Below are 115,343 nucleotides of genomic sequence, written 5' to 3'. Positions count from 1 at the left end.
CGAAGCGCAGTTGCTCGATCCACGCCGGGCCCGAGAGTTGCAGCGCGATATTCTCGAACTGGTGCGCGATAACCACATCGATCGTGAGCTGCAGCTTGAAGGTGCACTGGATGATGCTGCGGTGTGGTTACCGCGTCTGGATACCTACTTGTGCGACCTCAAGGAGTCGCAGATTCGTGATGGCCTACATGTGTTTGGCGAGTCACCCGCAGGACGGCTGCGCCTCGATACTCTGCAGGCACTGCTGCGGGTGGCGCGAGGCGATGGTCGCGGCGCCAATTGCAGTTTGCTCCGGGCCTTGGCCAAGGCCTTGGCACTGGGGTTCGATCCCCTTGATTGCGACCTGGGCCAGCCCTGGCAAGGGCCGCGCCCGGCACTTTTACAGGCGCAGGATGAGGCCGTATGGCGGACCCAGGGTGACACCCGTGAACGCCTGGAAATCCTCGCCGGCACCTACATAGCACAAGCCCTGGCAGGCACTATCGAGTTACCGGACGATACGGCTTGGTCGGATGTGAGGGCTGTGTTGCTGGCCCTGCAGCACAGTATTGCGCCGCAACTGGACGCTTGTGGGCCGGCTGAGATGCACGGCTTGCTGGCAGCCCTGCAAGGACGCTTTGTCCCGGCCGGGCCCAGTGGTGCCCCCAGTCGCGGGCGCTTGGACGTGCTCCCGACCGGGCGCAACTTCTTTACCGTCGATGTGCGCAATCTACCGACCACCACGGCATGGCGCATCGGCTTTGCTTCGGCGAACCTGATTCTTGAACGCCACCTGCAGGATCATGGTGATCATTTGCGTCAGTTGGGTCTGTCGGTTTGGGGGACGGCGACCATGCGCACCGGTGGCGATGATATCGCCCAGGCCATGGCCTTGCTGGGCGTGCGCCCGGTATGGGCGAGTGGCAGCCAGCGCGTCGATGACTTCGAAATACTTCCCTTGAGCCTGCTCGACCGACCGCGGGTGGATGTAACGCTGCGCGTCTCGGGGTTCTTCCGTGATGCGTTCGGCAACCTCATCAAGCTGTTTGACGCCGCAGTCCAGGCAGTGGCGGCGCTGGATGAGCCCGATGACTTGAACCCGCTCGCGGCCAGGGTGCGTGCAGAGCGCAGTGAACTCGAACGCCAGGGTTTGACGACCGAGCAGGCCACACGCCAGGCCGGTTGGCGTGTATTCGGCGCCAAGCCTGGAGCCTATGGTGCGGGCGTACAGAATGCTGTCGACGGGCACCTATGGAACGAGCGCAAGGACCTTGCCGAGGTTTACCTTAATCATGGTGGTTATGCCTACGGCGCAGCCGATGACGGCACCCCGGCACGCGCCGACTTCGCCCGGCGCCTGAGCCAGGTGCAGGCGGTAATCCAGAATCAGGACAATCACGAGCATGACCTGCTCGACTCCAATGATTACTACCAGTTTCAAGGCGGTATGCTGGCGGCCGTTGAAACCTTGGGGGGCAAGCCGGCAGCCAGCTACCATGGCGATCACAGTCAGCCGGACCGTCCGCGCATCCGCACCCTGAAAGAGGAACTCAATCGAGTGGTGCGTGCGCGGGCGCTCAATCCCAAGTGGATAGACGGGGTCAAGCGCCATGGTTACAAAGGTGCCTTCGAACTGGCCGCGACCGTCGATAACCTGTTCGCTTTCGATGCCACCACCCATTTGATAGACGATCACCACTATCAGTCGCTGGCCGAGGCTTATGTTCTGGATGCTGCGACCCGCGACTTTATGCGCCAGCACAACCCGCAAGCCCTGCGCGACATCACCGAGCGGCTCCTGGAAGCTCAGCAGCGTGGCTTGTGGGAGTCCCCGGGGGATTACCGTGAAGCCCTCGAAGAGCAACTGCTCGATGGCGAAGAAGAGATTTGAAATGACTGAACCCGCACATTTTCCGCTGTCTGCCGTGGTCGGCGCCGATGAGTTGAAGCTCGCCTTGTGCCTGACCGCCATCGATCCAAAGATAGGCGGCGTGCTGATCGAAGGCCCACGCGGCATGGCCAAGAGCACGCTGGCTCGCGGGCTTGCCGACCTGCTTGGCGAGGGGCCGTTCGTAACCTTGCCATTGGGCGCGAGTGAAGAGCGCCTGGTCGGTACGCTTGATCTTGACGCCGCGCTGGGCCAGGGTAAGGCGCAGTTTTCCCCGGGCGTGCTGGCCAAGGCCGACGGCGGCGTGCTGTATGTCGATGAGGTCAACCTGCTGGCCGACCACCTGGTCGATCTGCTTCTGGATGTCGCTGCCAGCGGTACCAACCGGGTCGAGCGCGATGGTATTTCTCATCGTCACAGTGCGCGATTCGTGCTGATTGGCACAATGAACCCGGAAGAAGGTGAGTTGCGCCCGCAGTTGCTCGACCGCTTCGGTCTCAACGTTGTGCTCGCAGGTCATCCTGCTCCCGAGGCGCGTAGCCTGATCATTCGCCGGCGCCTGGATTTCGATGCTGACCCAGAAGCATTTTGCCTGCAGTGGGCGCCTGAGCAGGCGCATTTGCGCCAACGCTGCCAAACGGCCCGCGAGCAGCTGGCGCGCATTGCTCTGGATGATCAGGCGCTGGCACAGATCACCGAGCGCTGTTTTGCTGCTGGGGTAGACGGTCTGCGCGCCGATCTGGTCTGGTTACGCGCTGCTCGGGCGCACGCCGCCTGGCGGGGTGCTGAGCAGATTGAAGCCCAGGATATCGATGCAGTGGCCGAGTTTGCCCTGCGTCATCGGCGCCGCGATGTGCCGCCACAGGCTGAACAAGGCTCGGCGCCACAGCCTCCGGCTGGCCAGGACTCCAGCACCGAACAAGGGCAGGGGGCCTGGGGCGAGATGCCGCCACAAGCGATAACGACCGGTGCCCGTCGCGAGGTGCCGAACTGGGCAAAAAAGCCCTGAGCATCCGTCGGCCCCAGGCGGCGGATGCCAAACCCCGCTCGGGACCGATTAAGCAAGGGCCGCGCGGGCGCGCCCGCGAGGCCTTGCAAGGTTCGGTCGCATGGCCGGCAACCTTGCTCAAGGGCCGTCCGCTTCAGCGTCGCGATCTGTGTTGGCAGCAACGCACTGCCAGTGCCCATGAGCAGTGGCTGGTTATTGTCGATGCCTCGGCCTCGACCCGGCGCTACCAGGCATTGAGCAAGGCCAAGGGGCTGCTGGCAGCGTTGTTCGACCAAGCCTATCTCCAGCGCGTACGCCTGACCCTGCTTACCGCCAGTGGCAATGCGCCGCGTTGGCAGCGTCATGGTCTGAAAGCCTCGGCCGCCTTGAAGCCGTGGCTCGACAGTCTCGGCGCCGGTGGCGGTACGCCGCTGCTTGGCGCATTGGAGCAGGCACGGCATTGGCTTGAACTGCGTCAGCGCCAGCATCCCCATGAGCAGCAGCACTGCCTGATCGTGACCGATGGCCGGCTGAAAGCCTGGGACCCCCTGCAACCGTTGCCATGCCCGAGCCTATTGGTCGATATCGAGTCTTCACCCGTACGCCTTGGGCGTGCACGTTTATTGGCGCAGCAGATAGAGGCTGAATATCGCCCGATTGAAAGTTTCAGCGTTGTCGAATAAATAAGGCATGTACGGAACTGTACAAGAGCAGGGCTGCGACGGGTTGTCGCAGTTTGTACTTTTTTGAATAAAAAGTTGCTCGCCGCACAGCAAAAAGATGTGCGGCTATATGTTCAGCGGGGAGGGCTGGTAATTACTTCGGCATCGACCACGGCTGCAAGTGGCAGCCTTGTTCTTGCAACTCGGCGCGCATCTGTTCAATCAGATTGGCCAGTTGCTTGGGATCGGAGTAGGTGCTGCTTGGCACCTGCTTGCTGCCGATGCGGGTGCTGGTCCGGTCGATCACTGCCAAGCTCAGCTCACCTGTACCGTTAGGCGAATCCCAAGCAACACACTGGAAGGGTTCGAAGGCGTGGTCGGCAATCAGCAGTGCTTCGTTGACACGGAGCGAGGCGTTCATGGGTTCGGTCTCTCTGTGGGCCCAAACAAGATAATCAATAGCCGCGTTAGCGGTGAGTTACTTGTACTGATGCGCGCAGGGGGGGATCGAGTCACAACAATCTTCAAAATAATTTAATTATTTTTGGAAAACATACAGGTTGGCAGCCAGCGGCGACGCAGGAAGTTTAATAACAACACGGACTTAACTCCGTTTTCACGTTTTATGGACAAACGGTAGTGGGCGATTGACGCAACGTTGCTACTGTTACAGACGGGCCTGCCAACGTGCTGTTTCTATTTAAAATTCCATAATTGGCGCCAAGGAAAGGTCATGCTCGAACCTGTACCCAACCGTCGCCTGCTGATCGTTGACCCGTGCGACGATTGCCACCGTTTGTTGCCAGGCTTGCGCAATGTCGGCTGGGATGTTTTCAGCTCAACCTTGTCCTCGGCCCTGGAACAGCCCTGTGATGTCGGCTTGCTGCGTTTACAGGCATCACACCTGCAGCATCCGGATGCGGTCAAGGACCTGATCACGCGCAGCAATACCGAGTGGATCGCAGTACTCAGCCCTGACGAGCTGCGCATGCAGAATGTTGGCGACTTTGTCTGTGAATGGTTTTTCGACTTTCACACCTTGCCGTTTGATGTTTCGCGGGTTCAGGTCACCATCGGCCGAGCCTTCGGTATGGCGCGCCTGCGAGGCAAGGGCAGCGTGCATGTCGATGAGCTGGAGCATGAGCTGCTGGGTGAAAGCCGACCGATTCGCGAACTGCGTAAGCTGCTGAGCAAATTGGCGCCCACGGAGTCTCCGGTGTTGATTCGCGGCGAAAGCGGCACCGGCAAAGAGCTGGTCGCGCGTACCTTGCATCGCCAGTCCCAGCGCCGCGACAAACCCTTTGTGCCGATCAATTGCGGGGCGATTCCTGAAAACCTGATTCAGTCCGAGTTGTTCGGCCACGAGAAGGGCGCGTTTACTGGCGCCCATCAGCGCAAGATCGGTCGCATCGAAGCGGCCAACGGCGGCACGTTGTTCCTGGATGAAATTGGTGACCTGCCCCTGGAACTGCAAGCGAACTTGTTGCGATTTCTTCAGGAAAAGCACATTGAACGGGTTGGCGGTAGCCAGCCGATAGCAGTCGATGTGCGGGTTCTGGCGGCTACCCATGTGGACCTGGAAAAGGCCATCAGCAGCGGGCGTTTCCGGGAGGACTTGTACTACCGGCTCAACGTTCTGCAGGTGATCACCGCGCCCCTGCGTGACCGCCATGGCGACCTGTCGATGCTCGCCAGCCATTTTTCGCACTTCTACAGCCTGGAAACCGGACGCCGACCGCGCTCGTTCAGTGAAGACGCATTGGCTGCTATGGGCAAGCATGATTGGCCGGGTAACGTGCGTGAACTGGCCAACCGCGTCAGGCGTGGCCTGGTGCTAGCAGAAGGGCGGCAGATCGAGGCGCAGGACTTGGGTTTGCTCAGTCAGCATGCTTTCACGTTGAGCATGGGTACCCTTGAAGACTACAAGCACCGTGCCGAGCGCCAGGCGCTATGCGACGTACTCAATCGGCACAGCGATAACTTGAGTATCGCCGCCAAGGTGCTTGGGGTGTCTCGGCCAACCTTTTACCGCTTGCTGCACAAACATCAGATTCGCTGACTGCAGATCACGACCCAAAGCAACCGATCCGCAGTCATGCACTCATTGCTTTCACCCAGCCCGCCATCAGAAGTAGTACGGGAATTTCAGGCTGAAGGAGAAGTCCGGAGAGTCGTCTGTCAGCCCGATGGACAGGTTCGGGACGATGGTCAGGTTATCGGTAGCGGCCAGGGTCATGCCGATGTTGAAGTTAGCCGCGTTGTAGTCGCTGCTGGAAATCGATTGCCAGTCACCGCCGTCAGGCTTGATCTTACTTTTGCTGGCAAATTGGTCAGAGAACGAAAAGGACATGCTCATCTTTTCGTTCAGGGCAAAGGCAATACCGGCACCGATCTGCCAGGAGTCGCCGAGCTTCACGTCACCCGGGACCTTGGAGTTGACTGCCGGGCTGATGTCGCTGAACGAGTCTTCCATGTTGTAGGTGTACGACAGGCTACCAAAGAGCACGGCAGGGTCGAAGGTCTTGACCAGTGAGATGCCGGGTGTGATCGCCCAGACACCGTTGCCGGTAGGCAGGCTTTCAGGCACCGCCAGGTTGTCGTTGGTCGGGTCGGTGACCAGCTTGATGCCATAGGGGTCATCCCCAGTCGGCGCTTTGACGCGCAGGGTGAACACCGCGTCGGGAAGGTTCTCGGATTCATCGAGGAATTTGTAGGCAACGCCAACGTTGATATCGCCTATGGTCGGGTCGCGATCGACGGTTGCATCCGATGTAGTCGGGCCGGAACCGCCGGCGCCACCCGACGAATAGGTTGACTGGCGATAGACCACGGGAACGTTAATGTCGAATTGCCAACGTTGCGCCAGGTTGTAGCGGGCCGTCAGGTCCAGGGTCCAGTTGTCGGCCTTGATGCGGTCAAGGTTGATGTTGCCAAGGAAAATCGAGTCCAACGCCAGAAAACCGTTGAGCACCAGTGCGCGGGTGTCGTAATGGGTGTAGGTCAGGCCGGTTTCGACGCTGAACTTGCCGCCACCGAAGAAGCCGCTGGCTTCGTCATACAAGTTGGAAACGCTCTGCGCCGGTTCGGAGTCATCTTTGAGTGACTGCCCGTATGAACTGCCGGTGGTGCCAGGCGCGCCTGCAGCCACGGTCTGGCCACTCCTGGTGGTTTCGGCAGGGGACTTGGTCAGGCGTCTGGGAGCAGGTGTAGCCGGTGCTTCTTCTACTTGGCGAACGCGCTGCTCGAGTACCATCAGCGCGTTCTGTTGTGCTTCGTAACGCTGTTTCAGCTCCATGAGTTCTTGTTTTAGTGCTTCGACCTGGGGGTCCGTTGCTGCGTAAAGCAATGTAGCCGGTGCCAGGGTACTCAAACAAACGACAGCTCTGAACGTTAACGATCGGTGCATGGGTTAGCCGTCCCTTCTGACTACATTCGATGAGACTCAGCGTAGATCAGTATCCGAGAGTACGAAGGCCTTTGAGTTGGTCCAGGTTGCCATTGAGCGAACCGGCGGTCGGCACGTTCTCACGCAGCACCACGTTCAGCGAGGTGAGGTTCCTGACCTGGTTGCCGCCACCGAGCAACGTCGTGTTCTGCATCAGACCGCCCTGGGCCAGGCGTTGTACGGTATTGCCCTGGTTATTGTTGGCAACAATGTTCATCTGTACACCAGACCCTGTGGAGGAAACGCTCAGCGAACCTGCGCCGTTCGCGCCGACCACGGTCGAGCCTGGGGCCAACGGTTTGCCTTGTTGTTGGCCGGCGGGTGCCTGGTTGGCCTTGGTGACTCTGATGTCCACGCCGTTGTAGGCTGTGTTGTTGTCGCCGGCGGCTCGCACGATCTGCGTTACGCCTTCGGTGCTGTTCAGGCCGGCACCACCATTGACGGTACCGGTACCCGTGCCGGTATTCCCTGAATGCGCCGTGCCATTGCCTTTTTCATTGATCATCGACACATAGAACTGGGGCTTGATGGTCGATTGCTGCACTTGCATCGAGGAGGTTGCGCCGATTACATCGCCTTTGGCGTTTTGCCATGTGCTGGTCATGACAACGCCGAAGCTGATGATGCGTCCGGGCATCACGTAGCGACCGCGCAGGTTCGCCAATTCCTGGTCCTTGAGCTCAATGGGTTGAAATGTCTGGGCCTGGATGGGCAGGCTGGCAGCCAGACATGCAAGGGTCAGCCAGATTGGAGTCTTCATTGCATGCTCCAGGAGCGTCGTGCTCACGTGTCATTAGAAGAAGTCGCTTTGGATGAATCCGAAATCCATCAACTCTGCGTCTTGCACCGGGGTGAAGTTGTTTATTTTTCTTTTGGCGGTAAGCGGCAGCGGCGGGTCGAGCAAGGCATTGGTCTTGTCGTAGCCTTGGCCGATGACGGCGAAGATGATGCCGTTCCAGCCTTTGACAAAGTCGTCGATGGTGTAGCGCTTGTGGCCCAGTACCGGATCACCGATATACACCCAGCCTTTGTCGACTTTCTGTAGCACTACAAAGTGCTTGTAGCCGCGGATGTCCATCAGTACCACGACCGGAATGCGGACATTGTTCAAGGTCTCGGGTGCAACCCGATAGCCACGGGCGCGCATGCCCAGGCTTTCTACATAGCGCTTCATGTCGAGCATGGAGAAACCCTGGACGCGGACCAGGTCCTGGTCGGCGTGGGCGAGCATGCCTTCGATGATCTGCTCTTCGTTCACGTCCAGCCAATAGGCTTGACGCAGGATGGTCGCCAGCGCTGCGGCGCCACAGCTGAAATCGGTTTTCTGTTGAACCAGGTCAGCGAATTTGCGCTCGCGTACGCTTTGGATGGGCTTGAATACCACCGCACCACCGGGTAACACGGAAAGTGGCATCTGAGCAGCTTCACTCACACTGGCCACACAAAGCAAAAACGCCAAGGCAATGATGCGCATGGTCGGGCGCCTTCTGGTTCTGTTGAAAAAAGGCCCCCCGAAGGGGGCCTCCAGGCCATAACAATCAGAACGATTGGTTGGAGATGGCCAGCGAGTTGCTTTGCTGGTTGCCTACACCCGATGCCACGTTGACGCCGAGGTTGCCGCTGCCGCCGTTCACCGAACCGCTCAGGGTTGCAGTGTTGGTCACAGGGTTAGCCCAGCCGGTTGGGGTCAGCACTTGGTACGAGATGGTGTTGCTCAAGTCATAGGAGTTGGCCTCGCTATAACTTTTCGATACATCGTTGGCAGACTCGGACGATTTTTCGAACGACTTGTCGAACGAGGAAGCGGCCGCTTGTTCATACGAAGATTCGTGGGCTTTTTCATATGAAGAGTCGTGCGCTTTTTCATATGAAGAGTCACGCGATCTGTCGTACGAAGAGCTCAACGACTTGGAGAACGAGGCATCGAACGCGGTATCGAAGGACGACTCGTTGGTGTTTTGCTGCGAGGTGTTCAGTGATGCGTCCAGCGTTGCATCAAGCGACGCGCTGGCATCTACACTGCGGCTGCGTTCACGACGGCCGTCATCCCAGGTGACGTTCCCGGCAGCAGTTGCCGCAACGTTCAGCGCAGCGTTCAACGAAGAAGCCGAGGTAGAGCTCGAGCTGCTGTTGTTGGAACCGCTGGCGTTAGCATTGGCAGAACCGTCGACATTCCAGTTGTTGGAGCCACTGGCATTGGACGAGTTGGAGCCGCTGGCATTCCAGCTGTTGGAACCGCTGGAGGCAGTGCTGTTGGAACCGTTCGCCGACGAGTTGTGGGAACCGCTCAGGTTCAGGCTCGAAGAGGAACTTCTGTTGTCGGTCGATTCGAATGTGCCTTCGCGAGAGGATGAGCCGCTGGAGGTTTTGGTAACCGTCAGCGTATCCACACGATAGGTCCGGTCGGCCCTGTTGGTGACTTCCAGGCCTGGGCCGCTTTGATCGGCGGAGGCGGTGGCGGTTGCACTACCAAGTCCTGCGTTGGTGTTGGCAATTGCCATGGTGTTTTTCTGTTGGTTCAGGTCGCCAGCGGCAATGTTGACACCCATGTTGCCGTCGGCACTGTTGGCAGACCCGCTCATCACAGCAGATGAGGTGGTGCCGAAGTTGAAGACCTTGTTGTTGTTGCTGGTTTGAACGACGCGAGCTGTGGCTTCGGCAGTACCGAAGACGAAGCTGTTGTCGATGGCACTGGCATCAGAGGCCGCATTGGCAATGGCCGCCGCGTTGTCCTGCTGGTTGCCGGAGCCTGCAGCCACGTTGACACCGACGTTGCCGCTGGTGCCGCCTGCAGAGCTGCTCATTTCTGCTTCGTTTTGAACGCCTTCGTTCCAGATTTTATTGTTGGTACTGGTTTGCCTGTCGTGTGCGTTGGCCGTTGCATCGATATCAATCATTCTTTGAGGAGGCGTGTGGTTGTGATTGTGGCCATTACCACGCCGATCGTTTTGTTCAGCTTGTACAGCAACAGCCATGACCGCAGCAATTGCGAAAACCAGAGGCTTGAGTGCCATCGAGGGTTTCATGGTGATTCTCCGTACTTTATTTTAGGTTAAGTGTTGTTCTTACCTGTTTGGGTCAGTCCGCGACCCGTACGCTCAGGGTATTTGCTGTTCGATTTCCTACCCCGGCGCTCTGATTCAACTGGATCACCCCACGGCTACCGGTGAATGCCTGATCACTGGTAGTGATCTGGCGATAACCGGGTGCAGAGCCAGTTGGATCGGAGTTGTTGACCAGCGCCACGTTCTGTTGCATGAGGACGCTGTCATCGATGCTTTGCGGCTGATTACTGATACTGATACGAAGTGCGTTGGCTTGCTGGTTGCTGGCGCCTGCACTCTGGTTGACGCCTAGCGCGCCGGTGCCATTACTGAAAGAGTCGCCCTGAATGTTGGATTGGGCGGCGATCGAGGGGTCGACAATGCTGATCGAGCGTTGGCGAATGTCCGTGGTTGCGCTGGCGCCTTGGCCGATGGCGAACGCCCGGGCATTGGCTTGTTGCAGCAGATCGCCAGCAGCCTGGTTCACAGCGAAGTTGCCCTGATACTGCTTGCCGGAATTGTCGATGGTGGCGTTATTGATGACCGGGGGTTGGGCAAAGGCCGATGCACTGCAAAAGGTGGCCAGAATCAGCAGCGTGTGCCTCATCTCACTTGCCTCCAGTCAGGATTTGCAGGGGCGCCAGACCCTTCTGGATGTTGGAGTTGACCATGTTGGAGATACCGTTGCCGGAGTTGCCGGATCGCCCGCCGGCCAGATTAGGCAATTGGTTCTGATGGTTGATATTGGCGCCCAGATTGTTGGTCTGTTGGGTGATCAGGGAAGAGATGCCTGCACCGCTGCTGACGCCGGCAAAATCACCGTCGCTCAGTTCGTTGGTCTGTCTGAGGATATGCGCGGAGGGGTTGGTATTGACGGTGACCGGACTGGGGTCGGGTATGAGCGGGGCACGAACGGCGTTGCGCACTTGCACATCGCGAGTGATGACGACGACTCCGTTTTCGGCCTGGACTGGCAAGCTGAGGCTTGTTCCTAAAACGCAGCCGACCAGTAGGAGGCGATAAATGCCTTTATCTAGGGTTCCCACGATGGCGATTCCTTCTTCAGTGCGCTGGCCCTTTTCAGCGTTGTGAGGAGGAGAGCAGAAGCCGTGCCGCTTTTGGTTTTTGATTAAAAAACAAAGGCTTGGTGGGTAGTCGAAGAGAGGAATTGATTTCGCTGTATCAACCGTGAGACATTTTTTTGCGAGGTTACTGCTTGGAGTGGTGGCTGCGGTGTCCGAAGGCTTTTTTAACCGACTGTATCGTCGGCTTAACACGGCCCCCAGAATTGGGGACCAGTGCGCAAAAACGGGGGCTATGGCCCACTGGGGTGTTACAACGCATTAACACTCGGTGGGGCAGGCTGGCGATTTGCCGCTAAGCAACTGCTGTACCGCGCTCAATACCGCCGCGCTGCGCTGCGGCCAGTCACCGCCAACTACTTTGAAGGGTTGCTTGTTGCGCTGCAGCCAGCCGAGGCTGTCGGCAAAAAACGCCTGGCGTTGGCCAAGGTCGGGTTGGCAGCGTTGGCCATCACCTACCCAGCTCACGCCTGCCGGGTCCAGCAACAGATGCAGATCATAACGGCGTTGGAGCAGGGCCTGCTCGATCCAGGCCGGGCAATCACCAAACAGCACCCGGCTCCAGAGCAGGTTGTTCAACAAGTGCGTGTCAAGAATCAGGAGTTCTGGCTGACGGGCCCGTGCGGCGTCCTCCCAGGCCAATTGGCCCTGGGCAATCGCAGGAATGTCGGCGTAGCAGGTGTCGCGGCCTTGCTCATCGATGAAGTGGCGTACGTATTCACCCACACATTCGCCACCGAAATGCGCCTGGATTTCGCCGCTCAACCAGCTCTTGCCACTGGACTCGGGGCCGGTCAGCACCAGGACCTTCATGCGCTGACCAACGCAAGGTCGCGACGCCATTCGCGCCAGCCACGCACTGCAATCAAGGTGAACAAGGCGTACAGCGCTGCGGTCAAGTACAACCCCTTATAAAGGAACAGGCCGACAAAAATCACGTCCAGTACCACCCACAGTGGCCAGCACTCTACGCGTTTTTGTGCCATCCATAACTGCGCGACCAGACTGAATGCGGTCAGCGCCGCGTCTAGCCAAGGTTGTGCAGCATCGGTCCAGGTCGACATCGCTGCGCCTAGAGCGAGGCTGCCCAGCAACCCCAGGCCGAGGCCCAATAGCAGCGGCTGGGTGGCGAGCTGGCTTACCTGACGGGCTTCGCGCTGACGGTCTGGACGCGTCCATTGCCACCAGCCGTAGACCTGCAGCACCGCGAAGACCAATTGCAAAAGCATGTCCGAGTACAACCGCACTTCAAAGAAGATCCAGCTGTAGAGCAGCACCATGACCAGGCCAATGGGCCAGCACCACGGATTCTGCTTGGTCGTGAGCCATACGGCGATAACGCCGAGTACGGCGGCGAACAGTTCGAGGCCGGACATCGGCGTTCCTTGGCGGTTCGGAGGAGGGCGGCGATTGTACCTTGAGTCGCCTCGCAAGCCACACTCCAACCGCTATTGCTTTACACCCGGAACTGGCCCAGCAATCGATCCAGCTGTTCGCGCAGCTGGTTCAACGCCACACCGGCATTGCTCGACTGCTGTGCTGCCGTGGCGGTCTGGCGTGACAGGTCTGCGGTTTCAGTCACGTTGCGGTTGATCTCCTCGACCACATGCGACTGCTGCAGCGTGGCACTGGCAATCGAGGCGTTGAGGGCGGTGAGGTTGTGCAACGCTTGGCTGATGGCATCGAGGCTGACACCCGCTTCATTGGCTTGCTCGATGGTTTGCCGCGAAGCGGCGCTGCTGGCATCGATTGCCTTCACTGCCGCTTCGGATTGGCCCTGCAGGTGTTCGATCATGCTCTGTATTTCTGCCGTCGACTGCTGGGTACGTTGGGCCAGCAGGCGAACTTCATCGGCAACCACGGCAAAGCCGCGGCCTTGCTCGCCCGCTCGGGCCGCCTCGATGGCCGCGTTCAGTGCCAGCAGGTTGGTCTGCTCTGCAATCGAGCGTATTACTTCCAGAACACTGCCAATGCGGGTGCTCTGGCTGGCCAGGGTCTGGATCACCTGAACCGCTTCATCGATGGTGCCCGACAACTGATCGATCTGCTGCAGGCTGCCGTGGATACTGTGTTGACCCTGAGTGGCACGCTGTTGCGCATCACGCATTTCGCTGGAAGCCTGTTCAGCATTCCTGGCCACATCCTGCACGGCGTAGGTCACTTCATTTATAGCGGTAGCCACTTGCTCCATTTGCGCCGATTGCTGTTCGCTGTGTTGCTGGGCCTGGTTGGCATTGCTGCCGACATCGACCGCCGATTGCCCCAAGGCATGGGCCGCACCCTGCAACTGGCCGATGACACCCTGCAACTTGCCAGTAAAACGATTGAAATGCTCACCCAACTGGGTTACTTCGTCACGGCCGTGGGTGTCCAGGCGGCGGGTCAGGTCGCTTTCACCGCTGGCAATCATGGACATGGCATCGACCGCTTCCTGCAACGGCCGTGAGATGCTGCGGGCTATCAATGCCACCAGCAGGGTCATGATCAGGGCGATGCCCAGGCCCAGCAGTGAGGCATCGCGCAGCTGACGCATGAACTCGTTCTGCATGTCATCGATATAAACCCCCGAGCCGATGACCCAGCCCCAAGGCTTGAACAATTGGATGTAGGAGGTCTTTTCCACCGGCTCGCTGGCACCAGGCTTCGGCCAGCGGTAGTCGATGATGCCCGCGCCCTGGGCCTCGGCCAGTGTGACCATTTCGTTGAACAAGGCAAAACCATCGGGGTCACGAATGCCGGACAGGTCCTGTCCATCCAGTTTGGGGTTGGCCGGGTGCATGATCATCTTCGGCCCGAGATCGTTGATCCAGAAGTAGTCGTTCTGGTCGTAGCGCAGGCCGCGTACGGTATTGAGCGCTTGTTGCTGGGCAGCCTCGCGGCTCAGCGTACCAGCGGCTTCCAGCCCCTGGTAATAGGTGAGGATGCCGGCTGCGGTCTCCACCACGTGCTGGGTCTTCTGGGCCTTGGCCTGATACAGGTCGCCGTGGATCTGTCTGAGCATCAACAAGCCCAGGGTCAGCAACATCACCACCGCCACTACCAGAATCAGCCACAAGCGGCGGCTGATCGACATATTTCGCAGAGTCTTCATAGAACGGTCACCCCGGATTCTTTTTATTGTCCTGCGCATCCCAGCATGGTTTTTTCCCACCACCTACTCGACCAAGGGCTAAGTGCCCGATCTACCCAGGTGTGTAGTAGCGACCAGCAGCGTTTATTCGAGAGGTCTGATAGGATTTCGGCCCGGTCGCGGCAAACCTGAAGGGTGACTGAACTTTTTTGCCGACTGTGCGACCAACTGTCGCGGTAAACCGACCGAATATTCGTAACAGCCTTGGCTTATGGAAACTACAACGGGGGCATGCCGTTGGCATCGCTTCGTGGGGGAATAATGGATCTTTGGACTGGCCTGCAGGCTGTCATTTTGGGTATTGTCGAAGGCTTGACCGAGTTCTTGCCGATCTCCAGTACCGGTCACCAGATTGTGGTCGCGGACCTGATCGACTTCGGTGGCGAGCGGGCAATGGCCTTCAACATCATCATTCAGTTGGGTGCGATCCTGGCCGTGGTCTGGGAGTTTCGGCGCAAGATTTTCGACGTGGTCGTCGGGCTGCCCAAGGAGCGTGAAGCGCAAAGGTTTACCGCCAACCTGCTGATCGCTTTCATGCCAGCGGTGGTATTGGGCGTGCTGTTTGCCGATCTGATCCACCATTACCTGTTCAACCCCATCACTGTCGCCACTGCGTTGGTGATTGGCGGTGTGATCATGCTCTGGGCCGAGCGCCGTGAGCATGTCATCACCGTTGAGCGTGTCGATGACATGCGTTGGACTGACGCCCTGAAAATCGGCTTTGCCCAGTGTCTGGCGATGATTCCGGGTACTTCACGCTCCGGTTCGACCATTATCGGCGGTTTGCTGTTCGGCATGTCGCGCAAGGCTGCCACCGAGTTTTCGTTCTTTCTGGCCATGCCGACCATGGTCGGTGCCGCAGTGTACTCAGGTTACAAGTACCGCGATCTGTTCCAGCCCGGCGATTTTCCGGTCTTCGCCATCGGCTTTGTCGTCTCGTTCATTTTCGCCATGATTGCCGTGCGGGCCTTGCTGCGCTTTATCGCCAACCATAGCTATGCCATGTTCGCCTGGTACCGCATTGTTTTTGGGTTGATGATCCTGGCGACCTGGCAGTTCGGTTGGGTCGACTGGGCCACGGCCCAGGGTTGAGTCGATGAGCCGAGCACAGCCCTCCGGCCGTCACGTTGCCGGTGCAAACGCTACTGTCCAGCATCCGCGCAGCAAGTTGCTGGTGTTTGTTGGCCTGTGCCTGCTACCGCTGGGAGGGGCGTTGCAGATGCTGCTCAGCGGGCAGTCCTGGTTGCCTGCCGTGGCGTACCCGCTCGTCAGTCTGGTTAGTTTTGCGCTGTATTGGCGAGACAAGCATCAGGCTCGCACACAAGGCTGGCGAACCCCGGAGAAGGTGCTGCATGCCAGCGAGATGCTGGGCGGTTGGCCTGGGGCCCTGTTGGCTCAGCAGGCTTTGCGGCATAAAACCCGCAAAGTCTCGTTCCAATTGAGCTTTTGGGCAATTGTCGCCGTGCATCAATTGTTCTGGATCGATCACCTGCTGCTCGACGGTCGTTGGTTGGGTAGCGCGCTAGGGCCTTTGCTCAGATGAGCAGGCCCGGTTGCAGGCGCTTTGGCAGGCGCCTGACAACCAACTGATGGGAGCGTTGCAGCAGGTCGCAAAGCTCTTCGCGCCCCATGGGGTAAGGTGGCGTCATGCTGATCCAGTGAGCCCGCGCCAGGTACGGTGCAGGTCGCACGCCGGGATGGTCGGCGTAGCTGAGAAACAGATCACTGTCGACTTTGAACGAAAGCCCGGCGCCCGCCAGGTCCAGCACTGCAAACATCTTGTTTCCGGCAATCGAAAACACCCGAATGCCTCCCCATTTATAGTCTTCCCGCGCCCCCGGCAGGCTCAGGCAAAAGTCCGCCACCTGCGCTTCGCTCATTTTCCCCTTAGACATAGTGCTCCCCACACTCTGCAAAAGACTCGACCAAGTGATCGATCCACACCCGCACAGCCGGTAGCAGGCCACGCCGGTGAGGATAGACGGCTTGCAGGTAGCCGCCCGGCAACGACCAATCGGGCAGCAAGCGAACCAGTTCGCCACTGGCCAGTTCTTGTTCGCAATGCATGCTCGGCAGGGCGGTGAACCCAAGCCCCGCAATTGCCGCAGCCTTGCGCACGACAAAGTCGTCGATGGCCAGGCGCGCTTCCAGGGTCAGCTCCTGCTTGTGACCTCGCGTATCGAGCAGTTGCAGATGCACAAGACGGTCGGCCTCTACCGCCCCCAATACTGCCAGGCCGCGCAGGTCTTCGGGGGTGACGGGGGCGTGGGCGGCGACGAAGCTCGGTGCAGCGACCAGATACATCTGAGCCTGGCGCAAACGTCGAGTTACCAACATTGGGTCTTCATTACCTAGATCCCGAACGCGAAGGGCCACGTCAACGCCTTCGGTGATCAGGTCGACACGGCGGTTGAGCAGGATCATGTCCAGTTGAACCTGCGGATACTGCTCAAGAAAGCGGCTGATGACTTGCGGCAGCAGGGTATGTGCCAGTCCCACCGGACACGACACTCGAAGGCGGCCGCGGGGTTCGCTGGTCATGCTGGCGACGGCCTCGTCAGCCATTTCGGCTTCCAGCAGCATCGCCTGGCAATGGCGCAGGTAGCGTTCTCCGACGGCTGTAAGTTTCAGTTGCCGTGTGGTGCGCTGCAGCAGCCGCGTGCCCAGGCGCTCTTCAAGCTCGGCGATACGGCGTGACAAGCGCGACTTGGGGATGCCAAGCACACGCCCGGCAGCGGCAAAACCACCTGCTTCGACTACCCGCGCGAAGTAGAAAAGGTCGTTGAGGTCTTGCATGGGGATCACCATTGTCCTGTCAGTAGGACAAACTAACGCATTTTTGCCTACTTATCAGCTATTCGCTATCCAGGTAGGATTCTTCCCATCGTGATCGCCCAGGTGCGGTCTTCAATCAGGAGAGTCCCATGAAACTGTTGCATATCGATTCGAGCATCCTGGGCGACAATTCCGCCTCCCGCCAGCTGAGCCGCGAAGTTGTTGATGCCTGGAAAGCCGCAGATCCTGCGTTGGAAGTGGTTTACCGTGACCTGGCAGCCGATGCCATCAGCCACTTCTCTGCCGCTACCCTGGTTGCCGCGGGTACGCCCGAAGCGATGCGTGATGCCGCGCAACAGCATGAAGCCAAGCTGAGCAGCGAAACCCTGCAAGAGTTTCTGGAAGCAGACGCGGTCGTCATTGCCGCGCCAATGTACAACTTCACCGTTCCAACCCAGCTCAAGGCCTGGATCGACCGCGTCGCCGTTGCCGGTCAGACCTTCCGCTATACCGAAGCCGGCCCTGAAGGTCTGTGTGGCAACAAGAAAGTCATCCTGGTCTCCACGTCGGGTGGCCTGCACGTTGGTCAGCCTACCGGTGTTGGCCACGAAGACTTTCTTAAGGTGTTTCTGGGTTTCATTGGCATCACCGACGTCGAGATCGTTCGCGCCCACGGCCTGGCCTATGGTGAGGAACACCGCGACAACGCCATGAATGCTGCACGCAAGCAGATCAGCACCGAGCTGTTTGCTGCCGCCTGATGCTTGGCTCGCGTGACCGAAACCGACAGCAGGCTGCGCTTGCTGTCGGTTTTTTCATTGAGCTTTCATCCGCGACGCAACAGTGCGCTCTATGCTGGGGCATCAACCAGGCAGGGTGACAGCCGATGGGCAGATTCGCTGCGATACTCATGGCCTTCTGGTTTGGCCTCGCTTGCCTGGCGCATGCTCAACCTGCACAGCAGCACAGCGTTGGTTTGCATCGCATGGTGTTTGCCGACCCGCTCGATGCGCGACCGGTACAAGCGCTGGCGTTCTATCCCTCCAGCGGCCCTGAGCGCAACAGTCGCATCGACGGTTACCGAGTCGCTGCCAGTGAAGGTGCGCCCATCGCCTCCGGTCGCTATCCGCTGTTGATGCTGTCTCATGGCAACACTGGAACACCATTGGCTCTGCATGACCTGGCGACGGCGCTGGCGCGACGAGGATTTGTCGTGGTGGCGGTGGTCCATCCAGGTGACAACGCCCACGATCACAGCCGTCTGGGAACCTTGAGCAATCTCTACGGACGGCCGTTGCAGATAAGCGCCGCTATTTCCGCCAGCCTTGCCGACCCGCTGCTTGGGCCCTATGTCAGTGGTGAACAGGTGGGCATGATCGGTTACTCGGCAGGCGGTGAAACTGCCTTGATTCTGTCCGGCGCCCAGCCCGACCTGGATCGATTGCGCCGCTATTGCCTGGAGCGGCCGCATGACGCCGATGCCTGCAAAACCCAGGGCGTACTCATCGCTGACCGTGCCGATTTGCGAGCCGAAGCCGATCCACGCATCCATGCCTTATTGCTAATGGCGCCGTTGAGCTTGATGTTCGGCCGCCATGCGTTGGCACAGGTCAAGGTGCCGGCGTTGATTTACAGCGGTGACAACGACCAGTTGCTGGCTATCGACAAGAACGCCCAAGCCCTGGCGCGCAAGTTGCCAGTCACGCCAAACTACAAGTTGCTCGCCGGGGCAGGGCACTTCGTCTTCATGGCGCCGTGCGAAGACGAGCAGCGAGAACACATGGCTGCGCTGTGCGACGACCCGGAGGGTGTCGATCGCGAGACGATTCACCTGTCATTGCAAGAGGAAGCTGCGCACTTCTTTACTCGCACATTGAGCCGCAGCGGCCGTTCCAGGCTGGATACCGTCAATCAATAACCTCGGGAGCGTCGCGACAACAGTAGAGTCAGGCCAACGCCTGCCAGCGATAACAGGGCGGCAATGCAGAAGATCCAGGCATAGCCCAAGTGCAGCGCCACTGCGCCCATCAATGGGCCCGAAATCGCCAACGCCAGGTCGAAAAACACCGCATAGGCGCCCAGGCCGGCCCCACGGCTGGAGACGGGCACTTGCTTGATTGCTTCGACACCCAGCGCCGGATACACCAGTGACAGCCCAAAGCCGGTAAGGCCGGCGCCGACCAGTGCCAACATGGGGCTGGGGGCCAGCCACAGCAGCGCCAAGCCCAGCGCTTCGGTGCTCATGCAGACGATTGCCACCGGATAGCCGCCGAAGCGGTTCACGGCATTGACGAACAGTAGCCGCGAGAGAATAAAGCACAGGCCGAAAGCGCTGAGGCACCAGGCCGCGCCGCTCCAGCCCTGTTCCAGATAGAACAGGGTAACGAAGGTGGTCAAGGTGCCGTAGCCAATCGAGGCCAGAGTGAGGCCCATGCCGCAGGGCGCAACCCGGGCGAATGCGGCCCAAAACGGCAGGCGCTCACCGCGTACCACGGGAATCGACGCTTTGTTGCGAATCACCAGTAGTGCCAATAGGCCGAGTGCCGTCAACACCAGCCCCAGGGTGGCAAAGTTCATCTCATCGGCGAGCATCACACCCAGCGGTGCCCCGATGGCGATGGCCCCGTAGGAGGCAATGCCGTTCCAGGAAATCACCCGCGCGGTATGCTCCGTGCCGACCGCGCCGATGCCCCAGCTCAAGGTGGCGACGCCAATCAAGCCTTGAGCCAGGCCCAGGAACACACGTCCGGCGAGCAGCGCCAACAAGCTGACTATTGGTGTGTTTACCGTCAGTGCGGAGACAAACGTCAGCACGCCGCTGGTAGCAATGCCGATCAACCCGAGAATGATCGCCTGTTTGCTGCCTTTGCTGTCGGCGATGCGTCCGGCAAGGGGACGGCTCAGCAGCGTGGTCAAGTACTGCAGGCCAATCGTCAGCCCGGCAATGACCGCGCTGAATCCCAGCTGGTCATGCACGTAGCCAGGTAATACGGCTATCGGCAGACCGATGCAGAGGAAGGCTATGAAGGTGTAGAAAACAATCGAGAGGATCTGCAGCGTAACCGCGAACGTGTTGGCTGAGGAGGAGGGTGACGCAGTCATGTGCTCGTTCGCTGGCGGGCGGAAGAAGAGCGCCCATGATGGCTGGCAGCGACGATAAAAGAAAGCAGGCTAACTAATTTTAAAAAGGACAGTGCTTGCTGTGCCAAGACTCGCTCAAGTCAGTTGCGCCGCAGACGCTGCTGCAACTGACTTGGCTTGCCTTGCGGTTACGTTCTTAAACCACGACGCCCTGGCTACGCAGGTAGTCATCGTAGGTGCCGCTGAAGTCCACGACACCGCTCGGGCTCAGCTCGATGATGCGGGTGGCCAGGGACGATACGAACTCACGGTCGTGGCTGACGAAAATCAGCGTGCCCGGGTAGTTCTCCAGCGCCAGGTTAAGCGCCTCGATCGATTCCATGTCCAGGTGGTTGGTGGGTTCGTCCATCAACAGCACGTTTGGCTTTTGCAGAATCAACTTGCCGAACAGCATGCGACCTTGCTCACCACCGGAGATGACCTTGACCGACTTCAGAATCTCATCGTTGGAGAACAGCATGCGACCCAAGGTGCCACGGATCATCTGCTCGCCCTGGGTCCATTGACCCATCCAGTCGAACAGGCTGACGTCATCTTCGAAGTCGTGGGCGTGGTCCTGAGCGTAGTAGCCCAGTTCTGCGCTTTCGGTCCACTTGACCGCGCCGGCATCCGGGCCCAGCTCACCCACCAGGGTGCGCAGCAAGGTGGTCTTGCCGATACCGTTAGGACCGATGATCGCAACGCGTTCGCCGGCCTCAACGGTGAAGCTGAAGTTCTGGAACAGGGTCTTGCCTTCGAAGCCCTTGGACAGCTTCTCGATCGTTACTGCCTGACGGTGCAGCTTCTTGGTTTGCTCGAAGCGGATGAACGGGCTGACGCGGCTCGATGGCTTGACCTCGGCCAGCTGGATCTTGTCGATCTGCTTGGCACGGGAAGTAGCCTGCTTGGCTTTCGAGGCGTTGGCCGAGAAGCGGCTGACGAAGGTTTGCAGCTCGGCGATCTGGGCCTTCTTCTTGGCGTTGTCCGACAGCAATTGCTCACGCGATTGCGTCGCAGCGGTCATGTACTCATCGTAGTTACCTGGGAACAGACGCAGCTCGCCGTAGTCCAGGTCAGCCATGTGCGTGCACACACTGTTGAGGAAGTGGCGGTCGTGGGAAATGATAATCATGGTGCTGTTACGCGCCGTGAGAACAGTTTCCAGCCAGCGGATGGTGTTGATGTCCAGGTGGTTGGTCGGTTCGTCGAGCAGCAACACCTCAGGATCGGAGAACAGCGCCTGGGCCAGCAATACGCGCAGCTTCCAGCCTGGCGCGACTTCAGTCATCGGGCCAAAGTGCTGTTCCAGGGGAATACCCAGGCCCAGCAACAGTTCACCGGCGCGGGACTCGGCAGTGTAGCCGTCCATTTCGGCGAATTCGGTTTCCAGCTCGGCAACGGCCATACCGTCTGCTTCGGTCATTTCCGGCAGCGAATAGATACGATCGCGCTCGGCTTTTACCCTCCACAGTTCCTCGTGGCCCATGATCACCGTGTCGATCACGTTGAATTCTTCGTAGGCGAACTGGTCCTGACGCAGCTTACCTAAGCGCACGTTCGGCTCAAGCATTACCTGGCCGGCAGAAGGCTCCAGGTCGCCGCCGAGGATTTTCATGAAGGTCGACTTGCCGCAGCCGTTGGCGCCGATCAGGCCGTAGCGGTTGCCGTTGTTGAATTTGACCGAGACGTTCTCGAACAACGGCTTGGCGCCGAACTGCATGGTGATGTTAGCGGTGGAGATCAAAGGGCTTACCTATCAATAGCTTACGTCGCTGGCATTGCGGCTGATACCGATTTGATACCAATTTGCAGCTTTTCCAGCTCGCTCCAGTCGGAGCTTGAGTTAATCCAACGCGCATACGTCGACAGCAGCATTTGCACGCTGTGGCCGAGCTGTTGGGAGATAAATGCGGGGTTGAGGCCAGACATTGAGCGTATTGTCGCATAGGTGTGGCGACAGTTGTATGGCGGTTGGTAACGAATCCCCAGTTCTTTCAGTAGCGAACGCCCGTGATGATGGAGGTCTGAGATCTGCTGGACGAACTCAGCAATCATCGATGGCGGGAAAAGCAATGGTGACTCCGTGATCCCTCCCTTTCCCTTCTTAGGTTGCTCGGCGCCGGGGTGGCGTGATTTGAGAGTCTGGGTTATTTGTGTGTACCGACATAACGTCGGTGCCTCAAATAGGGATGAAATAGTTATGCGTAAAGCGACGGGACTGGCTTTTCTGATTGCAGCTGCGTTGAGCGTGTCGGGCTGTGCCGGCGACATCAATCAAGCTCCGGTCACCAAACGCATGACGGTAGCTGGGGACCTCGAGGAGGTCTTTTACAAGCTAACCGCTGGCGCTCCGAGCAATAGTGATTGCGGGAAATGGATCGTGCGCAGTGCTATCTACCCTAAAATGGGCGAATTCCGGATTGAGTATGGCCCTCAGAGCATGAGCGGCCCGCAGATATTCAGCAGCATCGTTGGGCAGAAATCAGGCGACTCAGTCAATCTGACAATGCGAGACGCCACGCTGGTCAAGAACTCGCCCTACATCAAGGCAGTGAGTAACTATCTCGAAACTGGTGTCTGCGGGTGACCCAGCGGGCCAACGCCTTGCTACGAATCACCCGCGCGCTTGCTGTCGGGCAGGCGCGATGTGCTTCAGGCCCTTTAAGGTCCGATCACGGTTGGGCGAAATACGGTGACCGGTACCGCATTGTCGGCAACGACCTGCAATTCTGAGGGACTTGTCTGCCACTACTCGAAATGCGCCTTTGGAATATCTCCGTGTTCGGTCTGCAGATAGATTGTGTAGGGCAACATTACAGTGTCAGCTATGCCAGAGAGCGCGATATCGAAAACTATCAACGGCGTCCCAGGGTAGCCATCGAAGCCGACAGCGCAGCGGGGCTCTGCATCCAGAAGGCAGTAATTCATTGCGACACCGCTGTAGATTCGTGGAATGGCGTCGCAATGTGAGTGCCAGCGGGCAAGCTTGTTGCTTGAAATCATGTCATCGTTGAAGACGGTGTTGATCGTCCCGCAACCTGTTAACAAGCTAGACATGAGCAGCGTGTTTACGAATTTCATTTGGCGCGTCCGTGCTGAATGTGGCGTTGATTTTAGCGCAATTGCTAAGCCATTCTGGCTGAGTCACGATCGACAAGCCACAACCTAACCGAACGGTGATTTTATCGTGTCCCGGAAAGTGATGTAACTCATCATGGTTCAGGCCGTCTTCAGTCCGTTCTGGACTTCGAGTCCTAAACTTGCATGAATCTGCATGGGTGGTTATATTGAGAATATTCACACCGTATCAATTTTTCCGCGAGACTCTCCAGAAATGAACAATTAATGTGTCTTTACTTTTTACTCTTTTGCCAAAAGTAAAAGCGCATGGTCGTTCGCATCTCTATGGCCAGTTACCTTGGGTTGACTGATGGTGGCGGCTGATAAAGCCTTCGTGCTTTACTATTTGGCGTTGTTTTCCTTTGCTAAGGATAGAAAACGATGGCTACCCCCTATCTCTCGAAAGATGTTTACCAACATAATCAGAACGTCTGGAATCGACTTGCTCGCGAAGGTTGTGATTGGTCAAAACCCGTTTCTTCGGAAGTTATTCAGGCTGCCCGAAGAGGGGAGTGGCAAATACAGCTAATCCCTGCAGAACTCCCAGCAGGATGGCTTGACGATGTGCAAGGGAAGCGTATTTTATGCCTGGCTGGTTCCGGAGGACAACAAGCTCCAGTGTTGGCGGCTGCGGGGGCTGACGTAGTTGTGGTGGATGCTTCTCAAGATCAGTTGGCACTAGATGAGATGGTTGCAAAACGGGACAATCTGTCTCTACGCACAGTCTTGGGAGATATGCAGGACTTGTCAGCATTTAATGATGAATCCTTTGACCTGATTTTTCATCCGATTTCGAATCTGTATGTGCCTAATATTCAGAAAGTGTGGGCTGAATGTTGTCGCGTCCTCTGTAAAGGAGGGAAATTGCTCAGCAGCTTCTACAACCCGGCGGTATTTGTTTTTGAGCGCTCTGCTGATCTAGCCAAGGAAGGTTTAATGAAGCCGCGTTTTACACTGCCCTACGCCGATATAACTGATCTGAGTGAGGGTGAAATTGCAGACAAGATTGCCAGAAATGAGGCTTTCGTATTCGGTCACACTTTGGCGGAACAAATAAATGGGCAGTTGCAGGCTGGTTTGTTGCTTACAGGCTTCGAGGAAGCTTTTCAGCCGACGCCGCGGTTTCTGATCGATAATTACATGCCAACTTTTATCGCAACGTGCTCAGTTAAGCCGAGGTGATTTTTTCTGGCTGCGCTAGACTGCCCGGAGGGGTTTATCGGGCTCAATGAAAGCCGCGTAGAGATGTTCTTCATCGAGCCGGATCTGCGCGGGAAAGGTATTGGCCGCTCGCTACTGGATCATGCCAGCAGTACGTGCAGTCAGATGAGTGTTGATTCATTATCCATCAGGCTGGCATCCATCGATGCGGTAGCAATTGCCCGCTCCCACGGGCTCGATGTGTCGGCAGCCGCGTCAGAGCTTTGTCACTCTCTATTAAGGATTGATGTTGTGCCGAACTCAGTGATTGTCAAAAGAAAGGTGTTGTTTGGCGACTGCGACCCGGAAGGGATTGTCTATACGCCCAGATTTTCGTACTTCGTGATTGAGGCCGTTCATGATGCGCTTTCAGTTTGGCTGTCTGGTCCTGGTCTGAGAACTCTGTTGGGTTTTGATTTGTTGCCTCCGGCAAGGGCATTTTCGCTGGAGTTCCTCCATCCGGTCACTTGGGATGATGAACTTTCCATGACGGTAACTGTTTCCAGTGTTTCGCTTCACTCGTTCACATTTGCAATCGAGGGAAATCTAGCGCCAGCTATCAAGGCATTTACCGCAAGCCTGACACATGTTTGCGTCTCACCGGTTACCAAGGAAATTATTGAAGTTCCTCAAGCGCTGAGAGCGTTACTTACCCCTGATGCGTGCAGAGGGAGTAGAGCGACGGCCGGGGGCTGATTCTCTGATGGAAGAGGTTCAGGCGCCTCAGCGGCGAGCGCTTGGCTCGGGCGGTTCGGGTCATAGTGCCGGGAGTGCGGAGGCGCAAACCCTGGCAACAAAAAGCCCGCACAAAAAAGGCGGGCTAAAAAGTTTCAAGAGGAGTAGGGGAGACTATGCACCGAGGCTTGTGAAAGGTTCGTGAACGCATTTGCCTGGCACGCTGTCATCCACGGCTATTCAGATAGAAATGCGCCGCTAACAGCCGGTTGCCTAGCCAGTGCGGATGTCGCCACAGAACAACGGACGGCTGCCGTCTGCCGGGCTGCTGCGAATGAGCAGCGCGTAGTCACCTCTGGCCAGATCGCTCAGCGCTACCGGTGCCAGGGCCCAATGTTGGGTTCGGGGTGTTAGCGACGGATAATCGACGCTATTGGCCTGGTGACTGTCATAGGCAGGCGATGCGCCCAGGTGTTGGCATGAACCTGCATAAATAACCGGGTCAAGACGGCTCGGCACGGCCATATCCTGAGGAACACCACCGACGGTGAGTTTGATGCTGGTCTGATCGCCCACAGGGCTAAGGGTGGCTCGAGCGATGTGCTCTGCGTTTTGAGAAGTAGCAGTGAGAGGGACATCGACAATCCGGGCGTTGCTTGCACAACCAGAAATTGCCCCTGCTGCTACCAACGCAAGCCAAGATATTCTGTTCATCACAGATCTCCTGCATTGAGGTGCGTTGATTTCGTCCCCCCTATGAAGTCTAGTGATCTGCTTGTGGCGCGGCGTCTGGCTGATGGGTGGTCATATTGATCGCTTGGTCTTCCAGAGCAGGCACACCATCACTAGAAAAAACAGCGCACCGCTGGATATTCCCCTGACTGAATCACTGGCGAATGCCGCCACACAGAAAACCCCAAGAGCCGAGGTTAAAAATAACGGTAGGCTGGTAATCAGCGAGATAAATAAACTGGATTTTCTCCATTCTGGATTGATCAGCCAGTTCACCAGTAGGCCGATTAACAAAGCGCCCCAGGAGAACAGGCCGAGGACGATTATTATCGTTGTATACATAGCCGCAACGGGTATCCCGCGCGTATCGCTGGGGTCGTCAGGGTTGTCAGGCGTGCCTGAAATGGCATAAGTGAATAACAGGATGGCCGAGAGGGAGATGATGATGCTCAGGGCGCACTTTTTCCAGGGTTGCATATAAAGTTCGTCTCACTGACAGCTGTTGTTGAGAAAAGGTGGTTGATATTAAAAATGACAACCAGGCGCTGTCTAACCAACACACCAAAGCTCCACAAAACTTCAAGAAAAACCCATATTCCTCCAGCGACCACTCGTCCAGTTCCGGGCACTTGATATGTCGTGCTTTCTCTCATGTGTATGTGCGGATTTCCCGCGCGACTGCAGAGGAGAAACAGCATGGACATTGATGAAAATGCACCCGGCAATACATCCCAGCAGGGTGTAGGCGGCAAAACGGACAGCGAGAGCGGTCACGACCCCAAGCACAAAGAAGGTGAGATTCCATTGCCCGCCGATGATCAAGCGCCTGTCGAAAAGGAACTGGCCGATGTAGAGGCCAACAACTCGGTATCCAGTGAGCACCCTGAGCCACGCTGAGTTGAACTAGCCGGCCCGGTGCTTACGGCTCCGGTGCTGGCTGCCCTGGGGCTTTGGCGCCCGCCCATCGCGAACCTGGTTCAGGACGAGTTCTGATGCTGAACGGCAAACTGTTTGCGAAACCACTCTTCGAGCATGGCCTTCTCGGCATACAGTCGATCGCTGTTGGCGCTGCGTCCCGGCCGTTGCAGGTAGAACTTGTCGGTGACCCGCGCATCGGCCTGACTTAACGGCTGGCCTTGTTGCGATAGTACATAGTGCAGGTCAATACTTGGCCAAGTGATATCACGCATGAAGCGAATGCTGTAGGCCTGCCGATGCCAAGGCTCGTAGCGACCGGCGAGGTCGATATCGCGGATATCGATACGCAGGGTCTGGCCGGGGGGCAGATAGCGTTTGCCCAGTGTTTGCAGGTAACTGCGCAGCTCCTTCATCACCTGCTGGTCGGCGCCGCGCTCGTAGCCATTACTGTCCAGGCTTGCATCGCGAAAGTGTTCGGGGTTGTCGTAGATGACCTCCACCGAAGGGCCGGGCGGTGTTTGAGCCAGGCTGCTTGTGACGGCTAAGCTCAAGGCGACAAAGATCAATACAGGGCGCATGATTCACCTCAAGGTGCGAGTCTGTGCACAGCTTTTATTGTACGCCTGCCAGGGATGGTGGGTTAGGGGAGAACAGGGTGAGTCGTATCGAGCAGTTTGCCATTAACCGGCAAGGCAGGGATTACGCCGTGGGTGATATTCACGGTCACTTCGAGCGCCTGCAAGAACAGCTGTCAGCGATCGGTTTTAATTCGGCAGTGGATCGATTGTTCAGCGTGGGGGACCTGGTCGACCGCGGCCCGCAGTGCCCCCAGGTCCTGGATTGGTTGGACCAGCCATGGTTTCACGCTGTGCAAGGTAACCACGAAGCGCTGGCGGTGACCCATGTCAGTGGCGGCTGGTTGGATTATGACCAGTATCGTGCCGCTGGCGGTGGCTGGTTTCTCGACCTGCCGGACAACGAGCAAGCACGTTTCGCCGAGCGCTTTGCGCGCATGCCGCTGGCCCTGGAGGTGCAAACGTCTGCTGGGCTGGTTGGGCTGTTGCATGCCGACTGTCCGTGTGCCAGTTGGGCCGAAATGTGTGAACAACTGCAACGCCAGGCTCCCCATGAACTGCAGGAGTACTGCCAATGGTCGCGTCGGCGCCTGAAGGCCGATGACGAGCGACCGATTGCCGGATTGCGTGCATTAATCGTCGGCCATACGCCGCTGAGCGAGGTTCGGGTACTGGGCAATATCTGGCATATCGACACGGGTGGCTGGAATCGTGGCCACTTCAGTTTGTTGGCTTTGGACACCTTGAGTCTGGCCAACGTGTAGCGAGTCAGTCGACACCACTTTCGTTCGGGCGTGTCCGTCCCTCCAAGGGGGGCGCACAGTAAACACACAGTTTTGCTGCTCAACTGTATCTTGACGCGATGGCGCTCAGGCTGGAGTCTGCCGGATCGAACCGCTGGAGATTGTTGATGGACCTGTCGTTACTCGCGCTGTTCGTTCCCGCCTGCTTTGCTTTGAACATGGCGCCTGGTCCGAACAACCTGTTGTCACTCAACAATGCCAGCCGTTACGGCTTGCGTACTGCCTGCGTCGCTGGAGTTGGCCGGCTGCTGGCCTTTGCGGGGATGATCATGCTCGCAGCGATGGGGCTCGCGGTGGTGTTGCACACCAGCGAGTACCTGTTCCTCACCATCAAGGTGGTGGGGGCGTTCTACTTGTTCTATATCGCCTGGCAACTGTGGCGGGCGCCTGTTGGTCAAAGCGGACCGGCAGGCGAACACAAGGGCGGCGTGCTGCGCCTGGGGCGTCAGGAATTTTTCGTTGCCGCGGGTAACCCCAAGGCGATCCTGATTTTCACTGCGTTTTTGCCGCAGTTCGTCACGGTGAATAGTCCCGTGCCGGTCTCGGAGCAATTCGTCTGGCTCGGCGGTTTGTTCTTGCTGCTGGAATGGGCTGCAATCGCAATCTATGCCTGGTTGGGGGCTTACCTGCAGCGTTGGTTCAATCAGCCCGGACCGCGACGTTTGTTCAATCGGGTCAGCGCCACATTGCTCGGCTGCGCGGGGATCGGTCTGCTGGCGGCGCGCCGGGCCTAACCACCGCGCAAGGTGGGGTTGTAGGCACTTATAGACAAAGGGTCTGAGAGCGTTGCCTGAAATGTCCTAGGCTTATGGCTGGACCGGGCACACGGATTGCTGCCCACCTCTGCCAAGGAGACATCACCATGCTCTCGACCCTGGAGTTGCGTAACATCATTGAATGCAGTTTTCTGCCCGTACGCTGCCAATGCACACTGGCCGCTGATCGTTCCCTTACGGTTAAGGTGTTTGATCGAACCTGCGAACGGGTTGACCTGCTGGTTACCGGTATCGATGCCGAGCAGTTGACCAGCAGCCGGGCAATTTCCGATCTGATCGCAGGCTTGCGCAACGATCTCGCCGACCAGCGCCAGCGGTACGCGGGGCGTCGGCGTGACAGCCTTTAATCGCGATAGAACACCTGGACCAGGTGATAGCCGAACTTGCTCTTGATCGGACCATGAACGACGCGTAGCGGTTTTTTGAAGATGACCTGATCGATCGCGCCGACCATCTGTCCAGGACGCACTTCGCCCAAATCGCCGCCGCGTTTGCCGGAGGGGCAGGTCGAATACTTCTTGGCCAGCACATCGAACGCTTCGCCCTTGGCGATGCGTTGTTTGAGCTGTTCGGCTTCTTCGGCGGTCTTGACCAGAATATGCCGGGCCTGTGCTTTCATTTCGAGGTACCTTCGCAACGCGCTAAAACCGCGCATTATGCCTGATCTCGCCGATCAGAGGAGGCGCGCCGCGCCTCCTGAGCGCCTTACTCGACGCTGGCCTTCTTCACCTCGTCAGAGGCCGACCAGATGCGATAACGCACTTCGACACCTTCGGGCACGTATACCACCACCGGCAGTTTGCTGTTGTAACGCAGCAGGAAGCCGTCGCCGACGACTGGCACAAAGGCCTCTTGCTTGCGGTTGTCCGGGCATGCCATCAGCGTGGATGCCGGGCCCATGACTTTATCCAGGCGGTAGTAACTGTAGCCCCAGCCTTCCAGGGTTTTTTCTTCCAGCGTGCCGCCCAAGTGCTGGCGGTTGCAGTCGACCTGCAGTTGCTTGCCCGCCAGTACTTCCAGCTTGAACGCCGACTCGTCGGCTTGCTCAGGCACGTGAATGACCTGACGGGTAAAGCCTTTTTCGGCCTCGGGGTAAGGTGCTACGTCCTTGAGGCTGGCGGCCTGTACCGAGGTGCCGAGTGCCAGGGTCAGGGTGAGCAACGCAGTGAAAGGGATTGGGCGCATAAGGCCTCCTTGCAGATAAAAAAGACGCTGCCGCAGCCAGGTCCCAAGCGGCCCGTCATTGGGCCAGCCAGCCACCATCGATGTTCCAGGCAGCGCCACGAACCTGGCTGCCAGCTTCGCTACACAGAAACAATACCAGCTCACCCAGGTGTTCGGGAGTGACAAAGGCCAGAGAAGGCTGCTTTTCGGCCAACAGATCGTGCTGTACCTGCTGCGGGTCAATGCCGCTGGCGGCGCGATCATCGATCTGTTTTTGCACCAGCGGAGTCAGTACCCATCCTGGGCAGATGGCGTTACAAGTGATGTTGCTGGTCGCGGTTTCCAGCCCAACCACCTTGGTCAGCCCGACGACGGCATGCTTGGCGGCGACATAGGCTGCCTTGCCGGTGGAGCCGACCTGGCCATGCACCGAGGCAATGTTGACGATGCGACCCCAGTTGCGCGCGCGCATGCCCGGCAGCACCAGGCGTGTACCGTGGAACACCGCAGACAGGTTGATCGCGATGATCGCGTCCCAACGATCCACCGGAAAATCTTCCACCGCCGCTACGTGCTGGATGCCCGCGTTGTTGACCAGAATATCGACGCCACCAAACTCGCGTTCGGCGTAGCCGAACAGGTCTTCGATTTGCGCAACATCGCCCAGGTCGGCGGGGTGATGCCCGATCCGTGTACCGTGGCGGGCAACTTCGGCGATGGCAGCGTTGACGTCACCGAAACCGTTGAGGATCAAATCGGCGCCGGCTCGTGCCAGCACGTGCGCGATGCCCAGGCCGATGCCACTGGTGGAGCCGGTCACTACTGCTGTCTTGCCTGTGAGATTCATCAATTGCTCCTTAAACGATGCCGGTCGCGTAGAAAGTGGCGATCACCACGAACACTGCCAGGGTCTTGATCAGGGTAATACCAAATATGTCTTTGTAGGCTTCGCGGTGTGTCAGACCGGTTACGGCCAGCAGGGTGATAACCGCGCCGTTGTGCGGCAGGGTGTCCATGCCGCCACTGGCCATGGCCGCAACCCGGTGCAGCACTTCAAGAGGAATGTTGGCCGCGTTCGCCGCAGCGATGAAGCTGTCCGACATCGCCGCCAGGGCGATACTCATGCCGCCAGAGGCGGAGCCAGTTATACCGGCGAGCAAGGTTACCGTGATTGCTTCGTTGACCAATGGGTTCGGTATAGCGCGCAGGGCATCGGCCAGCACCAGAAACCCTGGCAACGAGGCGATCACCGCGCCAAAGCCGTATTCGGACGCCGTATTCATCGCGGCCAGCAGCGCGCCACTGACCGCAGCTTTGCTGCCCTCGGCCAAACGATTCTTGATCGCCCCGAAGCCTGTCACCAATACCAGCAAGATACCCAGCAGCAGGGCTGCTTCCACCGCCCAGATCGCCGTGAGCTTGGCGATATCGGTTTGCACTGGGGTGCTCATGCCGGGCAGGCTGAGGCTGTGGGTCTTGCCATACCAGTCGGGAATCCAGTGGGTGAACAGCAGGTTCATCACCCCGACCAGCAGCAGCGGCGACAGGGCCAGCAGCGGGTTAGGTAGCTTGAGATCGGCGGCAGTTTCCGGCTCGTTGCGCAGGTCTGTGCCATAGCCTTCGCCGGCACGCTGGGCCTTGTTGCGCTGGCGTTGCAGGTACAGCATGCCGGAGCAGAACACGAACAAGGTGCCGATCAAGCCCAGCCACGGCGCAGCCCAGGCCGTAGTGTTGAAGAATGTGCTGGGGATGATGTTCTGGATCTGCGGGGTGCCGGGCAGGGCGTCCATGGTGAAAGAGAATGCGCCCAGAGCGATGGTCGCCGGGATCAGGCGCTTGGGGATGTTGCTCTGCCGAAACATTTCGGCAGCGAACGGGTAGACGGCGAACACCACTACAAACAGCGAGACCCCGCCGTAGGTCAGCAGCGCGCACACCAATACGATTACCAGCATGGCCTGGCGGGTGCCGAGCAGGCGGATAGCTGCTGCAACAATCGAACGAGAGAAGCCGGACAACTCGATCAGCTTGCCGAACACGGCGCCGAGCAAGAACACGGGGAAGTACAGCTTGATGAAGCCGACCATCTTTTCCATGAACACGCCGGTGAAGGCGGGGGCCACGGCCGAAGGGTCGGTAAGCAGTACCGCGCCAAGGGCGGCGATTGGGGCGAAAAGGATAACGCTATAACCACGGTAAGCAGCCAGCATCAGCAGCGCGAGGGCTGCCAGGGCGATGATTACACTCATCGAGTGTCTCCTTGGGTGCATCTTGTTTTTGTAGGTTGCAGGAGATAGCGGGAATCGTGCCAACTAGCTAAGTTACTGATTTATATAAATAATTTGTATTTTATAACGACGTCTGTCTCTAAATGGAGATGAAGATCTCGCAGGGCGAGGTCACTACTGCCGCATTTGCTAGGAGCAGGCTAGCCTGGGTAAGTAATCTCAAATCAGAAACTCAAGTCTCTTTATTGAGACGAAAGCCCCAGCGCAACCAATTTTTTATACAAGGTAGACCGGCCCAGCCCCAGTTCCTTCGCCGCCTGTGGCACGCTGCCTGCGCAGCGGGCAAGGGTTGTACCGAGCAACTGTCGCTCAAAATCGGCACAGGCCTGCTTAAAACTCACTGGCGCAGTTTCCCGCTCAAACGGCTCGAAGTTGCCCATGGCTGCCTGCAGGTCCCGAGCGTTCAGCTGCGTCTGGTCAGCCAGCAACGTAGTGCGTTCCAACACATTGCGCAGTTCGCGGATGTTGCCTGGCCAGGTGTGGCGGGCCAATAACGCCTGCGCTTCGGCGTCCAGTTCGTGCTGACTGCCCAACTCTTCAAGAATCGCTTCGCTCAAGGCGGGCAGGTCTTCCAGGCGCTCACGCAATGCCGGGACATGAATCGGCAAGACGTTCAGCCGGTAGTACAGGTCGGCGCGGAACTCGCCACGCGCCATTGCCGCGCCAAGATCGGTCGAGGTCGCGGCGATGATTCTTACATCACTGTGCATCATCTGATTGGAACCCACCGGCTCGTACTCCTTTTCCTGCAGTACCCGCAGCAACTTGCTCTGCAATGGCAGCGGCATGTCGCCGATTTCATCGAGAAACAGGGTACCGCCCTCCGCCAGTTGCAGCTTGCCCGGACGGCCCTTGCGGTCGGCACCGGTAAAAGCGCCGGGTGCGGTGCCGAAGAATTCGGCTTCCAGCAAGGTTTCTGGAATGGCAGCGCTGTTGATGCTGACAAATGCCTTGTGCGCCCTGGGTGAAGCGGCGTGAATGGCATGGGCAAGCAGCTCTTTGCCGGTGCCCGTTTCCCCCAGCAGCAAAATGGATGAGTCGCTGCTGGCGCCGCGCCGGGCGCGGCGCTTGACTTCAAGACTGGCGGCGCTGGTGCCGATGAACTGCGCAAAGCTGTACTTGGCCTGGCGTGCACGCAGCAGCGAACGGGTCGAGGCCAGCTCCTGCTGCATGCTGGCGTAGCGCTTGAGCAGCGGCGACAGGCTGCGCAGTTCATCGAACAGGGCAAAACCAATGGCACCGATCAACTCGCCCTGCGCGTCGTGGACCGGCAGGCGCATCACCACCAATGGCTCTTTGGGGGTGTCGAGCATGTCCAGGAGGATAGGTCGACCGTTGCTGATCACCTCGCGCATCAAGCTGCCGGGAATCACGCTCTCGCAGGGTTGGCCGATGACGCTGGCTGCATCTTCGAGGCCAAACCGGCGGGCGTAGCGTTCGTTCATCCACACAATCCGCGCATCGCGGTCGACGATAAGGGTGCCCTCGCTGAACTGCTCGATGATTTCGAACAGCGAACGAATCGCCAGTTGGCGCACCTGTTGGTAATCCTTGAGGCTGTCACTGGCAGGCATGGGCCATTCTCTTGAGCTTGAAAGCTGCGATTATGCCCGTGGATCGAAAGCTTCGCGCAAGGCATCGCCAATGAACACCAACAGTGACAGGATCAAGGCCAGAGCAAAGAACGCGGTAAAGCCCAGCCAGGGCGCCTGCAGGTTCTGCTTGCCCTGATTGACCAACTCGCCGAGCGATGCACTTCCGGCGGGCATGCCGAAGCCGAGAAAGTCCAGAGCGGTAAGGGTGGTGATCGCGCCGGTGAGAATGAACGGCAAGTAAGTGAAGGTGGCATTCATGGCATTGGGCAAGATATGCCGCAGGATCACGCCGCTGTCTTGCAAGCCCAGGGCGCGAGCGGCCTGCACGTACTCAAGGTTGCGCCCGCGAAGAAATTCGGCGCGCACCACGTCCACCAGGGCCAGCCAGGAAAACAGCGCCATTATCCCCAGCAGCCACCAGAAGCTCGGCTCGACAAAGCCACTGAGGATAATCAGCAGGTAAAGTACCGGCAGGCCGGACCAGACCTCCAGCAAGCGTTGGCCGATCAGGTCCACCCAGCCGCCGTGATAACCCTGCAAGGCGCCAGCGGCAATACCAATCACCGTGCTGATCAAGGTCAGCGCCAGGGCAAACAGGATCGATACCCGTGTGCCGTAGAGCACTCGTGCCAATACATCGCGGGCCTGGTCGTCGGTGCCTAGCCAGTTGGTCGTCGAAGGTGGACTAGGGGCGGGCTGCTGCAGGTCGTAATTGGGCGTGTCGGCACTGAATGGCACGGGGGCGAACAGCATCCATCCGCCCTGATCCTTGATCAGCCTTTGCACATATTGGCTGCGGTAATCCGGTTGAAAAGGCAGCTGACCGCCGAAGGTCTGCTCGGTGTAACGCTTGAATGCCGGGAAATACAGTTGTCCTTGGTAACCCATCACCAGCGGCTTGTCATTAGCCACCAGTTCCGCGCCCAGGCTCAACACCAGCATTACAGCGAACAGCCACAGCGAATACCAGCCGCGACGATTGCGCCGAAAGCGCTGCAGGCGTCTGCGCGAAATGGGCGAGAGACTGAACATCAGTGTGCCCTCGTGGCAAAGTCGATACGCGGGTCGACCACGGTGTAGCAGAGGTCCCCCAGCAGACGGATCAGCAGCCCGAACAAGGTAAAGATGAACAGCGAACCGAACACTACCGGGTAGTCCCGGGAGACGGCGGCTTCGTAGCTCATGCGTCCAAGTCCATCAAGGGAGAAAATCACCTCGATCAGCAAGGAGCCGGCGAAGAACACACTGATCAATGCCTGGGGAATGCCTGCGACCACCAGCAGGATGGCGTTGCGAAATACATGGCCGTACAACACACGACGCTCGCTCAGGCCCTTGGCGCGGGCAGTGATGACGTACTGGCGGGTAATTTCGTTGAGAAAGGCGTTCTTGGTCAGCAACGTCAGGGTGGCAAAGCCACCGATCACCAGAGCGCTTACCGGCAGCACCAGGTGCCAGAAGTAATCGGCCAACTTGCCCAGCAGGCTCAACTGGTCGAAGTTCTCCGAGACCAGCCCACGAACCGGGAACCAGTTCAGTGAGGTGCCTCCGGCGAACAGCACGATCAGCAACAAGGCAAACAGGAATGAAGGCAGGGCGTAGCCAATCACTATCAGGCTGCTGCTCCAGGCGTCGAAGGCGGTGCCGTGGCGTATCGCCTTGCGAATGCCCAACGGGATCGAAACCAGGTAGGTGATCAGGGTGGCCCAGAAGCCAAGGGAGAGGGTCACGGGCATTTTCTCCAGGATCAGGTCGGTTACCTTGGCGCCGCGAAAGAAACTGTTGCCGAAATCCAGACGGGCGTATTGGCTGAGCATCAGCCACAGCCGTTCAGGGGCGGATTTGTCGAAACCGTACTGGCGTTTGATGTCCTCGATCAGCTTCGGATCCAGGCCGCGGCTGGCTCGGGAGCTGGCATGCACGGCTTCGACATTTGCCCCTGGCGCACCGCCGCCGATGCCTTGCAAGCGTGCAATGGCTTGTTCCACCGGCCCACCGGGCGCGGACTGGACGATGACGAAGTTGACCAGCAGGATGATCAGCAAGGTGGGAATGATCAGGAGTAATCGACGCAGGATGTAGGCGGTCATGGCTGCTCCTTGAGACGCTCGGCCATCTGCGCGTTGGTCAACGCCGTCGGGCTGACTTCCCACCAGCTGTCCAGGCCTTCATCGTTGCTCGGCTGTACCTTGGGCAGGCCAAAGCGGTTCCACCACACCGTCGAGGAGCCTGGTGGGTAATAATTGGGAATCCAGTAGTAATTCCAGCTCAGTACCCGATCCAGGGCGTGGGCGTGACGGAGCATGTCGGCTTTGCTTTCGGCCTTGACCAGGCCGTCGAGCAATTGGTCCACCGCCGGGTCCTGGAGCGCCATGTAGTTGTTCGAGCCTGGGTCGTTGGCCGCTGCCGAACCAAAGAAGTTGTACAGTTCAAGGCCCGGAGAAGGCGACACCGGGTAGCCGGTAACGATCAAGTCGTAGTCCCGAGCCATGAGGCGGTTGACGTACTGCGAGGCGTCGATCCGGCGGATGTCCATGCTGATGCCGATCTGCGCCAGATTGCGCTTCCATGGCAGCAACAGACGCTCGAAACCGGCCTGGCCGTTGAGAAAGGTAAATGCCAGTGGCTCGCCCTGGGCGTTGACCAGTTGATCGCCCTCCGGCTTCCAGCCTGCAGCGCTCAGCAGTTCAAGGGCTTGCAACTGCTTGTCGCGAATCAGCCCGGAGCCGTCGGTGCGAGGGGCCAGAAATACCTGGCTGAAGACTTCATCCGGGACCTGCCCGCGCAACGGTTCAAGCAGCTTGAGCTCCTGGGCATCCGGCAAGGCACGAGCCGCCAGAGCGCTGTTGGCAAAAAAGCTCTGTTGGCGGATGTACATGTTGCGCATCATCTGCCGGTTACTCCACTCGAAGTCCCACAGCAGGGCCAGTGCCTGGCGCACGCGACGGTCTTTGAACACCGGCCGCTGCAGATTGAACACAAAGCCCTGGGCGGTCTGTGGTGCGTCCTTGGCCAAATGGGCGCGCTGCAGGCGGCCGTCGCTCAGCGCGGGGCTGTTGTAGCCGATCGAGTAACCCGTCGCCGAGAACTCGCGGTTGTAGTCGAAGCCACCGCCTCGCAGCACCTGGCGTGCGACTTCGGTATCACCGAAATACTCGATGGTGAGGTGGTCGAAGTTGTAGCGTCCACGGTTTACCGGCAGATCGCGTCCCCACCAGTGCGGATCGCGCTCGAAAGTCACGCTGCGGCCATTGTCGATCCGGCCGATTCGGTACGGGCCGCTGCCCAGCGGTGCTTCAAAACCGCCGCCGTTGGCGAAGTCTCGGTCTTTCCACCAGTGTTCAGGCAGCACTGGCAAGGTAGCCAGATCCAAAGGCAGGGTTCGGCTTTGATTGCTCTTGAAGCGAAAACGAATTTGCCGGGGGCCTTCGATCTCCACCCGTTCGACATCGGCAAACTGCGTGCGATATTTGAGATTGCCCTCACGCATCAGCAGCTCAAATGTGTAGCGTACGTCCTCGGCGCGAATGGCTTGGCCATCGGCAAAGCGTGCACGCGGGTCCAGATAAAAACGTAGCCAGCGACCATCGGGGTCCCGTTCAAGCTGGCGGGCAATCAGCCCATACACAGTGTAGGGCTCGTCCTGGGAACGCACGGCAAGGGGGGCATACAGCCAGCCATCGACCTCGGCAATGCCGATGCCCTTGTCGATATAAGGCAGGATATGGTCGAACTGGCCGATCTCGATCGCCGAGCGGCGTAGGCTGCCGCCTTTGGGGGCGTCGGGATTGGCGTAGGCGAAGTGCTGGAAGGAGGCAGGATAGCGAGGCGACTCGCCATAAACAGTCAGGGCATGCCCAGGGGCTGACAACGCAGCTTGGCTCCAGGCCAGGGCCAGAGCAAGCATTACAGCAAGAAGGGAAGATCCGGTTTGCAAGCGCCTGACTACCTGTGCCCACGATTGTGGCTGAAGCTTAGCAGGTCAGACCGCAGTGCTTGAACCGGCCCTGGCGGGCCGGCTCAATGGTGGACTCAGTCCTGGCGGCTGGTTACTTCCAGCAGGTGATAACCGAACTGGGTTTTCACCGGGCCTTGCACAGTGTTGACCGGAGCGCTGAAGACGACGGTGTCGAACTCCTTGACCATCTGGCCTGGGCCAAAGGAGCCCAGGTCGCCGCCCTGACGGCTGGATGGGCAGGTGGAGTTGGCTTTGGCGACTTCAGCGAAATCGGCACCGGCTTCGATCTGAGCCTTCAGTTCATTGCACTTGTCTTCAGTGGCAACCAGGATGTGACGGGCAGTGGCTTTGGCCATGGGACATACTCCTTTTCCAGAAAGTGCCGAGACTACCGGATTAGCGCCGATTTTTCCTGGGAAATGTTGCGCAGAGATGCCGCACCCTGACGCAACAGCGCTTGTGTGGCGTCCCATCCCAGGCAGCCATCGGTGATGGAGACACCGTACTCAAGCGCTCCTTTGCCCAGTGCCTGGCAACCATCGAACAAGTGCCCTTCGAGCATCATGCCGATAATCGAACGATCGCCATCGAGGCGCTGACGCAACACATCGTCGAACACCGCTGGTTGGCGCAAGGGGTCCTTGCCGCTGTTGGCATGGCTGCAGTCGACCATGATCCGCGGGGCCAGCCCGGCCTTGATCAGCCCTTGGCGAGCCGCTGCCACGCTGGCTCGGTCGTAGTTCGGCCCTTGGTGACCACCGCGAAGTACCAGGTGGGTGTCCGGGTTGCCCAGGGTTTCGATAATCGCCGGGTAGCCTTGGGTATCCATGCCGAAGTGGCGGTGTGCATGGGCCGCGCTGCGCATTGCGTCGCTGGCGATGGCAACGCCACCGTCGGTGCCGTTCTTGAAGCCCACAGGAAGCGCCAGGCCACTGACCATCTCACGGTGAATCTGCGACTCGGTAGTACGCGCGCCGATGGCCGCCCAGCTAAGCAGGTCATCGAAGTAGCCGGCCGCCATCGGCTGCAGCAGTTCAGTGGCAATCGGCAGGCCGCGCTCAAGCATGCCCAGCATCAACCCACGCGACAGTGCGATGCCCGCGTGCATGTCGTCGCTACCATCCAGGTGTGGGTCGTAGGTCAGTCCTTTCCAGCCAACAGTGGTGCGCGGCTTTTCAACGTAGGCGCGCATGACCAGCAGCAGTTGATCGCTGACCGCTGCGTTGAGGGCAGCGAGACGGTCGGCGTATTCCAGGGCTGAGCGCGGGTCATGGATAGAGCATGGGCCGACAATGACCAGCAGGCGTGGGTCACGGCCTTCGAGAATGGCGCGGACGGCCTGGCGATGGTGATCGACCTGATGGGCGAGGGCGGTACTGAGCGGCATTTGCTGCTTGAGCAAGTGCGGGCTGGGCAGGCGTTGGCTGACAGCGGAGTTGGCAGCTTGAGGTTGGGTCAGGGGCAGAGCGAGCGAAGACGATTGCATGGCGATTTTTTCCCTGGGCAGACGGCGGGTTCAAGCCCGCGTTGTCGGCCCTATCGAGGTGTTCGACAAAGAGCCGGATTGGAATTCGGTGTGATGGCGCCACCTGTGCAGGACCGATCGGAGGCGGCAGGCTGGCCCGAACGGGATTGGCTAAATCGCCATGCAAAGCTTGGGTAACGGTGGTAGGTGGTGTAGGTCATGGGGTAAATCCTCGTTATCTGTTCGGTTGTCCGGGGGCCTGAAAAACAAAACCCCCGGTCGGGGAGCCGACCGGGGGTTGAGTATTCTCGTGTTCGGCGGCCCCTTGAAAGTGGGCGCCGGTGTGGGTATCAGCGGCGCCTGTGGCTAAACCAATACCCAAAATAAAATGCAGCGGGAGTTGCAGTCGCGCACTCGGCCACAGTCAGCACGGGACGCGATGGGCGACCTGCGTGTTGAGTGTGTTTGAGGGTGGTTGGCGACATGGGACTCTCCAGGTGATGGTTCCGAGCTTACTTCAGCCGCTGCTACGGTTTCAATCGCTAATTTGCATTAGTTTGATTTGGGGGGACTATTGTGGGGGCTGGGTGGGTGTTGGTTTCTGGCTTGGCTTGCGATGGGGCTCTTCGATCTGGTGCTGATCCGTTTGCTAGGGTGACGCTGAGTCACCCTTGCGCCCTTACGGCGCCTTACTTTGGCAGTCGCCCCAAAGTAAGCAAAGGGCTCGCCCCACCAGGGGCCCTACGCTGCGCTTCGGGTCCCCTCGCTACGGTGTCGCTACAGGGCATTGCGATCTACGCGTTGCAAGCAACACTACGATTCGCAACTTCGGCCAAGCCGAAGGCGCTACGCGCTAGCCCTTTCGCAACACCTTCACTCGGCCCTTCTGGTTAACGGGGCAGGTAGATCAAGATCAAAATCAAAATCAAGATCAAGAGCGAAAGCAGTTCTGTGTCGCTTGCCGTTTCCTTTTGACGGTTGATTACAGGGGGTAGTGCTTGAGTTCGCGGGCGATCAGCATGCGCTGGATTTCGCTGGAGCCTTCGTAGATCTGGGTGATCCGAGCATCGCGGTAGTATCGCTCGACCGGGTAGTCCTCAAGGTAGCCATAGCCACCATGCACCTGGATCGCCTTGGAGCACACCCGCTCAGCCATTTCCGAGGCGAACAACTTGGCTTGCGAGGCTTCGCTCAGGCAGGGTTTGCCGGCGCTGCGCAGGCGCGCGGCATGAAGAATCAGTAAGCGTGCAGCGTTGATCTGAACCTGCATGTCGGCCAGCAGGTTGGCAATGCTCTGGTGTTCATTGATCGGTTTGCCGAATTGGATGCGATCACGCGAATACGCCAGTGCCGCTTCGAACGCAGCGCGGGCGATCCCCAGTGCCTGGGCGGCGATGCCGATACGGCCACCTTCGAGGTTGGACAGGGCAATAGCCAGGCCCTTGCCACGCTCACCGAGCATATTGGTGGCAGGAATGCGGCAGTTGTTCAAGGTGACTGCGCAGGTGTCCGAGGCGCGGATGCCCATTTTGTGTTCGCTGCGGTCAACCACAAAACCTTCGTTGTCGGTAGGCACCAGGAATGCGGAAATACCTTTCTTGCCAAGGTCCGGGTCGGTCACCGCAAAGACAATGGCCAGGCCGGCACGACGGGCGTTGCTGACAAACTGTTTAGCGCCATTGATGACCCAGTGATCACCCTGTAGTTCGGCACGGGTGCGCAAATTGTGCGCTTCTGAACCGGCCTGCGGTTCGGTCAAACAGAAGCAGCCGATCACTTCGCCGCTCGCCAGACGTTCCAGCCAGGTTTGTTGCTGTTGAGCATTGCCGTAGGCCAACAACGGGCCGCAACCCACCGAGTTGTGGATGCTCATCAAGGCGCCGGTAGCACCATCGCCGGCAGCGATTTCCTCCACCGCCAGGGCGTAGGCGACGTAGTCGGTATAGCTGCCACCCCATTGATCGGGCACCACCATGCCGAGCAGGCCCAGTTCGCCCATTTTCTTGACCACTTCATCGTCGATCCAGCCAGCCTTTTCCCAAGCTTGGGCGTGCGGCGCGATTTCGCCACGGGCGAAGTCGCGGGCCATGTCGCGGATCATGATCTGTTCTTCAGTCAGTTCCAGGTCTTGCATCTGCATACTCCAGGCATCACAGGCCTTCGAAGAATTGATCCACGCGCGTACGGCTCAAGCCTGCGAGGGTCGGAGGGTTCCAGCGCGGCTGCTTGTCCTTGTCGATTATCAGGGCACGAACGCCCTCGATCAGGTCACCATGGTCGAACCATTGCTGGTCCAGGTGCAGTTCCATCTTGAAGCAGTCTTCAAGGCTCAGTTCGCGGCCACGACGCAGCATTTGCAGGGTGACCGCCATGCCCAGCGGCGAGCGGGTTTCCAGCAGGTCAGCAGTTTTCAGCGCCCAGTCGTGGCTATCGGCAACAGTTACGCTGCGTAGTTGTTCCACGATACTGCTGACGTCCGACAGGGCAAAGAAGTGATCGATGGCCGGGCGCAGTTTGGCCAGCGGTGCATCCTCCAATGCCTGGGTGCCAAGTTTCGCCAGTATGCCTTGCAAGTCCTTGAGCGGATGTTCGCTGAACGTCAGGGTGTCCAGTCGCTCATCAAGCAAGGCCAGCTTGCTGCTGTCGACATACCAGTCGGCCAGGCCGCAGTACAATGCATCGGCAGCTTGGATCTGAACACCGCTGACGCCCAGGTAGGTGCCCAGTTCGCCGGGTACGCGGGAGAGGAAATAGCTGCCGCCGACATCGGGGAAATAACCGATGGCGACTTCCGGCATGGCCAGGCGACTGCGTTCGGTGACAATGCGCAGTTCTGCGCCTTGTGCCAGGCCCATGCCGCCGCCTAGGGTAAAGCCGTCCATCAAGGCCAGGATGGGTTTGCGGTAATGGTGGATGGTCAGGTCGAGGGCGTATTCTTCGATGAAGAAATCCCGATGCAGGGTGTCGCCGCTCTTGTAGCTGTCGTACAGCGACCGGATGTCACCCCCGGCGCAGAAGCCCTTGGGGCCTTCGCCACGCAGGACGACGGCGTGTACTTGAGGGTCATTGGCCCAGGCATCAAGCTGTTGCTGGAGGCTGCGGACCATATCCAGGGTAATGGCGTTGAGGCCGGCGGGACGGTTGAGGGTCAAGTGACCGATGTGGTTGCGAACCTGGGCCAGTATGGAGGCGTCAGTTGCCATTTGAGCGTGCGCGGTCATCGCTGTCTCCCTGCTTTGTTATTGATTTTCCACGTGAATTTACACGAGCTGGATAGGCGCTAGAGGATCGAGGGATCCTATCAGTGCAAATTTGCTCATTACAATCGACAAAACTGCAGGCGCAGTCTGCATTTTTGCATAGAGGTTGGCCACCGACTGGCAGCATTTGATCCGGTCTCTGCGGCCAAGGCTGCAGCCGCGTTCAAAGCGGTGAAGAACAGCGACGCCGACTTGATTGTCGCTCCACACTAGGAAGTTTCGGTTCAAGGCTGCTTCGTGTTGAAAAAGGTCGACGTGAAAGTGACCGGTAGCAAAGTCCTTTCTTGGTTGCTATACCGGCCGCGGTGCTAAAAATGCACTAGCCTAATGCTCGCAACCCGTCGACGCTGGTTGCATGAGAGCCCGGCACAGGGCCCGTAGAACTGACCGTGGAGCAAGGAATGGGGCAGGCAGTACCTATGGAGAGCAGGTGGGCGTTTTTCTGGCGTCGCGTTATTTCCACGGTTTTATTGGCGGGTTTGTGCAGTTTTGCCCCGTTGGCATCCGCTAGTTCTTCCCTTGTAGCAGAGCCTGGGCAGGCAAGTCCTGCCGAGGGCTATGTGGCGACCGCCACGTGCCTCGGTTGCCATCAAACCGAAGCGGCGCAATGGAAAGATTCTGATCACGGCTGGGCGATGCGTGATGCCAGTGCCAGCAATGTGCTGGGCAATTTCAACAACGCCCGCTTCGATGAAGCGGGGGTCAAGGCGCGTTTCTTTCGCAAGAACCAGGGTTTCTTCGTCAATATCGAAGGCGAGGATGGCAAGCCGGCCGACTTCGAAATTCGCCAAACCTTTGGCCATTACCCGCTGCAGCAATACTTGGTTTCGCTGCCACGCGGGCGCTTGCAGGCCTTGACCATTGCCTGGGACAGTCGTGCCAAGGCGCAAGGCGGACAACGCTGGTTTTCCCTGTATCCCGGGCAACGCTTTGCGCCCAATGACCCTTTGCACTGGACCGGCCGCTATCAGAACTGGAACGGCATGTGCGCCGACTGCCACTCCACTCGCCTGTTGAAAAACTACAACGACCAGGACGACAGTTTCGCTACGACCTGGCAGGAGAAAAACGTCGGTTGCCAGAGCTGTCATGGGCCCGGCAAAGCCCATGTCGACTGGGCGAAGACAGCAAAGCCCGGTGAGGCGCCTGGTCCTGCCAAGGACCTTGGCTTGGCGGTGGACTACAAGGCGCTGGGGAGCCAGGGGCAGGTAGAGCAGTGCGCTTTCTGCCACAGCCGGCGGCAAACCCTGGGCGTCGGCCAGTTACCCGGACATCCACAACTGGACCAGAGCCTGCCGGCCACTCTGCGCAGCGGCCTGTACCATGCAGACGGCCAGATCGACGGCGAAGTCTATGAATATGGCTCATTCACCCAAAGCAAAATGTACGCCGCCGGGGTGGGTTGCAGCGATTGCCACAATCCTCACACTGCCAAGGTGAAGATCGAGGGTAACGGCCTGTGCCTGCAGTGCCACAACGATCAGCCGCCATCGCAGCGCTTTCCAAGCCTGCAGGCCAAGAACTACGACAGTGAAGCGCACCATCACCACAAAGCGGGCACACCGGGGGCGCAATGCGTCGAGTGCCACATGCCGACCAAGACCTATATGGTGGTCGATCCACGGCGTGATCACAGCTTGCGCATCCCGCGCCCGGATTTGGCCGGCAAGACTGCCAGTCCCGACGCGTGTACCCGTTGTCACCAGGGGCAGACGCCGGAATGGGCCGCTAGCGCTATTGATGGCTGGTTCGGCGCGCGCAAGCGTCCTGCGCATTATGGTGAGAGCTTTCACGCGGTGCGCAGCGGTGAAGGCGTGGCGCTCAGTCAGCTTGGCGCCATTCTGGCCGACCCGGGCAAACCTGCCATCGTGCGCGCCACCGCTGCCGAGCAGATGGCCGACCTTGGCCCGCAGTCGATAATCAGCCTTGGCTGGGCATTGAAGGACAGCAGCCCTGTGGTGCGCGCCTATGCGATCTCCGGTTTCGCCAGTGTACCTGCGGCGCAGCGCCTGCAGCCGCTACTGCCTTTGCTTCAGGACCCAACCCTGGCGGTACGCGATGAAGCGCTCCGGGTACTTGCCGATGTACCGGCAGACCAACTGCCCGAGCAGGTGCGGGACAGCTTCAAGGGCGCGCTGGCCAATTACGAGCAGCGCCTGCGCAGCAATGCCGACTTGCCTGGTGGGCGTCTGAACCTTGCTGTGCTGTTGAGTCGCCAAGGCCGCGACGGCGAAGCGATGGAGCAGTATCGCCAGGCGTTGCGGATCGACCCGTATTTCGTTCCGGCGCGGGTCAATCTGGTCACCATGGTCAGCGCTGCGCAGCAACTCGACGAAGCAGAACAACTGCTGCGCGACGGCGTTGCCCTGGACAAGATGCCTGCCGTTGACCATGGCAACCTGGCCTACATGCTGGCGCTGTTGCTGGTCGAGCGGGGCAAGCAAGACGAAGCGTTGCAGTGGATGGAGACCGCGGCCCAGGCGTTACCGGGCAACTCGCGGATTCGCTACAACCAGGGCCTGTTGCTGTCGCGACTCAACCGTCGTGACGAAGCGGTCAGCGCCTTGCGCAGTGGCCTGCAGCAGTCGCCGGATGACCCCGACCTGCTGTACTCGCTGATTTACCTGCATGCCTTGGCCGGTGAGCGAAGCGATGCCTTCGAGTACGTCAAACGCATGCGTCAGGTGGCGCCCGATGATCCGCGGCTGCAGGCGATCGAGCCATATTGGAAGACTCAGTAGGCCAAACATTCGGACCACAACTGGCGCCAGCGAAAGCGGCTGCTAGATTTACCCCATCGCTGCGCTGACAAGGAGTGTGCCCGTGACCATACGCGAGGAAATAGCTGCCCTGGAGGCCAGAGTCGCCGAGCAGGTATTAGGTCAGGCCGAGACCATTCGCCATGTGTTGCTGGGCTTGCTGGCCAATGGGCACGTGCTACTGGAAAGCCTGCCGGGCCTGGCCAAGACCCGTACGGTGAAGGCACTGGCCACGCACCTGGACGCAAAAATGCGCCGTATCCAGTTCACCCCGGACCTGTTGCCCTCGGACATTACCGGTGGCGAAATTCTCCAGCAGACTGCCGAAGGCAACCAGATCAAGTTCCAGCCGGGACCGCTGTTTGGCAACGTGATTCTCGCCGACGAAATCAACCGCGCGCCGGCCAAGGTCCAGGCCGCTTTGCTTGAAGCGATGGAGGAGCGGCAGATTACCGTCGCCGGGCAGAGCTATGCCATGCCGCCGCTGTTCATGGTCATGGCCACCCAGAACCCCATCGAGCAGGAAGGCACCTACCCGCTGCCCGAAGCGCAGATGGACCGTTTCCTGATGAAATTGCAGTTGGACTACCCCCGCGTCGAAGACGAAGCGTTGGTCTTGCGCCTGGTGCGCCGCGAGGAGCAGCAGGGGCGCGACAGCGTGCAGGCGCCTGAGCAACTGGCCCAGGAGGTAGTGTTTGCCGCGCGGGCCGAAGTCGCCGGGGTGCATGTTTCAGAAGCCATAGACCGCTACGTGGTCGACTTGGTCAACGCAACCCGCCATGCGCATGACTATGATCCCGATCTGGCACGCTGGATCCGCATCGGCGCCAGTCCACGTGGGGGCATCAGCCTCGACCGCGTGGCACGTGCGCATGCCTGGCTTGCCGGCAGTGACTTCGTCTCCCCGGACGACGTGCGTGCGGTGGCACATCCAGTTCTACGCCATCGATTGCAACTCTCCTACGACGCCATTGCCGAGGCGGTGACAGCCGATCAGGTGATCGACCGGCTGCTCGATCGTGTAGCGATCCCGGCCTGAACCATGCCAACGCCAACTGTCGATACCTTGCCGGCCGACGGCTTCGTCTATGCATCGCTGGCGCAATTGATGGCGCTGGAGCATCGAGTCGGCGGCCTGAGCTTTGTTTCCAGGCAGCCGCTGTCGAGTATTCTTGCCGGTGGTCATGCCTCGCGCCTGCGCGGACGCGGCCTGAGCTTCGATGAACTGCGTCGTTACATCCCCGGAGACGACCTTCGCCATTTGGACTGGCGTGCCTCGCTGCGCTACGGCAAACCCTTTGTGCGCACATTCACCGAGGAACGTGACCGTCCGACCTGGCTGCTGGTGGACCAGCGCATGAACATGTTCTTCGGTTCGCAGCGCGCCTTCAAGTCGGTGGTGGCGGCAGAGTTGGCGGCGCTGTCGGCATGGATGGCGTTTCATGCCGGTGATCGGGTAGGGGGCCTGGTGTTCGACGACCAGGGCATCCGCCAAGTGCGTCCATTGCGCAGCCGCAGTCGCATAGAAGCGTTGTGCGCGCAGATCATTCGCAGCAATCGGGCATTGTCTGCGACCGGGCCGGATAGCGAAAACGAGTTGCAACTGGACGCCGCCTTGCGCAGTTGCATCGCCTTGGCCGGGCATGATGCGCTGGTGTGCATCATCAGCGACTTTGCCGGGGTGTCGGCGCAGACCTTACAGCTGTTGCGCCAGCTCAGCGCGCACAATGATGTGATCGCCATGCAGGTCTACGACCCACTGGCGTTGCGCCTGCCGGAGCAGGGACGCATTACCGTGACCCAGGGCGAACGGCAAGTGGAACTGCAGGTAGACCGCCGCCAGGTCAACCGGCCGCTGACCGAGTTTCTCGGCGGACGCCTGCAGGAAGTCGCCGAACTGCTGCGGCGCAGCCAGATCCCGGTGCTGATGATCAGTACCGGCGAAGAACCCTTGCTGCAGGTGCGCCGCGAACTGGGGCGCTTGTCTGGGGCCGCGCGGTGAGTATCGCCGTGGTGCCATCGATTGACCAGTTGCAGGAACTGCCACTGGGCACGCCACCGTTCAGTTACGCACCGCAGACCTGGGGCTGGTGGGTGTTGCTGGCGTTGTTGCTGACCGCTGTGGCCGGTTGGGTAGCATGGCGCTGGTGGCGTTGGCAGCGCGATCGCTATCGGCGCGAAGCGCTGGCGCAATTCGATGAGTTGACCCAGCAACTGGCTGATCCGCAATTGCGTTTGCAAGCACTGCGCGCAGTGCCAGCGTTGCTCAAGCGCGTTGCCCTGTCGATGACCGACGCGCCGCCCGTGGCAGCGCTGGGTGGGGCGCAGTGGCAGGCGTTTCTGCTGCAGCGAGCGCGTACACCGTTGCCTGAGCAGTTCGGCGCCCAACTGCAGACGCTGGCGTACGCGCCGCAGGCCCAGGTGCTGAATATTCCGGAGCAGGAACTGCGCCTGTTGCTCGCCCATAGCCGACAATGGATCGAGACTCACCATGTGGCAGTTTGACTATCCCTGGGCGCTGTTGCTGCTGCCAGCGGCGTGGTTTGCCTGGCGCTACCTCAGTGAATACCGCGAGGCGCGCAGCGCAGTGCGGGTGCCGTTCTTCGCGGCCATGAGTCGCGCCGCCGGGTTGAAGCCCCAGGCCGACGGTGGGGGCAGTCGCTGGCAACTGTGGTTGAACCTGTTGGTCTGGGCACTGCTGGTGGCGGCATGCGCGCGTCCGGTGTGGGTCGAAAAAGCCATTGAGCATGCGCAACCGGTGCGCGACATGATGCTCGCCCTGGACATTTCCCAGTCCATGGAAACCCTCGACTATACCGATGCCGCAGGCACCCGTACCGACCGCCTGAGCGTGGTCAAGGATGTGGTGCGTGATTTCGTTGCACAGCGCAAGGATGACCGCATTGGTCTAATCGTGTTCGGAACCGGCGCCTACCCGCAGGCACCGCTTACCTTGGACCATGCCAGCCTGCAAATGCTGTTGAATGAGGTGGGGATCGGCATGGCCGGGCCCAACACCGCATTGGGCGATGCTATCGGCCTGGCAATCAAGCTGTTTGCCAAGGCGCACGAACAACAGAAAGTGCTGATCCTGCTGACCGATGGCAACGACACCAGCAGTGCCATCACGCCGGCGCACGCGGCACGTTTGGCCAAGGCACAGGGTATCGTGATTCACACCATCGGTATCGGTGACCCCGAGGCCAGTGGTGACGCCAAGGTTGACTTGCAGGTACTCAAGGCTATCGCCGAGGAAACCGGGGGACGGTTTTTCCGCGCCGAGGACCGCAATGCCTTGCAGGAGGTTTACGCAACGCTCGACAGAATCACCCCGCATCAGGTGAAAACCCTGCGTCACCAACCCAAGCGCGACCTGTTCTGGTTGCCGTTGGGCGTTGCATTGGCGCTGTTGACGGTCAGCCATGTTGTTGCAGCGCTGTATGGGCGGCTGCCACACCGGGTTGTGAAGTCTTTGCCAGAAGGGGGCCGGGATGGACATCGACCTTAGCGCCTTCCACTTCCTGCGCCCGCTATGGCTGCTGCTGATCGTGCCAGCAATGCTGCTGCCCTGGCTGTGGACACGTCGTCATGACCTCAAGCGGCAATTGGACGGCTTGATTGCACCGCACCTGATCACCGCGCTGGTGATCACCCCTCAGGTACGCACCAAGGTTCATCCGGTGCACCTGCTTGCACTGATTCTGGGCCTTGGCGCGGTGGCTGCTGCAGGACCGACCTGGACCGAGGATCGGCCTGACTTTGTCGACAACCGGGCACCGTTGATTCTCGCCTTCGACCTGTCACCGTCGATGGATGCCGACGATGTGCCACCCTCGCGCCTGGCGGCCGCCAAACACAAGATGCACGACCTGTTGAGCCGCCGCGCTGGGGCCCGTACGGCGCTGATTGCCTATGCCGGCAGCGCCCATCTGGTACTTCCAGCTACCGAGGATCCAAGTCTGCTGGACAGCTTTCTGCAGGCGCTGGCGACCGGGTTGATGGATCGTCCCGGCAAGGATGTGCTGGGTGTAATCGAGCAGGCCAGGGCCCTGCTGGCTGCCGAAAAGCTGCCCGGGACTTTGGTGCTGATCACCGATGGCGCCGATACCCAGCAGTTCGCGGCCATCACCGCGGCCATCAAGGGTAGCGACCTGCAAGTACTGGTACTGGCGGTGGGGAGTCAGGACGGGGGCGTGCTGCACGATAAACAAGGGCGGCCGCGCATCGGTAACGATGGCCGCCCGCTGCTGGCAAGCTTCGATGCCGAGGGCCTCAAAGGTCTGGCCAAGGCCGCCAACGCGCCGTTGGGCAGCTTGACCCTCAACGATGACGATCTTGATTGGATAACCTTGCATGCGCAGCAGCATTTCCAGGCAGTCCAGGACCAAGGCCAGGAAGTGCACTGGAAGGACGCCGGTTATTGGCTGTGCTGGCCGTTGGCCCTGATTGCATGGTGCTGCATTCGCCGTGGCTGGCGAGTGCACTGGTTGGCCGTGCTGCTGATGGTATCAGCCGGCATAACCCCGCAAGCAGCCCGTGCAGGAGCGCTTGCCGATGCATTTTTTAGCGCCGACCAGCAAGGGCGCTGGGCCTTCGAGCATGGTCATTACGCCGAGGCAGCCGCACATTTCCAGGATCCGTACTGGCGCGCCGTGGCGGCCTACAGCGCGGCCGACTATAAAGTGGCGCTGGGCGAATTTGCCCGCCTGGACACGCCAGCCGCCTATTTCTACCTGGGTAATATCTACGTCCACCTGTTCAAGTTCCCGCAAGCGATAGCCGCCTACCAACAGGCATTGCAACGCCAGAAGGACTTCCCGCAGGCCACGGCGAACCTCGCCCTGGCCCAGGCGCTGCAGAAGGACTATGACGATCAGCAGCAGGCCGGCACCCCCGATGAGAAAGCCGACAAGGTGGTCGAGGACCAGACGTCCAGCAAAGGTGGCAAGGACAAGCAGCAGACCACTGCCCAGGCGGCTTCCGATGAACTTTGGCTGAACAACCTGAGCACGTCACCGGCACAGTTCCTCAGGCGCAAGTTTTCGCTGCAGGATGCCGCCCGCCAGTCCCCAGCAGGAACAACACCATGAAGCGCCTGGCCTGCCTGTTGCTGATCTGCATGCCATGGTTTGCCGTGGCCGATCCCGATGTGCGCATCCAAAGTCGTCTGTTGCCCGAGGGTGATCCGCTGGTGGGGGCGACCGTCAGCCTGGAGGTCGATCTGCTGGTCGACACCTGGTACACCGCAGCGCCGGTGCTGGCAAAACTGGAGCTGGCAGATGCAGTGGTCACGCCGCCCACTGGTGAAGCCGAACACCTGAACCAGAAGATCGATGGCAAGACCTTCTTTGGCCTGCGCTACACCTACCAGATCACGGCGCAAGCTGCACGGCAGTTCACAATTCCGGCACTGCCGTTCGTGGTTCAGCCAGGACAGGGCAGTGGCCCGGTAACCCTCACCAGCCAGCCACTGAGCTTTACCGCCCGGGCCCTGGCCGGTGGCGGCAGTCAGCAGCAGTTGGTAGCGCGCAACGTAACCTTTACCCAGGTACTGCAACGCTCCCATGAGCCCCTGCGGGTCGGCGATAGCATCACCCGGCAACTGACCCTACAGGCTGAAGGTGCCCAGGCGATGCTGATGCCTGCACCGCAGTTTGTCGAAGTAGAGGGTTTCAAACGCTACCTGCAGCCACCCGCGGTCAAGGCGCTCAATGATGGGCGAGGGGGTACATCAGGCGGCGTGCGTGAGGACACAGCAACCTATGTAGTAACGCGAGCAGGACCGCTCAGCCTCCCGGCCATTGAATTGAAGTGGTGGGATTACGCAGGCCAAGCGCATAGCGTCGCAGTGGAGGCGGTGTCGATCGACACAGTCCAGGCACAGTACAACACACCGTTTTCCATCAGCGATGATCTCCGAGCGCTTGGCCAACAGGCGCAAATTCGTCTCAGCGCCCATTGGCTGCTGCTGGCAGTCGTGCTGGTAACGCTAGCCGTGCTGGCAATCCTTGGCCGGCGCTGGTGGCGTCCGCTTCGCGATAGCTTGCGTGCCTGGCAGAACAAACGTCGCAGCGAGCGCCTGGCCTCGGCTGACTATGCCTGGAAACAACTGGGCAAGCAGTTGCACAGTCAGCCACCACGGCTGGACGCGTTGTACCTGTGGGTACGCCGCAGCAGCGGCAAACGGACACTGCGCACATTTTATGAACTTTTTTCCGACGCGGCCGATTTTCGTTCACTAGACTTGCTCGAAACCCGCTACAGCCGGGCGTCGGCAAGCGCCGAAGTGCCAGCGGGCTTGCTGAAAAACTTGGGTCAACTACGCCAACGTATGAAACGCAACAGCGTCACCGATGCAAGAAAGGGTTTGAAACCACTGAATCCCTGACTGCCTGCAGCAGTTACCCAGAGGCGAACTATGCAAAGGATTTCTCGGCTGTACGGGTTATTTGCGCTGCTGATGCTGGCGCCGCTGCTTGGCGTCGCCGCAGAGCCGCTGCCGTCTTGGTACGACGGCGCCTCGCGACAGGCGATCGTGCGATTTGTCGCTGCTGTGACCGAGGTCGGTGGCAAGGACTACGTGGCGCAACCAGAACGCATCGCAGTATTTGATAACGACGGTACGCTGTGGAGCGAGCAACCGCTGTACTTCGAGGTGTTGTTTGCCCTCGACGAGGTTCGGCGCCTGGCCCCGCAACACCCGGAGTGGAAAACTCAGCAACCGTTCAAGGCAGTGCTTGCCGGAGACCAGAAAGCCCTGGCCGCCACTGGCATGGATGGCCTGCTGAAAATCGTCGCCGCGACTCACTCAGATGTCAGCACCGAGCAGTTCATCGCCCGTACGCGCCAATGGCTGGCCAGCGCCGTGCACCCGAAAACGGGTAAGCCCTATACCGAAATGGTTTTCCAGCCAATGCTCGAGCTACTTGATTACCTGCGCGCCAATGGTTTCAAAACCTACATCGTTTCGGGCGGTGAGGTTGCCTTCATGCGTGCCTTTGCCGAGGAAGTCTACGGCATACCCCCGGAGCAGGTTATCGGCACGACACTTGAGGCGCGCTTCCAGGAAACCGGCGGCAAGTATTCGATCGTTCGTTCGCCGAAGTTGCTGCACAACGATGATGGCCCCGGAAAACCGGTGAGTATTGATTCGATCATCGGTCGGCGGCCGATCCTGGCTTTCGGCAATTCCGATGGTGACTTGCAGATGCTGCAGTGGACCACCGCCGGCAACGGCCTGCGCTTTGCAGGCTTGGTGCATCACACCGATGCCCGGCGCGAATGGGCCTATGACCGCCAGAGTAAGGTCGGACGCCTGGACAAGGCCCTGACTGCTGCCAGGGACAACGGCTGGACCGTAGTCGACATGGCTCGTGAGTGGCAGCGCATCTACCCCTTTGACAGCAATAAAGACCAGTGAACGAGAACCCGCAGGCACACAGGGAACCAGTCAGGTAGTCGGCCTCACGTGTACGTAGTCGTGGCACATGCCAGTAACGTGAAACGGAGCAATGGCCTTATGAATCCGAGTAGAGGGTGGTTAACGACAATGACCTTCGCCGCCACCGTGGCGATGGGCATCAACGTGGCTCATGCAGCAGATAAACCCAACATCCTGGTGATTTTCGGCGATGACATTGGGCAAACCAACATCAGTGCCTACAGCAATGGCGTGGTGGGCTACCAGACGCCCAACATCGACCGTATCGCCAAAGAAGGCATGATGTTCACCGATTATTACGCGGAGAACAGTTGCACTGCCGGGCGCTCGACCTTCATTACTGGTCAGGCGGCGCTGCGTACCGGTTTGTCGAAGGTTGGCGTACCCGGCGCTTCGGTAGGCTTGCAGGCGCGCGACGTAACCATTGCCCAGGCCCTGAAGTCGCACGGGTATGCGACAGGGCAGTTTGGCAAGAACCACTTGGGTGATCGCGACGAATACCTGCCAACCAACCATGGCTTCGATGAGTTCTTCGGCAACCTCTATCACCTCAATGCCGAAGAGGAGCCGGAACGTCCCTATTGGCCCAAGGATGATGCAGCGTTTCTCAAGGCTGCCACACCGCGTGGGGTGATCAAATCCAGTGCCGACGGTAAGGTCGAGGACACCGGCTCGCTCAACAAGAAACGCATGGAAACGATCGATGACGAGACCACTCAGGCCGCCATCGACTTTATCGACAAGCAGGTCAAGGCCGATAAGCCATTCTTTGTCTGGATGAACACCACCCGCATGCATGCCTTCACTCATGTGCGTGAATCCATGCAGGGGCAAAGCGGCATGCTCGGCAACGAGTACGCCGACGGCATGCTCGAACACGACGGCGACGTTGGCAAATTGCTCAAGAAGCTCGATGACTTGAAGATTACCGACAACACCATTGTGGTTTACACCACCGACAACGGGCCTAACCAATGGTCCTGGCCGGATGCTGCGACCACACCGTTTCGCAACGAGAAAAACTCCAACTGGGAGGGCGCTTATCGGGTTCCCGCATTGGTTCGCTGGCCTGGCAAGATTAAGGCAGACACGGTGACGACTCAGATGTTCTCCGGGTTGGACTGGTTTCCGACCTTACTCGCGGCAGCGGGTGACACTGACATCAAGGATCGCTTGCTTAAAGGCGCTGATGTTGGCGGCAAGAACTTCAAGGTGCACCTGGACGGCTACAACCAGTTGGACTTCCTCACTGGCAAGGCTGACAAGAGCGCGCGCAACGAGTTCTACTACTTCAACGACGATGGCGAGCTGGTCGCCATGCGCATGAACGATTGGAAAGTGGTATACGCCGAGCAGCGTGCACCTGGCGGCTTCAAGGTGTGGAGCGAGCCGTTTACCTCCTTGAGGGTACCCAAGCTGTTCAACCTGCGCATGGATCCCTATGAGCGGGCCGATGTGGTCTCTGACCAGTATTACGACTGGTTGACCAAGAACGATTACTTGCTTTTCGAAGCCACTATGAAGGCCGGAGCCTTCCTGGAAACCTTCGTTGATTACCCACCAAGCCAACGCCCGGCGAGCTTTAGCATCGACCAGATTCGTGCCGATGTTGACCGCAGGATCGATGAGAAAATGAAGAAGTAAACCGTGCACCAGCGCCCGTCCCCGACGGGCGCTTCCTTTTTCGTGACTCGGGCGCGGCGGCAACGGCCAGCTGACTGCCCGATAAGGTTGATCCATGCGCTCAGCTGTCAGTCCCTCCCGCGTTCGCACTGCTACCGCGCAAGCGGCAAGCCGCGACCATCGCCTGCAAATGCTGATACCGGCCGCGTTGCTGTTCGTATCCGGCACGGCGGCGCTGGTGTACCAGGTACTGTGGGTGAAGCAACTGTCATTGGTGGTGGGGGTGGAGGTGTACGCCATCACCACCGGGATCAGTGCCTTTTTCATCGGCCTGGCCCTGGGCGGCCTGCTGTTCGGTCGCTGGGCGGACCGCCTGCAGCGTCCAGTCGTCCTCTATGCCGTGCTGGAACTGGGTGTAGCGGTGTTGGGTGTGCTGGCGACATTGGCACTGGCCAACAGCGCCGGACTGTTCGCCCGGCTTGAAGCCAGCGTCGGGCTATTGGCCTGGTTTGTGCCCTTTCTGTTAGTGGGTATTCCTGCTTTTTTCATGGGCGGCACGCTGCCGGTGCTGATGCGCGCCCTGACCCCTGCCCAGGGGCAGATGGCCGAGGCCGGTGGGCGCCTGTATGCGGCCAATACCGCGGGGGCAATCTGCGGCACGTTACTGACAGCGTTCGTGCTGCTGGCCAATGTTGGTGTAACCGGCAGCGCGCTGATTGCCGCAGTACTCAATCTGCTGGCAGCGGCTGGCGCCTGGCTCTTCCGCCGTCGCGACCAGCAACTGCCCGTTGAAACACAGCGCCCGACCATGCCGCGTACCTCTGCGGCGCGCCTGGCCATTGCCCTGTACTGCGTGGCGGGTGGTGTTGCGCTTGGCTATGAAGTGGTGTGGACCCAGTCCATCGTGCAGTTCATGAGCACCCGCGCTTTCGCCTTCGCCGTGGTGCTGGCGACCTACCTGACCGGTTTGGTCATTGGCAGCGCTATTTATGCCCGGCGCGCCGACCGGATTCGTGATCCATGGGGACTGTTCGGCCTGTTGATTGCCTTGGCCGGTTTGTTTGCGCTGGTATTGGTTGCTGGGCTGGGGCGCTGGCTGATCTTCGCTCAGACCGAAGTGGAGGCGTTCGTGCTGCACCTGACCGGCAACGAACTGGCAGGTATGTCAGCACGGTTTGCCACGGCAGCGGTGTGCGTGGTGTTTCTGCCTACCACCTTGTTGGGCGCGGCGTTTCCCCTGGCCCTGCGCCTGGCGGTCGACAGCGGCCAGGTCGGCCGGGATGTCGGTACGGTGGTCGCGGTCAATACATTGGGCGGTATCGCCGGCGTCGTACTGGTGGGCTTTGTCCTGGTGCCGGAACTGGGGTTGGTTCGCACCCTGGTGGTACTGGCGTTGATCGCTGCGGCAACCGGCTGCATTGCCATGTGGCACGGCCGGGCGCAGCACAAGGGCCTGCGCGCAGCGATTCTCGGAGTAAGCCTGACAACCCTGGTGGTCGGGGTGCTGACGCCGCCGCAGCGGCTTGCCGAACTGTTGCCGGGTGCACGCAATGGCACCCTCACATTTTATGAAGAGGGCCGGGGCGGCACCGTTGCCGTGGTCTCCCAGCAACGTCAGGGGCGCAGCTTCAATCGCCTGTACATTCAAGGTGTGTCCAATACCGGCGACGCCATGCCGTCGTTGCGCTACATGCGTCTGCAGGCGCTGCTGCCACTGCTGATTCACAACGGCGAGCCCCAATCGGCCATGGTCATCGGCTTTGGCACCGGGATCACCGCGGGTGCCATGCTGCAGTTTCCCGGCCTGCAACGTCCGGTCGTCGCCGAGCTGCTACCGGAAGTACTGCAGGCCGCGCCGTTGTTCAACGGTAACTTCGCGGCGGTCAGCGACCCACGCCTGGACATCCGTCTGCGTGATGGTCGGCGTGAGCTGCTGCGCAGCGACCAACGTTATGACGTAGTCACCCTGGAGCCGCCACCGCCGTCGGCGAGCGGTGTGGTCAACCTATATTCGCGAGACTTCTATCAGTTGGCCGCCTCGCGGCTGGAGGACAAGGGTATTGTCGCCCAGTGGTTGCCGCTGCCGACCCAGAACGTTGACGACAGTCGTTCGCTGGTGCGCAGCTTTCTCGACGTATTCCCGTATGCCAGCCTGTGGACCACCGAGTTCCACGAAACGCTGTTGATCGGCTCGCTGCAGCCGCTGGCCCTGGACGTTGAACGGATCAGCCAGCGCTTTGCGCAACCGCACGTGGCGGCGGCGCTGGCCGAAGTCGGGGTGCCAACGGTCGAAGCCTTGCTCGCCACCTGGCTGACCGACCGCCAGGGCCTGCAGCACTTTGCCGGTGATGCCCCAGCGGTCACCGACGACCTGCCGCGAATCGAATACGCGCCCTGGGTCCGTTCGCGAGAAATCACCCGGGTGCTGCCGCCATTACTGGCACTGAGGACGTCGCCGCCGCTGCAACACACCGACCAAGCCCAGCGCTTAGCCGTGGAGCAGCAGTGGAGGCTGTTGCGCCAGTTCTACGGCTTGACCCTGATGGCTTATGGCGGTGACCGCCAGGGCTGGGCGCGGGAAGTACCGCAGTTGATGCAAAAGGCTCCAGATAATCCGTATTTCCGCTGGTTTTTTACCAACAGCCAGTGAGTAGGCCGGCGCCAGCAGATCAGCCTTCCGGCCATATCAGCCGAACCGCTTCGCCATCGGTTCGATAGGCATGGCAGGTCCCAATCACCCAGGGTCTTGGCACGGGAGCGCTAGGGTTATTGGCATGTTTCTGCTGTTGGGCTTGGTGCTGAAAGAAAAAGGTGGTCTGGAAAGCGGTGGTCGCCATCGGACCCAGCAGTTCGGTCAAGTGGGTACAACCCAGGCTGGCCCCCACTCGCTGGAACACCTGTTTTTTAAAACCAGACCCAATCTTCAGGCCGATCAGTTGCGTGTAGCTCGCATTGATTTGCGCGCAGTAAGGTGTGGGCCCAGCTTCGGTAAAAGCTTCAACGTCATGAATAACCAGATCCAGGTCGATGACTAGGCGCAGGCGCATCTGATGGATCGGTTCACCCGCACGCACATACTTGAAAAACATATCGCTGTCGTCGGTCTTGATGTCTTGCAAGCGACCTTCAATTTCGTACAGACCATCGCTTCGGACATAGCCGTTACAGGTTACTTGTCGCGAGTGCAGCAATCGGCGGCTGGTACGTTCATCGGTGTGGCGTGGCATACCCTTTACCTTTTCTGGCTAAAAGAGAATTACAGCGGCAATGCTTGATTTTCGGTGGGCTGCGGGTTGAAAGAACACCACCTTTCATGGGTTGGAGGCAGGGTTCGGCAAATCACTTAATCTGCCATCTGTTTGCGCGACGTACTGCCCAAATCAGGCAAAAACAAGAAAGGAGAGCGTCCATGTTGTCGGGTATCAAGGTTGTTGAAATCTGTGGAATTGGCCCCGGGCCATTTTGTGCCATGCACTTGGCCGACCTTGGGGCGGATGTCATCGCTATCGAGCGCGCCGACCAGGGGGCGAACGCCAGGACCAACTTGATCAATCGTGGCAAACGCTCCGTCAGCGCCGACCTGAAATCAGCTGAAGGTCGCGAGCTGGTGCTGCGTCTGATCGAAGATGCCGATGTTTTGATCGAAGGCATGCGTCCCGGCGTTATGGAACGCCTGGGGCTTGGGCCCGAGGTGTGTCAGGCACGTAATCCGCGTCTGGTGTTTGGCCGTATGACGGGTTGGGGTCAGAGCGGGCCGATGGCTCAGGCGGCTGGTCATGACAACAACTACATTGCGCTATCCGGTGCACTGTTTCATAACGGCACATCGAGCGAACCACCGAGTACCGCGATCACGCTGCTCGGTGATATCGGCGGTGGTGCGTTGTACCTGGCGGTGGGGCTGTTGGCTGGGGTGCTGCGGGCACGTCAGACCGGGCAGGGCACTGTGGTAGATGCAGCGATTCTCGACGGTTCGGCGCATATGATGCAGTTGATGCTGTCTACCCGTAACGCCGGGTTCTTCGGCGAGGGCTTCCAACGCGGCAACAACCTGCATGACAGCTCACACTTCTATTCGACTTACCGTTGCGCTGATGGCGAGTTCATCACGCTAGGTTCCATCGAGCCGCAGTTCTATACACTCTTGCTCGAAAAATTGGGCCTGGCGGACGACCCACGTTTTGCCCGACAGTGGGGCAGCAGCAAGTGGCACGAAATGCATCAGCACTTCGCTGAACTGTTTGAATCGCGCACTCGTGCGCAATGGTGCGAGGTGTTGGAGTACTCCGATGCTTGTTTTGCGCCGGTACTGAGCCCGGATGAGGCTGCGCAACACCCTCATAACGTCGCTCGCCAGTTGTACTTTGAGCGCGATGAACTGTTGCAAACGGTGGCTGCACCGCGGTTTGATAACAAGGTGGTGATTCCAGGACCAATCCCTGGCTTTGGTGAGCACACCGAACAAGTTCAGGCAGCGCTAGAAGACGCTACTGCATCGGTATGGCGTTGACAGGTCAAACCACAAATAGCAAGCCGGTCGCTTTCGCGTACCGGCTTTTTTTAGCGTTGGCGACGGCTGGTGGCCTGCTCTTGGCGAAACCGGGCAAATACTTGAGGCATTTCATCCGAGCGGGCGGCTAGCGCCTGGCTGCGGTTTTCAAGCTCGATAGCGGCCTGCAGCGAAGGCGCATCAACGTTCATTTGCAAGCCTTGTTTGGTCAAACGCATGGCAAATGCTGAGTTGCGGGCTATCTCGCGGGCAACCTCATAGGCACAACCAAGCAGTTCTTCGGCGGCAACCACTCGATTGGTCAGGCCGATGCGTGCAGCCGCCTGGGCGTCGATGATGCGCCCGGTAAGCATCAATTCACTGGCATGAGCCATGCCAATGATACGTGGCAGCAACCAGGACATACCGACATCGCAGGCCGACAGTCCCAGGCGGGTGAACGCGACGCCAAAACGGGCCTGTTCGCTGGCGATACGAATATCGGCTGCCAACGCCAGCGCCAGTCCGCCACCGGTGGCGGCGCCATTGACCGCGGCGACGACTGGTTTGGGCAAAAGGCGCAATGCATAGACAGTGCTGCCGGCCAGCTCCTGAATCTTCATATACGCCTCGATACTCAACTGCGACAGCCTTCCCGCCACCTCAAGATCGAGGCCTGCGCAGAAGCCACGACCCGCACCGGTCAGGATCAAAGCGCGTACCTCGGGGTCTGCTTCGGCGACGAGGGCGAGTTGTTTGAGTTCGTGGAACATATCCAGATCAATAGCGTTGAGGCTTTCAGGCCGAGCCAGGGTGACCAGGGCGATGCCGTCGGCATCTGGTCCAGCAATGTGTAGGCGCGTGAAAGGCATACGGGCGAGTGAATCGCTCATGGCGGTACTCCGAGGAAGATGTGTATGGGCAGGGCGTCAGCAGCTTGTCCAGTAGCCATCGGTGCAGGCTCGCGCACCGATGGCCATGAACGTCAGAACGTCAGTTGATCTGTTCGATGTCGTTGAGAACCCAACTGCGGTCCTTGATGGCCTGCTCAGGACCATAGATTCTGAACAAAGTGAAAAAACGTTGGCCAGCCTGGGTGCTGATCCAATTACTTTCCTGTCCGGGAGGTGGTTCTGGGGCAAAGTACAGGTCTACGGTACCGTCGGCATTGCGCTTGAGCTTTTTGTCATAGGAGTCCAGACCGACTACCGGCGCCTTGCGGATGAAACCGCCAGTGCTGGCATCATAGGCATCCACCGACCAGAATTCCTTGGCGGGCGCATTGGCAGGGATACGCAGACGGTAGCGTTTGCTTCCGTCCAGTAGCTGACCTGCACCGGTCTCATAGCTTTTCATGTAGACGTGTGGTGTTGGTGGCACAACAGGGCCAAACATCGCGAACCAGGCAAAGGCACGTTCATCGAGCAGTAGACCTTGATCTGGCAGCACGAAGGTTACCCCGGACGCTAAGCTGGTTTTCGGATCGGCCAATGTGCGCCATTTCCGTTGTCCGCTCCAGATGGCCAGCCCAGACTGTTCGTAACCTGTCATCAGGTAGGCTTGAGCCTGCTTGGCTGCCGTGTCGAGCAACTTGCGCTGTTGAGGGTCAGGGTTGAAGTGCAGCGTTTTACCGATACCGAGCGTACGAAACTGCCCCATGATGGCCACATCACGTTCCTGCATTGGCTCCTCGATGACCATCGTCGCGAGCGAGTCATACAGGCTGTCATCAAATTTGGGCAGTGCATCGTAGACCTTGTCCGCCATGTCGATGAAGCGGCCTGATGAGGAACTACCAGTCCCCCCCAGAGGGTAGACCTTCATGTTTTTCAGATAATCGACACCGTGCGCCAGGTCCTTCTCGCCACCCGACCTGGTTATTACCCGCAGCAGACTGTAGTTGTTGAAGGTCTTGCTCTGTACTGGAACATAGCCTGCTGGTACCTGCCCGCTATAGCCCGGTGGCAGTACCAGGTATCGTCCACCTTTGCCTTGGTCCTGGCCCTTGTTACCGACGTTGACCATCGGTGTGGTCCAGGCGTCGATCAGCGTTCCATACAAACCTGCCTCCTGCGTCGCAGGAATATCAACGACCACAGGTCCGTCCTTGAGGTTGATGAAGAACATCACATACAAGGTGGAGTGGTTAGGAGTAGCGGTCTGGTTGCGCCAATCTGAAGGGCGCGACCAGTACATGATGTCGTTGTATTGGGCGCCAGCATCGCGAAAATAGGCCTGGCGCATGGCGTTGAAATTCAACAAGGGCATACCCCATAACGCTGCTTCCATCGCACGGCTTTCCATTACCCGTGTGGTGATTTGCGATTGGCTGGCAGCGGCCGGGGCCTTTTGAAACATAATAACCAGCAAGGCAAGCAGTACCAGGACCGTCGCCGTTGTCGGACGGTTCAAGCCAAAATGATGTCTCATGAGCAATCCTTTATGTATTAGAAAATGACGTCACCGGTTCAGTTCACTGGGTTGAAGTCACCTGGCTTCCAGGCTCCGTCGAAGGCCGGTTTGTCGGGGCCATAAATACGGAAGTAGGCGAACCAACCCTTGCCCGGAGTCGTTTTGATCCAATTCTGTTCCTTGCCGGGGGGCGGAGTAGGGCCGAAGTACAGCTGGGCTGTGCCAGTGTGACCTTGACCCTTGAGCTCCTCGAGGGAGCGCAGGGCTGCCTTGGCCTGCGGAGTTTCGATTTGTGAGCGTGTCTGGCTGTCGTAGACAGTGACTGACCAGAACAGCTTTGCCGGCAATGGCAACGGCACGCTAAGGGTGTAGGCCTTTGCTCCGTCCAGGTACTGCCCCTGGGCGTCACGGCTACCTAGCCAGTAGAGTGAACCTGCACCCGGCGCGCGCCGGAACATTGCTGGAGAGGCGATCATGGCTTGGAAGAACCATTTCTCTCTGGCTTGCAGATCGGTGTAGCCACCAGTGCTGAAGGTACCGTTTTCCGGGCGCAACACCGCCCATTCCCACTGGCGATCCGGCCACACGACGCGATCAGGGCGACGGTCGGCGAACGATTGCACGCGCATTTGCACCATGCCTTTTTTTGCTGCCTCAATCAGAATGCGCTGCATGCGAGCGTCGGGCTCGAACGGTTTGTCCTTGGCGATACCCAATGCTGCAAGTTCACCGTAGTAGTTGCTGTAGGCCGGGTTGGCCGGCTCTGAATCGAGCAAGGTGTGTAGGGTGCGCCAATATTGGAGGTTGTCTTCGAGCTTTACTGGTGTCAGGTCAACTGCGTGCTCACTCAAATTCACCCAGCTTGGCGCCACCCAATCCGCGGAATTGTTCAGCGGGTAGACTTTTACGCTTTTCATTAATGCGATGGCACCCTCGATATCACCTTTTATCGGCAGTGCACGCAGCAGCAACAACAGCTTGTTGGTGGTAGAACGACCAATAAAATAGCCTTCTGGAACCGGTCCGTTATATTCCGGAGGCAGGATCAGGTGTTTGCCACCCTTGCCTGCATCGGGACCAGGCACGCCGAGGTCCATGATCCAACTTTGGTTCAGATCATTGGCCACGCTCATCAGTGGCCCTGGCGGAAACTCTACGACCATCGGCCCGGCTGACAGGTCTATGGGCGCTCCGGCATACGGGGTATCAGAGTTCGCCGTAAATGCCCGCTTGGCGGGTGAGCCCTGCATCAGCGCGAACACCTGGTTGGGCTGCATGCCGTCCTCGATGTTGGCCTGCCAGAGATTCATCATCGAGACATTTGGGTAAAAAAATCGGTAGGCCTGTACTGCTCGGTTCAGGTCGATTTCATCGTAGACCTGGCTGATGGTGGCCGGACTCGGGTAGCCGTTTTGAAACTCGTATTGAGTAGAGGCACCAGGGGGTGTGGGTTGCGCCAGTGCCAACTGGACAGTTGCGAGGTTGATCAGAGTGAGGGTTTTCAGGGCGCGTCGAAGCGGTACGCCAATGCGTATTGTCATTGTTCTGGCTCCACAGAGTGATTATCCCCTCTGCTGTAAAGGCAGAGGGCGATGATTCAGGCGATGTTGCGCTGATGGCCTTCCCAGAAGGCTTTACGCAATTCGTTCTTTAGCACCTTACCCACACTGGACAGCGGCAGGCTGTCGCGGAATTCAACGCTTCGTGGGCACTTGTAGCCAGCAATGCGCTCACGGCAATGGGCAACGATTTCCTCACCACTGACGGTCACGCCAGCTTTGAGGATGATAATGGCGTGGACCGATTCGCCCCATTTCTGACAGGGGATACCAATTGCAGCGATCTGTGAAACGGCGGGATGGCTGGCGATTGCGGTTTCGACTTCGGCGCTGTAGATGTTCTCGCCACCACTGACGATCATGTCTTTGAGGCGGTCGCAGACGTAAATGAACCCATCATCGTCCATGTACCCACCATCGCCGGTGTGCATCCAGCCATTTCTCAGCGCTTCGGCAGTTTCTTGCGGTTTGTTCAGGTAGCCCAGCATGACGTTCGGGCCACGAACGACGATCTCGCCGACGGTACCGCGCGGTACCTCGTTGTCCTGGGCATCGACGATGCGCACTTCTACGCAAATGGCTGGACGCCCGGCCGAATACATCTTGCCGCTGTCGTGGTGAGCTTGGCAGTGGTATTCCGGCGCCAAGGTGGTGGCCATGGGGGCAAGTTCGGTCATGCCGTAGCCCTGGGAGAAGCCGGCGGCGGGGAAGGCCTGTTGCGCACGATCGAGCAGGGCCGGAGTGATGGGCGAGGCGCCATAGCCGATACAAGCCAGCGAACTCAGGTCCAGCCTGCGTGCTTGCTCGGATTTGTCACGGCAATCGAGCAGCATTTGGATCATGGTCGGGGCCAGTAGAATCTCGGTGATTCGTTCCTGATCGATGGCCTCCAGTACCTTTTGGGGGACAAAGGAGGGCTGTACAACGTGTATGCCACCACTAGAGAACAGTGCAGTCATGGCGGCGAAGTCAGCCAGGTGAAACATTGGCATCACATGGAGAAAAACTGCATTCGCCCCGTAGCTGCCTGAGTTCAAAGTCGCCATCGCGGAAAAGGCAACGTTGCTATGACTCAGCATTACGCCTTTGGGGAATCCAGTGGTACCACCGGTATAGAAGATCCCTAACAGTTCATCACCGCCACGACGTGCGTCCTCGATCGGCATTGAGGATGCCAGCAGGTCTTCGTAACTGAGCATGCCGTCGGGGACTTCACCCTCGCCGGCATAAATCAGCGTGCGCAGGGTCTTGGACTCGGCCGCAACTTTTCTGCCCAGGTCGAGGAAGGTTTCATCGACGATCAGCACCGAGGTTTGCGAGTCATCCAGGGAGTAGATGATTTCGGCGGCACTCCAGCGGATGTTCACCGGATTGAGCACGGCGTCCGCCCAGGGCACGCCCAAGTAATACTCAATGTAGCGCTGAGAGTTGAGTGAAAGCATAGCCACGCGATCCCCGCGGGCTACCCCCAAACCCTGCAGGGCGCTGGCAAGCCGTGCAACACGTTCGCCCAATTGGGCGTAAGTGATACTGCGCCCGGCAAAGCGCACGGCGGTGGCATGGGGCCTGGCTTGCAAATGACGGTGCAAACCTTGAGTGATGTACATGGGCTACTCCAATCTTGTTGTTATCGTTAGTCGTATCGCCACATCTGGCACGGCGCTGGTACGCACAACAATGCCGAAAGCCATCCCTGGCAAGAAACAGATTTCAAAGTGAGCGGCCAACCAATTCCCGCTGGATTTCATTGGCGCCGCCGTAGATTCTTGCCACCCGGGCATCAGCCCACATCCGGGCGATCGGGTATTCGTTCATGTAGCCGTAGCCACCGAAGAACTGCAGGCAGCGGTCGAGGACTTCGCTGTTGCGTTCGGTCAGCCAGAACTTGCCCATCGAGGCAGTCGCCGAATCCAGCTTGCCTTCGACCCATTGCTGGATCAGATGGTCACAGAAGGTTCGCGATGCCAGCACCGTCGCCTTGACGTCAGCCAGGGTGAAGCGGGTGTTCTGGTAGTCTAGAACCGCTTTGCCAAATACAGTGCGTTCCTTGACGTAATCCAGGGTCAGCGCCAGTGCTCGCTCCATCTGTGCGGCTGCGCACATGGCGATCTGCACCCGTTCGTACGGAAGTTGTTTCATCAGGGTGTAGAAACCCTTGCCTTCGACGCCGCCTAGCAAACAGTCGGCGGTAACTTCGACGTCATCAAAGTACATTTCCGAGGTGTCGGAAGACTGTAGGCCCACCTTGTCCAGGCATTTTCCGCGACGAAAGCCAGGCAGCGAGGTGTCGACCAGGAAGATCGAAATGCCTTTGGGGCCGGCACTCTGGTCAGTCTTTGCGACCACAGCCACCATGTCACTGAGCTGGCCATTGGTAATGAAGGTCTTGGCACCATTGATGATATAGCGGTCGCCTTGCTTCACCGCGCGGGTGCGCACCGCCTGCAAGTCAGAGCCTGTGCCAGGCTCGGTCATGGCGACCGAACAGATGACTTCACCGGAGGCAATCTTCGGCAACCAGAACTGCTTCTGTGCCGCAGTGCCGTCATCAAGGATGTAGTGGCCGACGATATGGTTGATGGTCAGGCCCAGACCCGACACGCCGGCATAATTGAGCTCGTTTACCACTGCGGCGACGTGGGCAGGCGTGCCGCCCGCACCGCCATACTCTTCAGGTAGATCAGGCAGAATCATGCCCATTTCACCGCACGCCAGCCATGACTCGCGGTCGGCCTGATGCTGCTCACGCCATTTATCTTCGCGTGGGGCCAGAGTCTGAGTGACGAAGCGACGAATACTGTCGGCGAAAGGTTGTACGTCTTCCGTCATCCACGGCGAGCGATAGTTTTCCAACATGGCAAATTCCTCGGTTGTTTTTGTAATTCTATGCCCGATCACGCCTGTTCAATGCAGCAACAGGCGTGAGCCAAAAGCAGCGATTATTAGAGGCTGCCCATTCCGCCGCCACAGACCAAAGTCTGACCCGAGACGTAGTTGGCTTCTGGCAGGCACAGCATCACTACCGAGCCTGCGGCCTCTTCAGCGGTACCCGGACGGCCCAACGGGATATTCTGGCTGGCGCCGTCGATCATCGCCTGTTGAACGCCGACTTTGATCTCGCGGCCTTCGATGTTCACGGTTTTGCTCTCGGTACCGGCCAGCGCCTGAGTCAGGCGGGTATCAATGAAACCGAAGGCTACTGCGTTGACACAGACTTTCATCCGGCCCCACTCGCGCGACAGGGTCTTGGTCATACCCAAAATACCGGCCTTGGCGGACGAGTAGTTGGTCTGTCCGGCGTTACCGCCAGCGGCTACCGAGGAGATGTTGACCACCTTGCGGAACACTTCCTTACCTTCGGCAGCTTCTTTCTTTGCTTGGGCGCTGATGATCGGTTGTGCAGCGCGCAAAATGCGGAACGGCGCGGTCAGGTGGCAGTCGACAATCGCGTACCACTGCTCATCGGTCATCTTCTGGATGACGTTGTCCCAGGTGTAGCCGGCGTTGTTTATGATGATATCGATAGCGCCAAAGTTCTGCACCGCGGTTTGGACAAAGCGGTCAGCAAAATCGACGGCGGTGACACTGCCTACACAGGCCACAGCTTCGCCGCCAGCGTTGCGGATCTCAGCGACGACTTCTTCGGCAGGGCCTGCATCCAGATCATTGACCACGACACGGGCGCCATAAGCGGCCAACTGCAGGGCAACACTGCGGCCGATACCGCGACCGGAACCGGTAACCAGAGCGACTTTACCTTCGAGCTTTTTCATCTTTTATTCCTGTAGATTGTTATTTTTGTGGGGATTTAAGCCAGGGCGATGATGGCTTCACCGGCGAGCTTTTCTTCGCCGTATTGATTGCTGCAGCGGATGGCCAGGCGAACGAGCTTTTCACCATCCTTTTCAAATTTTTCGGTGACCTTGCCAGTGCAAGTGGGGACATGACCCAGTTGAGTAATGCCGGTGAAACGAATGGCCAGCTTGCGCACTTGCTGTTGTGGCACCCAATTGGTCAGCAAGCGCCCCAGGTAGGCAGCCGAGAGCATCCCGTGGGCAAACACATCGGGCATACGCGCCTTGCGGGCGAAGTCGATGTCGATGTGAATTGGGTTGTGATCGCCCGAAGCCCCGCAGTACAGAGCCAGTGTGGTGCGGTTCACAGGTTGCAGTTTGAGCAGGGGAATCTCGTCGCCAACCTGGATATCGGAGTATTGAACGGCAGCAGTCATCGGGGGCTCCTTAGCGCTGTACGAGCGAGCAACGGACGTCGGCAATATGCTCGCCATCCTGGTTGGTGACACGGATCTCACTGACCACGAACTGCAAGGCGCCACCTTTTTTCTCGTAGACATCGACGATCTTGCTATCGAAGGTCAGTGTGTCTCCCGCGACGGCCGGCCGGTGATAGATGAACTCTTGTTCGGCGTGCAGGATACGGCCCAGGTCAAAGCCGTAAATGTTCAACTGCTCGTCCAGGTCCCGCCCTTCGCCACCCAGGCACATCAGGAAGGTTGGCGGTACCGGCAGAGAGCGGTAACCCGCGGCTTTGGCTGCCTCCTCATCGGTGTAGATCGGATCAGTTTCGCCAATGGCCTTGGCGAAGAACCGCAAGCGGCCTTTTTCGACTTCGGCGGTGGTCACGCCGAGGGAACGGCCGATCAGACTCTTGTCTGCCATATCAGGTGCTTCCTGTCTTGGGTCACAAATACGCGCCGCGCGAGCGGCGCGGGTCAGTTATCAATTACGGCCGAACAGGGTGACGATGCAGGCGCCGCCCAGGCCGAGATTGTGTTGCAGCGCAAAGTTCACGCCTTCAACCTGGCGTGCTGCGGCGGTGCCGCGTAGTTGGTGGGTCAACTCGTAGCACTGCGCCAGGCCTGTGGCGCCCAACGGATGGCCTTTGGAGAGCAAACCGCCGGACGGGTTGGTGACAACCCGACCGCCATAGGTGTTGTCGCCATCGAGGACGAATTGCTCCGCCTCGCCTACGGGACACAGCCCCAAGGATTCATACGTGAGCAGTTCGTTATGGGCGAAGCAGTCGTGCAGCTCGGCCACACGAATGTCGCCAGGACCAATGCCAGCTTTCTCGTAAACCTGCTGCGCTGCGCGCTGGGCCATGTCAAAGCCAACCATCTGGATCATCGACGGTGGCTCGAATGCAATCGGTTTATCGGTGGTCAGCGACTGGGCCAGGATAACTACATCGCGACGCAGGCCATGCTTCTTGGCGAACGCTTCAGTGCAGACAACGGCAGCAGCGGCGCCGCAGGTCGGCGGGCAGGCCATCAGTCGCGTCATGACGCCTGGCCAGATCACCTGATCGTTCATGACGTCTTCGGTAGTCACCACTTTGCGAAACATCGCCAAGGGGTTGTTGGCAGCATGGCGGCTGGCCTTGGCGCGGATAGCGGCGAAGGTGCTCAGTTGGGTGCCGTACCTTTCCATGTGCTCACGGCCTGCGCCGCCGAACATTTTCAGCGCCATTGGCAATTCGGCAGCGTCGCTCGCGAGGTGGTCGACGATGGCAATACTTTGGCCCATTGGACCTGGGCGATCGTCCCAGTGACTCTTGAGCGCACCGGCCTGCATCTGTTCAAAACCCACGGCCAGCGCGCATTCGACTGCGCCGCTTTCCACCGCCTGGCGTGCCAGGAAAAGTGCGCTGGAGCCGGTCGAGCAGTTGTTGTTGACATTGATGACTGGGATACCGGTTAGCCCGACCTTGTACAGCGCTGCCTGGCCGCACGTGGAGTCGCCATACACATAACCGGCGTACGCCTGCTCGATCAGGTCATAGGTGATTCCCGCGTCCTTGAGGGCGAGGTTTACCGCTTCGGAGCCCATCTCGATATAGGTGCCGCTGGTGCCCGGTTTCACGAAAGGAATCATGCCGACACCGGCCACATAGGTTTTCTGCGACATCTCAATCTCCACGCTCAGTTGAGGTTGCTTCGCCAGAAAAGACGGGCGAGGCGCCAGCGGCAAAGGGTGCCGCACATGGTTCAACTCTGGCTCAACAGTGAGGTTGAGTAACCTGATCAGGATGGGTGGGGTGCTCATCAGTGCAGAGGACTATCAAGGCCCATACGAAGTGGGTGGTTAGGCGCCAGAGGTGGCTGTAATAACCTTGATCGCCTATGAGCGCTGTGGCTGTGGGCCTTTGCCGGGCCGGCAGCCAGCGCAACCTACTTTTGGAGCTTCTATGACTCTTCTACGCAACAAGGTAGCGATCATTACTGGCGGAGCATCAGGTATCGGCCGTGTTACCGCTCAGCTGTTTGCCAGAGAAGGTGCTCGTGTTGTGGTTGCCGATATGGCCGTGGACGCTGGGATGGAATTGGTCGAGCAAATCACCCAGCAAGGTGGTCAAGCCTGTTTCCAATACCTGAATGTATGCCGTGAAGAAGACTGCGCCGCACTGGTCGACGCAGCCCTGACGCGTTATGGACGCCTTGACATCGCCTTCAACAACGCCGGGATCTTTGTGCCCCCGGTGCTTTTGGAAGAGCAGACCCTTGAGCAATGGCAGCGAGTGCTCGAGGTCAACCTGACAGGGGTATTCAACTGCATGGTGCCTGAGTTGCAGGCAATGAAAGAGCGGGGCGGTTCAATCATCAATACCGCTTCGATCGCTGGCCAGACTGGAACGCCTGGTACTGCTGCTTACTGCGCCTCCAAACATGGAGTCATCGGGCTGACCAAAAGCGCTGCGCTGGAATATGGCAAGTACGGTATTCGCATCAATGCCTTGTGCCCAGGGCTGGTTGCAACGCCCATGACTCAAGGGGCGGACAGTGGTTTCAACAGCAGGATGATCGAGATGGCAACGCACAACGCGCCGCTGCGTCGTCAGGCTGCGCCGGAAGAATTGGCAGTCATGGCGTTGTGGCTGGCATCGGACAAGTCCTCATATGTGACGGGAGCACAGTTCACCGTCGATGGCGGAGCCACCGCGTAAACCGGCGCTACGTTGCACATTCATTCGATTCGGGAGCTTTTATGAAAGTATTGGAAGGCAAAGTGGCCATTGTTACTGGTGGCGCATCTGGTATTGGCAAGGCGACTGCCCGATTGTTCGCCGATGAAGGCGCTCGCGTGGTGGTCGCAGACACTGATGTGCTTGCAGGTCAAGCAGTCGTCGATTTGATCGAACAGGTGGGGGGGCAGGCATTTTTTCAGCCCTTGGATGTGCGCAGTGATGAGCAGTGCGCAGCCCTGGTGGCAGCGACGCTGGCACGATTTGGTCAACTTGATATTGCCTTCAACAATGCTGGAGTCAGTGGCACGCCAGCAATCACCGACGCGCAACCGCTGGAACAATGGCGGTTGGTGCTGGACGTCAATCTGACTGGCGTCTTCAACTGCATGGTGCACCAGTTGCGGGCCATGAAAGGCCAGGGTGGTTCGATTATCAACACCGCCTCGATCATGGGATTGCAGGGTACCCCAGGTGCTTGCGCGTACAGCGCCTCGAAGCACGGTGTGATCGGCCTCACCAGGAGTGCGGCGTTGGAGTACGGCAAGCATGGCGTGCGCATCAATGCCCTGTGCCCGGGGTACGTCACCACCCCCATGACGACCGGGCCTGAATCTGAATTTGACGCCCGCACATTGGAACTTGCGCTGAAGCGCGTTCCTTTGCGTCGAATGGGTGAGCCTTTTGAGCAGGCCGAAATGGTCCTGTGGCTTGCATCGGATAGCGCCTCCTACGTAACCGGCGCGCATTTTGTTGTCGATGGCGGCGTAACCGCCTAATCCCTTGCAGAGCCTGCGGAGGTTCCATGAAGTACGCACATTATGAGTTCATAAAATTCGCCTTGGACAAGGGCGTGATGACCTTGCACCTGAATCGGCCTGACGCAATGAATGCGATCAATGCCGGTCTGCACCAGGAGCTGTCGCAAGTGTTCGCCGATATCGCTGCGGACCCAGAGGTACATGCTGTGGTGCTGACCGGGGAAGGGCGCGGCTTTTGTGGCGGGGGCGACCTTAGCTGGTTTCGCGATATCACCCCTGCAGGCGTCGACAAGCTGTTTCGCGAGGCACGTAAGCTGATCATCGACCTTTTGGAGCTGCCTCAGCCCATCATTGCCGCCGTAAATGGTCATGCCGCCGGCTTGGGGGCCACGCTGGCGCTTTTCTGCGACATCATTATCGTTGCCGAATCGGCAAAAATCGCGGACCCGCATGTGCGCATCGGCGTGGCGGCAGGCGATGGCGGTGCGGCGATTTGGCCCTGGCTGGTCGGGCCGGCGCGCGCGAAACAATACCTGTTTACCGGCGACAGTCTGACGGCCACCGAGGCTGAGCGCATTGGCCTGGTCAACCAGGTGCTTGCCGACGATCAGGTGCTTGAACACGCGACGGTGCTGGCCCGCCGACTGGCTGACGGTCCGCGTTTGGCCATCGCCGCGAGCAAGGCGTCGGTCAATAAAATCCTGCGCGACACGGTCAACCTTGTGCTCGATACCTCGCTGGCGCTGGAGAAGGAAAACTTCTATAGCGCAGACCACAAGGAAGCCATCAACGCCTTCCTGGAAAAACGCGCGCCGGTTTACTGCGGGCGCTAACGCACCGCTCCTGTTTGACTCTATGAAGGTATCGCGATGACTGTGCAATTGAATCGGCACCCGTGGATGACTGATGAACTGGCGATGTTCCGCCAGCAGGTCCGGCGCTTTGCTGAAGAACGAATGCTGCCGCAAGCTGAAAAGTGGCGCAGGCAGGGTTACATCGATCGGCCTATCTGGCGCGAGCTGGGCGAGCTCGGCATGATGCTCCCGGAAATCCCGGAACAGTATGGCGGTGCGGGCGTTTCATTGGCCTATCAACTGGTGGTGGTCGATGAGTTGGCGCGGGCCGAAATGCCGATGAAGCACTCGGTGCATTCAATAGTCGCCCATTACCTGCTGACCTACGGTACCGAAACGCAACGCCAGCGCTGGTTGCCCAAGCTCGCCAGTGGTGAATGGCTGACGGCTATAGCCATGACCGAGCCCGGTTGCGGCTCGGACCTGAAGACGTTGCGCACCCACGCCCAGCGCCAGGGTGACCACTATGTGCTGAATGGGTCCAAGACCTTTATCACCAACGGCTCCACCGCGCAGCTGATCGTGGTCGCCTGCAAGACCGATCCTGGCTTGGGAGCCAAGGGCGTGTCGTTGCTGGTGGTAGAGGTCGACAACCCACCGCCGGGTTTCCGGGTGGGGCGGGTACTGGACAAAATGGGACAGAAGTCCGCTGATACCTGTGAATTGTTCTTCGACGACGTCAAGGTACCGGTGGAAAATCTGATTGGTGGCGTCGAAGGCCTGGGCTTTGCACAGATGATGAGTGAGTTGCCCTGGGAGCGATTGATCGTTGCTGTCGCCGCGGCAGCGGTAATCGAGCGCGCCGTTGAGCACACCGTGGAGTACACTCGCGAACGCAAAGCCTTCGGTCAAAGCATTTTCGACTTCCAGAACACTCGTTTTAAACTCGCCGAATGCGCGACCATTGCTCATATCGTGCGCAGCTTCGTCAACGACTGCACGCAACGTCTGCTCGATGGGACGCTCGACCCCGAAGCGGCGTACATGGCCAAATGGTGGTGCTCGGAGCAGCAATGCAAGGTACTCGATGATTGCCTGCAATGCTATGGCGGTTATGGCTACATGAACGAGTATCCAATCGCACGCATGTACGCCGATGCCAGGATCCAGCGAATCTACGGCGGTACCAACGAACTCATGAAAGAGCTGATCGCTCGCAAGCTCTAGTCACCGTTCAGCCCTGCAGCATTCTCCAGCTGGAGGGCTGACTTTATTGAGTGTCGGATCTGTTCGCGCGTTTGCGGGCGATGATGATCGCTTCATAGCGACTGGAAACACCGAACTTCATGAAAATATTGCGCAGATTCCACTTGACTGTCTGATCGCTGATGTTGAGAGTCCGGGCAATACGCTTGTTGGGCATCGACTGTTCGAGCAGGGCAAGGATGTCTTCCTCGCGATTGGTGAGGGCGATATCACCCGCCACCGAGCTGACACCGGTCGCAGTGGAGGTCGCGCTCGGTATTTGGCCGCTGATCTGAGCGCTGAGTTGTTGCTGGAAGACCTCGAGTGCCTTACCGGGTACATCCTTGAGATTGGCTAACAGCACACAAGCATCGTCACCTTCGTCGAGTAACGTGCGAAACAGGCCGAGGGAATAGCTATCTTGCAGCACCTGAATCAGACAACTGCGAGCCTCGTTATCCCGGCCAAGATCGGTAAGGGCCTGGGCTTTGAGTAGATTGGCCTTGACCAGTAACGTGCCTCTGCCTAGCGCCTGGCCGATGCAGAACACGTTTTCAAGTGCTACCAGTCCCTGCTCGGGCAGTTGACTGGCCCGGGCCAGGCGCGCACGCGAAAGTGCTGCAGCGGCAACGATTTCACGATCTCGGGCTTTTTCCCCCTGATGATGTGAAGCAAGCTCATCAAGTTCACTCTGCAACATCTGACCATGTCGCCAGTCTCCATGCTTCCATTCTTCACCAAGCACCTCGATCCGTATCTGCTCAGCGAGCATCAAGGCAATGCCGCGGTCGAGTCGACGAGCCCGGAAATGGTCGGCTCTCTTGTCCAGGTAGTCCAGTGCAGCCCGTGGCGTTTCCTGCAACAGCTGTAGGCGGGCGTGAACCAGTGCGGCGCTGTAGCTGCAGGCGGGCACGGAAAAGCTGAGCATGTCCAGGCGATTGACCAGTATTTCGCGAGCATCATCAATACGATTTTGCTCGTATTGCACCTCAGCCAATATTGCCGCGCATGTGCAGGCGGTGATGGAGCGTCGACCATGGGCTGCTTCAGCCAGGGACAACATAGGCGCGGCATGACGTTCGGCCTCAAGAATCTTACCTTCCAGAAATGCCGCCACGGCCATTGAGCTACGCGCGATCAACGCTGGCTCATCGGTACTGGCGAGGTTGAGCGTACGGAATGTTGCGCGGGCCAGAGCGTAGTTGCCGAGCATCGCCTGATTACCGATCACCAGCCCTAGCCGGAAGTTTTCCAGCATAGGATTGCGCAACGGCGTGTCGGTCAATGCATCGATGGCCAGCAAGCTGCGTTCCGAGTCATCTTGTTGCCCGGCAATCATCGCTTTGACCAGACAGGCATGGATGGCGTATTTCGGGTCCTGGGTCGAGCGTTCAAGCAATGTGAGCCAACGCTCACTCTGTTCAAGGCGTGCGCTCAAGGCATAGCCCCAAGCGCCGAATAGCGCCAAGCGCGGGTGTTGAGGGAGTAGGGCGATGGGTACTTTTTCGATCCAGCGCAAAAACGTGCCAAGGTGACGGATATTGGTCAATGGCTGTAGAGAGTGCTCTAGCAGTTGAACAACGGTATCGAAGTCTTCGCTAAGCAACGCATGACGAAGGGCTTCAATGACCAGATCCTGACTGGCAAACCAATGCGCCGCTCGCTGATGGAGGGCACGGACGTCGGCACCGCTATGCTGCAACTTCTGCAGCAAGAATTCGGCGAACATAGGATGCAGGCGGTACCACTGGTAGCGGTCTTCCATGTCCACAGGAAGCACGAACAAGTTCAGCGCTTCGATGTTGGCGATATGCTGGGCAGCCTCGTTGCAGCCGCTCAAATGGGCGGCGAGGTCAGCATTGAAGCGCCGTAGGATGGAAATTTGTTGGAGAAATTCGATCAGGCCCTCGGGCAGGTTGGCTATCACGTCCTCGGACAGATAGGCGCTGAGGTCGGCGCTGTTTGTCGCCAGCACTCCCGAGTTTGAGCGCTTGCGTGGTACCGACTTCAAGGAAATAGCCATTAACTGCAGGCCTATCGGCCAGCCATCGGTTTGAGCGTGTATCGAATGGGCTGCCTCCAAGTCGATTTCCGCGTCCAGATGAGCTTTGAGAAACGCCAGCGATTCACGAAAGTTGAAGGACAGCTCGTTGCCTGTGATCTCGCACAACTGCCCCATGGCGCGTAGACGGCCCAGAAGTAATGACGGAGCAACGCGTGAAGCAATGACGAAATGCAAATTTGCCGGCGCATTGTCGATCAATGCTTGAACCAATTGATTGGCACGCGGTGAGTTCACCTGATGAAAATCATCGAGCATCAAGTACAGCTCGTTATCAAGTTGCGCTACCGCGTTGATCAACACCGAGGCCAGTGACAGCAGGTCGTCGCTGTCATCGCTATCCCCCAACAACAACAGGTCATCGGCCAGCGGCAGGCCGACTTGCTGCAACGCGCCGATGAGGCTCGCGCAGAACAACGCGAACGCGCCATCCTCCAGTGTTAGCGACAGCCATCCCACACAAACACCTTGCTTGATCAGGTCCTGGCGCCATTGGGCAAGCACAGTCGTTTTGCCAAAGCCTGCGCCACCGCATACCAGAATAACTTTGCTGTACTGGGCGTGCTGTAGCTGGGTTGCCAGGTCTTCGCGCAGGATGCTGTTGAGGGATACGCGCGGAGGGGCAAATTTGGTGGTGACCAGAAGGGAAGTCGACTTCATTGATGATCTAAGTTCTATTGTTCTTGTTATTGGCAGTATGGGGCACCTGATCCAACCTTTCCCACCCCAATAAGGGTGGGCTTTTCGGCCGGCTTTTTCGGCTATCTTGCTGTTTTCATCGTCGCTCAAGAGCTCAAGTTGAAGATTCCACTACTTACGGACATTCAGCAACTGTCAATCGACAGCATGCGTACTTTTGTGCAGCAGGAAGTAACGCCTCACCAGGCGTTGCTGCGCTTTGGACCTGCATCGCGTGAACAATTGTTGGACTATACCCAGGCGGTAGCCGAATTCGGCTTGCCAGGATTGGCTGTGCCCAAGGCTTTTGGCGGCTCCGGCATGGACTGGGTCATCCAGGCGCGCCTGTTTGAAGAGTTGGTCAAAGGCAGTGTTGAGCTCGCCAGTGTAGTGTTGATCAATATGCTGGCGGCTGAGGTACTGATGGAGCAACCTGCTTTGTGCCCGCAATACTTGCCAGATTTGTTGGCAGGGCGCTGCATTGCAGGTCTGGGGCCTGTACTGGCTGGCGAGGGGCACGGACTGCGGGCGCAGCGTGTAGACGCCGATTTTATCCTCGACGGTAATATTGATGAGGTAGCCAGCGGCCTCTGGGCAAGCTTTCTGATCAGCAGCGTCGAGGTCGAAAACCAGGACGCCTGCTTGTTATTGCTTGATCGCCGCCGGGATCGCTTCGAAACTCGCGGTATTCGCCTGGAGAGCAACGTTGCGCGGGCTCAGATCACGGCGACACGCGTCAACCAAGGCTTCTGCCTTGGGAGGGTTGGGCAGGAATCTGCGCTTACCCGCAAACTGATGAACTTTGTCCGTCTGCATGAAGGCATCAGTCGGGTCGCTCAAGGCCAAGCGATTCTCGATGCATTCCTGGCAGAGCGTGCAAAGCCTGGTGCTGCGCCAACCGAGCGGCTGGTCACCCTACACCTTGCTGAGATGATTACTCAGGTGGAATCGGCGCGGCTGATGTGTCATCACGGTCTTGTCCTGGCCCAAAGTGGCCAGGACTGTGAAACCGAATCGAACATGGCACTGTTTTTTGCCCAGAGTGCCATCGAGCGTGTGGAGCGACACGCCGCCTGGGTCAATGCCGCCGGTGCTGGTCGCAGCCCATTGGTTTCGTTGCAGCTTGGGCCGCTTTCGCGTCCAAGCATAAGTCAAGCCGCCGCGGCCATCGTTCGGTTACGTACGACCTCGTGATGCTCGCAAGTTAACCCGCTTCTCCAAACACTCAAACGCCACCCGTCTTGTTCCAGGCGGGTGGCGTTGTTGTTTGTGCGCGCTTTCCAGGTGCAAACAGGTGTCGGCAACAACGTGGACCATGGGTGGGGTGGCATCCCACCCAATACTGGCTGGGCCCCACCTGCCGCTAGTGGGTGGTTTCAGCAGTACAGCGAGTCCGTAGGCTGGAGACACGGTACACCGCTGGGCGGTCTGTCCCGTAGCTGAACCAATCCAAACAATGAATAAGAAAGTGCTTTGCACAAGATGGAGGGGTAATGAAGTCCGCTCATTTGTGGGTGCGAGAAAGCCGCTTGCCAAAGGCTGCCCTCGGTATCGCTGTCGCCGCCATGTCCTCGGGGTTGTTGCAAACTGCCAGTGCTGTTGCCATCGACACGGGTAACCCGGATGTACAACTGCGTTGGGATAACACCATCCGTTACAACCTGGGATATCGAGTCGAATCACAGGACAACTCGATCCTTGGCAACCCCAACTTCGATGACGGTAATCGTAACTTCGAGCGCGGTGTAGTCACCAATCGACTGGACCTGCTCAGCGAAGCCGATATTGTCTTCAACCAGCGCTATGGCGCCAGGGTCAGTGCCGCAGCGTGGTATGACCAAGCCTACGAAAACCTCGACAACGATAACGTCGCCACCTCCAACCATCGCAACAACAATCAGCCTGCATTGGGCCTGAGCCGATACGCAGACCGCTATTACAACGGGCCCTCAGGTGAGATCCTCGATGCCTTCGTTTTTGGCCAGACTGACCTGGCTGATATGCAGATCAACGGCAAGCTGGGTCAGCATTCACTGGCGTGGGGCGAAGCATTGCTCACCGGTGGGGCAGTTCATGGCGTGTCTTACAGCCAGAACCCCTTGGACCTGGGCAAGGCGCAGGCTTCGCCTGGCATCGAAGCCAAGGAGCTTTACCGGCCGCAACCGCAGGTCTCCACCCAGGTGCAACTGACGCCTGAGCTGTCCCTGGCCGCCCAGTATTTCTTCGACTGGGAGCGGATGCAGATGCCAGAGGCGGGGACTTACTTTGGTGCTCAGGACATCGTCAACGAAGGCGCTGAAAGCCTGGTGGTAGTACCCGGCGTACCGGGTGTGCGCTTTCTGCGCGGTTCGGACATCATCAAAGAAAAACACGGTGACTACGGCGTGGCCGCGCGCTGGCGCCCACAGTGGCTGGACGGCACCTTGGGTTTTTACTACCGCAACTTCACCGACAAGCTTCCCCAGGTCTACCTGCAAGCCTCCACGCGTACTTTTGGCCTGGCCTATGGAGACGATGTTGACCTGTATGGCGTGAGCCTTTCAACCATGCTCGGCGGCTTGAGTATCGGTGTCGACCTCAACTATCGCACCAACATGCCACTTGTCAGCAACATCGCCGGGCTTCCGGCTGGCGCCCTGCCTGAGGACACTCCCGGGGCTCGTGGCAACACCGCCCATGGCCTGATCAACGCCGTCGGCACTTTAGGTGATACAGCGTTGTTCGATTCAGCGGCCTATGCCGCCGAACTGACCTGGAACACCTGGACTGCAGTGACCGATAACAAAGCCCTGTTCAAGGGCAACGACAGCTACACCGCACTCGACAAGCCCGACAAGAATGCCCTCGCCATGGGGCTGAATTTCACCCCGACCTGGTATCAGGTATTTCCGGGGGCCGACCTGTCGTTGCCGCTGAGTTACTCCCAGGGGCTGCACGGTAACTCAGCGGTAACCCTGGGCGGCAACGAAGACACCGGCAGTTATGCAGTTGGCGTTGGTCTGGATTACCTGTCGCAGTACCGCTTTGACCTCAAGTACGTGGACTTCTTCGGTGATGTCGACAAGGGCGCCAATGGCGTGGTGAGCGTCGCCAACGGCACATCCGCCATTCTCAAGGATCGCGGGCTCATCACCTTCACCTTCAAGACCACCATTTAAGTGGCGAGGAAAAACCGATGAAAACATCACATAAAGTACTGGTGGCTAGTCTGTTGACGCTGTCCAGCAGCATCGCCGTTGCCGCACCTGACTACAGTCAGTTGGGCAAAAGCCTGACCGCAGTCGGTGCTGAGAAAAGCGCTAATCAGGACGGCAGCATCCCCGCTTATACCGGTGGGCTGACCACCGCCCCGGCGGGCTTCGATAAAAACACATTTGTCCGACCTGATCCGTTCGCCAACGAGAAGCCGCTCCTGTCGATCGATCAAAGCAATGTCGATCAGTATGCGAGCAAGCTCACCGCCGGCACCATCGCGTTGATCAAGCGCTATCCCAGTTTTCGCGTTGATGTATACCCCACTCACCGCACGGCGGCGTATCCGCAGTGGGTGCAGGACAACACCATCAACAATGCCGGCAAGGCCAAGCTGGAGGCTGGGGGCACTTCGGTCTCTGGAGTGCATGCCAGTACGCCGTTCCCGATACCGCAAAATGGCAACGAAGCGATGTGGAACATGTTGATGCGATACAACGGCGATACCATGGACTTTCGTAAGTTCACTGCTTTTAACGTGACGTCCGCCGGCCAGTTGGCTATTTCCACTCAAGGGCGCTTCTTGGTCGAGTCCGAGTACTACAACAACGCCAAGCAAGGTAGCAATCTGTTGCAGCGCACCCGTGCCGATTACAACGGGCCGGCGCGGCGGGCAGGGGAGTCGTTGATGATTCTGGAGCCCGCCAACTACGAGCAGGCTGAACGTCGCGCCTATCAGTATCTGCCAGGGCAACGACGCGTCAAGCTGGCACCTGACCTCGCCTATGACACGCCTAACACCACCACCTCAGGAATGGCGACCATGGACGACGTCGGTTTGTTTAACGGCAAACAGGACCGTTTCGACTTCAAACTGGTAGGTAAAAAAGAGTTGTATGTGCCCTACAACACCTACCGGATGGTGTATGCCAACGACCCCAAGGCGGTCTTCAAGGCCAATCACATCAACCCCGACATGGTGCGTTGGGAGCTGCATCGGGTGTGGGTCGTGGAGGCGACACTCAAGCCGGGTGCTCGACACGTCTATAAGAAGCGTGAGTTCTACCTGGACGAAGACAGCTGGTCGCCACTGGCCGTCGATCAATACGATGCCCGCGACAGTCTTTGGCGAGTCGGCTTCAACTACCCGACCCAGAGCTACGACGTACAGGCATTTTCCAGCTACACCTCGGGCCACTATGACCTGATAGGCGGCAGCTACTACATCAATCTCTGGCCGGGCAGCAATGGCCTGCGCATCGTTGCCGAACATCAGCCTGACAATTTCTGGTCGCCGGACTCACTGGCCGGAAGCGGCATTCGCTAAGCAACAGCCAGACACCTTGTACTGCAACTGGCCGTACAAGGTGTCTGCTTACTTCGACAAGGATTTTTGCCATGTTCGAACAATGGATTCGGCCAGTGATAGTCGTGGCCGCCCTCAGTTGTCTGCCCGCGCTGGCACAACCTACGTTTCGCGACCCTCTGAATGTGCCGCCGATGCCTAGCGCGCTGGCCGCTCATGCACCTCTCAATGCGGTGGTGCGCGCAGGAGATCGCCTGGTGGCCGTCGGGCTGCGTGGCACCATACTGTACAGCGAAGACTTTGGTAAAAACTGGCAGCAAGCACAGTCTCCAAGCAGTACCGACCTGACCGCGGTGTACTTCACTACGCCATTACTGGGCTGGGCGGTGGGGCATCAGGGCGTGGTTCTGCATAGCCGGGATGGTGGTCGCCGTTGGGAAAAGCAGCTCGACGGCCTGGCGATCGGGGCACTGTTGCGTCAACAGGGGCAAGAGACCAACGCACTGGCGTTGCCGACGCAAGGCAGCAGCGATTTCCCGCTGCTGGACGTGTGGTTCGAGAGCGCTCAGAACGGCTTTGTGATCGGTGCGTTCAACCTGATTCTGCGTACAGAAGACGGTGGCAAAAGCTGGAGCAACTGGTCGTCACGTACCCAAAATCCGCAGGCACTACACCTCTATGCCATCCGCCCAGCGGCCGGTGGCGTGTACATAGCCGGGGAGCAGGGGCTGCTGTTACGCCTGAACCCGGCGAAGCAACACTTTGAAGGGGTGACCACACCCTACAAGGGCAGCTACTTCAACTTGGTCGGTACGCCGCAGCTGATTCTCGCCATCGGCTTGCGTGGCACGGCGTATCGCAGCACCGATCAAGGGCAGAGCTGGCAAAAGGCTGAGACAGGCTTGAGTAGCAGTTTGTCTGCGGGGACTGTCCGTGCCGATGGCTCGATAGTGCTGGTTAGCCTGGCCGGTGATCTGCTGCAGAGTCACGACCAGGGACGCACGTTCACGCGCCGTTCCCTGGAGCAGCCTGCACCGTACTTTGCCGTCGCCGATGCGGGGGAGGCCGGCCTGAGCCTGGTCGGTTTGCGTGGCGTGCGCCAGGTTAAATAACAAGAATGTGGAGACTGCCGTGGCTACTGGTACCAGTAACATCAATGACATGCCTGTGGTAAAGACACTGGATGAGTTCGATGCCCATTCAGGCAACCGGCTAGAGCGGTTGATCTTCAACCACCGGCTGTTGGTGATTCTCTTTTGCAGCCTGGTCAGCGTCGTGCTGGCGTATTCAGCAACCAAGCTGGTGCTCAACGCCAGCTTCGAAAAAACCATCCCGCAAGGGCAGGCTTATATCCGTAACTACCTGGAGCATCGCAATGATTTGCGGGGCTTGGGCAATACCCTGCGTGTGGTGGTAGAAAACCCGCAGGGCGATATCTTCGACCCCCGATACCTGGAAACATTGCGTCGGATAAATGATGAGCTGTTCTTGACCCCAGGTGTCGACCGCGCCTGGGTCAAGTCATTGTGGATGCCGGCAGTGCGCTGGAATGAAGTAACCGAGGAAGGGTATTCCGGTGGCCCGGTGATGCCGGACAACTACGATGGCTCAGCTAGCGCCATTGACAGCTTGCGTCAGAACATTGCGCGAGCGCAGTTGCAAGGCAGCCTTGTGGCCGGCGACTTCAAGTCGAGCATGATTTTCGTGCCGTTGCTTGAGCGTGATCCGGCGACGGGCCTTGCCTTGGACTATCGCCAGTTCTCCCAAGCCCTGGAGTCGATTCGACATAAATATGAACAAGGGGCAGAACCGGGTACTGCACCGGTGCGCCTGCACATCGTTGGTTTCGCCAAAGTGATGGGTGAGCTGCTCGATGGCGTACTGGAGGTAATGAGTTACTTCCTCGCGGCAGCCTTAATCGCAGCATTGATCATTTACGCTTACACCCGCTGCGTGCGTAGCACCTTGCTGGTATTGGGCTGCTCGTTGGTCGCAGTTGTTTGGCAATTGGGCCTGGTGCGGGCACTAGGATATGAGCTTGATCCTTATTCCATCTTGGTACCCTTTCTGATCTTCGCCATCGGTGTATCCCACGGTGCGCAGAAAATGAACGGCATCATGCAAGACATCGGCCGAGGTACGCACAAGCTGGTGGCGGCGCGTTATACGTTCCGACGCCTGTTCCTGGCCGGACTCACCGCATTGCTGGCTGATGCCGTGGGCTTTGCTGTTCTGATCTTCATTGATATACCGGTGATTCAAGACTTGGCGATCACCGCCAGCATCGGCGTGGCTGTGCTGGTGTTCACCAACCTCATCTTACTGCCGGTGATGCTGTCGTATTCGGGGGTGCGGCCCGAGGCGGCACAACGTGCGTTGCGCCGAGACGGCAGGGAGTCGGCTACGTGGGCACTCCTTGAGCGCTTTACCTCGCGCCCCTGGGCCATTGCCTCAATTGGTGTGTGGTTTACCCTGGCGGCGGTGGGCTTTGCTCTGAGCCTGCAGTTGAAGATCGGTGACCTGGATCCGGGTGCGCCCGAGTTGCGCCGCGATGCGCGCTATAACCTTGATAACGCGTACATCACCAGTCATTACGCTCTGTCCAGCGACCTCTTCGCGGTCATCGTAAAGGCCGGTCCAGACGGCTGCCTGAGTTACCCAACCTTAGTGGAGATCGATCGACTTAGCTGGACGTTACAGAACACACCAGGGGTCCAGACCACCAGCTCCTTTGCCGACGCGGCCCGCCGTATTACCGCGGGCTCCTTCGAGGGCAATAACAAGTGGCTGACCTTGTCCCCCGACCAGGCAGTGATCAATTACGCAGCACGTACAGCTGCGGCAAACAACCCTGAGTTGTTCAACGAAGACTGCTCGGTGATACCGGTGGTGGCTTACCTTACCGATCACAAGGCAGCGACCCTCGACGGTGTCGTCAAAGCTAGCGAAGGCTTCGCCGCAGCTCACAACAGTGACGAGCGTCAGTTCCTCCTGGCGGCCGGCAGCGCCGGGATCGAAGCGGCCACCAATATCGTGGTGCGCGAAGCCAACCGCAGTATGCTGTTTTTCGTGTATGGAGCGGTCATCGTGCTGTGCTACATCGCGTTCCGCAGTTGGCGGGCAGTGGTGGTCGCGGTGGTGCCGCTGGTAATCACCTCGATCCTCTGTGAAGCGCTGATGGTCATGCTTGGCATGGGGGTAAAAGTGGCCACCTTGCCGGTGATCGCCCTGGGCGTGGGAATCGGGGTGGACTACGCGTTGTATTTGGTCAGCGTGCAGTTGGTACAACAGCGGGCAGGACAGGGCTTACGCGAGGCTTATCGGCACTCGGTCGACTTCACCGGTCGGGTAGTGGCGTTGGTCGGCCTGACCCTTGCAGCTGGGGTCGTGACCTGGGCCTGGTCGCCGATCAAGTTCCAGGCAGATATGGGCATTCTGCTGACGTTCATGTTTGTGCTCAACATGGTTGGCGCACTGGTGCTGATTCCTGCGATGTCGCACTTTCTGTTATCGGATGGATATTTTCAGCGTACGCGCCAGAAGCGAGCGGCGGTGTCGGTTGCGACTCAACGACGTGTGCTGGTTTAACTTTCACGGAGAACACCAATGACGAAGTCAAAACTCGCGATAGCCTTGAGTCTTGGCCTGATGCTGCTGGGGCCTGCTCACGGCTATGCCTCAGTGGTCGAGAACCAAGGGTCGGCCAGTGTGTCGGCGGCACAGGCGCGTGAAGAGCAAGCCTACGCCTTGGGAATACAAGCATACCTGTGGGGCTATCCGCTGTATCACTATCTGAATTCGGGTGAGAAAGCGCAAAAAATCAGCGCTGTGGGCGCCAACAGTTTGCGTAAATACACAAGCTTGAAAACCGCCAAAGACCGTTTCGTGGTTACCCCCAATAACGCTACGATTGATGCCTATGGGCATTTGTATCTGGCTGAAGAACCGGTCGTTGTTCACATACCTGCACTGACAACGCCCCGATGGTACTTGGTGCAGGTTGGCGACATGTTCGACGAAGTGAGTTTCAATGTCGGCGGCATTAAAGGCCCTCAACCCGGCAACTACTTGATCACGGGGCCGGGCTTTCGTGGTCAAGTGCCGAGCGGGATGATTCAAGTGCCTGTGCGCACCCACAAAGGCATTGTTGCAGTGCGTGTCCTGGCTAAGGGCGAGAAGGACGTCGCTGCGGCGGTAGAGGTTCAGAAAGGCTTCCAGGTTCTACCACTATCGGCCTACCTGCGTGAAGGGTTGCAGTCTCAACCTGCCAAACCGACACTTACACCAGCATTCATTGCCTCAGCGCCAGAAGGCTTGCGCTTCTTCGACCAACTGGGCTATGCGATGCAACAATATCTTCCACTCAGTGGCGATCGAGACGATGCGTTGCTGGGTACCTTCAACCTGATAGGTTTGAGTGTCGCCAAGGGCTTCGCCTGGCAATCGCTGGACGAAGCGACTCAGCGAGGCCTGGCTCGCGCCGCGAAAATGGGTGAACAGATTGTCGTCCAACGCTGGAACAACGTGGGCGAAATCAACAACGGCTGGCGCTATACCTTCTCAGGTGGTCGGGCCGGTTACGATTTTGCCTTGCGTGCGGCGCAAGCAAAGCATGTTTTAGGTGCCCAGTTCGCAGAAGAGGTCGTTTATCCCAATACCCAAGTAGATGCACAAGGCGCCACGCTGAGCGGCCAGCACAAGTACGAGCTGCGATTTGCAAAAGACCAGCAGCCGCCGGTGTCATTGTTCTGGAATCTGTCGCTATTTGGACCTGACATGCTATTCGTTGAAAACACATTCGGTCGCTACAGTATTGGTAACCTAACCGAGGGGGTCAAACCCGATGCCGATGGCACGTTGACCGTGGTCATTCAAAAAGACCGGCCTGCGGACACCAGCAACTGGCTGCCGGCGCCTGAAGGTGATTTCAATTTGACCATGCGCTTCTACGGCCCCGCCTCCTCAGTGCTGGATGGAAGCTATCGGTTACCGGCCGTGGAACGCGTGGACTGACTTCTCAGTCCCATCGACTCAAAACACCCTTTTCAGCTCAGGGTGCTTTGAGCGAAGCGCTTTTCCAGAAAGTCAATTAAAGAGCGCACGGAAGGCAGCAAGCCTCGGCGGGAAGGGAATACAACATGAACGATTCCCGCACGAGGCGCCCACTCGGGTAGCACATTGACCAGTCGACCCTGGGCGATGTCGTCACGCACGACCACCTCCGGCAGTTGCGTTACCCCGATACCCACCAATGCTGCCGCGCGCAGCGCCATCAGATCCTCAGTGATGTAGCGTGGCTGGTGACGAATGAGGGTCAGTATCCGATCCGACCCGACCCCTCGATTTCCCAGTGATACTCGCGTTGTTGAGATCCCCAATGCAGGGTAGGGAGGGATGCTACTTGCAGCGGCGTTGGGCGTTTTGGCAAGCGTGCACGTAACTCGCTGGCGGCCACCAAAACCTGGCGACTCTCACCCAGTGTTTTCATAACCAGCTCACTGTTTTCCAAGGGTGGAAAGCGAACCCTGAGTGCCAGGTCCATACCTTCCTGGATCAAGTCGACCGATCGGTTAGTGCTTTCTACCTGCAACTCAACAAGCGGGTACTGGGCCATGAATTCGGCCAGCATTGGGCCCACCCAGGCACTGAGCAGCGCGGTGGGACAGCTCAAGCGCACAATGCCTTGCGGTATGGAACGATGTCGCTCGACAACTTCGTCTGCGCTTTCCGCTTCGACGAGCATGGCCAGGCAATGACGATGGTATTCGTGGCCGATTTCGGTCACCGAAAAATGACGTGTCGAGCGCTGAATGAGGCGTACACCCAGACGCTTTTCCAAGCCCGCGACTCGTCGACTGAGTGTTGACTTTGGTATATCGAGTGCCCGGCCGGCTGGCGTGAAACCACCGTGCTCGACAGCTTGAGCAAATAAATAGAGATCGTTGAGGTCCTGCATGTCTATCGTTCTGAAATAGGGGGCGTTGAGCGCACTATCGACAGTTTGAAAGCGGCTTCTGCTTTTCCAGGAAGTACAGGCGGTGTTCCCCGAGCAGCAGCCGATTGACCGTACCGGCCTGAACTCCTGGGACGATGAGCGGGTACGCAACTAGGTCGAGAAGACTGGCAAGACCAAGCTGGTAATTGCCGGGCTGTGGACCGAAGTTTGTTTGAACCTCGCCGTGCAGAGCACCTTGGCTGCTGGATATGACGTTTACATCGTCACCGATGCTTCCGGCGGTGGGAGCGAGGAGGGTCATGAGCGTGGCGTCCAGCACATGGTACAGTCAGGCGCTAAACCCATCACTGCCGCGGTCTATCTGAGCGAATTGCAGCGGGACTGGTCGCGCGAAGAAACTGCAGGCGACGTTGCCAAGCTCTTTGCTGAGCTGGGTGGCGGTTTTGGCCAGGGTCTGCGCTGGGAATGGCAATTGCTCGGTCTTAAGGAGGGTACTCGCTAATAGCTGCATACGTTGCCCTTTGTTACCTTTACGTAAGCGGAACCTTGTGCCACTCTGCCTGACGAGGCTGTCGGCACAAGCAGGTGACGACGGGACAAAGCTCAAGCAAACTGCCAGAAGTCCATGACATCTGGCAGTCCCGGAGTTTCAAATGGCGCGATATATACCAATAACAAACGCTGCTGATCCGCTCCACGAGTCTCGTCAGGCTCGTCTTAAACTGGTTCACGACGGTGAACTGCCGCAGGGCATGCTGCGCGAGGAAATCGATGCGTCCTGGCGGCGCAGCCTTGGCTACGGCTTGAACTGCCTGGAAGGCGAACACCGTGAGATGTCCCAGGCCGCCGATCTGAAGGCGTTGCTGGAAAGCAACCGTCTGCTGATCGACGCTGCCACCCCTGAACTTGAATACCTGGTCGGTCGCCAGGGCAAAGGCGGCATCATTATTCTTGGCGATGCCGAGGCCAACGTCCTGGCAATCGATGGCCCCACCGATGTGCTGCGTCAATCCGGCCTGCGCGACCTTCACCCAGGTGCCTGCTGGAGCGAATCGCTGCGCGGCACCAACGCCATCGGCACCGCAGTGGTCGAAGGGCGCCCGACGCTGATCAACTGTGGCGAACACTACCTCGACCGTCTCAGTCCATTCTCCTGTACCTCGGTACCGCTGCGCGATCCGCAAGGCGAGGTGATCGGTGTGCTCGACCTGACCCGTGAAGGGGTCATGGCCCAACCTCAGGACAACCTCTCGACCCTGCTGCTGGCGGCCGGCAATATCGAAAGCCGTATGTTCGGCCAGCGCTACCCTGAGCAGTTGGTGCTGACCTTCCACAGCCGTGCGCAATACCTTGGCAGTGCCTGGCATGGCCTGCTGGCGCTGAGCCTGGCGGGCGAGGTATTGGCTGCCAATGACCAGGCCTGTGCGTTGTTGCAGGTGCCGCGCCAGGAACTGGTCGGGCGCTGCTGCAGTGAGCTGATGGGCGAGCGTTCGGCGGCATTCATGGCGCGTTTGTGGCAAGGCGGCATCAGCAGCGTGCAGACTGCCAAGGGCGAGTTTTTCTTCCGCACCGTTCACCTGCCGCGCCATTCTAGCCTGAATTCGGTTCCCGTCACCAGCAAGCCTGCGGCCCCACAGAAAGGTGCCGAGCTCGAGGCGCTGGCCGGTAACGACCTGCGCTTCGCCCGCGCCTTGCGCATGGCCCGCCAAGGCTTGAGCAATGACTTGCCGGTGCTGCTATTGGGTGAGACCGGTACCGGCAAGGAAGTGGTTGCGCGGGCCTTGCATCAAGCGGGTCCACGCTCGGGCAAGGCCTTTGTCGCGGTAAACTGTGCGGCCATTCCCGAAGGGCTGATCGAATCGGAACTGTTCGGCTACCGCGAGGGGGCCTTTACCGGCTCACGGCGCGGCGGCATGGTTGGGCGCTTGATGCAGGCCCACGGCGGCACCTTGTTCCTTGACGAGATTGGCGACATGCCGCTGGCGTTGCAGGCGCGCCTGTTGCGGGTACTGCAGGAGCGTCGGGTGGCGCCGCTCGGTGCGGGCGACGAGCAGGACATCGATGTGGCGATCATTTGCGCCACTCACCGCGACCTCAAGCGCCTGGTACTCGACAAGCATTTCCGTGAAGACCTTTACTACCGGGTCAACGGTGTCAGCCTGCGCCTGCCAGCGCTGCGCGACCGCGATGACCTCACGGCAGTGATTGCCAGCCTGATGCGCAAGTTCGGCGCTGAAAGTGTGCGCCTGGACAAGGACCTGAGCGAGCTACTGGAAAACTTCGATTGGCCGGGCAACATCCGTCAGTTGGAAATGGTCCTGCGCTCGGCCCTGGCCATGCGTGAAACCGATGAGCAGGTGCTGGGCCTCGAGCACCTGACCGATTGTCTGCTGGAAGAGCTCAACGGCAGCAGCCCGCCACCGGGCAGCATTCGTGAGAATGAAGTGGAATTGATCCGCGGCGCACTGGAGCGGCACCAGGGCAATGTAACGGCGGCGGCCGATGCCTTAGGTATCAGTCGCGCGACCCTGTACCGCAAACTCAAGCAACTGCGCAGTTGACGGTCATGCGAGGTCTTTTCCTGCGCTTGGTCGACGCCAACGACCCCGAACTCATGCGCCGTGCCCTGGCCTGGCTGTACAGCTTTGTGCGTCCACAGTGGCGGGCGATCGCGGTGCTGCTGGGCTTGTCATTGAGTGCCTCGCTGCTGGTGTTGGCCCAGCCTTGGCTGGTCAAGACCTTGATCGATGACGGGCTGCTGGCGAAGAACTTCGACACCCTGTGGCACATCGCGCTGATCATGATCGCCGCCGGTGTGCTCGGCACCGTGCTGTCGGGGATCAACCGCTACCTGCACACGCGCCTGTCCGGACGCATCCTGTTCGCCCTGCGCGACGACCTTTATGGCCACCTGCAGCAACTGTCACCGGGCTTCTACGGACGCAAGCGCCTGGGTGACATTCTCTCGCGGCTCGATGGGGACGTTGCCGAGATTCAGCGCTTTGCCGTGGACTCGATGTTTTCCGCCGTCTCCAGCCTGATCGGCCTGATCGGTGCGGTGAGTCTGATGCTGATGCTGTCGTGGCAGTTGTCGTTGCTGCTGGCATTGCTGATTCCAATCGAAGTGCTGTGGCTGCGCTGGATGCGCCGCAAGGTCGAACGCGAAGTGCGCAGTCTGCGCGAGCGTTCGGCAGATGTGTCCTCGTTTCTGGTCGAGACCTTGCCCGCCATGAAGTTCATTCAGGCAGCCGGTCAGCAAAAGCGTGAAGCCGAGCGCCTCGGGCACTTGGGCCAGGGCTATATGGGCCAGTTGCTCAAAGTGCAGGTCACCGAGTTCTTCACTCAAGCGGTGCCGGGCACCCTGACATCGCTGTGTCGCGCGGCGGCATTCCTGGTGGGCGGGTATTGGGTGATCCAGGGCACCTGGCAATTGGGTGCGCTGATCGCGTTCTCTACCTACCTGGGGATGGCGGTCGGGCCCGTGCAGAGCTTGCTTGGGCTGTATGTCGCCGTGCAACGCATGGCGGTCAGCCTGATGCGGGTGATGGAGCTACAGCAGGAGCCGGTCACCGTACGCCAGCCGGAATCGCCAGTGCCGATGCCCAAGGGGCCTGGTGAGCTGCGCCTTGAGGGTGTGCATTTCGCCCATGAGCAACGCCGTGGTGCGGTGTTGAGCGACGCCCATATCTGTATTGCCGCTGGCTTGAAGGTGGCCATCAGCGGTGCCTCGGGGGTCGGCAAGTCGACCTTGATCGATCTGCTGCAGCGCTTCTACGACCCTGATCAGGGGCGGATTCTGCTCGATGGCGAAGACCTGCGTCACCTCGACCTGCTGGCGGTGCGCGAGCGCATTGCCGTGGTCAGCCAGGACATTGTGCTGTTTCGCGGCACGCTGGCACAGAACCTCTGCTACAGCCGTCCGAACGCCAGCCGTGCCGATCTGGAGCGGGTAGTGCAATTGACTCGCCTGGACAGCCTGGTGCAGAGCTTGCCCATGGGTCTGGACGGACCACTGGGCGAGCGTGGCCAGCAACTATCTGGAGGGCAGAAGCAGCGTATCGCCATTGCCCGGGCATTGTTGCAGGAACCGTCGATACTGGTGCTCGACGAAGCGACCTCGGCCGTCGATGAAGCCACCGAGCGTGAGGTGATCAGTGCGATTGACCAACTGTTTGCCGGACGTACACGCATTCTTATCAGCCATCGCCCGTCGACATTGGCCGATGCCGATTTGCATCTGCACCTGGAAGATGGTCGCTTGCGCCTGATCGAAAATGAGCCGGTACGCCATGGACACTGAGGTACGCGTCGGTGTGATCGATACCGGCTTTGCGCCGCGGCAGGCCGAAGGCGTCACCGCTGCCCGGCGCTTCTGGCTACAGGAGGGAGTGCTGTGCGAGGGCGAGACGCTGGCTGATGCCTTGGGCCATGGCAGCCAAGTGCTCGACTGTCTGCTGGGGCAGGGAGGCAGCGGGGAGGTGCTGGTAGCGCAAGTGTTCGCTGAACAATGGTTGACCTCGGCCCTGCAGGTCAGTGCGGCGTTGTTGTGGCTGGTCGAACAGGGGGCGACGCTGATCAACATGAGCCTCGGTCTGCAACAGGATCGTCATGTGCTGCGTGCGGCCTGTGCCGCGGCTGTCGAGGCTGGCGTGCTGCTCTGTGCTTCGAGCCCGGCGCGCGGAGCGGCGGTGTATCCGGCCAGTTATCCGGAAGTCATTCGCGTGACCGGCGACGCTCGCTGTGGCCACGGTCAATGGTCGCGGTTGGACACGGCCCAGGCAGACTTTGGCGCACAGGTTGATCCGTCTTGCGGCCGGGCTGGAGCGAGTTTGGCCAGCGCCGCATTGTGCGGTCAGATCCGCGGGTTGTTGAGCGCACAACCGGCAGCCAGCCGTGAGCAGGTGCTGGTCTACCTGCGCGATAACGCGGCATTTATCGGCCCGGAGCGCCGGGGGAGCGAACATGACTGAGCCATGTATTTTGGTGCTCGGCGCCGGCCCTGCGGGTGCGGCAACTGCCATGGGTTTGCAGCGACTGGGTTACCGGGTGCAGGTCGTCTCCGACTGGCGTCGGTTCGACGCCGTGGAAGGGGTGTCGCAGCGGGTACTGGAAGGGCTGCGCCATGCCGGTTTGGGCAAGGCACTGGAACAGGCCGCGATGCCTTCCAGGCGCCGGGTGGAGTGGAATGGCCAGCGCCAATGGCTCAACCAGGAATGCCTGCTTGATCGCAGTTGCTTCGATCAGGCGCTGCGCGAAGACCTGCGTAATGCGGGTGTCGAGGTGATCGAAGCACGCGTCGCTGATCTGAGCAGTCGCACCGACGGGCACCAGGTGCAACTGCACGACGGCAGGTTACTGACGGCCGGGTTTCTGGTTGAGGCTCGCGGGCGTCAGGCGCCGCTGACCGCCAGTCGCCTGCGCGGGCCGGAAAGTGTCAGCTTGCTCAATCTGTGGCGTGAGCAACCGGGTGAGCCGCTGTCGGCGGTAGAAAGCCTCGCCGACGGCTGGGCCTGGATGGCGCGCCTGGCCGATGGCCGGTGCTATTGGCAGATCAGCCTGGACAGCAGCGCCGGTGCACTGCCGGGCAAGGCGCAACTCGCCGAGTATTGTGCCCAGCGTCGGCGCCAGTCGGCGCTGGTCGCTGAAATGTTTGGTGCTGCAGCCACCCAGGCCGTAGAGGTCTACGCGCGCAGCAGCACGGCGATTCTTGCCGGCCGGTGCGCCGGGGACAATTGGCTGCGCGTCGGTGATGCGGCGATGGCCGTGGACCCGCTGTCCGGCAACGGTATTTTCCAGTCGTTGTCTTCGGCGTTGCAGGCGCCTGCGGTGATCAACACGTTACTGCGCCGTCCTCGACACAAGGCGTTGGCGCTGCGTTTTCATCAGGAGCGCATCGAGCAACTGTTCTTGCGTTTCGCCCGTATCGGCAGGGACTTCTATGCCCAGGAGCGGGGCAAGGTCGGCCAAGCATTCTGGGACAAGCGCCAGTCCTGGCCGGATGCCCAACCGCTTCATCTGGCCGCTGACTACCGCCAGTTGCGGGTCGAGCGTCGGCCGGTGGTGAGCGATGGTTTCATCGATGAGGCCGAGGTGGTGGTCAGTGCAGACCAGCCCCTGGGTATTTGGCACTTGCAGGGTGTGCCGTTGGCGCCAGTGGTCAGTGGCCTGCGCAGTGGGCAAGGGTTGGAGCAGTTGCTGGGCGCAAGGCCCGCTGCCGAGCAGGCCATGCTGCGCAACTGGCTGGCTGCGCAGGGTTATCAGGGCTGACACCTCAGAAGAAGGTGCCCACCAACAACTGCAGATAGGTGCTGGTGTCGCTGCTGCCCAACTGTACGCCGCCGTCTTCGGCACTGCGCTCGGGTTTATAGAAACCCACCAGCGGGCTGATCAGCCAATGGTCATTGACCATCCACTCCAGGTACAGGTCCAGTTCCCGGCCGCCGAGGTTGCCCCGGTCCTTGTCCAGCGTGGCAAAGTCGTAATACAGCGCGCCTACCGTCAAGTTCTCGCGCGGCTTGGCTTTCAAGGCCAGGTGATGGACTTGGGTGTTGGTGTTGAAAGGCCCGGCGTAGTTGGCCGCCACTTCGCCCTGGAACCAGGTGCCATAGCCACGGCTGGCGCCATAGAACAGCGGGTCGAATGATTCAGAAAATCGGCTGTAGCGATAGCTGGCCGCCGGTGTCCAGGCGACGTCGGAGAAGGTCCATCCCGCTTCCACGTACCAGGCGTTCTCGCGTCCGCTGTCTTTTTCCTGAGTGACGTATTCGGCGGCCACGTCCAAGTCCTTGATGCCCAGGCTGCTGCGTCCGCGCAGGCTGATGGTGTCCATGCCATCGCGTTCCTCAAGGCCGAGGATCGATGCGTAGCGCTGATCGACGTCCATGCCGTGAATCCAGGACAGACCGAGGGTGCCGGCATCGCTGATATGTTCGATGTTGGCAACGGCCAGTTCGGTATCGGCCTGATAGTGGTTATCGGATTTAAGCCAGATCAGATCGCCACGCAGGCCTTCGCTGCCCCCCAGACGCAGTACTGCGGTGCGGTCGAAGGCTTTGCGCGCGGCCAGGTAATAGGCGCCACCGCGGTTGAAGTTGGCGCCCAGGTCGACCTTGCCGAGGTTGACCGGATCGCCCTGGATAAGAAAACCCTCGCCGAGGGTCACCACTTGCCGCCCGCCGGAGATGTCCACGCCGTTTTCTCCCAACGCCGGGAACAGATTGTCGGAACGCCAGCCTAGATAAGCGTCCTCGACAGCGGTGCGGCGCTCGCTGCCCAAGGTCAGGCCGGCGGCATCACCGTCGCCCCAGGTGGCAGAACTGAGCAGAGAGAATGCGCCGTAGAGGCTGCCGATGTCGGCAAAGGCCTGGCTGCCGCTCAGCCCGTACTTGGCGTAACCCTCGCGCCAGGCACTGCTGCCGGGCTGGCGATTACCGCCAATGGCATAGCTTTCGTCACTGTGGAACACGCCAAACAGCGCTTCAAGGTCGGCATTGAGAACGCTGCCATCCTTGTTGTAGAGCTCGTGGGCCTGGGAGGTACCCGCGAGCAAGGCCAGGGCGAGAAGGGTGCGGTTGCTGCGAATCATCGGATGCTCCTTGTTGTTTTTATTGGCGGATGGAACGCGAAACGACAGGCCGCTGCCGGGCCCAGCAGCCGTGGACAACGCCGTCAGGCAGCCACTGCTACTGGGCCAGGCGAGCGTTTCAGAGTTTGATCAGGACTGTTTTGAGCTCGGTGTAATGCTCGATGGCCGCAGCGCCCATCTCCCGGCCCACGCCCGAGAGTTTGTAGCCGCCAAATGGCAGCGCCGGGTCCAGGGCGCTGTGACAGTTGACCCACACCGAGCCGGACTTGATGCGCGGGATCATCCGGTGCACCGCCGACAGGTCGTTGGACCAGATGCTCGCGCCCAGGCCGTACGGGTTGTCATTGGCCAGACGTACCACTTCGTCGAGATCATCGAAAGGCATGGCCACCAGTACCGGGCCGAAGATTTCTTCTTGCACCAGGCGGTGCTGCTGGTCGACATCGACGATCACCGTCGGCTTGACGAAGTAGCCAGGGCCAAAGCTGTCGCCGCCGCAGGCAATGGTGGCACCGAGTTCGCGACCCAGTTCGATGTAGCGGCTGACGCGCTCCTGTTGCTTGGCCGAAACCAACGGGCCCATCTGCACGCTTGGGTCCAGACCGTTGCCCAGCTTCATGCCATTGGCGATGCCAGCGATGTCGGCGATCACATTGTCGAAGTGCTTGCGATGCACATACAGGCGCGAGCCGGCACAGCACACCTGGCCCTGGTTGAAGAAAATGGCGCTGGCGGCACCGGCGGCGGCTTCCTCCAGGTTGGCATCGGCCATGACGATGGTCGGCGACTTGCCGCCCAGCTCCAGGGTCACGCGGGTCATGTTGTCCATCGCCGCTTTGCCGATCTGCTTGCCCACTTCGGTGGAGCCGGTGAAGGTGAGTTTGTCCACGCCGGGGTGACGGGTAAGCGCCACGCCAGCGTTCAGGCCGGTGCCGGTAATGACGTTGAAGACACCCGCCGGATAGCCGGCCTCCAGCACCAGGGACGCCAGCTTGAGGGCGGTAAGTGGGGTCTCGTCCGCCGGCTTCAGAACCACGGTGCAGCCGGTGGCCAAGGCCGGGCCGAGTTTCCAGCAAGCCAGCAGCAGCGGGAAGTTCCAGGCAACAATCGCCCCGACCACCCCGACCGCTTCACGGCGGATAAAACCGTGGAACTGGTCGTTGGGCATCAACGGCAACGAAGCCTCGACGGTCGAACCTTCGATCTTGGTCGCCCAGCCGGCCATGTAGCGCAGAAAGTCGATCGCCAGTTGCACATCCATGACCTGAGCCACGGCGGCACTTTTGCCGTTGTTCAGGCATTCGAGCTCGGCCAGTTCCTGTGCATCGCGTTCCATCAGGTCGGCCAGGCGCCACAGCAGGTTCTGGCGCTCCCGTGGACGCATGCGGCTCCAGGCTGAGTCGTCGAACGCCTGGCGCGCGGCGCGCACGGCCAGATCGACATCCTCGCTGCTGGCGGCGGGAACATTGCCAAGAATTTCACCTGTTGCCGGGTTACGAAAGCTCATGGTGTTGCCGCTGGCCGCGTCGCGCCATTGCTCACCGATGAGCATTTTCAGCGGACCGCTGGCGAAGGCGCGGGTCTGCGCGAGGATAGGCAATTCGATAGACATGTGTCGGCTCTCGTTGGGGAGTATTGCCAAGCCCAACGCAACCGCCGTGCCAACGCCGCAAGACCGATATAACTGATTAATAAATAAGAATTATTTTTTTCAGCGGAAGATTTTCGAGAGCAATCGCCTGTAGCAGTTTGAGATGTATCAGGCGGCGGATGAGACAGTGTCGCACGCTGGTACGGGTGTCGCAGAACGTAACATTCGCCGGTACTCCACATCTGGCGTGAAAGCTGGCTAAGTGATTGGTTATACGATGAATTTCTAGATTGGCACGTAACTTGTGTGGTCGAGCAGACAATAACAAGGAGTGGCCTACGTGAGTGATCTGCGACGCGGTGGAGGGGGGCAATGGGCATTCGGTTTGGTGCTGAGCTGCACGCTGTTGTGGTTTTTGCCCCAGGTCGGCAACGGGTTGCTGGTGGTGATTGCCGGCTTCATCGTGCTGGGTGCTTTACGAACCAGCCTGCGTATTGCGTGCTGGCGGTTTGCCTTGGCGGCCTTGTATGGCGCCTGCTTGAGTCTGGTCCTGCACCTGCTCGCCGATGACTTCCATTTGCGCTACATCTGGCTCTACAGCAGCGCCGCGTTACCGTCCTATTTGAAAATGTCCAACCTCTGGGGCGGTGACGAGGGCACGGTGCTGTTGCTGGCGACCTTGTGCATGACCATCGGTATACGCAGCGCTGCTGCACCCGGCTGGAGCGGACGCAGCAATGCGCTGGTCGCTGCCTGGTACACCCTGGCCGCGGCCTGGCTTGGTCCATTTACGGCGACACCGCCCGACTGGCTTGCGGCTCAGCAAAGTCAGGGCATGAACGCCCATTTACAAACAATCTGGATGGCGTTTCACGCGCCGTTGATTCTTGCGGCCTATGCCTGGGCCATCGCGCCTGCCGGTGTAGCACTCGATGCCTTGAGTGGCGCCAGTGACAGCTATGGGCGAGTGGCCTCGACCTACAGCAGGCGCTCCTGGTTGGTACTGACTGCCGGTATCGGCATGGGCATGGTCTGGGCGCTGGAGGACTTTACCTTTGGCCAACTCTGGCACTGGGACCCAGTACAGACGTCCGCCTTTATTGTCTGGGCGATGTTGGGCGCAGTGTTGCATGGCGCCAGACGCTGGCGCCCGACGTACCATAACCGGCGCCTGTTGCCGATTCTAAGTGTGCTGACGGCCGCGTTGGCATGCATTGCTTTGTCGGTGACACGCAGTGAAGTGCTGGCCAGCTCTCATCGCTACATCGGCACCACTTCATGGCTGAGCCACCTGGCGTTGGCTGCGGTACTGATTTGCCTGCTGCTGGTGTATGCCTGGAAAGCCTTCGCTCGATCCAGCGAAGGCCTGAAGAAGATCCGCCGTTCGGCCTCGGACTGGGGCCTCGACCTGTCGATCTGGCTGTTCGCCGGGGCGGCATTGCTAGCCGCGGCTGCGCTGCTCAATGCCCATATCGGCCAGTGGCTGCAGATGGAAAAAGCGTCTGAGTTGAAACCCTTCTTCGAAACCTTGATGACCTGGGCCAGCGCCGCGGAAATGGCCGATTTGCGCCGTGCTTTCGACCACTGGGATGTGGATGGTCACGGGCTTGGCAAGTGGCTGACGCCGGTGATCGCCCTGTTGGGCTTGATCGGTGGTTGGGTGTTTCTGCGCCGCTGCCTGCGCGCGCAGGGGGCGACCATTATCACCCTGGCGATGGCCTTGTGGGTGGCGCTGACAGCCTGGCGCGGCGGCTGGCTGACGCCACGTTATCGCGGCGAGGGCGTGTTGTCGCAAAGCATTGTCGATGTGCTGCCCTGGCTCGACGCTGCCTTGCTGTCGGCCCTGTTCCTGCTGGCGGCGTGCATCACCTGGGGCGCGGTCGTGCTGTGGCGCAGTCGCAGGTTCGGTACCCTGCGCCATACCGGGCCGCTGGCACTGATTCACGGCGGCGCCGTGATCGCGCTGGTCGGCGGCCTGCTGGCTACCGCCTTGAATACCTACATGCCGATCAATATCGCGCCTGCCAGCGCTGCGCACGCCTGGCATCGGGTCGCGGAGCAGATGCAGGTACGCGTACTGCCGATCAGCAGCGAGTCGAATTTCTCAGGCTACCGCGCGGTGGCTCAGGTCGAGCTGCGCAGCGAAGGGCAGGTGATTGCCGGGCACGCGTTGTTCCAGGACGGACGCGAACTGCCGCCAGCCTATCAGGGGCCAGTGCGCCAACTGTGTGAGATTCTCGACTACCGCTATGCGCGTCACGTTGGAGACCCCGGCTATGTATTGCATCCGTTCATCGTGCGCGGCTGGGCTGAAGACCTGCAGGTCTGGGTGCCGGCTTCGCCCCGATTGATGCAGGCCGGTAGCACGGCTACAGATGACGCAGAGGCCAGCTATGGGGTCGTGGTGGTGCGTCGTTATCCGTTTGTGTCGTTGGTCTGGATCGGCCTGCTGGCAATGGTGTTCGGTGTTCTGGCGCTGCCAGGCCACGGCCCTCCTTCCCGACGCAACACCACGCAAGTGTCTCAGAGTTAGACAGGGTTCGCGAAATTAGACACCGGTAACCGGGTGATTCACCCTGCAGTACCTGTGCGTTGTAGGTAACTAGTTGTTTTGCATGGCTTTATGCGTTCTGGCATGCGACATGCTTTGTGTGATGTAGCTGTGTGCTAAAACCCTCGAAGGGTGCGGAAAATTTTAACAACAATACCGTGGAGGCCTGACCTTGAAGACGACCCGACTCCGACATTATCTAGGTGCCGGCACCCTGGCCATGATGGCCTGCGCAGTCATGCAGCCTGCTCTGGCAAAAGATGGCCAAGCCATTCTCAATGCCAAGTGCATGGCGTGCCATACCCCCGAAGGCAACGATTCCCTGACCCGCATCAGCCACCAGCGCAAAACGCCGGAAGGCTGGTTGATGAGCGTTGCGCGTATGCAGGTCATGTATGGCGTGAAGATCGATGACGAGGATCGCCGCACGGTGGTCAAGTTCCTCGCCGACAAGCAAGGCCTGGCGCCCAGTGAGACCGATGGCGTGCGCTACGCCATGGAGCGGCGCCTGAACACCGTGGAAAAGTTCGACGAACCGCTCAACCAGATGTGCGCGCGCTGCCACTCTGGGGCACGGGTCGCCCTGCAACGTCGTCCACTGCAGGAGTGGGAACGCCTGGTGGACTTTCACCTGGGCCGTTGGCCGTCGCTTGAGTATCAGTCGCTGTCGCGCGATCGCGACTGGTTCGGCCTGGCGCACAAGGAAGTCGCACCGTTGCTTGCCAAGCACTACCCGTTGGAAAGCCAGGCCTGGAGCGACTGGCAGAAGAACAAGCCCAAGGCTGACGCGCTGCCGGGGCAATGGAGCTTCAGTGGTCATATGCTGGCCAAAGGCGATGTACGTGGAGTGATGACGGTCACCCCGGACACCGTCGATAACTTCAAGGTCGAGGTCAAGGGCCAGTACGCCGACGGCACCCCGTTCAATGGCAGCGGTTCGGCCATTCTCTACAACGGCTACGAATGGCGCGGCAACCTGCAGATCGGCGATGTGCGCATGCGCCAGGTATTTGCAGCACTCAACGGCGAGATGAAGGGGCGCATGTTCGAGACCGAGCATGATGAGCGCGGCCTGGACTTCAGCGCGGCCAAGAGCGATAGCGCCAAGTTGCTGGCAGTGCAGCCGGCTTTCATCAAGGCAGGTAGCGAAGCTGAACTGACCTTGGTGGGCAGCGGACTGACCGGCACGCCGGATCTGGGCGCCGGCATCGAGGTGCTTAAAGTCCTCGAAACTGCGCCTGGCAAACTGCGCGTGCAGGTCAAGGCGGCTGCCGATGCGGCGTCGGGTGTACGCAGCATCGCCGTGGGCGCGCTCAAGGGCGTGGAGTTGGCGGTGTACAAAGACATCGCCGAGGTCAAGGTAGTGCCTGCGTACTCCATTGCCCGGGTAGGTGAGAACGGTGGTTCGACGCCTAAGGTGCAAGGCCGCTTCGAGGCGGAAGCCTGGGGCACGGGCGCAGATGGCGCACTCTATCGGATCGGCTACCTGCCGGCGAAATGGACGGTGGAGCCGTTCAACGAGCAGGCCCGGGAAGATGAGGACGTCAAGTTCGCCGGCACCATGCAGGACGATGGTGTGTTCGTACCGGGGCTGGCCGGGCCGAACCCGCAGCGCAAGATGATGACCAACAACGCCGGCAACCTGAAAGTGATTGCGCAGTTGGAGGAGGGTGGCATGAAAGGCGAAGGCCACCTGATCGTGACCGTACAGCGTTGGAACAATCCACCGTTGCCATAACCGTGCCTGGCTGGGGGCGGGTAGGTCCCGCCCGATGTGGCAACGACGATTGAGCACTTTTCCGGGAGGTCGCCATGGGCGCTATCTTGAATCTGGTCGAACGCAACCTGCACGAAGTGCGGGTGGACAACGACCGCATGCTGTTCCACATACCGAGCAGTTCGCTGTTCGCTACCGATGACGTTACCGGTGGCATTATTGATGCCCTGCGCCAGCAGGGTTGTAGTTCTGAAGACCTGGTCCAACGCCTGGCCGGGCGCTTCGCCGGGCAGGAAATCGACGAAACCCTGCGCGAGTTGATCGCACTGGAGGTGGTCAGCAACGGGACGGAACTGACACCTGAAATCGGCATCAGCCGGGTCGAGCGCACCGCACTCAATACCGTGGTGCTGAACGTCAATACCGGCTGCAACCTCAGCTGCACCTACTGCTACAAGGAAGACCTGGACAAGCCCTCGGCGGGCAAGAAGATGGGCGCCGATACCGCCGAAGCCTCGGTGGAAATGCTCCTGCGCGAGTCGCCCGACGAGGAGCGCTACAGCGTGGTGTTCTTCGGCGGCGAACCGCTGTCCAACCGTCCGCTGATCGAACACATGGTCGACTACTGCGAGCGTCGCTTCGCCGAGCAGGGCAAGCAGGTGGAGTTCATCATGACCACCAACGCCACGCTGCTCACCGAAGAGATCATCGACTACCTCAATGCCCACCGCTTTGGCCTATCGGTCAGTATCGACGGGCCAAAGACGGTGCATGACCGCAACCGCATTACCGTCGGCGGGCAGGGCACCTACGATGTGGTCCGGCGCAAGGTCGACCTGTTGCTGTCACGCTATCGCAGCCGTCCGGTCGGCGCGCGGGTGACCCTTACCCGCGGTATCACCGATGTCGAAACCATCTGGAATCACCTGTTCAATGAACTGGGTTTCGCTGAAGTCGGCTTTGCCCCCGTCACCTCGGGCGACATGTCCAACTTCAACCTGACCGGCGAGGAACTGGTCGAGGTCTTCGCCAACATGAAGGCCCTCGGTCGGCGTTACCTGGAAGCAGCGCTGGAACACCGCAATATCGGTTTCTCCAACCTGCATCAGCTGATCACCGACATCCACGAAGGGCACAAGAAGGCCTTGCCGTGCGGCGCCGGGCTGAAAATGCTGGCAGTGGACCACAAGGGGGAGCTCAACCTCTGCCATCGCTTTACCGGTTCGAGCATGCCGACCTTCGGTAACGTTCATGGCGAATTGAAGCAGACTGAACTGACCGACTTCCTTTCGCAACGCCTGGATCGCACCAACACCGGCTGCGACACCTGCCATATCCGCAACCTGTGTTCCGGTGGCTGCTACCACGAGAGCTATGCCCGTTACGGCGACCCGACCCACCCGACCTATCACTACTGCGAGCTGATGCGTGACTGGGTGGACTTCGGCATCGAAGTCTATAGCCGCATCATGGCCGGCAACCCGGCGTTCATCAGCAGTTACATCACTCCGCGCAAGGTCCACTGACATGAAACATCTGAAGCCGCTCAACAATAAAGCGCTGATCCTCGAACAGGCCGCTGCCGAAGATCGTCTCGAAGAAGTCGTGGCAATGAGCAGCGTGGCCGGCTGTACCGCAACCACGGACCCAGGCTGGGAAGTCGATGTGTTCGGTGGCGTGGCGTCGTTGTGCCAGCCGATGGAGGCCGACCTGTATGGCTGCTCCGACCCGTGCTGGTGGCCAGCGCAGGTGCCCGACATGATGAGCACCTACCAGGACTGGAACAAGGATGGGCAGAGCTCCGAGGAAGGCTGGCGCAACCTCAGCACTGTGTTCCCGAACGACAAATGACCTGATGACAAGAATAAAAGGGATAACACTATGAAGCTTCAGTTCATCGGCCGCCTGGCTGCTACAAGCATGGGCTTGTTTGCCGTTTGCACCGCCGCCACCGTTGGCCTTGCCATGGGCGTGCCGAGCGCCAGTGCCGCCAACAGCGGCCCGGCGCTCAAGCCCGGTCAGGAATACTTGCTGGCAACCAACTACCCCAACAACCTGCACCTGATCGATGTCGCCACCGACAAGCTCTACAAGACCTGCGAGATGCCCGACGCCTTCGGTCCGGGAGCCGCCCAGGTGGCGCCGGACAAGAAGACGGCCTACGTGCTCAACAACCACTATGGCGATATCTATGGTATCGATATGGATACCTGCAAGACCGTGTTCCACGCCCGTCTGGCGTACAAGCCGGGCGAGCAGGCCAGGGCCATGCTGTCACTGGCGGTCAGCCCGGACGGCAAGGAGGTCTACACCGTCGCCAACCCCACGCTGATACTCAACGACCATTATGCCGTGCAGGAACCACGCCTGCAGGTGTACAGCACCGATGCGGGCCTCGACGCCAAACCGCTGCGCACCTTCCCGGTGCCGCGCCAGGTCTCGATCATGCAGGTAGGTGACGACGGCACCCTATACATGGCCGGTCGCGATATCTACAAACTCGATGTGAACACCGGCAAATACAGCGTGGCCTTGCCCACCGGTAGTTGGACGCGGCCGCACTACAGCCCGCCGGACCTGCTGTACATCTGGTCGCACCAGAGCCCGCGCCGCGATTTCTCGCTGCTCTACACCGCAGCGAAATTCAAGGATGACAAGCAAGACCCGGCCACCGCCGACTATGTCTATGGGTACGTCAGTGTCGACCTCGCCACCGGCAAGACCGAGACGACGGACTTCGCACCGTTGACCGAGGTGTACTTCACTGGCATGCGCTCACCCAAAGACCCGAACCAGATGTTCAGCGTGCTCAACCGCCTGGCCAAATACGACATCAAGGAGCAGAAACTGATCAAGGCGGCCAAGCTTGCGCACTCCTATTACTGCATCAGCTTCAACAAGGCAGGCAGCAAGCTGTACCTGACCGGGACCTTCAGTGACATCGCCGTCTACGATCCGGACAAACTCGAACTGACCAACAATATCAAGCTGCCCGGTGGCGACATGGTGACCGGCACCGCCCAGGTGTTTACCCGTTGACCTGAGCGCAGCGCTGGCCTTACAAGCACAGTGTATGGTCTAGCATTGCTGCAGTTGACCCGCGCTGTGCTACCAGCCCAAGGCTGGTAGCACAGCGCCTGAATTCGCGTTACAGCCCACAACAATCACAAAGGGGCATCCATGAATCACCTGAGTTATTCCCAGGGGCGGCAGGACAAAGACCTGCTGGCCATGACCCTCGGTACAGCGTTCGATACCACGGTTGCCAAGTTCGCGGAGCGCGAAGCACTGGTGGTCCGGCATCAGGGCCTGCGTTACAGCTGGCAGGCCCTGGCCGATGCAGTGGACCGCCATGCCCGGGCCTTGCTGGCGCTGGGACTGAACAGCGGCGACCGCCTGGGCATCTGGGCGCCCAACTGCGCCGAGTGGTGTATCACACAATTTGCCAGCGCCAAGATCGGCGTCATTCTGGTCAACATCAACCCTGCCTATCGCAGTAGCGAACTGGAATACGCGCTCAAGCAGTCCGCATGCAGCTGGGTGATTTGCGCGGACGCCTTCAAAACCTCCGACTATCACGCCATGTTTCTCGGCTTGGTGCCGGAGCTGGCCGAGGTCAAGCCCGGTACCCTCAACTGTGAACGGCTGCCTGCCTTGCGTGGTGTGGTAAGCCTGGCCAGCAACCCTCCCGAGGCATTTCTGGCCTGGAACGAGCTGCAAAAAATGGCCGCCGCGGTCAGCGACGAAACCCTGACAAGTCGCCAGGCCAGTCTGCGCCCTGAAGACCCGATCAACATCCAGTACACCTCCGGCACCACAGGTTTCCCCAAAGGGGCCACGTTGAGCCACCACAACATCCTCAACAACGGCTACATGGTGGGTGAGAGCCTGGGCCTGAGCGAGCAGGATCGCATGGTGATCCCGGTGCCGTTGTATCACTGCTTCGGCATGGTCATGGGCAACCTGGGCTGCATGACCCATGGCAGCACCATGATCTACCCCAACGATGCCTTCGACCCGCTGTTGACGCTGAGCACGGTTGCCGAAGAAAAGGCCACTGCACTGTACGGCGTGCCGACCATGTTCATTGCCATGCTCGACCATCCGCAACGTGCCGACTTCGACTTGTCCAGTCTGCGCACCGGGATCATGGCCGGGGCGACCTGCCCGATCGAAGTGATGCGCCGGGTGATCGACGAGATGCACATGGGCGAGGTGCAGATTGCCTATGGCATGACCGAAACCAGCCCGGTATCGCTACAGACCGCCGCCGAAGATGAGCTGGAACTGCGCGTGACCTCGGTGGGGCGCACCCAGCCGCGCCTGGAGAACAAGATCATCGACAGCGAAGGCGTAACCGTGGCCCGGGGCGAGATCGGTGAGCTGTGCACGCGTGGCTACAGCGTTATGCTCGGTTATTGGAACAATCCTGCTGCCACCGCGGCGAGCATCGACGCTGAGGGCTGGATGCAGACCGGCGACCTGGCGGTGATGGACGAGCAGGGCTATGTGCGCATCGTCGGGCGTAGCAAGGACATGATCATTCGTGGTGGTGAGAACATTTATCCGCGCGAGCTGGAAGAGTTCTTCTTCACCCATCCGGCCATCGCCGACGTCCAGGTGATTGGCATACCTTGCAGCCGTTATGGTGAAGAAATCGTCGCCTGGATCAAGTTCCATCCCGGCCACAGCGCCGCTGAGGATGAGCTACGCAGCTGGGCAAAGGCGCAGATCGCTCACTTCAAAGTGCCGCGCCATTTCCGCTTTGTCGAGGAGTTCCCAATGACGGTGACCGGCAAAGTACAGAAGTTCAAAATGCGCGAGATCACTATCGAGGAGTTGACCATTACCGTGGAAGGCAATGGTCGCTAGCAGTGGGGGTGGCCCGCATCAGGCTTGCGCCTGTCGCGGGTTACACGCGACCAATGCGCATGTTGATCGGCCAGGTAACAGGGCGTTTGCTAGTGGGCTCGCCCCATAGCCTGGCAAGTTCTTCGGCAAAGTGCGTAAGTACCTCGTCCTTGCCTGCATGCGATGCCTGGCGTACTGCCGACCAGGTGGAGATATAGCCAAGAAATTCCTCCAGGTTCCACTCCAGGCAGAAGCTGATGGCGTCGCCGTTGATTTGCGTGAACGGGAAGTCCAGCGTCGCGTAACCGCTATCGACGAGCTTGCGCTGTGCCGGCCAATAGGGCCCGATTTCGTCCCAGTAAAAGCGCTGGAAGCGCTCGTTCAGTGTTGGCTCGAGCAGCGGCACGCCGTAGCTGATCAGTGCCAGGATGGCCCCGGGTACCGCCACGCGGCGAACTTCAGCGTAAAAGCGCGGCAAGTCGAACCAGTGCGCCGCCTGCGCTGCAGTGATCAGGCTGGCGCTGCGCGATTGCAGGGGCAGATCTTCTGCCGGGGCGCATTGATAACTGACGTTGGCTTGCGCGGTGCAGTGGGCGATCTGGTCTTCGCTGGGATCAAAGCCTGAGACTGCGCTGAAGTGCTCGGCGAGGTCTCGGGTAAGCTGGCCGTTGCCACAGCCAACGTCTACCGCCAAAGCCATGTTCGGCGCCAACGAAGCCAGGTAGGCGGCCAGTGACTGCGGGTATTGCGGCCTGAAGCGCGCGTAGGCCTCGGCACCCTTGTCAAACCAGTTGGTGCTCTGTGCGGTGCTGCTATTCATTGATATTCACCTCTGGCCGTCGAGTCGTTGCCAATAGTCCTTTTATCGCCACGTTACTACCCGCAAGGGTGATTCGCAAAACTACCCCTTCAGGCAATATTGCTCGCCGGTTTACCTGCATAGCATGGGCTTTCCATCTGATCCAACTCCTGGAAAGCCGCATGCAAACAATAATAAAGCGCGCAAACCTGCATCCCACCCTGTTGGCGACCGCAATCGCCTTGGCGTGGGGAACTCAGGCGCAAGCCGTGAGCTTCAACATTGGGGAAATCGAAGGCACCTTCGACTCATCACTGTCCATTGGTGCAAGTTGGGGGACCCAAGATCCCGACTCGGACTTCATCTCCAACTTCAACGTGATGGGCGAAGAGGGCCATGCCGCCTCTCGCACCGCCGACGACGGACGCTTGAACTTCAAGAAGAATGAAACCTTCTCGAAGATCTTCAAAGGTATCCACGACCTGTCGCTCAAGTACGAAGACTCTGGCGTGTTTGTGCGCGGCAAGTACTGGTATGACTTTGAGCTCAAGGACGGCGAGCAGCATTTTTACGACATCGATGACCACGGCCGTGACCGTTCGGCCAAGGCCTCGGGCGCAGAGTTCCTCGATGCCTTTGTCTACCACAACTATCAGATCGGCGATCTGCCCGGCAACGTGCGCCTGGGCAAACAGGTGGTCAGTTGGGGGGAAAGCACGTTCATCCAGAACTCGATCAACGCCATCAACCCGATCGACGTCGCTGCACTGCGCCGTCCGGGTGCCGAGGTCAAGGAAGGGCTGATTCCGGTCAACATGTTCTACCTGTCGCAGGGCCTGACCGAGAACCTGACTGCGGAAATGTTCTACCAGTTGGAGTGGGACAAGACCGTTACCGATAACTGCGGCACCTTCTTTGGCGCCGACCCGGTGGCCAAGGGCTGTAATGACCGCCTGGTGATCGCCGGTCCCGACTTTGCCCCCGGTGTCGCAAGCAACAGCCTGAACATTCAAGCGGTTGCTCAGGGTCTGGACAACGCCTACATCCCTCGGGCCAAAGACCACGAGCCCGGTGACAGTGGCCAGTTTGGCCTGGCGTTGCGCTGGTTCCTGCCGGAGTTGAACGACACCGAGTTGGCGGCCTACGCGATGAATTATCACAGCCGCAATCCGTACCTGAGCTTTACCCGCACCACCGTGGCGGCTCCCCCGAATACCGCTAACACTCCGGCCCGGGTGCGTACCGCCAGTTACTTCGTCGACTACCCGGAAGACATCCGCCTGTATGGCTTGAGTTTCCAGACCAACGTTTCCGGTGTTGCGCTTGGCGGCGAGGTGAGCTTCCGTCCGAACATGCCGCTGCAGATCAACACCGCCGACCTCAACCTGGCCGCTGTCAACCAGTTGGGCCTGATCAATGGCGTGCCGGGTGCAGTCTCGCCCGTGTTTGTCGACGGTTTTGCCACCAACGCCCCAGGCGCGGCAATTCCGGGCTACAAGCGCATGCCAGTGACCCAGGTGCAGGTGACGGCGACCAAGTTCTTCGATCAGGTACTGGCCGCCAGCCGCCTCACGCTGGTGGGTGAGGTGGGCTACAACCGCGTGTCTGGCTTGAGTACCGATACCGGTGACGTGCGTTTCGGTCGCAGCCCAACCTACGGTGCAGGCGCGCTGGTCGACAACGGTGCGGTATGCCGAGGTACCGCCGCCGGTACACCAACAGCGAGCAACCCGCAGCAGGAATGCAACAACAAAGGCTATTACACCAGCGATTCCTGGGGCTATCGGGTGCGCGGCAAGCTCGACTATCCCAACGTGATTGCCGGTATCAACTTGTCGCCGAGTCTGGCCTGGTCGCATGACGTCAACGGCACCGGTGTCAGCTTCGAGGAAGGCGCCAAGGCGGTCAGCCTGGGGCTCGATGCCGACTACGAGAACACCTACACCGCAAGCCTCAGTTACACCAACTACTTTGGCGGCGACTTCAACACGCTGGTGGACCGTGACTTTATGTCGCTCAGTTTCGGCGTGAACTTCTAAACCTGATTCCGTGGAGATCTGCAGATGAAACCCATCACTTTTTTTCAGGGTGCAGCGCTGACCCTTACCTTGCTGGCCACTGGTGTCATGGCGGCAGTGTCACAACAGGAAGCGGACCAACTCGGCACCACACTGACGCCTCTTGGCGCACAGAAGGAAGGCAATAGCGACGGCAGCATTCCGGCCTGGACCGGCGGGCTCAAACCAGGGGCGGCGAAAGTGGAGAAAGGCTTTCTGGGCGATCCGTTCGCTGATGAAAAGCCGCTGTTCGTGATCAACGCGCAGAATGCACAACAGTACAAAGACAAGCTGACTGACGGGCAGATGGCGATGTTCAAGCGCTATCCGGACAGCTACCGGATTCCGGTATACACCAGCCACCGCACCGCCTCGAACCCACAGGAAGTCTACGATGCGGCGAAGAAAAGTGCCTTGAATACCGAATCGTTGGCCGGCGGCAACTATGTCGGCAACCTCACAGGCTCGCGGTTCTATGCTTTCCCGCTGCCTAAAACCGGCGTAGAAGTGCTGTGGAACCACATCAGCCGCTACCGCGGTAAAAACTTTCATCGTCTGACCGCTCAGGCAGCCCCGCAAACCAATGGCTCCTTTACTGCCGTCGAGTTGAGCGATGAAGTGGGTTACCCGCAATACATGAAGGACGGCGACGGAAAAAAAGCCGAGAACGTCCTGTTCTACTACAAACAGGAAGTGACTGCACCTTCGCGCCTGGCCGGTGGCGTGACACTGGTGCACGAAACCATCGACCAGGTGACCGAACCACGCATGGCCTGGGTCTACAACGCCGGCCAGCGTCGGGTACGTCGTGCCCCACAGGTAGCCTATGACGGCCCGGGGACGGCCGCCGACGGCCTGCGCACAGCTGACAATGCCGATATGTTCAACGGCGCGCCGGACCGCTACGACTGGAAACTGGTGGGCAAGAAGGAGATGTACATTCCGTACAACAATTACCGTCTCGCGTCGCCGCAGCTCAAGTACAAGGATATGCTCCAGGCCGGGCACATGAACCCGGACCACACCCGCTACGAGCTGCACCGCGTATGGGAAGTCGTCGCCACCCTCAAGCCTGGTGAGCGCAACATCTACGCCAAGCGCCACATGTACTTCGATGAAGACACCTGGCAGTTGGTCGAGATCGACCACTACGATGGCCGTGGCCAGCTGTGGCGGGTTGCCGAGGGCTTTGCCATGAACGACTATGAACAAGGGCTTGGCAACTACGCGGCCATGGCGATCAACGATCTGGTCGCCGGTCGCTATCTGGTCATGGCCTTGGCCAACGAGGCGCCGCATGGCACCGAGTACGGCACCCAGCCGACGATGGCGGACTTCACCCCTGGCGCATTGCGTAACGCCGGTATCCGCTGAACCCCTGCGCCGCGATCGTCCTGATCGCGGCCTCTTTGCCTCGGGACGGTCGCAGGAACTAGTTCCTACGACCGATTGTAGAGGCGGGCCCCTGATGATTTGCTAGGCACACTCTGCCGCCTGGCCAATAACAATTATCAGGTGTTGTCATGACCAGTCTTCATCTCCAGACATTGCCTTCGCTGCCGCTGTCACTCCCCAACTTGCCCGCTCGGCACTTGCCGCGCCCGCATCTGGTCGACCTGCTACTGGAAAAGAACCCGCGCCTGCGCCTGTTGTGCGCGCCGGCAGGCTTCGGCAAAAGCACCTTATTGTGCGAAACCCTGCGCCAAGTTCCGCATGGGCGCAGTGCCTGGATTGCGATGAATGGTCAGTGGCTTACCCTCGGAGCGTTCTGCCAGCAAATCGGCAAGGCTTTCGGGGTCAACGCAAAGTTCTACCGTGATGCGGATGCATTGCGCGCCTGGTTCAGCCAGTGCGAGGAAACGCTGCGCCTGGTGCTCGACGACTATCCAAGCCAGGGCCCGGACCCGATCGGTCACTGGCTCGACCAGTTGCTTGGCTTGCCAGGCTGCACCTTGCAGGTGTTTGTCAGTTGTCGTCAGCGCCCGCAATTGAATCTGTCACGGTTGTTGCTCGAGGATGAGTTGCTGGAACTGGACAGCCGCCAACTGGGGTTCAGCCACGACGAGTTCGACCGCTTGATGGGCCTGTTAGCGCCTAATCGTTGTGCCAACGACAACGCGGTGCTCTGGCAGCAATCGCTGGGCTGGTGCGCCGCCACGCGGCTGTTGTGTGAGGCGTCGCAGCAACAAGGTACAGTCTGGTTGCGCGAGTACCTGCAGCATGAAGTACTGTCGCGCCTGACCGAGCGGCAAGTGTCGATACTCTGTGCCCTGGCTCATCTGCCCAAGTTCAACGCTGCGCTGTACGCGCACCTGTGGGACGATGAAAGCGGTACCGCGGCCTTTGAACTGATGCTGCGTACCAACGCCTATTTTCATATGCTGGATGCGGCCGGTCAGTGGTACTGCCTGTTGCCCGCTATCGCCAATGCCCTGCGCGATCAGCTCCAGGGCGCTGCGCTCAATCAACTGCGGCTGCGCGCCTGTCATTGGCTGAGCAGCGCAGGGTGCATTGACGACGCCATAGAATTGGCCCTGTGTGCAGGCCAGCCCGATCTTGCCGCCAATCTGATGGATCGACTGGGCTTCGATTGGCTATTCGCCCGCCAGCACCTGCGTAAATGGCTGGGTTGGTACGACAGGATGCCGCCGTCGTTGCTGCTCGGCTCACCGCGCCTGGTTTTCCAGAGCGCCCGGGCTTTGCTGTTGAGCTGGCGCCTGGATGAAGCACACAGCTGCATCGCTCGTCTGGAGCGCTTCTTGCCGCATCCCGATCCTGTTCAGAACCAGCGCCTGATTGCCAATTGGCAGGCACTGCACGGCAGCCTCGAAGGCTTGCGCGGTCATGCGCAGACGGCCCGTGAACATTGTCGGCAGGCGCTGGCGCACCTGGGCAGTCACGACTGGCGATCGGCGATTCTGTGTTACTCGACCCTTGGCCGGGTAGAAATGGCGACCGGCAACAGTCAGGACGGCCGCCAGTTGCTCCAGGACGCGGTAGAAATTGCACGCCGCCATGGCTGTCTGGCCAACGAAGTACTGATCAACACCGACCGTATCCGCCAGGCGATCCTCGCGGATGAACTGGCCCAGGCCGAAATTCTCCTCCATCAGAGCCTGGAACTGACCCGCGCCGATACCCGGCCAAGCCTGTTGTTGGGGCGCCTGCAGCTGCTGCAAGGCGAACTGCACCTGTTGCGCGGCAATACCAGTGACGCCGACAAGGCGCTTCAGTTGGGTATGAGCCTGGCCCGCGAAAGTGCTGACCCGTTCAAGCTGCACGGCTATATAGGCTTGGGTGAAATTGCTGCCAGACGCGGTGACTTTGATCAGGCAAGCCGGGCAATGCATGACGCCGAACGGCACATGCACTGCCAGAAAGCCCAGGCCAGCTGCTATCAGATGCTGCTGGACTACCAGCGCCTGCGTGTGCTGGTACATAAGGGCGATTGGCAGGCGGTTGTGCCGCTTGCCCTGGCGATGCAAGCACAGCTGAATCCGGAATCCGGGCGTATCGCACCCCTGCACACACCCTCGTTGCCACTGCGTATCCAGCGGGTGCTTGCGGTTGCTGAGTGCGAGCTTGGCCAGGCAGACCAAGCACGCCAGCGTCTAGTGGCAATGATCGAGCAATGCGAGCGGTTCAAGTTCAATGCGCTGGCCAAAGAGGCGCGCTCACAGCTTGCATCGCTCCAAGCCCACGACCAAGGCAATGCGCCATTGGCCGATCCACCGGTCGCCAAGCCCTCACGTTTTGAATTGTCCAGCCGCGAACTGGCGGTGCTGAACCTGTTGGCCAGCGGCCTTACCAATCAGGAAATCGGCGATAGCCTGTTCATCTCCCTCAATACCGTCAAGGCCCACACCAAGAACATCAACGCCAAGCTTGGGGTCAAGCGCCGTGCGCTGGCGGTGATGCGCGCCCAGGAAATGGGCCTGCTGGAGCGGGGCGACGCGCCGGTGAACGACCGTGCGCATCGCCTGACCCAGGGGTGATCAGTCGAGCAGACCTTTGGCGCGGGCAATGGCCACAGCCTCGGTGCGCCCTTGCGCCCCGAGCTTGGCGTTGATGTTGCGCAAGTGTGATTTTACCGTGAACTCGGAAAGGAACATCTTCTGCGCAATCGCCCGGTTACGCAGCCCGGCCGCCAGTTGCTGGATCACCTGTATTTCGCGGGTCGTCAGCGATTCGCGTGTGTCGCTGTCGCCCGACGAGGTTGAAGAGGAATCGCCCAGGTTGCCTGCGCGTTGCAACAAGGTGGTTAGAAAACGCGTCTCGATGCCCAGGCTGCTGGCCCGTGCCTGGTACGACACAGCCCAGCGCTGAAGCAGGTCGGCCAGCCGATGCCCCTCATCAAGGAAGGTGCGCAGGAAGCCTTCGTGGCTGGCGAAGCGCAGCGCTTTGGTCAGTTGGGCAAAGCCTTCTTCCGGCTGCCCGGCGCCGTCCAATGCCATGGCCAGCAGCAGGCGCAATTTCAGCTTGCGGCGATACTGCTGACGGTGGTTGGCTTGAACAATGGCATCCTGCAGTTGCCCAACAGCATCCATACAGCCGCCCTGGGCAATTTGCAGGCGCAGGCGGGCGATGGATGGAATATCGACATCGCTGCCGTGGAATATCAGCCCCGGACGCTCCCAACTACTGATCAGGTTAGCCGAGCGCAGCGCCTGGGCGGCCACGTCCAGGCGGTTCTCCAGGGTGGCGACACGGGCGCGCTCCAGCCAGCTGGAACACACCACGCGGTCGGAGCCGGATTGACGACCGATCTGTTCCAGTTCGGCAAGGTAGCGCAGCCAGGTGTCGCGTTCGCCTTTCAAGTAGGCGATTCTCGCCAATAGCACATGACTGGAAATCAGCGAGTCCGGCGGGCTGCCGTCCTTGGCGTGAGGCAAGGCCTCGGCAAGGTTGTGTTCGGCCTCTTCCAAGGCATCGGACTCGTACAACGCTAGCGACAAGGTGATACTCAGTGAGGTTTTGCCACCGAATGCACTGCTGCGGTTGTCCACCCACTGACGCTGGGCCGCAGCCTGTAGTCGCGCCAGGGCATTGCCCAGGCGACCTTGAGTCAGATCCAGAACGCCTTCGATACAATCGGTGACCGTGGTCAGGTAGGTAACGCGGTCCGGCGAGCTGCGTTTGAAGGCCCGGGAAAACAGGCGGCGAGCCTCTTCATGGCGCCCGGTAACCAGCATGCTGAATGCCAGCGAGTTGGTCACCACGCCGTACTGGAACACTTCATCGAGGGGTATCTGGTCAATGTGCTCAAGACCGGCGACATAGCATGCGTCCACCTGATCGGTAATGGCCAGGACCATGCAGCGAATGGTCCTGGCCTCGAGCTTGAACAGCTTGCGCGTGTCTTCGTCGGCGCGGGCCTCAAGCTGTTCGACAATTTTCAATGCATCGCGGTAGCGGCGGTGCAATGCCAGGGCCCAGGCATAGGCCACGTTGAGGTTGGGGTGCAGTTCCAGGTAAGTTGCCGGAATCCGATCAAGCCAACTAAGCAGCAGGCGTGAGCGTGCTTCGGCCATCAATTGTCCGGCATAGATCGCCAGGCGGCTGGCGGCTTCAGCGGTAGCCCCGGCCTGCAACAAGTGCTCGATGCCCGGAATCGGTCGCTCAGCCTCGAAATACCACTGCGCAGCGGCGTGGTGAAGGGTGACCGCATGTCCGGGGAATTGGCGGTTCAGCGCATCCTTCAGGTAGCTGGCGAACAGACTGTGGTAGCGAAAGCACTGATGATCGTTGTCCAGCGGGAAAATGAACAGATTGCTGCGCTCAAGATGCTCGATCATTGCCTGGCTGTCGTTGCGTCCGCTGACGGCATCGCACAAGGGCGCGTTGAGCTGGTCGAGAATGCTGGTTTGCATCAGAAACAAGCGGCAGTCTTCGCTTTGCCTGGCGAGAATGTCTTCGGCCAGGTACTGCGCCAGCTCCAGGTTGGAACCGGAGAAAGACGCGACGAAAGCGGCAGGGTCGGTACGTCCTTGCAGTGACAGGCTGGCGAGGTAAATGGCGGTGATCCAGCCTTCGGTGCAGCGAAACAGCGTAGCTATATCATTGTCGCGCAGCGTCAGTTGGCGCTTCTCGCGGATAAAGCGTGTGGCCTCTTCCAGGGAAAAACGCAGCGCGGCGGGGTTGATCTCTACCAACTGACCGCGGGCACGTATGCGCCCCAGGCCGATGTCGGGTGTGGTTCTGGAGGCGATCACCAGCACCCCGCAGGGGGGCAGGGCGTCCATCAGGCGTTGAATGAAGTCCAGTACCGAAGGGTTTTCAATCGCTTCGAATTCGTCGAGCACGATTGAAAACGGTTGCACAAAGCTGCTGATCCGCTCCAGCAACTCCTGCAACTGCTCGGCGGCGCTGAAACAGGCGGGCTGGGCGTTACCCTCGAGTGCATCGCCTGCGCTCAGTTCGCGAATGCCACAGAGCAAATGATTGATCAGGCGTTGAATGTCGTTATCGGCTTTGTCCAGGTTCAGCCATTGCACGCTGCGCCCGGCAGCCAGGCAGCGTTCGCGGTACTGCAGGAGCAGGGTGGTCTTGCCGAAGCCGGCAGCAGCGCGCACCAGTATCAACCGTGCATTGGCGACACTGTCCATGGTGTCCAGCAAGTGGGCACGAACAAGATGGCTCGGCGCGGCAATCGGGGCTGAAAGCTTGGCTTGCAGGACCTTTGCGGGAGTAGTGTGGCCAAGGTCCGTGGCGGCTGAGTCGTGGTGCTCCAGAACATCGGGCATAGAGGGTCTCCAGCAAGCGGGCTAGAGGGGTGGCGCCCATAGACGCCGCCATGGTTCCGCTTTTATTGTTATTTGAGGTGAGTATCTTGCCACGTCAAATGTGGCAGGTATGCCGTTCTTTCGAACTAGTTCACGCCTCCAGATGGCATAAAGCCCATTCCTGCCAGACTTATCAATCAACCGCTGAGTCAAAGGGACTAGTCACCGTTTCACCTGTTCGAACGATTGTGCTCGTTGGTCGCCGGCTTAGGCTGGGCGCTGTATGTACCAATGGCTTGCCGTTCACGGCAATGCGACTTTCGAACAATAACAAGGGTGACGGTATGGAACAGGCTTACGATTTCATCGTGGTCGGGGGAGGGTCGGCGGGTTGCGCAGTAGCCGGGCGGCTGGCTGATGCCAAGTGTGGTGAGGTGGCCCTGCTGGAAGCGGGCGGCCACGATCATCGTCCATTGGTGACGACGCCGGTCGGCATCGCGCTGGTGATCCCGCGGGCCGGTGAATTCAATTACGCCTATAACAGCTTGCCGCAGCCGACCATGGCTGGCCGCGCAGGTTACCAGCCGCGGGGACGGGGTCTGGGCGGCAGTTCCTCGATCAACGGCATGGTGTACATCCGTGGCCGTGCCTCTGACTATGACCACTGGGAAAGCATGGGCGCTGAAGGCTGGGGCTGGAAGGATGTGTTGCCTTACTTCAAGCGTTCCGAGTGCAACGAGCGGGTCGCCGGTCGCGATGACGATCCGCTGCACGGTGGCACGGGCCCGCTGCATGTGACCGATCCTCGCTCACCCTGCGCCATGGCCCGGCATTTTCTGGAAGCGGCAAGCAGCGCCGGGCATGCCTATAACCACGACTTCAATGGCCCTGTCCAGGAAGGCGTCGGCTACTTCCAGGTCACCCAGCGCAACGGCGAGCGCTGGAACGCGGCGCGTGCCTATCTGCACCAGGGCAGGACCGGCGATGGTCAACTCAACGGCGGCCGCGCCAATCTTCACGTGCAGGTAAACACGCAAGTGCTGCGGGTGCTGTTCGAAGGGCTGCGGGCGGTGGGTGTGGTGGTGCTCAAGGACGGTCGCGAGCAGGTCCTGCGTGCCCGCAAGGAAGTCATTCTCAGTGCTGGCAGCCTGATCTCGCCGCAACTGTTGATGGTCTCAGGTGTAGGGCCGGCGGAGCATTTGCGCGAGAAAGGTATCGAAGTGCTGGTCGATGCGCCGCAGGTTGGCAAGAACCTGCAAGAACATGTCGATGTGATCCTGCACAAGCGTCTGTTTCGCACCGAGCTGTTCGGGGTGTCGGTGCGCGGCGCTTTCCGCTATCTCTGGGAACTGGTCAAGTACCGAGGCCGTCGCGAAGGGGTCTTCACCCGTAGCTTTACCGAGGCGGGTGGCTTCCTGAAAACCGACCCCACGCTGGCCGAACCGGATGTGCAGCTGCATTTTGTGATGTCTGCCGGTGACAACCATGGACGCAAGTTCCGCTACGGCCACGGCTACTCGTGCCATGTTTGCGTTCTGCATCCGCATAGCCGTGGCGAGGTGCGCCTGGC

General features: G+C 59.5%; 95 protein-coding genes and 5 pseudogenes (2 of these 100 cut by a window edge). 53 read left to right on the top strand and 47 right to left on the bottom strand.

What is annotated here, in order from left to right:
• From cobN to D3Z90_RS13965, 3 genes are all read left to right on the top strand, one after another.
• Positions 1-1,870: the 3' portion of a cobaltochelatase subunit CobN gene (gene cobN, locus D3Z90_RS13975; RefSeq protein WP_136476484.1), read on the top strand. The gene continues 1,895 nt to the left of window position 1, outside the view; the window shows 1,870 of its 3,765 coding nt (coding positions 1,896-3,765); its start codon lies off the left edge, out of view; its stop codon occupies positions 1,868-1,870.
• A gap of 1 nt (position 1,871) precedes the next feature.
• The gene (locus tag D3Z90_RS13970) at positions 1,872-2,876 is read left to right on the top strand and encodes an ATP-binding protein (protein ID WP_136476482.1); all 1,005 of its coding nucleotides are present in this window, start codon (positions 1,872-1,874) and stop codon (positions 2,874-2,876) included.
• A gap of 83 nt (positions 2,877-2,959) precedes the next feature.
• Entirely contained in the window at positions 2,960-3,538 is a 579-nt protein-coding gene (locus D3Z90_RS13965) for a VWA domain-containing protein (RefSeq protein ID WP_305956094.1), read from the top strand.
• A gap of 133 nt (positions 3,539-3,671) precedes the next feature.
• Here the strand turns inward: D3Z90_RS13965 and D3Z90_RS13960 are convergent, their stop codons facing one another.
• On the bottom strand, positions 3,672-3,938 hold the full coding sequence (locus D3Z90_RS13960) for a hypothetical protein (protein ID WP_136476478.1): 267 nt from the start codon (positions 3,936-3,938) through the stop codon (positions 3,672-3,674).
• 312 nt (positions 3,939-4,250) lie between these two features.
• Here D3Z90_RS13960 and D3Z90_RS13955 point away from each other — a divergent pair, with 312 nt between their 5' ends.
• The gene (locus tag D3Z90_RS13955) at positions 4,251-5,576 is read left to right on the top strand and encodes a sigma-54 dependent transcriptional regulator (RefSeq protein WP_136476476.1); all 1,326 of its coding nucleotides are present in this window, start codon (positions 4,251-4,253) and stop codon (positions 5,574-5,576) included.
• 66 nt (positions 5,577-5,642) lie between these two features.
• On the opposite strand, the gene D3Z90_RS13950 is transcribed toward D3Z90_RS13955, so the two are convergent.
• From D3Z90_RS13950 to D3Z90_RS13910, 9 genes are all read right to left on the bottom strand, one after another.
• Complete coding sequence (locus D3Z90_RS13950; protein WP_136476474.1) at positions 5,643-6,923, bottom strand: transporter; 1,281 nt, start codon at positions 6,921-6,923, stop codon at positions 5,643-5,645.
• Positions 6,924-6,969: 46 nt separating this feature from the next.
• Positions 6,970-7,722, bottom strand: a complete 753-nt coding sequence (locus D3Z90_RS13945) for a hypothetical protein (RefSeq protein ID WP_136476472.1) — start codon at positions 7,720-7,722, stop codon at positions 6,970-6,972.
• Positions 7,723-7,755: 33 nt separating this feature from the next.
• Complete coding sequence (locus D3Z90_RS13940; protein WP_136476470.1) at positions 7,756-8,436, bottom strand: C39 family peptidase; 681 nt, start codon at positions 8,434-8,436, stop codon at positions 7,756-7,758.
• Between the two features lie 64 nt (positions 8,437-8,500).
• Positions 8,501-9,988: a heme utilization protein gene (locus D3Z90_RS13935; RefSeq protein ID WP_136476468.1), complete on the bottom strand. Its 1,488-nt coding sequence runs from the start codon at positions 9,986-9,988 to the stop codon at positions 8,501-8,503.
• A 52-nt stretch (positions 9,989-10,040) separates the two neighbouring features.
• A complete protein-coding gene (locus D3Z90_RS13930; RefSeq protein ID WP_136476466.1) occupies positions 10,041-10,613 on the bottom strand; it encodes an adhesin in 573 nt (190 codons plus the stop codon).
• Between the two features lies 1 nt (position 10,614).
• Entirely contained in the window at positions 10,615-11,052 is a 438-nt protein-coding gene (locus D3Z90_RS13925) for a hypothetical protein (protein WP_136476464.1), read from the bottom strand.
• A gap of 297 nt (positions 11,053-11,349) precedes the next feature.
• Positions 11,350-11,901, bottom strand: coding sequence for an AAA family ATPase (locus D3Z90_RS13920; protein ID WP_136478959.1), 552 nt, complete (start codon positions 11,899-11,901; stop codon positions 11,350-11,352).
• Positions 11,898-12,464 carry a nicotinamide riboside transporter PnuC gene (pnuC, locus tag D3Z90_RS13915; protein ID WP_136476462.1) on the bottom strand — a complete coding sequence of 189 codons (567 nt, stop codon included), beginning with the start codon at positions 12,462-12,464 and terminating at the stop codon, positions 11,898-11,900. The genes D3Z90_RS13920 and pnuC overlap by 4 nt, the downstream gene beginning before the upstream one ends.
• Positions 12,465-12,544: 80 nt before the next feature.
• A complete protein-coding gene (locus tag D3Z90_RS13910) occupies positions 12,545-14,179 on the bottom strand; it encodes a methyl-accepting chemotaxis protein (protein ID WP_136476460.1) in 1,635 nt (544 codons plus the stop codon).
• A 300-nt stretch (positions 14,180-14,479) separates the two neighbouring features.
• On the opposite strand from D3Z90_RS13910, the gene D3Z90_RS13905 reads away from it, so the two are divergent.
• Both D3Z90_RS13905 and D3Z90_RS13900 read left to right on the top strand, forming a co-directional pair.
• Entirely contained in the window at positions 14,480-15,310 is an 831-nt protein-coding gene (locus D3Z90_RS13905) for an undecaprenyl-diphosphate phosphatase (RefSeq protein WP_136476458.1), read from the top strand.
• 4 nt (positions 15,311-15,314) lie between these two features.
• A complete protein-coding gene (locus tag D3Z90_RS13900; protein WP_136476456.1) occupies positions 15,315-15,761 on the top strand; it encodes a DUF1294 domain-containing protein in 447 nt (148 codons plus the stop codon).
• On the opposite strand, the gene D3Z90_RS13895 is transcribed toward D3Z90_RS13900, so the two are convergent.
• Together D3Z90_RS13895 and D3Z90_RS13890 are read right to left on the bottom strand one after the other, a co-directional pair.
• On the bottom strand, positions 15,754-16,113 hold the full coding sequence (locus D3Z90_RS13895) for an MmcQ/YjbR family DNA-binding protein (RefSeq protein ID WP_136476454.1): 360 nt from the start codon (positions 16,111-16,113) through the stop codon (positions 15,754-15,756). The two genes, D3Z90_RS13900 and D3Z90_RS13895, sit on opposite strands and share 8 nt — an antisense overlap.
• Positions 16,106-17,014 (bottom strand): LysR substrate-binding domain-containing protein, encoded by a 909-nt coding sequence (locus D3Z90_RS13890; protein WP_136476452.1) that lies wholly within the window; start codon positions 17,012-17,014, stop codon positions 16,106-16,108. Before D3Z90_RS13890 ends, D3Z90_RS13895 begins: the two co-directional genes overlap by 8 nt.
• 128 nt (positions 17,015-17,142) lie before the next feature.
• Between D3Z90_RS13890 and D3Z90_RS13885 the strand changes: the two genes are divergently transcribed.
• Entirely contained in the window at positions 17,143-17,754 is a 612-nt protein-coding gene (locus D3Z90_RS13885) for an FMN-dependent NADH-azoreductase (protein WP_136476451.1), read from the top strand.
• 125 nt (positions 17,755-17,879) lie between these two features.
• Positions 17,880-18,911 carry a dienelactone hydrolase gene (locus D3Z90_RS13880; protein ID WP_136476449.1) on the top strand — a complete coding sequence of 344 codons (1,032 nt, stop codon included), beginning with the start codon at positions 17,880-17,882 and terminating at the stop codon, positions 18,909-18,911.
• Here D3Z90_RS13880 and D3Z90_RS13875 read toward each other — a convergent pair.
• The 3 genes and pseudogenes from D3Z90_RS13875 to D3Z90_RS13865 all read right to left on the bottom strand — a co-directional run.
• Positions 18,905-20,095, bottom strand: a complete 1,191-nt coding sequence (locus tag D3Z90_RS13875) for an MFS transporter (RefSeq protein WP_136476447.1) — start codon at positions 20,093-20,095, stop codon at positions 18,905-18,907. The two genes, D3Z90_RS13880 and D3Z90_RS13875, sit on opposite strands and share 7 nt — an antisense overlap.
• 175 nt (positions 20,096-20,270) lie before the next feature.
• The gene (locus D3Z90_RS13870; protein WP_136476445.1) at positions 20,271-21,857 is read right to left on the bottom strand and encodes an ABC-F family ATPase; all 1,587 of its coding nucleotides are present in this window, start codon (positions 21,855-21,857) and stop codon (positions 20,271-20,273) included.
• 20 nt (positions 21,858-21,877) lie between these two features.
• Positions 21,878-22,231: pseudogene (locus D3Z90_RS13865) on the bottom strand (site-specific integrase); the annotation flags it as partial.
• A gap of 82 nt (positions 22,232-22,313) precedes the next feature.
• On the opposite strand from D3Z90_RS13865, the gene D3Z90_RS26810 reads away from it, so the two are divergent.
• Positions 22,314-22,700 carry a hypothetical protein gene (locus tag D3Z90_RS26810; protein ID WP_168198416.1) on the top strand — a complete coding sequence of 129 codons (387 nt, stop codon included), beginning with the start codon at positions 22,314-22,316 and terminating at the stop codon, positions 22,698-22,700.
• Between the two features lie 161 nt (positions 22,701-22,861).
• Here D3Z90_RS26810 and D3Z90_RS13860 read toward each other — a convergent pair whose 3' ends face one another.
• Positions 22,862-23,194 (bottom strand): YceK/YidQ family lipoprotein, encoded by a 333-nt coding sequence (locus tag D3Z90_RS13860; RefSeq protein WP_136476443.1) that lies wholly within the window; start codon positions 23,192-23,194, stop codon positions 22,862-22,864.
• Positions 23,195-23,614: 420 nt separating this feature from the next.
• Here D3Z90_RS13860 and D3Z90_RS13855 point away from each other — a divergent pair, with 420 nt between their 5' ends.
• The 3 genes and pseudogenes from D3Z90_RS13855 (at position 23,615) to D3Z90_RS13845 (ending at position 25,129) form a co-directional block, all read left to right on the top strand.
• Positions 23,615-24,415, top strand: coding sequence for a class I SAM-dependent methyltransferase (locus D3Z90_RS13855; RefSeq protein WP_136476440.1), 801 nt, complete (start codon positions 23,615-23,617; stop codon positions 24,413-24,415).
• A gap of 27 nt (positions 24,416-24,442) precedes the next feature.
• Positions 24,443-24,574, top strand: a pseudogene (locus D3Z90_RS13850) (GNAT family N-acetyltransferase); the annotation flags it as partial.
• A gap of 111 nt (positions 24,575-24,685) precedes the next feature.
• On the top strand, positions 24,686-25,129 hold the full coding sequence (locus D3Z90_RS13845; RefSeq protein WP_136478958.1) for a thioesterase family protein: 444 nt from the start codon (positions 24,686-24,688) through the stop codon (positions 25,127-25,129).
• Between the two features lie 252 nt (positions 25,130-25,381).
• Here D3Z90_RS13845 and D3Z90_RS13840 read toward each other — a convergent pair whose 3' ends face one another.
• Positions 25,382-25,822: a hypothetical protein gene (locus D3Z90_RS13840; protein ID WP_136476438.1), complete on the bottom strand. Its 441-nt coding sequence runs from the start codon at positions 25,820-25,822 to the stop codon at positions 25,382-25,384.
• A 90-nt stretch (positions 25,823-25,912) separates the two neighbouring features.
• Positions 25,913-26,317, bottom strand: coding sequence for a hypothetical protein (locus D3Z90_RS13835; protein WP_136476436.1), 405 nt, complete (start codon positions 26,315-26,317; stop codon positions 25,913-25,915).
• A 219-nt stretch (positions 26,318-26,536) separates the two neighbouring features.
• On the opposite strand from D3Z90_RS13835, the gene D3Z90_RS13830 reads away from it, so the two are divergent.
• Positions 26,537-26,737 (top strand): hypothetical protein, encoded by a 201-nt coding sequence (locus D3Z90_RS13830; RefSeq protein WP_136476434.1) that lies wholly within the window; start codon positions 26,537-26,539, stop codon positions 26,735-26,737.
• Between the two features lie 80 nt (positions 26,738-26,817).
• On the opposite strand, the gene D3Z90_RS13825 is transcribed toward D3Z90_RS13830, so the two are convergent.
• Positions 26,818-27,336, bottom strand: coding sequence for a DUF3016 domain-containing protein (locus tag D3Z90_RS13825; RefSeq protein WP_136476432.1), 519 nt, complete (start codon positions 27,334-27,336; stop codon positions 26,818-26,820).
• A 77-nt stretch (positions 27,337-27,413) separates the two neighbouring features.
• On the opposite strand from D3Z90_RS13825, the gene D3Z90_RS13820 reads away from it, so the two are divergent.
• The 3 genes from D3Z90_RS13820 (at position 27,414) to D3Z90_RS13810 (ending at position 29,259) form a co-directional block, all read left to right on the top strand.
• Positions 27,414-28,097 carry a metallophosphoesterase gene (locus D3Z90_RS13820; protein ID WP_136476430.1) on the top strand — a complete coding sequence of 228 codons (684 nt, stop codon included), beginning with the start codon at positions 27,414-27,416 and terminating at the stop codon, positions 28,095-28,097.
• A gap of 146 nt (positions 28,098-28,243) precedes the next feature.
• A complete protein-coding gene (locus D3Z90_RS13815; protein WP_136476428.1) occupies positions 28,244-28,870 on the top strand; it encodes a LysE family translocator in 627 nt (208 codons plus the stop codon).
• Between the two features lie 128 nt (positions 28,871-28,998).
• Positions 28,999-29,259, top strand: a complete 261-nt coding sequence (locus D3Z90_RS13810; protein WP_136476426.1) for a DUF1652 domain-containing protein — start codon at positions 28,999-29,001, stop codon at positions 29,257-29,259.
• Here D3Z90_RS13810 and D3Z90_RS13805 read toward each other — a convergent pair.
• The 12 genes from D3Z90_RS13805 to D3Z90_RS13750 all read right to left on the bottom strand — a co-directional run bounded on the left by D3Z90_RS13805 (position 29,256) and on the right by D3Z90_RS13750 (position 42,603).
• Positions 29,256-29,531 carry a peptidylprolyl isomerase gene (locus D3Z90_RS13805; RefSeq protein WP_038611202.1) on the bottom strand — a complete coding sequence of 92 codons (276 nt, stop codon included), beginning with the start codon at positions 29,529-29,531 and terminating at the stop codon, positions 29,256-29,258. The genes D3Z90_RS13810 and D3Z90_RS13805 overlap by 4 nt on opposite strands.
• An 86-nt stretch (positions 29,532-29,617) precedes the next feature.
• A complete protein-coding gene (eco, locus tag D3Z90_RS13800; RefSeq protein WP_136476424.1) occupies positions 29,618-30,097 on the bottom strand; it encodes a serine protease inhibitor ecotin in 480 nt (159 codons plus the stop codon).
• A 55-nt stretch (positions 30,098-30,152) separates the two neighbouring features.
• Complete coding sequence (gene hbdH / locus D3Z90_RS13795) at positions 30,153-30,923, bottom strand: 3-hydroxybutyrate dehydrogenase (protein WP_136476422.1); 771 nt, start codon at positions 30,921-30,923, stop codon at positions 30,153-30,155.
• A 10-nt stretch (positions 30,924-30,933) separates the two neighbouring features.
• Positions 30,934-32,325: a GntP family permease gene (locus D3Z90_RS13790; protein ID WP_136476420.1), complete on the bottom strand. Its 1,392-nt coding sequence runs from the start codon at positions 32,323-32,325 to the stop codon at positions 30,934-30,936.
• A 221-nt stretch (positions 32,326-32,546) separates the two neighbouring features.
• A complete protein-coding gene (locus D3Z90_RS13785) occupies positions 32,547-33,938 on the bottom strand; it encodes a sigma-54-dependent Fis family transcriptional regulator (RefSeq protein ID WP_136476417.1) in 1,392 nt (463 codons plus the stop codon).
• 30 nt (positions 33,939-33,968) lie between these two features.
• A complete protein-coding gene (locus D3Z90_RS13780) occupies positions 33,969-34,991 on the bottom strand; it encodes an ABC transporter permease (protein WP_136476415.1) in 1,023 nt (340 codons plus the stop codon).
• Positions 34,991-36,049 carry a microcin C ABC transporter permease YejB gene (locus D3Z90_RS13775; protein WP_136476413.1) on the bottom strand — a complete coding sequence of 353 codons (1,059 nt, stop codon included), beginning with the start codon at positions 36,047-36,049 and terminating at the stop codon, positions 34,991-34,993. The genes D3Z90_RS13780 and D3Z90_RS13775 overlap by 1 nt, the downstream gene beginning before the upstream one ends.
• Positions 36,046-37,866 carry an extracellular solute-binding protein gene (locus D3Z90_RS13770; RefSeq protein ID WP_136478957.1) on the bottom strand — a complete coding sequence of 607 codons (1,821 nt, stop codon included), beginning with the start codon at positions 37,864-37,866 and terminating at the stop codon, positions 36,046-36,048. The genes D3Z90_RS13775 and D3Z90_RS13770 overlap by 4 nt, the downstream gene beginning before the upstream one ends.
• 125 nt (positions 37,867-37,991) lie before the next feature.
• On the bottom strand, positions 37,992-38,273 hold the full coding sequence (locus D3Z90_RS13765) for a peptidylprolyl isomerase (RefSeq protein WP_045201958.1): 282 nt from the start codon (positions 38,271-38,273) through the stop codon (positions 37,992-37,994).
• 32 nt (positions 38,274-38,305) lie between these two features.
• A complete protein-coding gene (locus D3Z90_RS13760) occupies positions 38,306-39,403 on the bottom strand; it encodes a 3-deoxy-7-phosphoheptulonate synthase (RefSeq protein WP_136476411.1) in 1,098 nt (365 codons plus the stop codon).
• A 961-nt stretch (positions 39,404-40,364) separates the two neighbouring features.
• Entirely contained in the window at positions 40,365-41,516 is a 1,152-nt protein-coding gene (locus D3Z90_RS13755) for an acyl-CoA dehydrogenase family protein (protein ID WP_136476409.1), read from the bottom strand.
• Between the two features lie 16 nt (positions 41,517-41,532).
• Positions 41,533-42,603 carry an enoyl-CoA hydratase/isomerase family protein gene (locus D3Z90_RS13750; RefSeq protein ID WP_136476407.1) on the bottom strand — a complete coding sequence of 357 codons (1,071 nt, stop codon included), beginning with the start codon at positions 42,601-42,603 and terminating at the stop codon, positions 41,533-41,535.
• A gap of 147 nt (positions 42,604-42,750) precedes the next feature.
• On the opposite strand from D3Z90_RS13750, the pseudogene D3Z90_RS13745 reads away from it, so the two are divergent.
• The 11 genes and pseudogenes from D3Z90_RS13745 to D3Z90_RS13695 form a co-directional block, all read left to right on the top strand.
• A pseudogene (locus tag D3Z90_RS13745) lies at positions 42,751-42,954 on the top strand (hypothetical protein); the annotation flags it as partial.
• A gap of 323 nt (positions 42,955-43,277) precedes the next feature.
• Positions 43,278-45,383 carry a tetratricopeptide repeat protein gene (locus D3Z90_RS13740; protein WP_371922198.1) on the top strand — a complete coding sequence of 702 codons (2,106 nt, stop codon included), beginning with the start codon at positions 43,278-43,280 and terminating at the stop codon, positions 45,381-45,383.
• Positions 45,384-45,465: 82 nt separating this feature from the next.
• Complete coding sequence (locus D3Z90_RS13735) at positions 45,466-46,440, top strand: MoxR family ATPase (RefSeq protein ID WP_136476402.1); 975 nt, start codon at positions 45,466-45,468, stop codon at positions 46,438-46,440.
• A gap of 3 nt (positions 46,441-46,443) precedes the next feature.
• Positions 46,444-47,403 carry a DUF58 domain-containing protein gene (locus D3Z90_RS13730; RefSeq protein WP_178084186.1) on the top strand — a complete coding sequence of 320 codons (960 nt, stop codon included), beginning with the start codon at positions 46,444-46,446 and terminating at the stop codon, positions 47,401-47,403.
• Positions 47,400-47,906 (top strand): DUF4381 domain-containing protein, encoded by a 507-nt coding sequence (locus D3Z90_RS13725; protein ID WP_136476400.1) that lies wholly within the window; start codon positions 47,400-47,402, stop codon positions 47,904-47,906. The genes D3Z90_RS13730 and D3Z90_RS13725 overlap by 4 nt, the downstream gene beginning before the upstream one ends.
• Complete coding sequence (locus tag D3Z90_RS13720; protein ID WP_136476398.1) at positions 47,893-48,909, top strand: VWA domain-containing protein; 1,017 nt, start codon at positions 47,893-47,895, stop codon at positions 48,907-48,909. Before D3Z90_RS13725 ends, D3Z90_RS13720 begins: the two co-directional genes overlap by 14 nt.
• The gene (locus D3Z90_RS13715) at positions 48,893-50,491 is read left to right on the top strand and encodes a VWA domain-containing protein (RefSeq protein WP_136476396.1); all 1,599 of its coding nucleotides are present in this window, start codon (positions 48,893-48,895) and stop codon (positions 50,489-50,491) included. The genes D3Z90_RS13720 and D3Z90_RS13715 overlap by 17 nt, the downstream gene beginning before the upstream one ends.
• Positions 50,488-51,789, top strand: coding sequence for a BatD family protein (locus tag D3Z90_RS13710; protein WP_136476393.1), 1,302 nt, complete (start codon positions 50,488-50,490; stop codon positions 51,787-51,789). Before D3Z90_RS13715 ends, D3Z90_RS13710 begins: the two co-directional genes overlap by 4 nt.
• 30 nt (positions 51,790-51,819) lie before the next feature.
• Positions 51,820-52,821 carry an HAD family phosphatase gene (locus tag D3Z90_RS13705; RefSeq protein WP_136476391.1) on the top strand — a complete coding sequence of 334 codons (1,002 nt, stop codon included), beginning with the start codon at positions 51,820-51,822 and terminating at the stop codon, positions 52,819-52,821.
• 99 nt (positions 52,822-52,920) lie between these two features.
• Entirely contained in the window at positions 52,921-54,486 is a 1,566-nt protein-coding gene (locus D3Z90_RS13700) for an arylsulfatase (protein WP_136476389.1), read from the top strand.
• A gap of 169 nt (positions 54,487-54,655) precedes the next feature.
• On the top strand, positions 54,656-57,115 hold the full coding sequence (locus tag D3Z90_RS13695; protein WP_136478955.1) for a fused MFS/spermidine synthase: 2,460 nt from the start codon (positions 54,656-54,658) through the stop codon (positions 57,113-57,115).
• A gap of 19 nt (positions 57,116-57,134) precedes the next feature.
• On the opposite strand, the gene D3Z90_RS13690 is transcribed toward D3Z90_RS13695, so the two are convergent.
• Positions 57,135-57,692, bottom strand: coding sequence for a DUF2889 domain-containing protein (locus D3Z90_RS13690; protein ID WP_136476387.1), 558 nt, complete (start codon positions 57,690-57,692; stop codon positions 57,135-57,137).
• A 182-nt stretch (positions 57,693-57,874) separates the two neighbouring features.
• On the opposite strand from D3Z90_RS13690, the gene D3Z90_RS13685 reads away from it, so the two are divergent.
• Positions 57,875-58,975: a CaiB/BaiF CoA-transferase family protein gene (locus tag D3Z90_RS13685; protein WP_136476385.1), complete on the top strand. Its 1,101-nt coding sequence runs from the start codon at positions 57,875-57,877 to the stop codon at positions 58,973-58,975.
• 50 nt (positions 58,976-59,025) lie between these two features.
• Here the strand turns inward: D3Z90_RS13685 and D3Z90_RS13680 are convergent, their stop codons facing one another.
• The 9 genes from D3Z90_RS13680 to D3Z90_RS13640 form a co-directional block, all read right to left on the bottom strand.
• Positions 59,026-59,847 (bottom strand): enoyl-CoA hydratase/isomerase family protein, encoded by an 822-nt coding sequence (locus tag D3Z90_RS13680; RefSeq protein ID WP_218571397.1) that lies wholly within the window; start codon positions 59,845-59,847, stop codon positions 59,026-59,028.
• A gap of 100 nt (positions 59,848-59,947) precedes the next feature.
• Positions 59,948-61,384 (bottom strand): DUF1254 domain-containing protein, encoded by a 1,437-nt coding sequence (locus D3Z90_RS13675; protein ID WP_136476383.1) that lies wholly within the window; start codon positions 61,382-61,384, stop codon positions 59,948-59,950.
• A gap of 38 nt (positions 61,385-61,422) precedes the next feature.
• The gene (locus D3Z90_RS13670; protein ID WP_136476381.1) at positions 61,423-62,907 is read right to left on the bottom strand and encodes a DUF1254 domain-containing protein; all 1,485 of its coding nucleotides are present in this window, start codon (positions 62,905-62,907) and stop codon (positions 61,423-61,425) included.
• Between the two features lie 56 nt (positions 62,908-62,963).
• Positions 62,964-64,532, bottom strand: a complete 1,569-nt coding sequence (locus D3Z90_RS13665) for a long-chain-fatty-acid--CoA ligase (RefSeq protein WP_136476379.1) — start codon at positions 64,530-64,532, stop codon at positions 62,964-62,966.
• Positions 64,533-64,635: 103 nt separating this feature from the next.
• Positions 64,636-65,781 (bottom strand): acyl-CoA dehydrogenase family protein, encoded by a 1,146-nt coding sequence (locus tag D3Z90_RS13660; RefSeq protein ID WP_136476377.1) that lies wholly within the window; start codon positions 65,779-65,781, stop codon positions 64,636-64,638.
• Positions 65,782-65,867: 86 nt separating this feature from the next.
• The gene (locus tag D3Z90_RS13655; protein ID WP_136476375.1) at positions 65,868-66,698 is read right to left on the bottom strand and encodes an SDR family NAD(P)-dependent oxidoreductase; all 831 of its coding nucleotides are present in this window, start codon (positions 66,696-66,698) and stop codon (positions 65,868-65,870) included.
• Positions 66,699-66,733: 35 nt separating this feature from the next.
• The gene (locus D3Z90_RS13650) at positions 66,734-67,156 is read right to left on the bottom strand and encodes a MaoC family dehydratase (RefSeq protein WP_136476373.1); all 423 of its coding nucleotides are present in this window, start codon (positions 67,154-67,156) and stop codon (positions 66,734-66,736) included.
• 10 nt (positions 67,157-67,166) lie between these two features.
• Positions 67,167-67,604 (bottom strand): MaoC family dehydratase N-terminal domain-containing protein, encoded by a 438-nt coding sequence (locus D3Z90_RS13645; protein WP_136476371.1) that lies wholly within the window; start codon positions 67,602-67,604, stop codon positions 67,167-67,169.
• A gap of 60 nt (positions 67,605-67,664) precedes the next feature.
• Complete coding sequence (locus D3Z90_RS13640; RefSeq protein ID WP_136476369.1) at positions 67,665-68,852, bottom strand: lipid-transfer protein; 1,188 nt, start codon at positions 68,850-68,852, stop codon at positions 67,665-67,667.
• 280 nt (positions 68,853-69,132) lie between these two features.
• Here D3Z90_RS13640 and D3Z90_RS13635 point away from each other — a divergent pair, with 280 nt between their 5' ends.
• Genes D3Z90_RS13635 through D3Z90_RS13620 form a run of 4 tightly spaced genes read left to right on the top strand, consistent with a single transcriptional unit; the run spans position 69,133 to position 72,688 of the window.
• Positions 69,133-69,888 carry an SDR family NAD(P)-dependent oxidoreductase gene (locus D3Z90_RS13635; protein ID WP_136476367.1) on the top strand — a complete coding sequence of 252 codons (756 nt, stop codon included), beginning with the start codon at positions 69,133-69,135 and terminating at the stop codon, positions 69,886-69,888.
• Positions 69,889-69,929: 41 nt separating this feature from the next.
• A complete protein-coding gene (locus D3Z90_RS13630; RefSeq protein ID WP_136476365.1) occupies positions 69,930-70,685 on the top strand; it encodes an SDR family NAD(P)-dependent oxidoreductase in 756 nt (251 codons plus the stop codon).
• A 26-nt stretch (positions 70,686-70,711) separates the two neighbouring features.
• The gene (locus D3Z90_RS13625) at positions 70,712-71,500 is read left to right on the top strand and encodes an enoyl-CoA hydratase/isomerase family protein (protein WP_136476363.1); all 789 of its coding nucleotides are present in this window, start codon (positions 70,712-70,714) and stop codon (positions 71,498-71,500) included.
• 36 nt (positions 71,501-71,536) lie between these two features.
• Positions 71,537-72,688 (top strand): acyl-CoA dehydrogenase family protein, encoded by a 1,152-nt coding sequence (locus D3Z90_RS13620; RefSeq protein WP_136476361.1) that lies wholly within the window; start codon positions 71,537-71,539, stop codon positions 72,686-72,688.
• A gap of 43 nt (positions 72,689-72,731) precedes the next feature.
• Here the strand turns inward: D3Z90_RS13620 and D3Z90_RS13615 are convergent, their stop codons facing one another.
• Positions 72,732-75,428 (bottom strand): LuxR C-terminal-related transcriptional regulator, encoded by a 2,697-nt coding sequence (locus D3Z90_RS13615; RefSeq protein ID WP_136476359.1) that lies wholly within the window; start codon positions 75,426-75,428, stop codon positions 72,732-72,734.
• Positions 75,429-75,503: 75 nt separating this feature from the next.
• Between D3Z90_RS13615 and D3Z90_RS13610 the strand changes: the two genes are divergently transcribed.
• The 6 genes from D3Z90_RS13610 (at position 75,504) to D3Z90_RS13585 (ending at position 84,957) form a co-directional block, all read left to right on the top strand.
• A complete protein-coding gene (locus D3Z90_RS13610; RefSeq protein WP_256658201.1) occupies positions 75,504-76,640 on the top strand; it encodes an acyl-CoA dehydrogenase family protein in 1,137 nt (378 codons plus the stop codon).
• Between the two features lie 299 nt (positions 76,641-76,939).
• Positions 76,940-78,604, top strand: coding sequence for a DUF1302 domain-containing protein (locus D3Z90_RS13605; protein WP_136476355.1), 1,665 nt, complete (start codon positions 76,940-76,942; stop codon positions 78,602-78,604).
• 17 nt (positions 78,605-78,621) lie between these two features.
• Entirely contained in the window at positions 78,622-79,965 is a 1,344-nt protein-coding gene (locus D3Z90_RS13600; protein ID WP_136476353.1) for a DUF1329 domain-containing protein, read from the top strand.
• A gap of 71 nt (positions 79,966-80,036) precedes the next feature.
• Positions 80,037-81,056, top strand: a complete 1,020-nt coding sequence (locus tag D3Z90_RS13595; protein ID WP_136476351.1) for a YCF48-related protein — start codon at positions 80,037-80,039, stop codon at positions 81,054-81,056.
• A 49-nt stretch (positions 81,057-81,105) separates the two neighbouring features.
• Entirely contained in the window at positions 81,106-83,532 is a 2,427-nt protein-coding gene (locus D3Z90_RS13590) for an RND family transporter (protein WP_136478953.1), read from the top strand.
• Between the two features lie 18 nt (positions 83,533-83,550).
• Positions 83,551-84,957, top strand: coding sequence for a DUF1254 domain-containing protein (locus D3Z90_RS13585; RefSeq protein WP_136476349.1), 1,407 nt, complete (start codon positions 83,551-83,553; stop codon positions 84,955-84,957).
• 32 nt (positions 84,958-84,989) lie between these two features.
• Here the strand turns inward: D3Z90_RS13585 and D3Z90_RS13580 are convergent.
• A pseudogene (locus D3Z90_RS13580) lies at positions 84,990-85,900 on the bottom strand (LysR substrate-binding domain-containing protein).
• Between the two features lie 169 nt (positions 85,901-86,069).
• Between D3Z90_RS13580 and D3Z90_RS13575 the strand changes: the two are divergent.
• The 5 genes and pseudogenes from D3Z90_RS13575 to D3Z90_RS13555 all read left to right on the top strand — a co-directional run.
• A pseudogene (locus D3Z90_RS13575) lies at positions 86,070-86,402 on the top strand (isochorismatase family protein); the annotation flags it as partial.
• 151 nt (positions 86,403-86,553) lie between these two features.
• Positions 86,554-88,461, top strand: a complete 1,908-nt coding sequence (locus D3Z90_RS13570; protein ID WP_136476345.1) for a sigma-54-dependent Fis family transcriptional regulator — start codon at positions 86,554-86,556, stop codon at positions 88,459-88,461.
• Positions 88,462-88,466: 5 nt separating this feature from the next.
• On the top strand, positions 88,467-90,200 hold the full coding sequence (locus D3Z90_RS13565; RefSeq protein ID WP_136476343.1) for an ABC transporter ATP-binding protein: 1,734 nt from the start codon (positions 88,467-88,469) through the stop codon (positions 90,198-90,200).
• The gene (locus D3Z90_RS13560; protein ID WP_136476341.1) at positions 90,190-90,870 is read left to right on the top strand and encodes a S8 family serine peptidase; all 681 of its coding nucleotides are present in this window, start codon (positions 90,190-90,192) and stop codon (positions 90,868-90,870) included. The genes D3Z90_RS13565 and D3Z90_RS13560 overlap by 11 nt, the downstream gene beginning before the upstream one ends.
• Complete coding sequence (locus tag D3Z90_RS13555) at positions 90,863-92,167, top strand: NAD(P)/FAD-dependent oxidoreductase (protein ID WP_136476339.1); 1,305 nt, start codon at positions 90,863-90,865, stop codon at positions 92,165-92,167. Before D3Z90_RS13560 ends, D3Z90_RS13555 begins: the two co-directional genes overlap by 8 nt.
• A gap of 4 nt (positions 92,168-92,171) precedes the next feature.
• Here the strand turns inward: D3Z90_RS13555 and D3Z90_RS13550 are convergent, their stop codons facing one another.
• Entirely contained in the window at positions 92,172-93,485 is a 1,314-nt protein-coding gene (locus D3Z90_RS13550) for a hypothetical protein (protein WP_136476337.1), read from the bottom strand.
• A 118-nt stretch (positions 93,486-93,603) separates the two neighbouring features.
• Positions 93,604-95,097, bottom strand: a complete 1,494-nt coding sequence (locus D3Z90_RS13545) for an aldehyde dehydrogenase (protein WP_136476335.1) — start codon at positions 95,095-95,097, stop codon at positions 93,604-93,606.
• A gap of 319 nt (positions 95,098-95,416) precedes the next feature.
• Between D3Z90_RS13545 and ccsA the strand changes: the two genes are divergently transcribed.
• From ccsA to D3Z90_RS13515, 6 genes are all read left to right on the top strand, one after another.
• Positions 95,417-97,609: a cytochrome c biogenesis protein CcsA gene (ccsA, locus tag D3Z90_RS13540; protein ID WP_256658200.1), complete on the top strand. Its 2,193-nt coding sequence runs from the start codon at positions 95,417-95,419 to the stop codon at positions 97,607-97,609.
• A 190-nt stretch (positions 97,610-97,799) separates the two neighbouring features.
• Positions 97,800-99,365 carry a quinohemoprotein amine dehydrogenase subunit alpha gene (gene peaA, locus D3Z90_RS13535; protein ID WP_136476333.1) on the top strand — a complete coding sequence of 522 codons (1,566 nt, stop codon included), beginning with the start codon at positions 97,800-97,802 and terminating at the stop codon, positions 99,363-99,365.
• 74 nt (positions 99,366-99,439) lie between these two features.
• Entirely contained in the window at positions 99,440-100,870 is a 1,431-nt protein-coding gene (peaB, locus tag D3Z90_RS13530) for a quinohemoprotein amine dehydrogenase maturation protein (protein WP_136476331.1), read from the top strand.
• Position 100,871: 1 nt separating this feature from the next.
• On the top strand, positions 100,872-101,195 hold the full coding sequence (qhpC, locus tag D3Z90_RS13525; protein ID WP_136476329.1) for a quinohemoprotein amine dehydrogenase subunit gamma: 324 nt from the start codon (positions 100,872-100,874) through the stop codon (positions 101,193-101,195).
• Between the two features lie 30 nt (positions 101,196-101,225).
• Complete coding sequence (gene peaD / locus D3Z90_RS13520) at positions 101,226-102,383, top strand: quinohemoprotein amine dehydrogenase subunit beta (RefSeq protein WP_371922197.1); 1,158 nt, start codon at positions 101,226-101,228, stop codon at positions 102,381-102,383.
• 141 nt (positions 102,384-102,524) lie between these two features.
• Positions 102,525-104,216, top strand: coding sequence for an AMP-binding protein (locus tag D3Z90_RS13515; protein ID WP_136476327.1), 1,692 nt, complete (start codon positions 102,525-102,527; stop codon positions 104,214-104,216).
• A 40-nt stretch (positions 104,217-104,256) separates the two neighbouring features.
• On the opposite strand, the gene D3Z90_RS13510 is transcribed toward D3Z90_RS13515, so the two are convergent.
• Positions 104,257-105,015, bottom strand: coding sequence for a class I SAM-dependent methyltransferase (locus D3Z90_RS13510; RefSeq protein ID WP_136476325.1), 759 nt, complete (start codon positions 105,013-105,015; stop codon positions 104,257-104,259).
• A gap of 161 nt (positions 105,016-105,176) precedes the next feature.
• On the opposite strand from D3Z90_RS13510, the gene D3Z90_RS13505 reads away from it, so the two are divergent.
• The 3 genes from D3Z90_RS13505 to D3Z90_RS26805 all read left to right on the top strand — a co-directional run bounded on the left by D3Z90_RS13505 (position 105,177) and on the right by D3Z90_RS26805 (position 111,046).
• Complete coding sequence (locus D3Z90_RS13505; protein WP_136476323.1) at positions 105,177-107,033, top strand: DUF1302 domain-containing protein; 1,857 nt, start codon at positions 105,177-105,179, stop codon at positions 107,031-107,033.
• A 24-nt stretch (positions 107,034-107,057) separates the two neighbouring features.
• On the top strand, positions 107,058-108,425 hold the full coding sequence (locus D3Z90_RS13500) for a DUF1329 domain-containing protein (RefSeq protein WP_136476321.1): 1,368 nt from the start codon (positions 107,058-107,060) through the stop codon (positions 108,423-108,425).
• Between the two features lie 149 nt (positions 108,426-108,574).
• The gene (locus D3Z90_RS26805) at positions 108,575-111,046 is read left to right on the top strand and encodes a LuxR C-terminal-related transcriptional regulator (protein ID WP_168198469.1); all 2,472 of its coding nucleotides are present in this window, start codon (positions 108,575-108,577) and stop codon (positions 111,044-111,046) included.
• On the opposite strand, the gene D3Z90_RS13490 is transcribed toward D3Z90_RS26805, so the two are convergent.
• Positions 111,047-113,794: a LuxR C-terminal-related transcriptional regulator gene (locus D3Z90_RS13490; RefSeq protein WP_136476319.1), complete on the bottom strand. Its 2,748-nt coding sequence runs from the start codon at positions 113,792-113,794 to the stop codon at positions 111,047-111,049.
• A 323-nt stretch (positions 113,795-114,117) separates the two neighbouring features.
• Here D3Z90_RS13490 and D3Z90_RS13485 point away from each other — a divergent pair, with 323 nt between their 5' ends.
• On the top strand, positions 114,118-115,343 hold the 5' portion of the coding sequence (locus tag D3Z90_RS13485; RefSeq protein ID WP_136476317.1) for a GMC family oxidoreductase. Its footprint extends 463 nt past the window's final position; only the first 1,226 of its 1,689 coding nucleotides appear in the window; it begins with the start codon at positions 114,118-114,120; its stop codon lies beyond the right edge, outside the window.

Origin of the sequence: Pseudomonas sp. DG56-2, from assembly GCF_004803755.1 — a bacterium.
GTDB classification, from domain to species: Bacteria; Pseudomonadota; Gammaproteobacteria; order Pseudomonadales; family Pseudomonadaceae; genus Aquipseudomonas; species Aquipseudomonas auratipiscis.
Note: the sequence above shows the minus strand (reverse complement) of the source record. Positions and strands in the feature narration are given on the sequence as shown.

Bases quoted from the DNA above. Each gene is read 5' to 3' on its own strand.
- D3Z90_RS13660 (WP_136476377.1), bottom strand. From the start codon at position 65,781: ATGTTGGAAAACTATCGCTCGCCGTGGATGACGGAAGACGTACAACCT.
- D3Z90_RS13715 (WP_136476396.1), top strand. From the start codon at position 48,893: ATGGACATCGACCTTAGCGCCTTCCACTTCCTGCGCCCGCTATGGCTG.
- hbdH (WP_136476422.1), bottom strand. From the start codon at position 30,923: ATGAATCTCACAGGCAAGACAGCAGTAGTGACCGGCTCCACCAGTGGC.
- D3Z90_RS13490 (WP_136476319.1), bottom strand. From the start codon at position 113,794: ATGCCCGATGTTCTGGAGCACCACGACTCAGCCGCCACGGACCTTGGC.
- D3Z90_RS13770 (WP_136478957.1), bottom strand. From the start codon at position 37,866: ATGCTTGCTCTGGCCCTGGCCTGGAGCCAAGCTGCGTTGTCAGCCCCT.
- D3Z90_RS13550 (WP_136476337.1), bottom strand. From the start codon at position 93,485: ATGATTCGCAGCAACCGCACCCTTCTCGCCCTGGCCTTGCTCGCGGGT.
- D3Z90_RS26805 (WP_168198469.1), top strand. From the start codon at position 108,575: ATGACCAGTCTTCATCTCCAGACATTGCCTTCGCTGCCGCTGTCACTC.
- D3Z90_RS13910 (WP_136476460.1), bottom strand. From the start codon at position 14,179: ATGAAGACTCTGCGAAATATGTCGATCAGCCGCCGCTTGTGGCTGATT.
- D3Z90_RS13615 (WP_136476359.1), bottom strand. From the start codon at position 75,428: ATGAAGTCGACTTCCCTTCTGGTCACCACCAAATTTGCCCCTCCGCGC.
- D3Z90_RS13650 (WP_136476373.1), bottom strand. From the start codon at position 67,156: ATGACTGCTGCCGTTCAATACTCCGATATCCAGGTTGGCGACGAGATT.
- D3Z90_RS13570 (WP_136476345.1), top strand. From the start codon at position 86,554: ATGGCGCGATATATACCAATAACAAACGCTGCTGATCCGCTCCACGAG.
- D3Z90_RS13640 (WP_136476369.1), bottom strand. From the start codon at position 68,852: ATGTCGCAGAAAACCTATGTGGCCGGTGTCGGCATGATTCCTTTCGTG.
- D3Z90_RS13705 (WP_136476391.1), top strand. From the start codon at position 51,820: ATGCAAAGGATTTCTCGGCTGTACGGGTTATTTGCGCTGCTGATGCTG.
- D3Z90_RS13685 (WP_136476385.1), top strand. From the start codon at position 57,875: ATGTTGTCGGGTATCAAGGTTGTTGAAATCTGTGGAATTGGCCCCGGG.
- D3Z90_RS13635 (WP_136476367.1), top strand. From the start codon at position 69,133: ATGACTCTTCTACGCAACAAGGTAGCGATCATTACTGGCGGAGCATCA.
- D3Z90_RS13750 (WP_136476407.1), bottom strand. From the start codon at position 42,603: ATGACCGCGCACGCTCAAATGGCAACTGACGCCTCCATACTGGCCCAG.
- D3Z90_RS13665 (WP_136476379.1), bottom strand. From the start codon at position 64,532: ATGTACATCACTCAAGGTTTGCACCGTCATTTGCAAGCCAGGCCCCAT.
- D3Z90_RS13605 (WP_136476355.1), top strand. From the start codon at position 76,940: ATGAAGTCCGCTCATTTGTGGGTGCGAGAAAGCCGCTTGCCAAAGGCT.
- D3Z90_RS13875 (WP_136476447.1), bottom strand. From the start codon at position 20,095: ATGACTGCGTCACCCTCCTCCTCAGCCAACACGTTCGCGGTTACGCTG.
- D3Z90_RS13830 (WP_136476434.1), top strand. From the start codon at position 26,537: ATGGACATTGATGAAAATGCACCCGGCAATACATCCCAGCAGGGTGTA.
- D3Z90_RS13825 (WP_136476432.1), bottom strand. From the start codon at position 27,336: ATGCGCCCTGTATTGATCTTTGTCGCCTTGAGCTTAGCCGTCACAAGC.
- peaB (WP_136476331.1), top strand. From the start codon at position 99,440: ATGGGCGCTATCTTGAATCTGGTCGAACGCAACCTGCACGAAGTGCGG.
- D3Z90_RS13695 (WP_136478955.1), top strand. From the start codon at position 54,656: ATGCTGATACCGGCCGCGTTGCTGTTCGTATCCGGCACGGCGGCGCTG.
- D3Z90_RS13805 (WP_038611202.1), bottom strand. From the start codon at position 29,531: ATGAAAGCACAGGCCCGGCATATTCTGGTCAAGACCGCCGAAGAAGCC.
- D3Z90_RS13935 (WP_136476468.1), bottom strand. From the start codon at position 9,988: ATGAAACCCTCGATGGCACTCAAGCCTCTGGTTTTCGCAATTGCTGCG.
- D3Z90_RS13630 (WP_136476365.1), top strand. From the start codon at position 69,930: ATGAAAGTATTGGAAGGCAAAGTGGCCATTGTTACTGGTGGCGCATCT.
- D3Z90_RS13835 (WP_136476436.1), bottom strand. From the start codon at position 26,317: ATGCAACCCTGGAAAAAGTGCGCCCTGAGCATCATCATCTCCCTCTCG.
- D3Z90_RS13760 (WP_136476411.1), bottom strand. From the start codon at position 39,403: ATGCAATCGTCTTCGCTCGCTCTGCCCCTGACCCAACCTCAAGCTGCC.
- D3Z90_RS13890 (WP_136476452.1), bottom strand. From the start codon at position 17,014: ATGCAAGACCTCAACGACCTTTTCTACTTCGCGCGGGTAGTCGAAGCA.
- qhpC (WP_136476329.1), top strand. From the start codon at position 100,872: ATGAAACATCTGAAGCCGCTCAACAATAAAGCGCTGATCCTCGAACAG.
- D3Z90_RS13595 (WP_136476351.1), top strand. From the start codon at position 80,037: ATGTTCGAACAATGGATTCGGCCAGTGATAGTCGTGGCCGCCCTCAGT.
- D3Z90_RS13960 (WP_136476478.1), bottom strand. From the start codon at position 3,938: ATGAACGCCTCGCTCCGTGTCAACGAAGCACTGCTGATTGCCGACCAC.
- D3Z90_RS13565 (WP_136476343.1), top strand. From the start codon at position 88,467: ATGCGAGGTCTTTTCCTGCGCTTGGTCGACGCCAACGACCCCGAACTC.
- pnuC (WP_136476462.1), bottom strand. From the start codon at position 12,464: ATGTCCGGCCTCGAACTGTTCGCCGCCGTACTCGGCGTTATCGCCGTA.
- D3Z90_RS13840 (WP_136476438.1), bottom strand. From the start codon at position 25,822: ATGAACAGAATATCTTGGCTTGCGTTGGTAGCAGCAGGGGCAATTTCT.
- D3Z90_RS13755 (WP_136476409.1), bottom strand. From the start codon at position 41,516: ATGCAAGACCTGGAACTGACTGAAGAACAGATCATGATCCGCGACATG.
- D3Z90_RS13670 (WP_136476381.1), bottom strand. From the start codon at position 62,907: ATGACAATACGCATTGGCGTACCGCTTCGACGCGCCCTGAAAACCCTC.
- D3Z90_RS13855 (WP_136476440.1), top strand. From the start codon at position 23,615: ATGGCTACCCCCTATCTCTCGAAAGATGTTTACCAACATAATCAGAAC.
- D3Z90_RS13505 (WP_136476323.1), top strand. From the start codon at position 105,177: ATGCAAACAATAATAAAGCGCGCAAACCTGCATCCCACCCTGTTGGCG.
- D3Z90_RS13515 (WP_136476327.1), top strand. From the start codon at position 102,525: ATGAATCACCTGAGTTATTCCCAGGGGCGGCAGGACAAAGACCTGCTG.
- D3Z90_RS13920 (WP_136478959.1), bottom strand. From the start codon at position 11,901: ATGAAGGTCCTGGTGCTGACCGGCCCCGAGTCCAGTGGCAAGAGCTGG.
- D3Z90_RS13785 (WP_136476417.1), bottom strand. From the start codon at position 33,938: ATGCCTGCCAGTGACAGCCTCAAGGATTACCAACAGGTGCGCCAACTG.
- D3Z90_RS13625 (WP_136476363.1), top strand. From the start codon at position 70,712: ATGAAGTACGCACATTATGAGTTCATAAAATTCGCCTTGGACAAGGGC.
- D3Z90_RS13675 (WP_136476383.1), bottom strand. From the start codon at position 61,384: ATGAGACATCATTTTGGCTTGAACCGTCCGACAACGGCGACGGTCCTG.
- D3Z90_RS13510 (WP_136476325.1), bottom strand. From the start codon at position 105,015: ATGAATAGCAGCACCGCACAGAGCACCAACTGGTTTGACAAGGGTGCC.
- D3Z90_RS13700 (WP_136476389.1), top strand. From the start codon at position 52,921: ATGAATCCGAGTAGAGGGTGGTTAACGACAATGACCTTCGCCGCCACC.
- D3Z90_RS13600 (WP_136476353.1), top strand. From the start codon at position 78,622: ATGAAAACATCACATAAAGTACTGGTGGCTAGTCTGTTGACGCTGTCC.
- D3Z90_RS13940 (WP_136476470.1), bottom strand. From the start codon at position 8,436: ATGCGCATCATTGCCTTGGCGTTTTTGCTTTGTGTGGCCAGTGTGAGT.
- D3Z90_RS13815 (WP_136476428.1), top strand. From the start codon at position 28,244: ATGGACCTGTCGTTACTCGCGCTGTTCGTTCCCGCCTGCTTTGCTTTG.
- D3Z90_RS13680 (WP_218571397.1), bottom strand. From the start codon at position 59,847: ATGAGCGATTCACTCGCCCGTATGCCTTTCACGCGCCTACACATTGCT.
- D3Z90_RS13545 (WP_136476335.1), bottom strand. From the start codon at position 95,097: ATGTCTATCGAATTGCCTATCCTCGCGCAGACCCGCGCCTTCGCCAGC.
- D3Z90_RS13930 (WP_136476466.1), bottom strand. From the start codon at position 10,613: ATGAGGCACACGCTGCTGATTCTGGCCACCTTTTGCAGTGCATCGGCC.
- D3Z90_RS13880 (WP_136476449.1), top strand. From the start codon at position 17,880: ATGGGCAGATTCGCTGCGATACTCATGGCCTTCTGGTTTGGCCTCGCT.
- D3Z90_RS13690 (WP_136476387.1), bottom strand. From the start codon at position 57,692: ATGCCACGCCACACCGATGAACGTACCAGCCGCCGATTGCTGCACTCG.
- D3Z90_RS13740 (WP_371922198.1), top strand. From the start codon at position 43,278: ATGCGTGATGCCAGTGCCAGCAATGTGCTGGGCAATTTCAACAACGCC.
- D3Z90_RS13905 (WP_136476458.1), top strand. From the start codon at position 14,480: ATGGATCTTTGGACTGGCCTGCAGGCTGTCATTTTGGGTATTGTCGAA.
- D3Z90_RS13775 (WP_136476413.1), bottom strand. From the start codon at position 36,049: ATGACCGCCTACATCCTGCGTCGATTACTCCTGATCATTCCCACCTTG.
- D3Z90_RS13900 (WP_136476456.1), top strand. From the start codon at position 15,315: ATGAGCCGAGCACAGCCCTCCGGCCGTCACGTTGCCGGTGCAAACGCT.
- D3Z90_RS13585 (WP_136476349.1), top strand. From the start codon at position 83,551: ATGACGAAGTCAAAACTCGCGATAGCCTTGAGTCTTGGCCTGATGCTG.
- D3Z90_RS13860 (WP_136476443.1), bottom strand. From the start codon at position 23,194: ATGAAATTCGTAAACACGCTGCTCATGTCTAGCTTGTTAACAGGTTGC.
- D3Z90_RS13950 (WP_136476474.1), bottom strand. From the start codon at position 6,923: ATGCACCGATCGTTAACGTTCAGAGCTGTCGTTTGTTTGAGTACCCTG.
- D3Z90_RS13560 (WP_136476341.1), top strand. From the start codon at position 90,190: ATGGACACTGAGGTACGCGTCGGTGTGATCGATACCGGCTTTGCGCCG.
- D3Z90_RS13895 (WP_136476454.1), bottom strand. From the start codon at position 16,113: ATGTCTAAGGGGAAAATGAGCGAAGCGCAGGTGGCGGACTTTTGCCTG.
- D3Z90_RS13955 (WP_136476476.1), top strand. From the start codon at position 4,251: ATGCTCGAACCTGTACCCAACCGTCGCCTGCTGATCGTTGACCCGTGC.
- eco (WP_136476424.1), bottom strand. From the start codon at position 30,097: ATGCGCCCAATCCCTTTCACTGCGTTGCTCACCCTGACCCTGGCACTC.
- D3Z90_RS13810 (WP_136476426.1), top strand. From the start codon at position 28,999: ATGCTCTCGACCCTGGAGTTGCGTAACATCATTGAATGCAGTTTTCTG.
- D3Z90_RS13555 (WP_136476339.1), top strand. From the start codon at position 90,863: ATGACTGAGCCATGTATTTTGGTGCTCGGCGCCGGCCCTGCGGGTGCG.
- D3Z90_RS13655 (WP_136476375.1), bottom strand. From the start codon at position 66,698: ATGAAAAAGCTCGAAGGTAAAGTCGCTCTGGTTACCGGTTCCGGTCGC.
- D3Z90_RS13730 (WP_178084186.1), top strand. From the start codon at position 46,444: ATGCCAACGCCAACTGTCGATACCTTGCCGGCCGACGGCTTCGTCTAT.
- D3Z90_RS13765 (WP_045201958.1), bottom strand. From the start codon at position 38,273: ATGGCCAAAGCCACTGCCCGTCACATCCTGGTTGCCACTGAAGACAAG.
- peaD (WP_371922197.1), top strand. From the start codon at position 101,226: ATGAAGCTTCAGTTCATCGGCCGCCTGGCTGCTACAAGCATGGGCTTG.
- D3Z90_RS13970 (WP_136476482.1), top strand. From the start codon at position 1,872: ATGACTGAACCCGCACATTTTCCGCTGTCTGCCGTGGTCGGCGCCGAT.
- D3Z90_RS13945 (WP_136476472.1), bottom strand. From the start codon at position 7,722: ATGAAGACTCCAATCTGGCTGACCCTTGCATGTCTGGCTGCCAGCCTG.
- D3Z90_RS13885 (WP_136476451.1), top strand. From the start codon at position 17,143: ATGAAACTGTTGCATATCGATTCGAGCATCCTGGGCGACAATTCCGCC.
- D3Z90_RS13645 (WP_136476371.1), bottom strand. From the start codon at position 67,604: ATGGCAGACAAGAGTCTGATCGGCCGTTCCCTCGGCGTGACCACCGCC.
- D3Z90_RS13710 (WP_136476393.1), top strand. From the start codon at position 50,488: ATGAAGCGCCTGGCCTGCCTGTTGCTGATCTGCATGCCATGGTTTGCC.
- D3Z90_RS26810 (WP_168198416.1), top strand. From the start codon at position 22,314: ATGCGTAAAGCGACGGGACTGGCTTTTCTGATTGCAGCTGCGTTGAGC.
- D3Z90_RS13590 (WP_136478953.1), top strand. From the start codon at position 81,106: ATGCCTGTGGTAAAGACACTGGATGAGTTCGATGCCCATTCAGGCAAC.
- D3Z90_RS13620 (WP_136476361.1), top strand. From the start codon at position 71,537: ATGACTGTGCAATTGAATCGGCACCCGTGGATGACTGATGAACTGGCG.
- D3Z90_RS13500 (WP_136476321.1), top strand. From the start codon at position 107,058: ATGAAACCCATCACTTTTTTTCAGGGTGCAGCGCTGACCCTTACCTTG.
- D3Z90_RS13780 (WP_136476415.1), bottom strand. From the start codon at position 34,991: ATGTTCAGTCTCTCGCCCATTTCGCGCAGACGCCTGCAGCGCTTTCGG.
- D3Z90_RS13790 (WP_136476420.1), bottom strand. From the start codon at position 32,325: ATGAGTGTAATCATCGCCCTGGCAGCCCTCGCGCTGCTGATGCTGGCT.
- D3Z90_RS13720 (WP_136476398.1), top strand. From the start codon at position 47,893: ATGTGGCAGTTTGACTATCCCTGGGCGCTGTTGCTGCTGCCAGCGGCG.